At 55.3% G+C, this 114,483-nt stretch carries 111 protein-coding genes and 1 other RNA gene (2 of these 112 cut by a window edge); 40 read left to right on the top strand and 72 right to left on the bottom strand.

Annotated features, from left to right (window positions below; translation table 11 throughout):
- From B9Z44_RS09595 to flhA, 8 genes are all read right to left on the bottom strand, one after another.
- A protein-coding gene (locus tag B9Z44_RS09595; RefSeq protein WP_108359723.1) for a flagellar motor protein MotB crosses the window boundary here: on the bottom strand, window positions 1-43 show its 5' portion. 995 nt of this gene lie to the left of the window's left edge; the window shows 43 of its 1,038 coding nt (coding positions 1-43); its start codon is at window positions 41-43; the stop codon falls past the left edge of the window.
- A complete protein-coding gene (gene motA, locus B9Z44_RS09590; RefSeq protein WP_108359724.1) occupies window positions 43-903 on the bottom strand; it encodes a flagellar motor stator protein MotA in 861 nt (286 codons plus the stop codon). Before motA ends, B9Z44_RS09595 begins: the two co-directional genes overlap by 1 nt.
- 128 nt (window positions 904-1,031) lie before the next feature.
- Window positions 1,032-1,454: a flagellar export chaperone FliS gene (fliS, locus tag B9Z44_RS09585; RefSeq protein ID WP_108359725.1), complete on the bottom strand. Its 423-nt coding sequence runs from the start codon at window positions 1,452-1,454 to the stop codon at window positions 1,032-1,034.
- A gap of 88 nt (window positions 1,455-1,542) precedes the next feature.
- A complete protein-coding gene (locus tag B9Z44_RS09580) occupies window positions 1,543-2,403 on the bottom strand; it encodes a hypothetical protein (protein WP_108359726.1) in 861 nt (286 codons plus the stop codon).
- Window positions 2,400-3,158: an RNA polymerase sigma factor FliA gene (fliA, locus tag B9Z44_RS09575; RefSeq protein WP_108359727.1), complete on the bottom strand. Its 759-nt coding sequence runs from the start codon at window positions 3,156-3,158 to the stop codon at window positions 2,400-2,402. The genes B9Z44_RS09580 and fliA overlap by 4 nt, the downstream gene beginning before the upstream one ends.
- Window positions 3,155-3,982 (bottom strand): MinD/ParA family protein, encoded by an 828-nt coding sequence (locus B9Z44_RS09570; RefSeq protein WP_108359728.1) that lies wholly within the window; start codon window positions 3,980-3,982, stop codon window positions 3,155-3,157. Before B9Z44_RS09570 ends, fliA begins: the two co-directional genes overlap by 4 nt.
- Window positions 3,975-5,363 (bottom strand): hypothetical protein, encoded by a 1,389-nt coding sequence (locus B9Z44_RS09565; RefSeq protein ID WP_108359729.1) that lies wholly within the window; start codon window positions 5,361-5,363, stop codon window positions 3,975-3,977. The genes B9Z44_RS09570 and B9Z44_RS09565 overlap by 8 nt, the downstream gene beginning before the upstream one ends.
- Before the next feature lie 38 nt (window positions 5,364-5,401).
- Window positions 5,402-7,498 carry a flagellar biosynthesis protein FlhA gene (gene flhA / locus B9Z44_RS09560; protein WP_108359887.1) on the bottom strand — a complete coding sequence of 699 codons (2,097 nt, stop codon included), beginning with the start codon at window positions 7,496-7,498 and terminating at the stop codon, window positions 5,402-5,404.
- A gap of 189 nt (window positions 7,499-7,687) precedes the next feature.
- Between flhA and B9Z44_RS09555 the strand changes: the two genes are divergently transcribed.
- The 4 genes from B9Z44_RS09555 to fliN are packed head-to-tail and all read left to right on the top strand — an operon-like array spanning window position 7,688 to window position 11,427.
- Entirely contained in the window at window positions 7,688-9,370 is a 1,683-nt protein-coding gene (locus tag B9Z44_RS09555; protein WP_108402302.1) for a flagellar hook-length control protein FliK, read from the top strand.
- A gap of 35 nt (window positions 9,371-9,405) precedes the next feature.
- Window positions 9,406-9,999, top strand: a complete 594-nt coding sequence (locus tag B9Z44_RS09550) for a flagellar basal body-associated FliL family protein (protein WP_108359731.1) — start codon at window positions 9,406-9,408, stop codon at window positions 9,997-9,999.
- 13 nt (window positions 10,000-10,012) lie between these two features.
- A complete protein-coding gene (gene fliM, locus B9Z44_RS09545) occupies window positions 10,013-11,005 on the top strand; it encodes a flagellar motor switch protein FliM (protein WP_108359732.1) in 993 nt (330 codons plus the stop codon).
- A 14-nt stretch (window positions 11,006-11,019) separates the two neighbouring features.
- Window positions 11,020-11,427, top strand: a complete 408-nt coding sequence (gene fliN / locus B9Z44_RS09540) for a flagellar motor switch protein FliN (protein ID WP_233246928.1) — start codon at window positions 11,020-11,022, stop codon at window positions 11,425-11,427.
- Between the two features lie 8 nt (window positions 11,428-11,435).
- Here fliN and B9Z44_RS09535 read toward each other — a convergent pair whose 3' ends face one another.
- A complete protein-coding gene (locus B9Z44_RS09535; protein ID WP_108359733.1) occupies window positions 11,436-11,771 on the bottom strand; it encodes a bactofilin family protein in 336 nt (111 codons plus the stop codon).
- Entirely contained in the window at window positions 11,768-12,376 is a 609-nt protein-coding gene (locus tag B9Z44_RS09530; RefSeq protein WP_108359734.1) for a hypothetical protein, read from the bottom strand. Before B9Z44_RS09530 ends, B9Z44_RS09535 begins: the two co-directional genes overlap by 4 nt.
- 136 nt (window positions 12,377-12,512) lie before the next feature.
- On the opposite strand from B9Z44_RS09530, the gene B9Z44_RS09525 reads away from it, so the two are divergent.
- On the top strand, window positions 12,513-12,950 hold the full coding sequence (locus tag B9Z44_RS09525; protein ID WP_108402301.1) for a helix-turn-helix domain-containing protein: 438 nt from the start codon (window positions 12,513-12,515) through the stop codon (window positions 12,948-12,950).
- Window positions 12,951-13,014: 64 nt separating this feature from the next.
- On the opposite strand, the gene B9Z44_RS09520 is transcribed toward B9Z44_RS09525, so the two are convergent.
- Window positions 13,015-14,211 (bottom strand): carbonic anhydrase, encoded by a 1,197-nt coding sequence (locus B9Z44_RS09520; protein WP_170108489.1) that lies wholly within the window; start codon window positions 14,209-14,211, stop codon window positions 13,015-13,017.
- Between the two features lie 258 nt (window positions 14,212-14,469).
- Here B9Z44_RS09520 and miaB point away from each other — a divergent pair, with 258 nt between their 5' ends.
- Entirely contained in the window at window positions 14,470-15,813 is a 1,344-nt protein-coding gene (gene miaB, locus B9Z44_RS09515) for a tRNA (N6-isopentenyl adenosine(37)-C2)-methylthiotransferase MiaB (protein ID WP_108402299.1), read from the top strand.
- A 76-nt stretch (window positions 15,814-15,889) separates the two neighbouring features.
- Here the strand turns inward: miaB and ffh are convergent, their stop codons facing one another.
- Entirely contained in the window at window positions 15,890-17,275 is a 1,386-nt protein-coding gene (ffh, locus tag B9Z44_RS09510; protein ID WP_108402298.1) for a signal recognition particle protein, read from the bottom strand.
- A gap of 56 nt (window positions 17,276-17,331) precedes the next feature.
- On the opposite strand from ffh, the gene B9Z44_RS09505 reads away from it, so the two are divergent.
- The 7 genes from B9Z44_RS09505 (at window position 17,332) to B9Z44_RS09475 (ending at window position 24,515) form a co-directional block, all read left to right on the top strand.
- Complete coding sequence (locus tag B9Z44_RS09505; RefSeq protein ID WP_108402297.1) at window positions 17,332-18,144, top strand: cytochrome C assembly family protein; 813 nt, start codon at window positions 17,332-17,334, stop codon at window positions 18,142-18,144.
- Complete coding sequence (locus B9Z44_RS09500; protein ID WP_108402296.1) at window positions 18,141-18,353, top strand: PP0621 family protein; 213 nt, start codon at window positions 18,141-18,143, stop codon at window positions 18,351-18,353. Before B9Z44_RS09505 ends, B9Z44_RS09500 begins: the two co-directional genes overlap by 4 nt.
- Window positions 18,343-18,927, top strand: a complete 585-nt coding sequence (gene ampD, locus B9Z44_RS09495) for a 1,6-anhydro-N-acetylmuramyl-L-alanine amidase AmpD (RefSeq protein WP_108402295.1) — start codon at window positions 18,343-18,345, stop codon at window positions 18,925-18,927. The genes B9Z44_RS09500 and ampD overlap by 11 nt, the downstream gene beginning before the upstream one ends.
- 353 nt (window positions 18,928-19,280) lie before the next feature.
- A complete protein-coding gene (locus tag B9Z44_RS09490; protein ID WP_108359741.1) occupies window positions 19,281-22,196 on the top strand; it encodes a ribonucleoside-diphosphate reductase subunit alpha in 2,916 nt (971 codons plus the stop codon).
- 84 nt (window positions 22,197-22,280) lie between these two features.
- Complete coding sequence (locus B9Z44_RS09485; protein WP_108359742.1) at window positions 22,281-23,489, top strand: ribonucleotide-diphosphate reductase subunit beta; 1,209 nt, start codon at window positions 22,281-22,283, stop codon at window positions 23,487-23,489.
- Window positions 23,490-23,680: 191 nt separating this feature from the next.
- Window positions 23,681-24,124: a histone H1-like DNA-binding protein gene (locus B9Z44_RS09480; protein ID WP_108402294.1), complete on the top strand. Its 444-nt coding sequence runs from the start codon at window positions 23,681-23,683 to the stop codon at window positions 24,122-24,124.
- 82 nt (window positions 24,125-24,206) lie between these two features.
- Entirely contained in the window at window positions 24,207-24,515 is a 309-nt protein-coding gene (locus B9Z44_RS09475; RefSeq protein WP_108359744.1) for a DUF167 domain-containing protein, read from the top strand.
- Between the two features lie 22 nt (window positions 24,516-24,537).
- Here B9Z44_RS09475 and B9Z44_RS09470 read toward each other — a convergent pair whose 3' ends face one another.
- The 7 genes from B9Z44_RS09470 to B9Z44_RS09440 all read right to left on the bottom strand — a co-directional run bounded on the left by B9Z44_RS09470 (window position 24,538) and on the right by B9Z44_RS09440 (window position 30,079).
- On the bottom strand, window positions 24,538-25,437 hold the full coding sequence (locus B9Z44_RS09470; protein WP_108359745.1) for a carbohydrate kinase family protein: 900 nt from the start codon (window positions 25,435-25,437) through the stop codon (window positions 24,538-24,540).
- 34 nt (window positions 25,438-25,471) lie between these two features.
- Entirely contained in the window at window positions 25,472-26,194 is a 723-nt protein-coding gene (locus B9Z44_RS09465; RefSeq protein ID WP_108402878.1) for a zinc-ribbon and DUF3426 domain-containing protein, read from the bottom strand.
- Complete coding sequence (gene prmA / locus B9Z44_RS09460) at window positions 26,194-27,075, bottom strand: 50S ribosomal protein L11 methyltransferase (RefSeq protein ID WP_108402293.1); 882 nt, start codon at window positions 27,073-27,075, stop codon at window positions 26,194-26,196. Before prmA ends, B9Z44_RS09465 begins: the two co-directional genes overlap by 1 nt.
- On the bottom strand, window positions 27,075-28,424 hold the full coding sequence (gene accC / locus B9Z44_RS09455; RefSeq protein ID WP_108359748.1) for an acetyl-CoA carboxylase biotin carboxylase subunit: 1,350 nt from the start codon (window positions 28,422-28,424) through the stop codon (window positions 27,075-27,077). The genes prmA and accC overlap by 1 nt, the downstream gene beginning before the upstream one ends.
- A gap of 14 nt (window positions 28,425-28,438) precedes the next feature.
- Window positions 28,439-28,891, bottom strand: a complete 453-nt coding sequence (gene accB / locus B9Z44_RS09450; RefSeq protein WP_108359749.1) for an acetyl-CoA carboxylase biotin carboxyl carrier protein — start codon at window positions 28,889-28,891, stop codon at window positions 28,439-28,441.
- 73 nt (window positions 28,892-28,964) lie between these two features.
- Window positions 28,965-29,492, bottom strand: a complete 528-nt coding sequence (locus B9Z44_RS09445; protein ID WP_108359750.1) for a TlpA family protein disulfide reductase — start codon at window positions 29,490-29,492, stop codon at window positions 28,965-28,967.
- A complete protein-coding gene (locus B9Z44_RS09440) occupies window positions 29,489-30,079 on the bottom strand; it encodes a hypothetical protein (protein ID WP_108359751.1) in 591 nt (196 codons plus the stop codon). Before B9Z44_RS09440 ends, B9Z44_RS09445 begins: the two co-directional genes overlap by 4 nt.
- 72 nt (window positions 30,080-30,151) lie before the next feature.
- Between B9Z44_RS09440 and mpl the strand changes: the two genes are divergently transcribed.
- Window positions 30,152-31,594 carry a UDP-N-acetylmuramate:L-alanyl-gamma-D-glutamyl-meso-diaminopimelate ligase gene (gene mpl, locus B9Z44_RS09435; RefSeq protein ID WP_108402292.1) on the top strand — a complete coding sequence of 481 codons (1,443 nt, stop codon included), beginning with the start codon at window positions 30,152-30,154 and terminating at the stop codon, window positions 31,592-31,594.
- A gap of 51 nt (window positions 31,595-31,645) precedes the next feature.
- On the opposite strand, the gene B9Z44_RS09430 is transcribed toward mpl, so the two are convergent.
- The 3 genes from B9Z44_RS09430 to rodA form a co-directional block, all read right to left on the bottom strand.
- Entirely contained in the window at window positions 31,646-32,755 is a 1,110-nt protein-coding gene (locus B9Z44_RS09430; protein WP_108402291.1) for a 3-deoxy-7-phosphoheptulonate synthase, read from the bottom strand.
- A 260-nt stretch (window positions 32,756-33,015) separates the two neighbouring features.
- A complete protein-coding gene (gene tldD, locus B9Z44_RS09425) occupies window positions 33,016-34,476 on the bottom strand; it encodes a metalloprotease TldD (protein ID WP_108402290.1) in 1,461 nt (486 codons plus the stop codon).
- Window positions 34,477-34,483: 7 nt separating this feature from the next.
- On the bottom strand, window positions 34,484-35,638 hold the full coding sequence (rodA, locus tag B9Z44_RS09420) for a rod shape-determining protein RodA (protein ID WP_108359755.1): 1,155 nt from the start codon (window positions 35,636-35,638) through the stop codon (window positions 34,484-34,486).
- A gap of 56 nt (window positions 35,639-35,694) precedes the next feature.
- Here rodA and B9Z44_RS09415 point away from each other — a divergent pair, with 56 nt between their 5' ends.
- The 5 genes from B9Z44_RS09415 to ruvC are packed head-to-tail and all read left to right on the top strand — an operon-like array spanning window position 35,695 to window position 40,579.
- Window positions 35,695-36,321, top strand: a complete 627-nt coding sequence (locus B9Z44_RS09415) for a YqiA/YcfP family alpha/beta fold hydrolase (RefSeq protein WP_211308697.1) — start codon at window positions 35,695-35,697, stop codon at window positions 36,319-36,321.
- Between the two features lie 24 nt (window positions 36,322-36,345).
- On the top strand, window positions 36,346-38,412 hold the full coding sequence (locus B9Z44_RS09410) for a ribonuclease catalytic domain-containing protein (RefSeq protein WP_108402289.1): 2,067 nt from the start codon (window positions 36,346-36,348) through the stop codon (window positions 38,410-38,412).
- Window positions 38,412-39,284, top strand: a complete 873-nt coding sequence (locus B9Z44_RS09405; protein ID WP_108359890.1) for an energy transducer TonB — start codon at window positions 38,412-38,414, stop codon at window positions 39,282-39,284. Before B9Z44_RS09410 ends, B9Z44_RS09405 begins: the two co-directional genes overlap by 1 nt.
- 6 nt (window positions 39,285-39,290) lie before the next feature.
- The gene (mtgA, locus tag B9Z44_RS09400; RefSeq protein WP_108359757.1) at window positions 39,291-40,025 is read left to right on the top strand and encodes a monofunctional biosynthetic peptidoglycan transglycosylase; all 735 of its coding nucleotides are present in this window, start codon (window positions 39,291-39,293) and stop codon (window positions 40,023-40,025) included.
- 5 nt (window positions 40,026-40,030) lie between these two features.
- Complete coding sequence (gene ruvC, locus B9Z44_RS09395) at window positions 40,031-40,579, top strand: crossover junction endodeoxyribonuclease RuvC (RefSeq protein WP_108402288.1); 549 nt, start codon at window positions 40,031-40,033, stop codon at window positions 40,577-40,579.
- A 12-nt stretch (window positions 40,580-40,591) separates the two neighbouring features.
- On the opposite strand, the gene B9Z44_RS09390 is transcribed toward ruvC, so the two are convergent.
- The 23 genes from B9Z44_RS09390 to dapF form a co-directional block, all read right to left on the bottom strand.
- Window positions 40,592-41,995: a sensor histidine kinase gene (locus B9Z44_RS09390; protein WP_108402287.1), complete on the bottom strand. Its 1,404-nt coding sequence runs from the start codon at window positions 41,993-41,995 to the stop codon at window positions 40,592-40,594.
- 42 nt (window positions 41,996-42,037) lie between these two features.
- Complete coding sequence (gene lpxC / locus B9Z44_RS09385; RefSeq protein WP_108359760.1) at window positions 42,038-42,961, bottom strand: UDP-3-O-acyl-N-acetylglucosamine deacetylase; 924 nt, start codon at window positions 42,959-42,961, stop codon at window positions 42,038-42,040.
- A gap of 19 nt (window positions 42,962-42,980) precedes the next feature.
- On the bottom strand, window positions 42,981-44,243 hold the full coding sequence (gene ftsZ / locus B9Z44_RS09380) for a cell division protein FtsZ (protein WP_108359761.1): 1,263 nt from the start codon (window positions 44,241-44,243) through the stop codon (window positions 42,981-42,983).
- Window positions 44,244-44,424: 181 nt separating this feature from the next.
- Window positions 44,425-45,654, bottom strand: a complete 1,230-nt coding sequence (ftsA, locus tag B9Z44_RS09375) for a cell division protein FtsA (RefSeq protein ID WP_108359762.1) — start codon at window positions 45,652-45,654, stop codon at window positions 44,425-44,427.
- Window positions 45,655-45,691: 37 nt separating this feature from the next.
- Window positions 45,692-46,492, bottom strand: a complete 801-nt coding sequence (locus B9Z44_RS09370) for a cell division protein FtsQ/DivIB (RefSeq protein ID WP_245912801.1) — start codon at window positions 46,490-46,492, stop codon at window positions 45,692-45,694.
- A 17-nt stretch (window positions 46,493-46,509) separates the two neighbouring features.
- Entirely contained in the window at window positions 46,510-47,481 is a 972-nt protein-coding gene (locus B9Z44_RS09365; protein WP_108402286.1) for a D-alanine--D-alanine ligase, read from the bottom strand.
- A 15-nt stretch (window positions 47,482-47,496) separates the two neighbouring features.
- The gene (gene murC, locus B9Z44_RS09360) at window positions 47,497-48,906 is read right to left on the bottom strand and encodes a UDP-N-acetylmuramate--L-alanine ligase (protein ID WP_108402285.1); all 1,410 of its coding nucleotides are present in this window, start codon (window positions 48,904-48,906) and stop codon (window positions 47,497-47,499) included.
- On the bottom strand, window positions 48,903-49,991 hold the full coding sequence (gene murG, locus B9Z44_RS09355; protein WP_108359765.1) for an undecaprenyldiphospho-muramoylpentapeptide beta-N-acetylglucosaminyltransferase: 1,089 nt from the start codon (window positions 49,989-49,991) through the stop codon (window positions 48,903-48,905). Before murG ends, murC begins: the two co-directional genes overlap by 4 nt.
- On the bottom strand, window positions 49,988-51,238 hold the full coding sequence (gene ftsW / locus B9Z44_RS09350) for a putative lipid II flippase FtsW (protein WP_245912838.1): 1,251 nt from the start codon (window positions 51,236-51,238) through the stop codon (window positions 49,988-49,990). Before ftsW ends, murG begins: the two co-directional genes overlap by 4 nt.
- A 41-nt stretch (window positions 51,239-51,279) precedes the next feature.
- On the bottom strand, window positions 51,280-53,115 hold the full coding sequence (gene murD, locus B9Z44_RS09345; protein ID WP_108402284.1) for a UDP-N-acetylmuramoyl-L-alanine--D-glutamate ligase: 1,836 nt from the start codon (window positions 53,113-53,115) through the stop codon (window positions 51,280-51,282).
- Between the two features lie 4 nt (window positions 53,116-53,119).
- Window positions 53,120-54,298 (bottom strand): phospho-N-acetylmuramoyl-pentapeptide-transferase, encoded by a 1,179-nt coding sequence (mraY, locus tag B9Z44_RS09340; protein ID WP_108402283.1) that lies wholly within the window; start codon window positions 54,296-54,298, stop codon window positions 53,120-53,122.
- Window positions 54,289-55,710, bottom strand: a complete 1,422-nt coding sequence (locus B9Z44_RS09335) for a UDP-N-acetylmuramoyl-tripeptide--D-alanyl-D-alanine ligase (protein WP_108402282.1) — start codon at window positions 55,708-55,710, stop codon at window positions 54,289-54,291. The genes mraY and B9Z44_RS09335 overlap by 10 nt, the downstream gene beginning before the upstream one ends.
- Complete coding sequence (locus tag B9Z44_RS09330) at window positions 55,703-57,199, bottom strand: UDP-N-acetylmuramoyl-L-alanyl-D-glutamate--2,6-diaminopimelate ligase (protein ID WP_108402281.1); 1,497 nt, start codon at window positions 57,197-57,199, stop codon at window positions 55,703-55,705. Before B9Z44_RS09330 ends, B9Z44_RS09335 begins: the two co-directional genes overlap by 8 nt.
- Window positions 57,199-58,938 carry a peptidoglycan D,D-transpeptidase FtsI family protein gene (locus B9Z44_RS09325; protein WP_108359770.1) on the bottom strand — a complete coding sequence of 580 codons (1,740 nt, stop codon included), beginning with the start codon at window positions 58,936-58,938 and terminating at the stop codon, window positions 57,199-57,201. Before B9Z44_RS09325 ends, B9Z44_RS09330 begins: the two co-directional genes overlap by 1 nt.
- Entirely contained in the window at window positions 58,935-59,225 is a 291-nt protein-coding gene (ftsL, locus tag B9Z44_RS09320) for a cell division protein FtsL (RefSeq protein ID WP_108402280.1), read from the bottom strand. The genes B9Z44_RS09325 and ftsL overlap by 4 nt, the downstream gene beginning before the upstream one ends.
- Window positions 59,222-60,139, bottom strand: a complete 918-nt coding sequence (rsmH, locus tag B9Z44_RS09315) for a 16S rRNA (cytosine(1402)-N(4))-methyltransferase RsmH (RefSeq protein ID WP_211308696.1) — start codon at window positions 60,137-60,139, stop codon at window positions 59,222-59,224. Before rsmH ends, ftsL begins: the two co-directional genes overlap by 4 nt.
- 9 nt (window positions 60,140-60,148) lie before the next feature.
- Entirely contained in the window at window positions 60,149-60,577 is a 429-nt protein-coding gene (gene mraZ, locus B9Z44_RS09310) for a division/cell wall cluster transcriptional repressor MraZ (protein WP_108402278.1), read from the bottom strand.
- 306 nt (window positions 60,578-60,883) lie between these two features.
- Entirely contained in the window at window positions 60,884-62,140 is a 1,257-nt protein-coding gene (gene dksA / locus B9Z44_RS09305) for an RNA polymerase-binding protein DksA (protein WP_245912800.1), read from the bottom strand.
- Between the two features lie 114 nt (window positions 62,141-62,254).
- Window positions 62,255-63,364 (bottom strand): CobW family GTP-binding protein, encoded by a 1,110-nt coding sequence (locus B9Z44_RS09295; protein WP_108402275.1) that lies wholly within the window; start codon window positions 63,362-63,364, stop codon window positions 62,255-62,257.
- A gap of 31 nt (window positions 63,365-63,395) precedes the next feature.
- On the bottom strand, window positions 63,396-64,619 hold the full coding sequence (locus B9Z44_RS09290; RefSeq protein ID WP_108402274.1) for a class I SAM-dependent rRNA methyltransferase: 1,224 nt from the start codon (window positions 64,617-64,619) through the stop codon (window positions 63,396-63,398).
- 14 nt (window positions 64,620-64,633) lie between these two features.
- A complete protein-coding gene (locus B9Z44_RS09285; RefSeq protein WP_108402273.1) occupies window positions 64,634-65,560 on the bottom strand; it encodes a tyrosine recombinase XerC in 927 nt (308 codons plus the stop codon).
- A gap of 20 nt (window positions 65,561-65,580) precedes the next feature.
- A complete protein-coding gene (locus tag B9Z44_RS09280; RefSeq protein ID WP_108402272.1) occupies window positions 65,581-66,285 on the bottom strand; it encodes a DUF484 family protein in 705 nt (234 codons plus the stop codon).
- Window positions 66,282-67,139: a diaminopimelate epimerase gene (gene dapF / locus B9Z44_RS09275; protein ID WP_108402874.1), complete on the bottom strand. Its 858-nt coding sequence runs from the start codon at window positions 67,137-67,139 to the stop codon at window positions 66,282-66,284. The genes B9Z44_RS09280 and dapF overlap by 4 nt, the downstream gene beginning before the upstream one ends.
- A gap of 127 nt (window positions 67,140-67,266) precedes the next feature.
- Here dapF and B9Z44_RS09270 point away from each other — a divergent pair, with 127 nt between their 5' ends.
- Window positions 67,267-67,824: a carboxymuconolactone decarboxylase family protein gene (locus B9Z44_RS09270; protein WP_108402873.1), complete on the top strand. Its 558-nt coding sequence runs from the start codon at window positions 67,267-67,269 to the stop codon at window positions 67,822-67,824.
- 78 nt (window positions 67,825-67,902) lie between these two features.
- Here B9Z44_RS09270 and B9Z44_RS09265 read toward each other — a convergent pair whose 3' ends face one another.
- A complete protein-coding gene (locus B9Z44_RS09265; protein ID WP_108402271.1) occupies window positions 67,903-68,883 on the bottom strand; it encodes a tripartite tricarboxylate transporter substrate binding protein in 981 nt (326 codons plus the stop codon).
- 128 nt (window positions 68,884-69,011) lie between these two features.
- Between B9Z44_RS09265 and B9Z44_RS09260 the strand changes: the two genes are divergently transcribed.
- Complete coding sequence (locus tag B9Z44_RS09260; protein WP_108402270.1) at window positions 69,012-70,676, top strand: MBL fold metallo-hydrolase; 1,665 nt, start codon at window positions 69,012-69,014, stop codon at window positions 70,674-70,676.
- A gap of 8 nt (window positions 70,677-70,684) precedes the next feature.
- On the opposite strand, the gene B9Z44_RS09255 is transcribed toward B9Z44_RS09260, so the two are convergent.
- Window positions 70,685-71,983 (bottom strand): phage integrase SAM-like domain-containing protein, encoded by a 1,299-nt coding sequence (locus B9Z44_RS09255; protein WP_108359781.1) that lies wholly within the window; start codon window positions 71,981-71,983, stop codon window positions 70,685-70,687.
- A gap of 125 nt (window positions 71,984-72,108) precedes the next feature.
- Here B9Z44_RS09255 and B9Z44_RS09250 point away from each other — a divergent pair, with 125 nt between their 5' ends.
- Complete coding sequence (locus B9Z44_RS09250; protein ID WP_108402269.1) at window positions 72,109-73,296, top strand: porin; 1,188 nt, start codon at window positions 72,109-72,111, stop codon at window positions 73,294-73,296.
- A 108-nt stretch (window positions 73,297-73,404) separates the two neighbouring features.
- Window positions 73,405-74,148 carry an OmpW/AlkL family protein gene (locus B9Z44_RS09245; protein ID WP_146180608.1) on the top strand — a complete coding sequence of 248 codons (744 nt, stop codon included), beginning with the start codon at window positions 73,405-73,407 and terminating at the stop codon, window positions 74,146-74,148.
- Window positions 74,149-74,582: 434 nt separating this feature from the next.
- Here B9Z44_RS09245 and B9Z44_RS09240 read toward each other — a convergent pair whose 3' ends face one another.
- Window positions 74,583-75,038: a hypothetical protein gene (locus tag B9Z44_RS09240; RefSeq protein ID WP_146180607.1), complete on the bottom strand. Its 456-nt coding sequence runs from the start codon at window positions 75,036-75,038 to the stop codon at window positions 74,583-74,585.
- A 44-nt stretch (window positions 75,039-75,082) separates the two neighbouring features.
- The gene (locus B9Z44_RS15190) at window positions 75,083-75,229 is read right to left on the bottom strand and encodes a hypothetical protein (RefSeq protein ID WP_170108488.1); all 147 of its coding nucleotides are present in this window, start codon (window positions 75,227-75,229) and stop codon (window positions 75,083-75,085) included.
- A 302-nt stretch (window positions 75,230-75,531) separates the two neighbouring features.
- Between B9Z44_RS15190 and B9Z44_RS09235 the strand changes: the two genes are divergently transcribed.
- The 5 genes from B9Z44_RS09235 (at window position 75,532) to B9Z44_RS09215 (ending at window position 79,701) form a co-directional block, all read left to right on the top strand.
- Window positions 75,532-76,377 carry a hypothetical protein gene (locus tag B9Z44_RS09235; protein WP_108402266.1) on the top strand — a complete coding sequence of 282 codons (846 nt, stop codon included), beginning with the start codon at window positions 75,532-75,534 and terminating at the stop codon, window positions 76,375-76,377.
- Window positions 76,293-77,434, top strand: a protein-coding gene (locus B9Z44_RS09230; RefSeq protein WP_211308669.1) for an IS3 family transposase whose coding sequence is annotated in 2 segments (ribosomal slippage) — window positions 76,293-76,539 and window positions 76,539-77,434 — 1,143 coding nt in all. Because the reading frame shifts where the segments join, the coding sequence is not laid out codon by codon here. The genes B9Z44_RS09235 and B9Z44_RS09230 overlap by 85 nt, the downstream gene beginning before the upstream one ends.
- A 44-nt stretch (window positions 77,435-77,478) precedes the next feature.
- A complete protein-coding gene (locus tag B9Z44_RS15355) occupies window positions 77,479-78,327 on the top strand; it encodes a hypothetical protein (RefSeq protein WP_245912798.1) in 849 nt (282 codons plus the stop codon).
- Between the two features lie 131 nt (window positions 78,328-78,458).
- Window positions 78,459-79,043: a recombinase family protein gene (locus B9Z44_RS09220; RefSeq protein ID WP_108402247.1), complete on the top strand. Its 585-nt coding sequence runs from the start codon at window positions 78,459-78,461 to the stop codon at window positions 79,041-79,043.
- A gap of 220 nt (window positions 79,044-79,263) precedes the next feature.
- A complete protein-coding gene (locus tag B9Z44_RS09215; protein ID WP_108359786.1) occupies window positions 79,264-79,701 on the top strand; it encodes a DUF6641 family protein in 438 nt (145 codons plus the stop codon).
- 24 nt (window positions 79,702-79,725) lie between these two features.
- Here the strand turns inward: B9Z44_RS09215 and B9Z44_RS09210 are convergent, their stop codons facing one another.
- The gene (locus B9Z44_RS09210) at window positions 79,726-81,042 is read right to left on the bottom strand and encodes a site-specific integrase (protein WP_146180606.1); all 1,317 of its coding nucleotides are present in this window, start codon (window positions 81,040-81,042) and stop codon (window positions 79,726-79,728) included.
- Between the two features lie 271 nt (window positions 81,043-81,313).
- On the opposite strand from B9Z44_RS09210, the gene B9Z44_RS09205 reads away from it, so the two are divergent.
- The gene (locus tag B9Z44_RS09205; RefSeq protein WP_108402264.1) at window positions 81,314-82,510 is read left to right on the top strand and encodes a porin; all 1,197 of its coding nucleotides are present in this window, start codon (window positions 81,314-81,316) and stop codon (window positions 82,508-82,510) included.
- A gap of 406 nt (window positions 82,511-82,916) precedes the next feature.
- Here B9Z44_RS09205 and B9Z44_RS09195 read toward each other — a convergent pair whose 3' ends face one another.
- Entirely contained in the window at window positions 82,917-83,675 is a 759-nt protein-coding gene (locus B9Z44_RS09195; protein ID WP_108402262.1) for a fused MFS/spermidine synthase, read from the bottom strand.
- A gap of 67 nt (window positions 83,676-83,742) precedes the next feature.
- An RNA gene (gene rnpB, locus B9Z44_RS09190) (RNase P RNA component class A) lies at window positions 83,743-84,061 on the bottom strand.
- 70 nt (window positions 84,062-84,131) lie between these two features.
- On the opposite strand from rnpB, the gene B9Z44_RS09185 reads away from it, so the two are divergent.
- Together B9Z44_RS09185 and cysK are read left to right on the top strand one after the other, a co-directional pair.
- Entirely contained in the window at window positions 84,132-85,979 is a 1,848-nt protein-coding gene (locus B9Z44_RS09185) for an NAD(P)/FAD-dependent oxidoreductase (protein ID WP_108402261.1), read from the top strand.
- On the top strand, window positions 85,976-86,893 hold the full coding sequence (gene cysK, locus B9Z44_RS09180) for a cysteine synthase A (protein WP_108402260.1): 918 nt from the start codon (window positions 85,976-85,978) through the stop codon (window positions 86,891-86,893). The genes B9Z44_RS09185 and cysK overlap by 4 nt, the downstream gene beginning before the upstream one ends.
- Window positions 86,894-86,906: 13 nt before the next feature.
- On the opposite strand, the gene B9Z44_RS09175 is transcribed toward cysK, so the two are convergent.
- From B9Z44_RS09175 to B9Z44_RS09115, 13 genes are all read right to left on the bottom strand, one after another.
- Entirely contained in the window at window positions 86,907-88,061 is a 1,155-nt protein-coding gene (locus B9Z44_RS09175; protein WP_146180605.1) for a J domain-containing protein, read from the bottom strand.
- Window positions 88,062-88,120: 59 nt separating this feature from the next.
- On the bottom strand, window positions 88,121-88,996 hold the full coding sequence (htpX, locus tag B9Z44_RS09170; RefSeq protein WP_108359807.1) for a protease HtpX: 876 nt from the start codon (window positions 88,994-88,996) through the stop codon (window positions 88,121-88,123).
- Between the two features lie 99 nt (window positions 88,997-89,095).
- Window positions 89,096-90,049 carry a DUF3025 domain-containing protein gene (locus B9Z44_RS09165; protein ID WP_245912797.1) on the bottom strand — a complete coding sequence of 318 codons (954 nt, stop codon included), beginning with the start codon at window positions 90,047-90,049 and terminating at the stop codon, window positions 89,096-89,098.
- On the bottom strand, window positions 90,034-91,065 hold the full coding sequence (gene pyrC / locus B9Z44_RS09160) for a dihydroorotase (RefSeq protein WP_108402871.1): 1,032 nt from the start codon (window positions 91,063-91,065) through the stop codon (window positions 90,034-90,036). Before pyrC ends, B9Z44_RS09165 begins: the two co-directional genes overlap by 16 nt.
- A 276-nt stretch (window positions 91,066-91,341) precedes the next feature.
- Window positions 91,342-92,079 (bottom strand): amino acid ABC transporter ATP-binding protein, encoded by a 738-nt coding sequence (locus tag B9Z44_RS09155; RefSeq protein ID WP_108402258.1) that lies wholly within the window; start codon window positions 92,077-92,079, stop codon window positions 91,342-91,344.
- Window positions 92,080-92,104: 25 nt separating this feature from the next.
- On the bottom strand, window positions 92,105-92,773 hold the full coding sequence (locus B9Z44_RS09150; RefSeq protein WP_199220219.1) for an amino acid ABC transporter permease: 669 nt from the start codon (window positions 92,771-92,773) through the stop codon (window positions 92,105-92,107).
- 2 nt (window positions 92,774-92,775) lie between these two features.
- Entirely contained in the window at window positions 92,776-93,510 is a 735-nt protein-coding gene (locus B9Z44_RS09145; protein ID WP_108402257.1) for an amino acid ABC transporter permease, read from the bottom strand.
- Window positions 93,511-93,527: 17 nt separating this feature from the next.
- On the bottom strand, window positions 93,528-94,427 hold the full coding sequence (locus B9Z44_RS09140; RefSeq protein WP_108359802.1) for an amino acid ABC transporter substrate-binding protein: 900 nt from the start codon (window positions 94,425-94,427) through the stop codon (window positions 93,528-93,530).
- A 95-nt stretch (window positions 94,428-94,522) separates the two neighbouring features.
- The gene (locus B9Z44_RS09135; protein ID WP_108402870.1) at window positions 94,523-95,227 is read right to left on the bottom strand and encodes a class II aldolase/adducin family protein; all 705 of its coding nucleotides are present in this window, start codon (window positions 95,225-95,227) and stop codon (window positions 94,523-94,525) included.
- A 10-nt stretch (window positions 95,228-95,237) separates the two neighbouring features.
- Entirely contained in the window at window positions 95,238-96,209 is a 972-nt protein-coding gene (locus tag B9Z44_RS09130; RefSeq protein ID WP_108359801.1) for a Bug family tripartite tricarboxylate transporter substrate binding protein, read from the bottom strand.
- A gap of 21 nt (window positions 96,210-96,230) precedes the next feature.
- On the bottom strand, window positions 96,231-97,223 hold the full coding sequence (locus B9Z44_RS09125) for a 4,5-dihydroxyphthalate decarboxylase (RefSeq protein ID WP_108359800.1): 993 nt from the start codon (window positions 97,221-97,223) through the stop codon (window positions 96,231-96,233).
- 3 nt (window positions 97,224-97,226) lie between these two features.
- Window positions 97,227-98,219 (bottom strand): Bug family tripartite tricarboxylate transporter substrate binding protein, encoded by a 993-nt coding sequence (locus tag B9Z44_RS09120; protein ID WP_108402256.1) that lies wholly within the window; start codon window positions 98,217-98,219, stop codon window positions 97,227-97,229.
- A gap of 26 nt (window positions 98,220-98,245) precedes the next feature.
- The gene (locus B9Z44_RS09115; protein WP_108359798.1) at window positions 98,246-99,511 is read right to left on the bottom strand and encodes a Rieske 2Fe-2S domain-containing protein; all 1,266 of its coding nucleotides are present in this window, start codon (window positions 99,509-99,511) and stop codon (window positions 98,246-98,248) included.
- Between the two features lie 104 nt (window positions 99,512-99,615).
- Between B9Z44_RS09115 and B9Z44_RS09110 the strand changes: the two genes are divergently transcribed.
- From B9Z44_RS09110 to B9Z44_RS09075, 8 genes are read left to right on the top strand one after another with little or no spacing between them, the layout of a single operon-like run.
- Window positions 99,616-100,569: a PDR/VanB family oxidoreductase gene (locus B9Z44_RS09110; RefSeq protein ID WP_108402255.1), complete on the top strand. Its 954-nt coding sequence runs from the start codon at window positions 99,616-99,618 to the stop codon at window positions 100,567-100,569.
- Complete coding sequence (locus B9Z44_RS09105; protein ID WP_108402254.1) at window positions 100,566-101,759, top strand: Gfo/Idh/MocA family protein; 1,194 nt, start codon at window positions 100,566-100,568, stop codon at window positions 101,757-101,759. Before B9Z44_RS09110 ends, B9Z44_RS09105 begins: the two co-directional genes overlap by 4 nt.
- A complete protein-coding gene (locus B9Z44_RS09100) occupies window positions 101,760-102,248 on the top strand; it encodes a MarR family winged helix-turn-helix transcriptional regulator (protein ID WP_108359795.1) in 489 nt (162 codons plus the stop codon). It begins immediately after the preceding gene.
- Between the two features lie 49 nt (window positions 102,249-102,297).
- Window positions 102,298-102,999: an energy-coupling factor ABC transporter ATP-binding protein gene (locus tag B9Z44_RS09095; protein ID WP_108402253.1), complete on the top strand. Its 702-nt coding sequence runs from the start codon at window positions 102,298-102,300 to the stop codon at window positions 102,997-102,999.
- A 4-nt stretch (window positions 103,000-103,003) separates the two neighbouring features.
- A complete protein-coding gene (locus tag B9Z44_RS09090; protein WP_108402869.1) occupies window positions 103,004-103,597 on the top strand; it encodes a CbiQ family ECF transporter T component in 594 nt (197 codons plus the stop codon).
- Between the two features lie 22 nt (window positions 103,598-103,619).
- Window positions 103,620-104,180 carry a biotin transporter BioY gene (locus tag B9Z44_RS09085; RefSeq protein WP_108359793.1) on the top strand — a complete coding sequence of 187 codons (561 nt, stop codon included), beginning with the start codon at window positions 103,620-103,622 and terminating at the stop codon, window positions 104,178-104,180.
- A complete protein-coding gene (locus tag B9Z44_RS09080) occupies window positions 104,149-105,558 on the top strand; it encodes an AMP-binding protein (RefSeq protein ID WP_245912796.1) in 1,410 nt (469 codons plus the stop codon). Before B9Z44_RS09085 ends, B9Z44_RS09080 begins: the two co-directional genes overlap by 32 nt.
- Window positions 105,537-106,706 (top strand): thiolase family protein, encoded by a 1,170-nt coding sequence (locus B9Z44_RS09075; RefSeq protein WP_108402252.1) that lies wholly within the window; start codon window positions 105,537-105,539, stop codon window positions 106,704-106,706. The genes B9Z44_RS09080 and B9Z44_RS09075 overlap by 22 nt, the downstream gene beginning before the upstream one ends.
- A 14-nt stretch (window positions 106,707-106,720) precedes the next feature.
- Here B9Z44_RS09075 and B9Z44_RS09070 read toward each other — a convergent pair whose 3' ends face one another.
- The 4 genes from B9Z44_RS09070 to B9Z44_RS09055 all read right to left on the bottom strand — a co-directional run bounded on the left by B9Z44_RS09070 (window position 106,721) and on the right by B9Z44_RS09055 (window position 110,364).
- Window positions 106,721-107,431, bottom strand: a complete 711-nt coding sequence (locus tag B9Z44_RS09070; RefSeq protein WP_108402251.1) for a nitroreductase — start codon at window positions 107,429-107,431, stop codon at window positions 106,721-106,723.
- Between the two features lie 53 nt (window positions 107,432-107,484).
- On the bottom strand, window positions 107,485-108,084 hold the full coding sequence (locus B9Z44_RS09065; RefSeq protein WP_108359790.1) for an OmpW/AlkL family protein: 600 nt from the start codon (window positions 108,082-108,084) through the stop codon (window positions 107,485-107,487).
- A 203-nt stretch (window positions 108,085-108,287) separates the two neighbouring features.
- On the bottom strand, window positions 108,288-109,034 hold the full coding sequence (locus tag B9Z44_RS09060) for an OmpW/AlkL family protein (RefSeq protein ID WP_108402250.1): 747 nt from the start codon (window positions 109,032-109,034) through the stop codon (window positions 108,288-108,290).
- Between the two features lie 109 nt (window positions 109,035-109,143).
- On the bottom strand, window positions 109,144-110,364 hold the full coding sequence (locus B9Z44_RS09055; RefSeq protein WP_170108487.1) for a porin: 1,221 nt from the start codon (window positions 110,362-110,364) through the stop codon (window positions 109,144-109,146).
- A 280-nt stretch (window positions 110,365-110,644) separates the two neighbouring features.
- Between B9Z44_RS09055 and B9Z44_RS09050 the strand changes: the two genes are divergently transcribed.
- Entirely contained in the window at window positions 110,645-111,961 is a 1,317-nt protein-coding gene (locus B9Z44_RS09050) for a site-specific integrase (protein ID WP_146180604.1), read from the top strand.
- Between the two features lie 24 nt (window positions 111,962-111,985).
- Here the strand turns inward: B9Z44_RS09050 and B9Z44_RS09045 are convergent, their stop codons facing one another.
- The 3 genes from B9Z44_RS09045 to B9Z44_RS09035 form a co-directional block, all read right to left on the bottom strand.
- Window positions 111,986-112,423 (bottom strand): DUF6641 family protein, encoded by a 438-nt coding sequence (locus B9Z44_RS09045; protein ID WP_108359786.1) that lies wholly within the window; start codon window positions 112,421-112,423, stop codon window positions 111,986-111,988.
- 220 nt (window positions 112,424-112,643) lie between these two features.
- The gene (locus B9Z44_RS09040) at window positions 112,644-113,228 is read right to left on the bottom strand and encodes a recombinase family protein (protein WP_108402247.1); all 585 of its coding nucleotides are present in this window, start codon (window positions 113,226-113,228) and stop codon (window positions 112,644-112,646) included.
- Between the two features lie 131 nt (window positions 113,229-113,359).
- Window positions 113,360-114,483: the 3' portion of a hypothetical protein gene (locus B9Z44_RS09035; protein WP_146180603.1), read on the bottom strand. Its footprint extends 439 nt past the window's final position; only the last 1,124 of its 1,563 coding nucleotides appear in the window; its start codon lies beyond the right edge, outside the window; the stop codon is at window positions 113,360-113,362.

Raw genomic sequence — 114,483 nt, 5'->3', positions numbered from 1 at the left:
CGGCGTCTTCCGGCGTGGCTGCCGCGTCTTTTTCGTCAGCCATTATTTCCTCAACGCGTCAAAGAGTTCGCCGAAGGTGGGCTGAGCGTGGTGGTTGATACACACGCGTGCAGCTTCAATGATCAAGGGGACGGGGTAGCCATGCATGTTGCCAATGATGACTTGCTGCGCCACTTTGAGGGCTTCGCCGTCTTCGTCAATGATCTGCTTCAAGCGGCTGCCGAAGGGCTCGAAAATACCGTAAGCCAAGAACACGCCCAAGAACGTACCCACCAACGCGCCACCAATCAAGGCACCCAGCACAGGAGGGGGTTGGTCAATCGCGCCCATGGTCTTCACCACACCCAACACGCAGGCCACGATACCCAGCGCGGGCAAAGCGCCAGCGAGGGTGGCAATGGCATCGGCATTTTGCATTTCGCTGTGGTGATGGTGTTTGATAGACGTGGTCATCACGTCTTCCACCGCATAAGGGCTCAAGGTGCCTGAAGACACCACCATCAAACGGATGGTGTCGCAAATCAAGCCGACCAAACCGTGGTCGTGCAGCATCTTGGGGCATTCGCCAAAAATGGCACTGGCCTCGGGGTTCTCGACGTGCGATTCCATCGCCACGGCACCCTCGGCCTTGAGTGTTTTCATCAACTTGGAGATCACGGCGATGATGCCGATGTAGTCTTCCTTGTGGTACTTGGGGCCTTTGATCACACGGCCCATACCGCCCCAAGCGCCTTTGAAAATCGCGCCAGAGTTACCGGTGATCATGCCGCCAACGCCAGCACCACCAATAATGAACATCTCGAATGGGGTGGCTTTGATAATGGGCGCCAAGCTACCGCCGGCGATCACGAAACCGCCGAACACGCAAATGAACAGAACGACCAAACCAATAATTGCTGACATCTAACACTCTCCCCAAGCAGGTTGGCGCACCCAAGTCGAAAACTTGGATGCGCCTAAAAATTGTCCCGAACAACCTGCAAGATTAACTGATAAATAACGAAAAACTTCTAAAAAGAAGAAAACCGCGATCAGTTCATCATGCCAGCAGGTCGGTTGGTCGCGGGCACCAAGGAAGGCACGCCTTCCCAAGCATCGCGAATCTCGCGCATCAAACCGTGAATCTCATCCAACACGGCCACATCGTTGTGGGCGTTGGCGTGGAACAAACGACGGGTCACATAGCTGTACAACTCATTGAGGTTGTTGGCCAGATCGCCGCCTTTTTCAAAATCCAAGGCACCTTGCAGGCCAATCACGATGCGGCTGGCACGTGCAATGGCTTTGGATTTTTCATTGATATTTTTGTGCTGAATGTGGCCACGTGCCGTGGACAAGCTCTCCAACAAGCCGTCAAACAACATTTGAATCAATTGCACATTGTTGGCCGTGGCAACGCCGCTGCTGACTTTGACATCGCCGTAACTTTGAATGGCTCGTGAATTGGCTCGCATTTGATTAACTCCTGTGTATTTCTTCGCTTACACAGGCAGTATCGGAAGGGGTTGGGCAAACTTGAGCGACATCTGTACAAACACCCGATCAAACAGGCTTGGCTTCAAGTGGTGCGGCATCTGAATGCGTCAACGCGTCGGGGTGCATCACGGCTTCGACCGTTTCAGCGGCAACTTCTTGCCGCTGTTGGTCTTCATAGGCCTGCACATGCTCAAGTCCCTGCGCCAACTCTTCTGGCGTAGGTTCGCGTGTATCGCTGTTTTCGAGCAAGCCATCGCCCAACACCTCAGACGAGCCCGAGTCATCTGTCAGTGCCAACATGGCGTCGTCACTGGCAGGGTCAGGCTGAGCCACAGGCATTTCTTCAAACAAAAATTCAGAGAACGGCACTTCATTGGTGATGCCCACGCGTTGGTAAAGCATGTCCACCACGCTGTCCACGGTTTGCTTCAGGCGCAACAGCACTTCGGGGTCTGGGTTTTCGCAGTAGCTTCCTGCAAACTCCAAGGCCGAGCGGTACACGCTGCCCAAGTGCTGCGGTGGCAACCACGATTGGATGTGACCGCGCGCCGTTGAAATTTTGCGGGTCGAGCTGGGCATGTGGTTTTCGGTGCCACCCAACGCGTCTTCAATGCCGTCTTTGAAACTGGCCGTGATGTGTTCACGCAGAATCGGTTCGTAATGCGGGCGCAGGGCCTCGATCAAGGTGGCATCAAAGCCCTCGACTTGTTTGCCATTCATGGCATCCCAAAGCTTCTTGCCCTCCAAACCGGAGAACAACAAATCGCCAGGAATCTCTGCGCCGAAATCGGGCAACGAAGGTTCTGTTTCTGGTTTGGGCGCCTCGTACATCTTGGCCAAGTGGTTGATCTTGTCGATGAGGTACAGCGTCAAGATGACCAGAAGCAACAAGATCCACGAGATCATGTTCATCATGAAGTTACTCATGCGCGTCTCCTTGTCTCGGCCTTCTCAGTCTCAGACGCCGTTTCTACTTTCAAGGTGCCGCGTAATTTTTTGACCACAGAGGACAAGATCTGGCTCACGCGAGACTCGCTCACGCCCAAGGTTTCGCCAATCTCTTTGAGGTTGAACTCTTCCACGTAGTAGAGCTGCATGACCAGCTGCTCGCGCTCAGGCAGCTGAGCGATGGCGTCGGTCACGGCGTCCATGAATTGGGCTTCTTCAACGATCACATCTGGCTGCTGAGAGCTGTCGTCTGCAATCGTCATCACTTCTTCGGTGACCACTTCCATGGAATAGGTTTCAAAGCGCTTGGCTTTGCCGCGTTCTTTGTGGAACTCTTCCAGATCTTTGCCCATGTACTCGGCAATTTCAGCTTGCGTGGGCGTGCGACCCAACTCAGCGGCCAAAGCGTGCACCGTGGTGTTGTGTTCTTTGTTGAACGCCACCGCAGAACGAGGTAAAAACGACAAGCGTCGCACCTCGTCCAACATGGCACCGCGCACACGGCTGTGGGCGAAGTTTTCAAACTCGATGCCTTTGACAGGATCAAACGCACGCGAGGCTTCGAGCAGGCCAATCATGCCCACTTGAATCAGCTCGTCGAGCTCCATGAATGCGGGGATACGCGCCTTCAAGTGCAAGGCAACGCGTTTGACCAGACCCAGATGGGCCATGACCAAATCTTCGCCTTTGGGCTTGCAGGAGTCGTACATCTGTACGGGTGAAAGTGCTCTCATGTGTCAGACGAACTGTTTTGCATCAGTCGCTCCATGAAGAATTGCAGACCGCCCGAAGGGTGGTCAATCGGACGCAAGTGCGTGCATGCTTCTGCCAAACGCATGTAGTCACGCGCGGCAGCTGTGCCAGGGGCGAGTTCCATCACCGACTGGTATTTTTTGAGTGCGCGCAACACCATCTCGTCTTCTTCGATCGAGGTGAGGTAGTGCACCGACTCGCCCAAGAAACGCACACAGACGTCGTTGAGTTTTTTATAAAGTTTCCAGCCTTCGGACTGGCTCTTGACCATGTTGGGCAAGAGATAGATTTCGTCCAAGCCCATCTCTTTGCTCAAGATCTTGATGGTGCCGTAGGCATCGGCAATCGACGACGGATCGTCTTTCACCACGATGAAGCGGCGTTGGCAAGCGGCCAAAAACGACAACACAGAAGGTGAAATACCGGCTGCTACGTCGACGATCAAATAGTCGACATCATCCGCCAACACACCAAACGACTGCACGATGCTGGCCGCTTGGATGTCGCTCAGACCTGCCAACTCTTGCATGCCCGAGGCACCAGGAATGAGCTTCACGCCTTGACGGGTGGTGATGAGAATTTCTTGCAGCGTTTTTTGACCGGCCAAAAAGTGACCCAAGTTGTATTCAGCGCGCGCGCCAAGTGCAATTTGTGCGTTGGCCAAACCGAGGTCAGCATCAAACAACATGACGCTGTGACCCAGCTGCGTGAGTGCCACCGCCAAGTTGATGGAGGTCGTGGTTTTACCAACGCCACCCTTGCCGCTGGCAACGCCGATGACTTCTGTTTTGCGAGGTTTACTCATGGGTCAAGCCTGTGGTTTCGGTTTTGAATTTGGCCGCGATTTGCGACAGTTTGGACACAGCCAGTTCGTTGACGGCTGCATCGCGTGCATTTTGCTGCGCTTGTTCTTCGGTTTCTGGCAAGGGCAAGTTGTCGAGGGCACATTGCACCAAACCAACCAATGACACGTCTTGCACCAAATCGACGGTGCGCTCGCCATGGCTGGCCACAGACACGCTCAGCGACTTGTCGGTCAAGAACTGCAACAAGGCCCACGGTTGGTTGGACTCGTCGAGCTTGCTCAGCATCAAGGATGCCCACACGTTGTCGGTGTTGTCAAACACGCGGCGGATGTTGGCAGCCGATGCGTCTGCTGGAATGACAGCGTGGCATTGCACATTCAGGTTCATGGCGCGAATCTCGGCCAAGCGCTCGTTCATTTGCACGCCGGGGGTGTCAATCAAGATGAATTGGCGGTCGGTGTGCTCGTCGAGCAAGAGTTTCAAAGTGGCGGCATTGGTGGCGCGGAATGAATCCACGCCTGACTGCGCGCACAGCAATTGGGTTTGGTTCCAAGCGCCAGCACGCTGGTCTTGGAAGCTGATGACCATGATTTTTTCGCTGCCGTGTTGTTGCGCGGCATGTTGTGCCAAACGCGCCACCATCATCGACTTGCCAGCACCAGAGGGGCCAGCCAAGGCATGGATGCCTGACACAGGTGTCTGGGCTTGCGCCTGTTCGACCGAGTGGCCGAGCTGGCGACTCAAAGCGCCCATGGCATCGGCCATGTTGTCGTGGTCTTTGATGCTGTCAATCAGCAAGGCACGCAAGGCCACAGGAATGGGCGCGTCGTTCAAGGCGTCGCGCAAAGGTGCGATGGCAGCGGGCAAAGCCATGCCACCGTGTTGCCAAGCGGCCATTTGTTGACCGAGTTTGAATTCACGGCGCAGGGAGTTGAGTTCTTCACGCACCAGCGCCACGATTTCGCGGCCACGCAAGGTGTCGTGTTCTTCAGCGGCGCGCTTGGCCGATTCGTCCACCGGTTGGGCAGCCACTTTGACTGCGGGCTTGGCCTTGGGTGCGGCAGGCTTTGCGGCCATTTCCACGATGGGCTTGGCCACTTTGGTGGCTTGGCGCTCGCGTGCATCGCGTTTGTTTTGGTCCAGTGTCTGTCCCAGCAACACATCAAACTTGCCTGTGGGCTTGGCTGACGAAGCGAACTGTGTTTTCAAAAACGGATCGGCTTCCTCTGTGGTCATCGGGGCCAGATCAACCGCCACGATCAGCTCGGTCAAACCATTGACTTGGCTGCTCGAAATGACGAGCACGTCGGAGCCGTATTGGGCCACGGCCTTTTCGTTGGCAGCGCGGATGTCGCGGGCAAGGATGCGTTTGAGTTCCATAGGGTCAGCTCACTCTGTCTTTGTTATAGGTTTTCGGTTTATCGGGCTTTGGCATCCACGGTGTGGATCACTTTGACGGCCTGATCGTCCGGAATTTCGCTGTAAGACAGCACAGTCAAATCGTTCACGCGGAATCGTGCGGCTTTGGACAACCAACCACGAATCACGGGGGACACCACCAACACAGCGGGGTGACCCATTTCTTCTACGGTACGTGCGCCTTCGCGCAAACCGGCAAATAGGTTTTCTGACAAGCCCGGCTCCATCACCACGGCTTGGCCGGGTTGGCTTTGTTGCAACACGTTGTGCAACAACTGCTCCAACGATGGCTCGAGTGTCATGACTTGCAAACCGTTGTCGCCGTCAATCAGGCTTTGCATGATCATGCGGCCGAGCTTGGGGCGAACCATGGCGGTGAGTTGTTCTGGGTCTTGTGTGCGGGTGCTGGCCTCAGTCAACGCTTCAGCAATCGTGCGCATGTCGCGAATGGACACTGACTCGGCCAACAAGTTTTGCAACGTACGGGTCAAGATGCCGAGTGACAACTTGCCGGGCACCAAGTCTTCCACGATCTTGGGCGACTTGGCAGCCAATTTGTCGAGCAACTGTTGGGTTTCGTCGTGGCTCAACATGTCGGAGGCGTTTTCGCGCAGCACTTTGTTGAGGTGGGTCGAAATAGCGGTGGCAGCATCGACCACGGTATAGCCGAGGGTACGGGCTTGGTCGCGTTGAGAAGGTTCGATCCACACGGCTTCCAAACCGAATGCGGGTTCGCGGGTGGCAATGCCTTCCAACTGACCGTACACATGACCGGGGTTGATGGCCAATTCGCGACCGACTTTGACTTCGCCTTTGCCGCGCACCACGCCTTTGAGCACGATGTTGTAAGCGTCTGGGTCGATGTTCAAGTCATCACGGATACGCACGGGCTGGACCAAGAAGCCCAACTCGGCAGAGAGTTTTTTACGCACGCCTTTGACGCGGGTCATCAGTTCACCGCCGGTTTCGGCGTTGACCAGAGGAATCAGGCCATAACCAATTTCCAAACCAATGAGGTCGACTTGGTCCACATCGTCCCAGTCGAGTTCTTTCGGTGCATCAGTAGGCGTGGCATCTTTGACGGCTTGTTCGGCTTGTTCGTCTTGCACTTCGCGGGTGACGATCATCAAGCCCAGACCAGCAGAAGCCAAAGCCAAGGTAATGAACATCAAGTGCGGCATACCGGGCACCATGCCCAAGATGATCAAGATCACAGCCGAGATGAACAAGGCAGTGGGGTTGGCCAACTGAACAGAGGCCTGTTCAGAAATAGATTCAGCGGTCGTCACGCGGGTCACGATGATGGCGGTGGCCAGCGACAACAGCAAAGAAGGAATTTGAGCGACCAAGCCGTCACCAATGGTGAGCAAGGTGTAGATCTTGCCGGCTTCAGCGACTGGCAAATCATGCTGGGCCACACCGATGATCAAGCCACCAATCAAGTTGATCAACAGAATCAACAAGCCGGCCATGGCGTCACCGCTCACGAATTTAGAAGCACCGTCCATGGAACCGAAGAAGTCAGATTCTTGGGCCAGTTCGGCACGGCGTGTTTTGGCAGTTTCTTGGTCGATCACGCCAGCATTCAAGTCAGCGTCAATCGACATTTGTTTACCGGGCATGGCGTCCAAGGTGAAACGCGCGTTCACTTCAGAGACGCGGCCTGCACCTTTGGTCACCACCACAAAGTTGATGATCATCAAGATCGCGAAGATGATGAAACCCACCACATAGTTACCCGCGATCACGAACTCACCGAAAGCCTGCACCACCTTGCCGGCAGCGTGGGCGCCTTCGTGGCCATTGACCAGCACCACACGGGTGGACGCCACGTTCAGCGCCAAGCGCAACATGGTGGCAAACAACAAGACGGTGGGGAAGGATGAAAACTCGAGCGGCTTACGGGTGCCGATGGCGATCATGATCACCACCAAGCTGCAAAGAATGTTGAAAGTAAACAAAAAGTCCAACAACAACGGGGGCAATGGCAACACCAGCATCGCCATGATGACGAGCACCACCACCGGAATACTTAGTCCGGAGAGGTCAAATTTCGACAAGTTGTGTCGAATCGTTGACAGAGTGAGAGTGCTCATTGAGGGAATCCAGTTGAAAGTGGAACGTTTAGGTTTCTTTTTGCCTTGAAAAAACTTTCGGGGCATGTTCATTAAGCAATCGATGTGCCAAGTCAAACTGACACTGATGCGCCTCTCAGCCGAAAGCGGCAAGAACTGACCTGTCACGGTTCTTGCTTAACTCGTTGGCAAACTCGTTTAAAGACCACCATGAACCTGTCCAGTTATCTCCAAATGCCACCGGCCCCGTCGGTGCCAACCAACCCCAGCCATGCGGTGCCACAAGGCACGCGCACTGGGGTGGGCCCGTCTGCGGGTGCTCATTTGGGGTTCGACTTTGCACAAGTGATGGCACGCCAGATGGCGCGGTTGGTGCCGCAAGAGCGGCAAACTTTTGCCGCTGATGTGCCCGAAGCCCCTGAACAAGACGCGGCAAACACATCAGATGCACGCCCTGTAGAAGACAGGCACAGCACCGATCGCCCTGAGCGAGCCACACGTGAAACGCGCGCTGACAACGAGGCGTCACCAGCAGACGACGACACCGATGGGCCAACCGCCCACGCACGCACGCGCAACAAAACAACCAAAACCAAGCCGACCGACACAGACGCTTTGTTAGAGAGCTTGATGCAGGGCGCGCCCGTGGTGCCTGCGGCTGTCGTACCCACCGCTGTGACCCCAGCCTCCCCCGTCGCAGTCACGCCTGTGCCTGAGGCGCAAGCGGCAGCACCACTTGCCGCCCCAGTCTCATTGCAAACCATTGAGCTGAGCCCGCAGATGCGCATCATCACCGACCCTCAAAAGGCACCCAGCCCTGAGAGCTTGGCCGCCTTTGCCAAGTCCATGGGCTTGGATGAGTCAGAGATTCAAAACTTATTGAGCCAACAGCCTGCAACACCCGCCACCGTGCTGAGCGGCGCACACAGCACCACATCGGCTGGCGTGCCCAATGCCTTGCAAGCAGCCATGAACACCATGCTCAATGGCGCACCGACCACTGACACGGCAGTGGCCGCACAGCTGGCCGCCATGACCGACGTTGCCGCACAAACCCCGGTTGTCGCATCGGGTGCAGGCTTGGCCGCCGCAGCCACCACATTGGCTGCGCCCGCAATGCCAGGATTGACGCCCACTGACATGGCGGCGATCGAACAATTACAAATCACCGTTTTGCCTGCCGCTGTGTTGCCCGTCAACACTGCCGTGACCAACACGCCCATGCCCAGCACGATCGACATGTTGTCGCTCTTGGGCACAGGCGTGGATGAGCAAGATGTCAGCGCCCTCTTGTCTCGTTTCTCAGAAGACGCGGGCAGCGAAGGCAACCCTGACCAACACCCCTCGCAAGGCGAAGGCAACCACTTCAGCAGTTTTTCACAAGCCCTGAACAACACCCAAAACGCCGCCAACTCAGTGCCTGCAAACGCCGCACAAGCCACAAGCGCCAACATGGGCGAGGTCTACGACCAGCTCAGCGACAAGATGGCCACCGAAATGGCCGCACGCATGCACAAGCAACTCAGCGACGGCGAGTGGAAGATGAAATTTGGTCTGCGCCCCTCCAACTTGGGTGGCGTAGAAATTCAACTCGAAATGAAAGACGGCAAGCTCGATGCCGTGTTCCGTGCCGACAACCCACTCACACGTGACTTGCTGCAAAACAGCAGCCAGCGCCTGCGCGAAGCACTTGGTAACTTTGGCATTAACGCCGGTCAAGTGCAGGTGGGTCAAGGCGGCGGCAATGCCCAACACAACAACTCTGGCAATGCGGCTAAGCATTCTCAAGTTAGAGACAATTCATCTTCGCAAGTCAAAGGCTCGGGTGACGCTTCTAGCGCGACCTCGGCCCGCAACAAGGCCAATGCGTCCTTGCTTGACCTCTATGCATAAATTACGCATGACAATCTGAACATTAGGAGAACGATATGGCAGAAGCAGCAGCAGAACCGACGGAAGAAGTAGTCGAAGGCGAACCGAAGAAAAAGAAACCTATTCTTTTGATTTTGGTGATCGTGTTGTCCGTGATCATTTTGGTCATGTCGGTGATGTTCGGCACCTTGTATTTCTCTGGCTTCTTCGAGCACAAGAGCGAAGCAGCCGCCCACGAAAAAGTGGACGAACTAGAGAAGGCCGCCGAAAACGCGCATGGCGCAACACCAGACGGCCCATCGAAAGTCAAAAAGGAAGCCGAAGCCACGCGCTTTGAAAACACCTATTTGGAAATCGACAAAGAGTTCATGACCAACATCACGAGCTCGAAAAAAATCATGGTCGTGAAAGTAGCCGTGATGACACATTACGACTCACGCGTGTTCGACAACGTGAAGAAGCATGAATTTGCCATTCGCTCAGCGGTGCTCGACGTGATGCGTCAAAGCACTGAAGCCGATGTGGCCAAGCCCGACTTCCGCGTCGACTTGGCCACCAAGATCAAGGTGGTGATGAACGAGATGCTCATGAAGTACGAAGACTTCGGCGGCATTGAAGACGTGTTCTTCACCTCTTTTGTGATGCAGTAACTTTTGAGCCCACATGAAATCTAACCTGCTCTCGGACGAAGAACTGGCCGCGCTGTCGGAAGGCGTGCGCGACGGTTCGATCGAAACCGACACCGGCTTTAACAGCAGCGTGCGGGTGCGCAAGCACGACCTCGCCAGCGAAGACAGCAGCCTGGGTGTGAACGTCTCGTCGATCGACATGATCAACGAGCGCTTCATCCGTCTGTTTCGTCTTGGCTTGCTCGAAGTGCTCCGAACCAGCCCGCGTGTGAACCCCACGCGCGTGCAAATCTTAAAGTTCGGTGACTACCTCAAAGGTCTGCGTGCGCCTCTGTCGGTGAACATGGTTCGCATGAACCCACTGCGCGGCAACTCGGTGATCATCATCGACCCCAATGTGGTGTTCAGCTCGCTCGACAGTTTCTTTGGTGGCTTTGGCAAAGGCGTGGGCGAACTCCCCCCCAGCCGTTTGTTCACCCCTACTGAAACACGCATCATCAAGATCATTCTTGAAGTGTTCTTCCGCTCGTTGACCGAAGCGTGGGGACCGCTGATGCCCATCGAATGCGAACACGTGAGCTCTGAGATCAACCCTCAGTTCGCACAAATCGCTGACGAAAACGACTTGGTGGTCTTGAGCCGCTTTGAAGCCGACGCCACCGCCAGCGGCGGCAAAGGCTTCATTGACTTGGTCTACCCCTACGCCACCCTCAAGCCCGTGCGCGAACTGCTCAGCAGCCGTGTGCAAAGTGGCGAAGGCAACGAAGAGTCAGACAAAAAATGGCGCAAAGACCTCGCTGCGGCGGTGGGTGATGCCAAGTTGGAATTGCAAGTCACCATGGGTGAAATCAAAACCACGCTGCACCACTTGAACCATTTGCAAGAAGGCGATTTGTTGTTCTTCAAGAAAGACGACACCGCGCTGATGAGCACCGATGGCGTTCCCGCCTTCCACGTCAATGTGGGCACACGCGGTTCGCAAGTGGCCGTACAAATTGACCACGAACACGTTCACGGCAAACTCTGAGACAGGAATACATCATGACCGACGAAAAAGAAAACCCAACCCCAGAACACGACGAAGCCGAAGTGGCTGCCGCTGAAGCCGAGCACGCGCCTCATCAAGAAGTGGCAGTGCACGAGGACGATGCCGAACCCAGCCTGGAAGACTTCAAACCCACGATGCCGGGCAACATCAACCCCGAGGTGTTGCAAAACATCGTCGTGAACTTGTCCATCGAAGTGGGCCGTGCGCAAATCAAGATCAAAGATTTGATGCGCCTCACCCAAGGCAGCGTGGTCGAGCTTGACCGCATTGCGGGCGAACCCCTCGACCTGCTGGTGAACAACTCAGTCGTTGCCCAAGGTGAAATCGTGTTGGTGAACGACCGCTACGGTGTTCGCCTGACACGTGTGGTGCCCTCTTCAGAGCGCCTCAAGCTGATCTAAACCTTGATTCAGCGCTGCGTCATGTCACCTTTGACCTGACCACCGCGCTCAATCTCAATTTCGCCATACGTCACAGCGCCGCGCACGCGGCCTGTGCTGCGCACGATGAGCAACTCGCGGCTGGTCACGGTGTCATTCAACTCGCCTTTGACATCCACAAACTGGGCCGTTGTTTTTCCAGTCACAACCCCTGACGTACCAATCAGCACATCGCGAGCCTCTAGCTCGCCATCGAACTGCCCCGAAATGATGGCTTGATTCGGCGCTTTGATAGACCCTGTGAACACCACACCTTCACCGATGAAGATGCTGTTTTCTTTGGACATGTCGTTTTTATCGTTCATTTTTTGCTTTCAATCATTAAGTTCAAAGATACGCGCACCGCTGCCAAACAATCCTTGGCACTGCCCTTGCCTACAGCTGCTGTACGCAAGCCTCGGAGGTAGAGCGCCCAGATGGTCTGGCAACGCGCGTCAATTCGGTCAAAGCCATTCGCGTGCAAAGCGATGTAAATAGGGGTCATCAGCTTCATGGCTTGGTTGGTAAAGCGCTCCTCGTCCACCACAGACCAGGTCCACGCATAAGTCTGGATAGCCGTTTTAAAGGGCAGCTGACGTAAATCGTATTGGTACATCTGCAGCAAATACGCTTCTACTTGCTCGATGAGGGTGGTGCCCAAGTGGGTGAGGTCTTGCGTCATCAAGGTTTGAATCATGACTTCGTTGCGCGCCACCACGGCATGACACACCAGATTGGATTTGGTGAAACCAAACTCCATCAGTTGAGGAATGGTCATGCGGTTGTCTTTGGCGATGGTGGCCAAGCTCAACGCATCAAATTCGGATGCTTCAATCTTTTGTTGGATGTACGCCACCAAGCTGATGAGGCGGTTTTTCAGCAAGAGCGGCAACTCAACCTCATCACTTTCTTTGATTTTTTGAAAATTCATCGAAAATTTAAAATTAAAAGTTGCTAGCGAATTGAGAAATCTGACAAGATTGTCATAAGAAAGAACAGTCAGGTCTATACGCTCTCAGGCGTATAAAAACAAATCAAACCGATAAAACAAAACCCTTCAAACGCACATGACCGCAGACCTCATCGATCCCCAAGCCGTGCTTCGCCTGCGCGCCATGTGCAAGCTTGACCACGCCCGTGTCGCGCATTTGTGCGGACTGACCGAAGCGCAGGTACGTGAACTGGAAGACGGAGGCACTGGTCAATTCGCATCGCGGGATTTGAAGGTGCAAGCCGCACTCAAAGTGGCCACCACACTGAGCGGCACACAGGCCAATGGCATGCCTGTGGTGAATGTGTTTCGATCGCGCGCAGCCGGCGATGGCTTAGGGGTTCAACTGCCACCCATCCGAGTGGAAGATACGCTGCCGCCCAAACCAAAGTTCCCCGACTCACCTGAGTTCTTCAAGCTGCTGCTGATTTTTGTGGTGGTGGTTTTCCTGTTGGTGGCCGTGGCCATGCCGTTGCTCTACACCTTGCCCTCACCACCTCCCAAGCTTTCTTAATAAAAAAACGCCTGCTCTGTGACACAGAGCAGGCGTTCTTCAAAGACTTGACGCGTCTTGAAAATTAATTCGCGTTGATCTTGCGGCCATTCAAAGGCTGCACAGGACGTGCGTTGCGCTTGAAGGGGAAGTCCACCACTTGCTTTTTGCCGATGTCCACCGGTGTCTTCAAGATGTAGAAGTTGACGCCTTCGGTGCAAGGCGGTGTGGTCAACGAGCCTTCGTAGCTGTAGTGTGTCAAAGCGGCAGGTACCAAGCTGCTGGGGTCAAACTTGACCTTATCCACCACCACCTCTGGGCCTTCTGCCTTGGGTGCGTTGTTCCACAAAGTTTGGATGGCAGCGTTGTCTTTGCCATCGTTGAGCAACACGCCCAACACAGCCAACTTGCCTTCGGCGTTTTTGTGCACAAAGTGCGCCACCATGGCCATGGGCTTGCCGTCAATTTGTTCTTCGCTAGGACGGTGGAAGTGGAATTGCAACAGGTTGTACACATCCTTGTTGATCTTCAAGGTGCTGCCTGGCTCCACGTTCACTTGGATGGTGTGGCCGTTGTTCAAGATTTTCAGCGGGCCTTCTTTGTAGTTGACCACCAACACGTCTTTCGATTTCTCGAAAGGACCGGTGATGTTCAAAGGCGATTGCTTAGTGCCTTTGCCGCACGTGGGGAACTCATCGCCCCAGTTCTCTGGGCCCATCTCGCCCGCGTAGTCCCAATGGACGGCATGGCCTTTTTTGTGGCCCTTGGCTTCTTTCTCGGCAGCACAGTCAGCCAACACTTTGACTTTTTGACCGGCTGCAGCCAAGGCGTTTTGAGCAGCACAAATCGACTTCAAGCGTGACGACCACTCGGCCATCTCCAACGCCTTTTGAAAAGCGCTGATGGTCTCTGGGTCTTCAGCGCCTTTGGTCAACAAGCGCAAAGCGCCCAAGCCCAATTGGCGTTCGCTGGTCACTGGGCCCTTTTGGGCCTTGATGAACGCTTCGTAGTCTTGCAAGACCACGCCATTGCTGAAGGACTCTTTGACCGCCATCATTTGTTGGGCGGCGGGCTCAGCTTCTTCGAGCTTCTCTTTGGCTTCTTCCAATTCCTTGGTCAGCTTTTCAAGTTCTTCTTGCGCTTCGGTTGCGCCTTCGCTGGCTTCTGTCAGCTCGCTCATGACGTGGTTTTTACCGGTGTAGCTCCAGTAGCCGAACGCCAAAGCGCCTGCGAGCAGCAGACCCATGACGATTTCAATGATCAGTCTTAAATAATTTTTCATGGCCATTCACTTGAGTGGGTGCATTAGATAAAGCCTAAAAGCAACGCGCAGCGCACGCGCCTCTTCGGGCAGGTCAGTGGGTATCGGCTTGATTTGTCATAAGCTTTAATATCCACATGAAGCGGCAAATTATTGCCGCAACTGATAAAAGCAATAAACGTGCGCAAGATAAGCCGACACTACAATCACTAGCTTCTTCCACAGCCTCTGGATCAACACCATGAACCGCTGCTTTTATCCCTACGGGGAGGCTCTCGCATGAGCCGCAAAGTCTTTATCAAAACCTTCGGTTGCCAAATGAACGAGTACGACTCGGACAAGATGGTCGACGTGCTGGGCGAAGCACAGGGCTACGAAAAAACCGACGATCCCGAACTGGCCGACCTGATCGTCTTCAACACCTGCTCGGTGCGTGAAAAGGCCCAAGAAAAAGTGTTCTCCGACCTGGGCCGCATCCAGCACTTGAAAGCCAAGGGCGTCAAGATTGCCGTGGGCGGCTGCGTGGCCAGCCAAGAAGGCGACACCATCATTGCCCGCGCGCCCTATGTGGACGTGGTGTTTGGCCCCCAAACGCTGCACCGTTTGCCTGAGCTGCTCAACCAACGCGAACGCTTGGCTAAGCCACAAGTCGACATCAGCTTCCCCGAAATCGAAAAGTTCGACCATCTGCCCCCTGCCCGTGTCGAAGGCGGCAGCGCCTATGTGAGCATCATGGAAGGCTGCAGCAAATATTGCAGCTACTGCGTGGTGCCCTACACCCGTGGCGAAGAAGTGAGCCGTCCGTTTGACGACGTGTTGGTCGAAGTGGCGGGCTTGGCCGCACAAGGCGTGAAAGAAGTCACGCTCTTGGGGCAAAACGTCAACGCTTACCGCGGCGCCATGGGCGGTACGTCTGAGATTGCAGACTTCGCGTTGCTCATCGAGTACGTGGCCGAGATTCCTGGCATCGAACGCATCCGCTACACCACCAGCCACCCCAACGAGTTCACGCAACGCCTGATTGATGTGTACGCCAAGGTGCCTCAACTGGTGAGCCACTTGCACTTGCCTGTGCAGCACGGCAGTGACCGCATTTTGATGGCCATGAAGCGCGGCTATACCGCCATGGAATACAAGAGCACAGTCAAAAAACTGCGCGCCATTCGCCCTGACATGGCCATGAGCTCAGACTTCATCGTGGGCTTCCCCGGCGAGACCGAAGAGGACCACCAAAAGCTCATCAAGCTCATGCACGATGTGTACTTTGACAACTCGTTCAGCTTCATCTTCAGCCCCCGCCCAGGCACGCCTGCGGCCAACCTGCACGATGACACCCCACACGAGGTGAAACTGCGCCGCTTGCAAGAAGTGCAAAAGATCATCGAAGACAACATGCGCGACATCAACGTGCAGCGCGTGGGCACCGTGCAACGTGTGTTGGTGGATGGTTACTCGAAGAAAGACGCCACTGAACTGCGCGCCCGCACCGAGTGCAACCGCATCGTCAATTTCAAAGGCGGCCCCAACCCTGAGCGCCTGATGAACCAACTGATTGACGTGAAGATCACCGAAGCCAACCCGCATTCGCTGCGCGGAGAGGTGTTTGTGAAAGAGTCGGCTTAACACCCACTTTCGTCAGCCATTGAAAAAGCCCTGAGGCCGCGAGGCTTCAGGGCTTTTTGTTTGGAGCGCGAAAGCTTCAGCGCATGCCTGGGAAGCCGCCGCCCCCCATACCGCCCATGCCCTTCATACCGCCGAGTTTTTTCATCATCTTCATCATGCCGCCGCCGCTCATCTTCTTCATCATGGTTTGCATTTGTTCAAACTCTTTGAGCAAGCGGTTCACATCTTGCACTTGCACGCCCGCACCTGCGGCGATGCGGCGCTTGCGCGTGGCTTTGATGAGGTCGGGCTTGCGGCGCTCGAGTGGCGTCATGCTGTGGATGATGCCTTGCTTGCGGCCAATGTCTTTCTCGGCTTTGTCCATGTCCACTTGACCAGCTTTGGCTGCCATTTGCGAAGGTAATTTGTCCATGATGTTGGACAAACCACCCATGGAGCGCATTTGCTGAATTTGCGCGAGGAAGTCGTTCAAGTCAAACGCATCGCCACGCTTGACCTTCTCGGCCAGCTTTTGCGCCGCCGCCATGTCCACACCGGCGGTGACTTGCTCGACCAAGGCCAAGATATCGCCCATGCCCAGCACGCGGCCGGCATGGCGATTGGCATCGAACAGCTCCAAGCCATCCAGCTTCTCACTGGTGCCCGCAAACTTGATGGGCGCACCGGTGATTTGGCGCACCGACAAAGCGGCACCACCGCGTGAATCGCCATCGAGCTTGGTCAACACAATGCCGGTCAAAGGCAGCGCATCGCTGAAGGCCTTGGCGGTGTTGATGGCGTCTTGACCTTGCATGGCGTCCACCACAAACAAGGTTTCAACAGGGTTCAACACGCTGTGCAGATCTTTAATTTCTGCCATCAAGGCTTCGTCAATCGCCAAGCGACCGGCGGTGTCGACCAGCAGCACATCAAAGTAGTGCTTGCGTGCGTAATCCAACGCAGCGCGAGCGATGTCGGCTGGCTTTTGGTCGGGCGTGCTGGGGAACCATTCGGCGCCCGCTTGTGCGGTGACGGTTTTGAGCTGCTCAATGGCAGCCGGGCGGTACACGTCGCCTGAAACAGTCAGCACTTTTTTCTTGCGTTGGTTGATGAGCCAACGCGCCAGTTTGGCAGTGGTGGTGGTTTTACCTGCGCCTTGCAAACCAGCCATCAAAATCACGGCGGGCGGCTGGGCGGCGAGGTTCAAGTCGCTCACACCTTCGCCCATGGTGGCGGCCAACTCTTGGTTGACGATGGCCACCAAGGCTTGGCCTGGCTGCAAGGAGCCAATCACTTCTTGGCCAAGGGCTTTTTCTTTGACGCGGGCAATGAAGTCGCGCACCACGGGCAGCGCCACATCAGCCTCAAGCAAGGCCATGCGCACCTCGCGCAACATGTCGGCCACGTTGCTTTCGGTGATGCGGGCCTGTCCGCTGATGTGTTTGACGAGGCGCGAGAGTTTGTCGGTAAGGGCTGAGGCCATATAAACCCCTTTGAAGGGCTGGTTTTCTGTGTGTAGCGAAACGCTAAACTGTTGCCATGATTTTAGCCAGCGACATCCCGCTCAACCTTTGGCTCGCACTGCCCACAGCAGCCGCTTACGCATTGACGGCACTCATCGGCCCACGCGTGGCCGCCAACATGGGGCACCGCCTCTTGAGCGTGCCTTGGGCTTTGCATGGTCTGGGGCTGGTATTTGCCTTGTTTGCGCCGCAAGATGGCGGTTTGCGCTTTGGGTTTGCGCCTGCGCTGTCGGTCACAGCTTGGCTGATGCTCACGTTTTATGTGCTGGAACAGCATTGGTTTCCCCAACTGCGCACACGCTGGACGCTGTCGATCGTGGGTGCCGCCGTCGTGTTGCTGGCCGCGGCATTTCCTGGCACGGCGCTGCACACACAAACATCGCCTTGGCTGCCACTGCACTTGGCATTAGGCGTTGCCTCTTACGGCTTGTTTGCCGCCGCCGTGGTGCACGCTTGGTTGATGACGCGAGCTGAAAAGAACATGCGCATGGGCGCTGACTCTCATGTGGGCTTGCCTTTGCTCACGTTGGAACGTTTGACCTTTCGTTTTGTGACGGCTGGTTTTGTGTTGCTGACCGCCACCTTGGCCGCAGGCTGGCTGTTTGGCGATAGCCTGTATGGCGCACAAGCCGCTTGGCGGTGGGACCACAAAACGGTGTTCTCGATGCTGTCGTGGCTCACCTTTGCGGTGCTGCTGGTGGGCCGCAGTCGCTTTGGTTGGCGTGGCCGCAAAGCGGTGCGTGTCCTCTACATCGGCACAGGCCTGTTGCTGCTGGGCTATGCGGGCTCACGCTTTGTGCTGGAAGTGGTTTTGGGGCGCGTGACATGAAGTACCTCGTATTGCTGCTCATCGTCTTGGCTGGCATCTGGTGGATTCGCCAGCAGCGAAAGCCAGACCAACCGTCAAGCAAAAAGTCAGGCCCACAAGTGATGGTGCCCTGCGCCCACTGCGGCACCCATGTGCCAGAAGACGATGCCATTCGTGGCTCGCACGGCCTGTACTGCAGCGCTGCGCACCGCGACAGCCATGAAGGCTGAGCCCATGACCGCCCTGTGGCGCGATGGCTGGTATCGCTTTGCCAAGCACACGCCCTCGCCCAACTTTGGACCCCGCCCCGCAAACACCTCGATTGACTTGGTGGTGGTGCACTCCATCAGCCTGCCGCCAGGTGTTTACGGGGGCCCTGAAATTGAAGCGTTGTTCACCAACACGCTGGATTGGGATGCGCATCCCTACTTCCAACACATTCGTGGCGCTGAGGTATCCGCGCACTTTGTGATTCGCCGTGATGGCGCACTCATTCAGTTCGTCAGCTGCGACGACCGCGCGTGGCACGCAGGCCGCTCTCACTACCAAGGGCGTGACAACTGCAATGATTTTTCGATTGGCATTGAACTCGAAGGCTTAGAAGGTCACACCTTTGAAGCCCTTCAGTACGAAACGCTCAGCAGCGTGTGCGCCGCCATCGCACAACATTACACGTTGCATCACATCGCAGGCCATGAACACGTGGCGCCGACGCGCAAACAAGACCCCGGCGCAGGGTTTGATTGGCAACTTTTGCAGCAGTCTTTGGGCTGGTCTGCGAACAGTTTTCCCACGAAAAATTAACTTTTCGTCATCTCTCAAAAAAAAGTTTTTTTGCACAGTGCTTGTGCATTTGAATGACGCGTCTAGACCCCATGCGCATTAGCGCGGGAAATAACTTGCAATGCAGCGCCAGCACTCGATTTTGATAACAAATTCCCGTCGATATTGATCTGCAACGGGGGTCCAAAAGCGTGCATGACGCACCAAGCATTTGTGACATTTTCAAATGTAAGCATTTCCCATCAAAACACTACCTGTAGCGTATTGGCAACCCGCCAAACACCAGATATAGTGTCAACCTGAATTTCACAAAAGCGGTCGCGGCACCGCTTTTTGTACGCACTATCGAACCGCTCACCAGGAAGAAAAAAGACATGCAAACAGCTGAGACCTCTGTGCACGCAAGCCCTATGGGTAACCCGTCTGTCGCGCACGACCGCGCAGCCACCGAGAACCCAACCATGTTGGCGCATTACCAAATCATTCGCCGCAACGGCGCTGTGGTGCCATTCGAACCCGCCAAGATTGCCGTCGCCATGATGAAGGCCTTTTTGGCGGTGCACGGCACACAAGGCGCAGCATCGGCAAGCGTTCGCGAAATGGTTGAGGCGCTGACACAAGCGGTGGTCCGCGCGTTGATGCGCTCACGCCCAGGCGGCGGCACTTTCCACATCGAAGACGTGCAAGACCAAGTTGAATTGGGTCTGATGCGTGGCGGTCACCATGAAATTGCCCGTGCTTATGTGTTGTACCGCGAGCGTCGCAACCAAGAACGTGCGCACATCAAAGAAGAGCAAACACCTGCAGCCCCTGCATTGCACGTGATCGACAACGGCCAACGCGTGGCGTTGGACATGCACAACCTGCAGCGTCTGATCAACGACTCATGCGCTGGCTTGGGCGCTGACGTCAAACCCGATCCCATCATGGCGGAAACCATGCGCAACCTGTACGACGGCGTCCCCATGGACGAGGTCTACAAGGCCGCCATCTTGGCCACGCGCACATTGATCGAGAAAGACCCCGACTACACCTACGCCACCGCTCGCTTGTTGATGCACACCATCGCCAAAGAAGTGTTGGGCAAAGAAGTGCTGCACGCCGACATGGGCCAGCACTACGCCGAGTACTTCCCTCAGTTCATCCAAAAAGGCGTGGACAACGACTTGCTCGACGCAGCCATGTTGCAGTTTGACCTGCCACGCTTGGGCGCCGCCCTCAAAGCAGACCGTGACTTGAAGTTTGATTACCTCGGCCTGCAAACTCTGTATGACCGCTACTTCTTGCACGTGCGCAAGACCCGCATCGAATTGCCACAAGCGTTCTTCATGCGCGTGGCCATGGGCCTGTCGTTGAACGAAGTGGACCGCGAAGCTCGCGCCATTGAGTTCTACGAAGTGCTGTCGTCGTTCGACTTCATGTCGAGCACGCCCACCCTTTTCAACAGCGGCACCTTGCGTTCACAGCTCTCCAGCTGCTACTTGTCCACCGTGCCTGACCACTTGGACGGCATTTACGAGTTGATCAAAGAAAACGCCTTGCTGTCCAAATTTGCTGGCGGCTTGGGCAACGACTGGACCCGCGTGCGCGCTTTGGGCAGCCACATCAAGGGCACCAACGGCGAATCACAAGGCGTGGTGCCATTTTTGAAGGTCGTCAACGACACCGCTGTGGCGGTGAACCAAGGCGGCAAGCGCAAAGGCGCTGTGTGTACCTACCTCGAAACATGGCACTTGGACATCGAAGAGTTCTTAGAACTGCGCAAGAACACCGGTGACGACCGTCGCCGCACGCACGACATGAACACCGCCAACTGGATCCCCGACTTGTTCATGCGTCGCGTGATGGAAAAAGGCGAGTGGACCTTGTTCTCGCCTTCTGATGTGCCTGATTTGCACGATTTGTTCGGTGCGGCCTTCGAAACAGCTTACGTGGCCTACGAAGCCAAAGCCAAGCGCGGCGAAATCAAGCCCAGCAAAACCGTGCAAGCCACCGACATGTGGCGCAAGATGCTCACCATGTTGTTTGAAACAGGCCACCCATGGATCACCTTCAAAGACCCATGCAACGTGCGTTCACCCCAACAACACGTGGGCGTGGTGCACTCGTCTAACCTGTGTACCGAGATCACGCTGAACACCAGTGACACCGAAACTGCGGTGTGTAACTTGGGCTCCGTCAACCTGTCTCAACACTTGAAAGACGGCCCTAACGGCAAAGAACTCGACCACGACAAACTCAAGCGCACGATCAAAGTGGCCATGCGCATGCTCGACAACGTGATCGACATCAACTACTACGCGGTCAAAAAAGCGCGCGACTCCAACCTGCGTCACCGCCCTGTGGGCATGGGCATCATGGCCTTCCAAGACAGCTTGTACGAAATGCGCGTGCCTTACGCTTCACAAGCAGCGGTCGAGTTCGCTGACCGCTCCATGGAAGCCGTTTGCTACTACGCTTACTGGGCGTCGTCAGAGTTGGCCAAAGAACGCGGCCAATACGCCAGCTACAAAGGCTCGTTGTGGGACAAAGGCATCTTGCCCATCGACTCACTCGACATGCTGGCCCAAGCACGCGGCGGCTACCTCGAAGTGGACCGCAGCAAGACCATGGATTGGGACGCCCTGCGCGCCAAGATCGCCAAAGACGGCATGCGCAACTCCAACTGCGTGGCCATCGCCCCAACAGCGACCATCTCCAACATCATTGGCGTGGACGCTTCGATCGAGCCTTGTTTTGGCAACTTGTCGGTCAAGTCCAACTTGTCCGGCGAATTCACGGTCATCAACCACTACTTGGTGCATGACTTGAAGCGCCTTGGCTTGTGGGACGACGTGATGGTGATGGACTTGAAACACTTTGACGGCTCTTTGCGCGCCATCGACCGCGTGCCACAAGAAATCAAAGCCTTGTACGCCACCGCATTTGAAGTGGAAGCCACTTGGTTGGTCGAAGCGGCATCGCGTCGCCAAAAGTGGATTGACCAAGCACAGTCGCTCAACATCTACATGGCGGGCGCGTCTGGCAAGAAGCTCGACGAGACCTACAAGCTCGCTTGGTTGCGCGGCTTGAAGACCACGTACTACCTCCGCACATCCAGCGCACAACAAGTTGAAAAATCAACCGTGCAAGCCGGTTCACACAACGCTGTGTCTTCAGGCCCAGCAGCAGGTGGCATGAGCGCGCTCGAAGCAGCCGCCGCTGCAGCGCAAGCGCAGATGAATGCCATCCCCGCCACCGACATTAAATTCTGCGGCGTGGATGACCCCACCTGCGAATCGTGTCAGTGATACAACAAAAACTTGCAACGAAGTTCACGAATGCTTTGCGTTTGTCTTCGTTGCATTCATAATTCACACATTGGATAATTTTTTATGCTGACCTGGGACGAAGAAGTCAAGCCCTCATCGCCATCACCTCTTGCAAGCGGTTTACCCAACCGCTCGATGGAACTCCCACCTCTTTCTGCGACACCTGCCATGCAGCCTGTTGCGGCTACCCGCACTTTGAATGATGGTGCAACTGCACCTGTTGCACCTGCGGCTTCAGCTGCAGCCAGTAGCACACGCCGTGTCACCGCAGCGGACAAGCGCATCATCAACGGTCAAACCGACGTCAACCAGTTGGTGCCTTTCAAATACAAATGGGCTTGGGAAAAATACCTCGCCACTTGCGCCAACCACTGGATGCCGCAAGAAGTGAACATGACACGCGACATCGCTTTGTGGAAAGACCCAAATGGTTTGACCGATGACGAGCGCCGTTTGATCATGCGCAACCTCGGCTTCTTCGTGACGGCTGACTCATTGGCTGCCAACAACATCGTGTTGGGCACTTACCGCCACATCACCGCGCCTGAGTGCCGCCAGTTCTTGTTGCGCCAAGCGTTTGAAGAAGCGATTCACACACACGCCTACCAATACATCGTCGAGTCTTTGGGCTTGGACGAAGGCGAGATCTTCAACGCGTACCACGAAGTCAAATCCATCCGCGACAAAGACGAGTTCTTGATTCCGTTCATCGACGCGATCATGGACCCCAACTTCCACACCGGCACACTGCAAACCGACCAAACACTCTTGAAGTCGCTGATCGTGTTCGCTTGCTTGATGGAAGGCTTGTTCTTCTACGTGGGCTTCACGCAAATCTTGGCCTTGGGTCGCCAAAACAAAATGACAGGCGCTGCAGAGCAGTACCAATACATCTTGCGTGATGAGTCCATGCACTGCAACTTTGGCATTGATTTGATCAACCAGATCAAACTCGAAAACCCACAACTGTGGACAGCCGAGTTCAAAGAAGAAATCAAAGCCTTGTTCATGCAAGCCGTTGAACTCGAATACCGTTATGCAGAAGACACCATGCCACGTGGCGTGTTGGGCTTGAACGCATCCATGTTCAAAGGTTACTTGCGCTACATCGCCAACCGCCGCGCCACGCAAATCGGTTTGGAAGCCCTGTTCCCCAATGAAGAAAACCCGTTCCCTTGGATGAGCGAGATGATCGACCTCAAGAAAGAACGTAACTTCTTTGAAACCCGTGTGATCGAGTACCAATCTGGTGGTGCTCTTTCCTGGGATTGATGGCTTAAACACACACATGTCACCCAATTTGTCCACCACAACTACAAACACCCGCTCACGAGGTGTGGTGGTGGACGCACCCTGTTCATGGGGTTGGACCCGGGTCCAGCGCCATGAATCGCTTTGCACACAAAAAACCGTGCGAAGTGTTTTTCACCCAATGATCTAAATTCGATCTAGGAGAACAGAAAATGGCAACTGCAAAAAAATCGGCTGTTAAAAAAGCCCCTGCAAAGAAAGCTGTCGCGGCCAAAAAGCCAGCAGCTAAAAAAGTAGCGGCTAAGAAGCCTGCTGCCAAAAAAGTTGCAGCTAAAAAGCCAGCAGCTAAAAAAGTAGCAGCTAAGAAGCCTGCTGCCAAAAAAGTTGCGGCCAAAAAGCCAGCAGCTAAGAAAGTAGCAGCTAAGAAGCCAGCCGTTAAAAAAGCTGCCGCTAAAAAGCCTGCTGCCAAAAAAACAGCCGCTAAAAAAGTAGCAAAGAAAACAGCTGCTAAAAAGCCTGCTGCCAAAAAACCAGCTGCGAAAAAAGCCGCTAAAAAGCCTGCTGCAAAGAAAGCTGCGAAAGCACCCGCTGCCCACGCACAGACAACGTTAAACCCGCAAGCTGCTTGGCCTTTCCCAACAGCTAGCAAGCCTTAATCTGTATTGATCAAGGCAACGGTTGACCGTTAGCTCAAGCCCGATACCGCAAGGTTTCGGGCTTTTTCTTCATCCCTCGCTCATGAACCTACCTGCCACCTCTTACCTTCGCTTGGAAAAAACAGGTGCAGTGATCGTGGACATCCACGTCATTCCCAACGCCTCGCGCACACAGGCTGACGGCTCTCACGATGGCGCATTGCGTGTGCGTTTGCATGCGCCCCCCGTAGATGGCAAAGCCAATTTGGCGCTCATCGCCTGGCTCGCAGACGCATTGGGCGTTGCCAAGCGCGATATCGAACTGGTCCGTGGGCAGACTTCCAAACGAAAACAGCTGCGGATCAACGCAGCTGCTTGTGTCAAAGCCGAATGGTCAGCCTTGGTCGGTTAAGGCGCGAACAGCGCCTCACCTTTTACGCAATGGTCAAACCTTCGACAGAGTAGTTTTGGGGACCGCGTTGCGCAATTTTGAGTGCGCCCACTTGGTTACCCAAAGCAGCGCACTTGGCCAGTGACCAACCTTGCTCCAAGCCAAACAACAACGCACCGCGCCATGCATCGCCACAACCCGTGGGGTCCACCACCGCAGCGGCTTTGACAGGCGGCACAAGGGTTTTTTCGCCATCGACCCACACTTCACAGCCTTCGGCACCCAATGTGACGATCAGGCCTTGTACGCGGCGTGAAATGTCTGCATGGCTCAAGCCTGTGCGGTCACTCAGCATCTTGCCTTCGTAGTCGTTCACGGTGACCCAAGTGGCTTGGTCGATGAAGCGCGACAAATCAGCGCCATCAAACATGGGCAGGCCTTGGCCTGGATCGAACACAAAAGGAATGTCTGCGGCTTTGAGCTGCTCAGCGTGCTGCACCATGGCATCACGGCCATCGGGCGAAATGATGGCCAGCTTGATGTCGGAGCGCTTTTCAATCTGCGTGATGTGCGCTTGCATCATGGCGCCAGGGTGGAATGCCGTGATTTGGTTGTTGTCACGGTCGGTCATGATCATCGCTTGTGCGGTGTACGTGTCTGACACTTGGCGCACGAACTCGGTGGAAATGCCCAAAGTTTCCAAGCGCTGCAAGTAATCGGCAGCATCTGTGCCCAAAGTGGCCATGGGCAACGGTGTGCCGCCCAAAGCTTTCAAACTGTAGGCAATGTTGCCCGCGCAGCCACCAAAGTCACGGCGTAAGGCCGGCACCAAGAACGACACATTCAAGATGTGCAGTTGGTCAGGCAATATTTGCTCAGCAAATCGGCCTTCAAAGCTCATGATGGAGTCGAACGCGAGCGAGCCGCAAATCAGCGATGCCATAAAAACTACTTTCGAAAATTAAAGAAGAAAAACGTTAAGGATAAAAAACGAGAGCGCGGAAACCTGTGATGCGCTTGCTGACCTTGTCGTCCAAATCAAAATTCAGGGTTGAACGCACATCGCGCAAAGCTTGCACGTGGTCTTTGGCCGACAGCTCGTCAGCCGTGAACACGCGACGCACCAAGACTTGGTCTTGCAAGTCGGTCAGACTTAACTCCAAAGCAGGCATGGCCACAGCATGGTGTTGCGTGTTCTTCAAACGCAACTGAACGATATAGCCACCGTCTGGGTTTTCGGTGAAGCTGCTGCTTTCAATCAGGACGGCATCGGGCTCACGGGGCCAAGTGACTTCGCAGGCGCACATGGCTGACAGCAGGGGGCGCAAAGCGGGTTCTTCGGCAGCCAACCAATTGCGTTGTGCCACCAACAACTGCATCAGCAATGCGAGCACCAACACGCCCGCGCTGATGACCCATTTCAAGGGCAGTGCAGCGTCTGTATCGTCAGCTTGTGCCGCTTGAACCGAAGGCTTCACTTCGTTCGCAACAACCGCAGGTGACATTGCAGCACGAAACAACGAAGGTGCCTCGGCATTGGGCAGCGGTGCGACTGGAATATCTGGCGGCGTCTCAAAATGCAGCGCCGCCTCAAACACATGCGAACAACGACCACACCGCACCCACCCTTTGGCCAGCTCAAGCTGTTGGGGCGACACCTTGAAGGCGGTCTCGCATTGGGGGCAGTGGGTGATTTGCATCAGCAGTGGGCGGTCATCAAAATCCAGCCGTCTTCAGAGTCGCTCACTTGCAAGGTGCAATACGGCGCGTAAGCGTCTTTGAGTTCTTGAGCTTGTCGCTCAAGGATGCCCGCCAACACCAAGTTGCCGCCAGCAGCCACGTGGCTGCGCAGCAGCGGTGCCAACACTTTGAGCGGTGTCGCCAAGATGTTGGCCAACACAGTTTGGTAATGGCCTGTGGCTTTGTCAGGCAAGCCCGCATTCAAGCGCACATTGTTCGCGTCAGCATTGAGAACGGTGGCCGTGACAGCCGCATCGTCAATATCGACCGCATCAATCGTGCTTGCGCCATGCAAAGCCGCACCAATGGCCAAAATGCCAGAGCCGCAACCGTAATCGAGCACACGTTGGTTGGCCACATCGTGCGTGGCAATCCAACGCAAACACATGCGTGTGGTGGGGTGCGTGCCTGTGCCAAATGCCAGACCGGGGTCTAGGCGAATGACTTTTTTCGCTTGCTCAGGTGGCTCATGCCATGTGGGAACAATCCAAAACTCAGACGTGATTTCCACAGGCGCAAATTGCGACTGCGTCAAACGCACCCAGTCTTGGTCAGCCACGGGCTGAATACCCAACACTTCGCTGCCAGCAAAGAAGTCTTGCAAGGCCAACAACCGCGATGCGTCTTTGGCCACAGACTCCTCGGCAAACAAGGCCACGATGCGCGAGCGCTTCCAACCTTCTTTGGGGGGCGGCATGCCGGGTTCGCCAAACAAGGCTTGCTCGGCATCGGTTTGGGCATCGACGTCTTCGACGGACACACTCAAAGCGTCGAGTGCATCCAGTGCCTCGCAGACAGCTTCGACGCTGTCTTCGGGGCACATCAGTCGCAGTTCAAACATCAGCGCTTGTGAGCAGCGAGCCACTCTTCCAAGTAGTGAATGTTGGTGCCACCGGCCATGAACTTGGCGTCCACCATCAACTCGCGGTGCAGAGGGATGTTGGTGTTGATGCCTTCCACCAATGTCTCAGCCAAGGCGGTGCGCATGCGTGCCAACGCTTCGTCACGGGTGTCACCGTGCACGATGATTTTGCCGATCATCGAGTCGTAGTTTGGCGGCACGTAGTAGTTGGTGTAAATGTGTGAGTCCACGCGCACACCGGGGCCGCCAGGGGCATGCCACATGGTGATGCGGCCAGGTGATGGGATGAACTTGAACGGATCTTCCGCGTTGATACGGCATTCGATCGAGTGGCCACGCACTTCGATGTCGCGCTGCGCGAAAGGCAACTTCAAACCTGCGGCCACCATGATTTGTGTTTTCACGATGTCCACGCCAGTGATGTATTCCGTCACGGGGTGTTCCACCTGCACGCGGGTGTTCATTTCAATGAAATAGAACTCGCCGTTTTCGTACAAAAACTCAAACGTGCCGGCACCGCGGTAGTTGATCTTTTTACAAGCCGCCGCGCAACGCTCACCGATCTTCTCGATCAACTTGCGTGGAATGCCGGGTGCTGGTGCTTCTTCAATCACTTTTTGGTGACGACGTTGCATCGAGCAATCGCGCTCGCCCAAGTACACCGCGTTCTTGTGCTTGTCAGCCAAGATTTGAATTTCGATGTGGCGTGGGTTTTGGAGGTATTTCTCCATGTACACAGCAGGGTTGCCAAAGGCAGTGCCCGCTTCGGCTTTGGTCATCGCCACCGCGTTAATCAAAGCAGCTTCGGTGTGCACCACGCGCATGCCACGACCACCACCACCGCCAGCGGCTTTGATGATGACGGGGTAACCCACGCTCTTCGCAATGCGCTTGATCGCGGCAGGATCGTCAGGCAACTCGCCTTCAGAGCCCGGCACGCAAGGCACGCCCGCTTTGATCATGGATTGCTTGGCCGACACTTTGTCGCCCATGATGCGGATAGATTCAGCGGTGGGGCCAATGAACTGGAAGCCGCTTTTTTCAACGCGCTCCGCAAAGTCAGCGTTTTCGCTTAAGAAACCGTAGCCAGGATGAATGGCCTCAGAGTCCGTCACTTCAGCGGCTGCAATGATGGCAGGCATGTTCAGATAGCTCAGCGTCGAAGCCGCTGGGCCAATACAAACAGCTTCGTCGGCCAACTTGACGTATTTGGCGTCGCGGTCGGCTTCGGAATACACCATCACCGCTTTGACACCCAGCTCGCGGCAGGCGCGTTGAATGCGCAGCGCGATTTCGCCACGGTTGGCGATCAGGATTTTTTTAAACATGGGAAGCCCGCCTGTTATTCAATGATGAACAGGGGTGCGCCGTATTCCACTGCTTGGCCGTTTTCAGCCAAGATCTTGGTGATGGTGCCGGACTTGTCTGCTTCGATCTCATTCAAGATCTTCATGGCTTCAATGATGCAGATGGTGTCGCCTTCTTTGACTTGCTGGCCCACTTCGGCAAATGACTTGGCGCCAGGGCTAGAAGAACGGTAGAACGTGCCCACCATGGGCGACTTGACCGTGTGACCAGCAGGTGCAGCTTCCACCACAGGTGCAGGCGCTGCAGCAGGTGCAGCCGCCACAGGCGCCGCAACGGCAACAGGCGCAGCCATTTGCGTCACCATGGCCACAGGGGCTGGCGCACTCTTGACGATACGGACCGTGCCTTCTGCTTCAGTGATTTCAAGTTCAGACACATTGGAATCGGAGACCAGGTCAATCAACGTCTTGAGTTTTCGCAAATCCATAACTACACCTTATTTGTTGTAAATAACACGCTAATTTACACCAATTTGCAAGCCGACAACACACCGTAGGGCATTAGATCGTCCAGTTTTTGATATCTTCTGGTGTCAATTTGCCCAATTTGCGTTGTAAAAGTGCACCTTGGCCATCTAAAACGACCGTAAAAGGCAGGCTACTTTGTTCATTTCCCAGCATCTTCCCTAATTCTGTGCCATTTAGCCCCGCGAGGCCGATGCTGTAATCCACTGGAAATTGGTTGAGAAATTGCTTGACGCGACTGGGTTGGTCAATGGCCAGACCCACCACCTGCCAGCCATATTGTTTATTTTGACGAAAGAACGCATCAATTAACGGCATTTCTTCAACACATGGCGGACACCACGTGGCCCAGAAGTTAAGAACCAAAGGTCGTCCCTTCAAACTAGACATCAGCAAAGACTCACCAGAAGGCATCGTGAACTCAGATGACCAAAGTGCCTGCATGGCATCTGGTGCCAACGCACGTGGTGCGTGACGTTTCCAAGCAATACCAGCCCCTGCCAATCCGGCCAAAGCCGCAACGCCTGCAAACATCGCAGTACGCCTATTTGTTTTAAAAATCATTCAACGTCCTTCATTAAGCTTTTTAATGCAGACAAATCACCGCGCTGAGAAAGGCCTTTGGCATCTGGTTTCAAGGCGCCGCGCAAGTCGTCCAAGTCGTAAATCATCAGATGCACCAAGACTTTTTGGGACAGGCTTGGGCAACTGCTCAAGATGCTCAACGCATCCACCGCCTCCCCCTGGAAGCCTTGAACCGTGCTGACCTCGTAGCGCACATTGTGGTCAATGAGGCTAATTTCAGCTGATTTGGAGTCATCGCAAAACAACTGTAGATAAATGTCAGACAAACCGGTGGCCGTACCGCGCCACACGGCCCCGCCCAAGTGAGGACGGAAAGCTGCCATGCGCTCCATCCACACGATGGCGAGCTCACGCAAAGCGGCAAGCTCGGCAGGCTGGGTGTCGGCACAAAACAAGTCCAAATACTCACGCACGGCGTCTTCGACTTGGTCGTTGTTCGGCAGCTGCGCACGTGCATTCAAGCCCAGTTGCTTGACCGCGCGGCGTTTGGCGGGCCCGTACTCAAGCCCTTCTTCCACGACCATGCGCGCCGCCGTGGCTGCAATTTCTTCTTGAACCGTATTCATATAGACGCGATTGTGGGGCCACCCACACCGACTCGCTCAAGCTAGCCCGAAACACCCTCCTAAAATGGGTGGATGCATATACATATTTTAGGAATTTGCGGCACGTTCATGGGTGGACTGGCTGCGTTGGCGCGTGAAGCGGGCCACAAGGTGACAGGTTGCGATGCGGGTGTCTACCCGCCCATGAGCGACCAACTCCGCGCCTTAGGAATTGAGCTGATTGAAGGTTTTGATGCCGACCAAATGGCTTTGAAACCCGATGTGTACGTGATTGGCAACGTCGTGTCACGCGCCCGCTTGGCCGACGGTTCACCCAAATTCCCGCTAATGGAAGCCATTTTGGAAAGCGGCGCCACCTACACCAGTGGCCCCCAATGGCTGGCTGAACATGTGTTGCACCACCCCAGCCAGCCTCGCCACGTTTTGGCAGTCGCGGGCACCCACGGCAAAACCACCACCACATCTATGCTGGCTTGGATTCTTCAAGCGGCTGGCTTGGAGCCCGGCTTTTTGGTCGGCGGCGTGCCCATGAACTTTGGCGTGTCGGCTCGTTTGGGTCGTTTGAGCTCAGAAGCCGACGTAGCCACCCACAAACGCACACCCTTCGTGATTGAAGCCGACGAGTACGACACCGCCTTCTTCGACAAGCGCAGCAAATTTGTGCATTACCACCCGCGCACGGCCATCTTGAACAACCTTGAGTTTGACCACGCCGACATCTTTGACAACCTCGCCGCCATCGAGCGTCAGTTCCACCACTTGGTGCGCACTGTGCCCGGCAGCGGTCGTGTGGTGGTCAACGCCGATGAAGACAGCTTGCAACGCGTGTTGGACCAAGGTTGCTGGAGCGGCGTGGCCAAATTTGGCGGGAGTGCCAACGCAACAGGCGCAGACGGTTGGTCCGTGCAAGGTGAGCCCGACAACTTTGCAGTGCTGCACCACGGCAAAGAGGTGGGGCGCGTGCAATGGGACATCACCGGCGTGCACAACCAACTCAACGCCTTGGCCGCCATCGCAGCTGCCGAACACTTGGGCGTGACACCCGCGCAAGCGGCTGCTTCGTTGACTGAATTCCAAAACGTACGCCGTCGCATGGAAGTGCGCGGCACTGTGCCGCGCGCCGGTGGTGACATCACGGTGTACGACGACTTCGCCCATCACCCCACCGCCATTCGCACCACCGTCGATGGTCTGCGCCGCAAAGTGGGCCCGAACGCACGCATCTTGGCGGTGTTTGAACCACGCAGCAACACGATGAAACTGGGCACGATGAAATCACAACTGCCTTGGAGCTTGGAATACGCGGATCTCGCGTTTTGCCACTCGGGCGGCTTAGATTGGGATGCCGTAGAAGCGTTGGCCCCCATGGGCGCGCGCGCTTGTGTCGCAGGCTCGATCGATGCGGTCATTGCCCAAGTGGTCGCCGCTGCGCAAGCGGGCGACCATGTGCTGTGCATGAGCAATGGCGGGTTTGGTGGCATTCACGCCAAACTGCTCGCTGCCTTGGCTGGCTAAGCTCACTGGCAACCTACTTGGCGAGGCCACGGATGACCTCGCCCAAGCCCCTTAAGCGCGCTTGCGACGCGCTGCCACAGCCTCAGACAACACGTCCAACGAAGCGACCGAGTCATTCCAATCCAAGCACGCGTCGGTGATGCTCTTGCCGTATTCCAGTTGAGACACATCGTCTTTGCCTGGCGTGAACTTTTGAGCGCCACCCAAAATGTGGCTTTCAATCATCACGCCAAACACTTGGTTTGAACCACCGCTGATTTGATCGGCAATGTCTTTCGCCACCACCAGCTGACGCTCGTGTTGCTTGCTGCTGTTGGCGTGGCTGCAGTCCACCATCAATGAGGCAGGCAACTTGGCTTTGGCCAATTCTTCGCAAGCGGCAGTCACGCTGACGGCGTCGTAGTTCGGCGTTTTACCGCCGCGCAAAATCACGTGGCAGTCTTTGTTGCCCTTGGTTTGCACAATCGCCACTTGGCCGTTTTTATGCACCGACAAGAAGTGGTGCGCGCCAGCAGCGGCTTGGATCGCATCGGTCGCAATTTTGATGTTGCCATCGGTGCCGTTCTTGAAACCGATGGGTGCAGAAATACCCGAGGCCAATTCGCGATGCACTTGGCTCTCTGTCGTGCGCGCCCCAATCGCGCCCCACGAAATCAAGTCGCCAATGTATTGCGGGCTGATGGCATCCAAAAACTCGCTGCCCGCAGGCAAGCCGAGGCGGTTGATTTCAATCAGCAACTGGCGTGCAATGCGCAGGCCTTCGTCGATGCGGTAGCTCTCGTCCAAGTACGGGTCGTTGATCAAGCCCTTCCAGCCCACGGTGGTGCGTGGTTTTTCGAAGTACACGCGCATCACGATTTCCAAGGTGTCGGCGTATTTTTCGCGCAGCGGTTGCAAGCGACGCGCGTAGTCAATCGCGGCAGCAGGATCATGGATAGAGCATGGACCAATCACCACCAGCAGGCGGTCATCTGTGCCGTGCATGATGTTGTGAATGGTTTTGCGGGTCTTGGTGATCAGCTTCTCCACGGGCGTACCCTGAATGGGGAAGAAGCGAATCAAATGTTCGGGAGGAGGCAGCACGGTGATGTCCTTGATACGTTGATCGTCGGTTTGACTTGTGTTTTCAACGTGGCTTGGATAACTGGTGTTCGTTTTCATGGTCTCGTCCTGAAGTTTGAAAAAATGATTTAAGAATTCGGCAAAAAAAAACCGCCGGGGGTCCGGCGGTTGGTTTGGGAGTTCAGAGCGTTTGGGCTACGTTCAGATCTCTCGACCGCCGTGGGGGCGTGAGATAAAAAAGTAAGCAAAATAAAAACGGGCTGAATTCATGAGTTGGAATGTAGCACAGAGATTCTGGCAGTTTGCTGACAAGTGGCTAGGGTTTACGCGAGACGCTTGGGCTGTTCCGCCCACGGCATTTATGCCGTTCCACCCACAGTCAAACCATCAATACGCAAAGTCGGTTGACCCACACCCACAGGCACGCTTTGGCCTTCTTTGCCGCACGTACCGACACCGGGGTCGAGCTTCATGTCGTTGCCAATCAAGCTCACACGCGTCAAAGCATCGGGTCCGTTGCCCACCAAGGTCGCACCTTTGACGGGGTATTGAATCTTGCCGTTCTCCACCCAAAACGCTTGGCTGGTCGAGAACACAAATTTGCCCGAGGTGATGTCCACTTGACCACCGCCGAAGTTCACGGCGTACAAGCCCTTCTTCAAGCTCGACACAATTTCTTCGGGTGATTTGTCGCCGCCCAACATATACGTGTTGGTCATACGTGGCATGGGCACGTGCGCGTAGCTTTCGCGACGGCCATTGCCTGTGGGCTTTACACCCATCAAGCGGGCATTCATGCTGTCTTGGATGTAGCCCTTCAAGATGCCATCCTCAATCAACACATTGCGTTGGCTGGGGTTGCCTTCGTCGTCCACATTGAGTGAGCCACGACGGTCAGGAATGGTGCCGTCATCCAACACGGTCACGCCTTTGGCGGCCACGCGTTGGCCAATGCGGCCGCTGAATGCGCTTGAGCCTTTGCGGTTGAAGTCGCCTTCCAAGCCGTGGCCAATCGCTTCGTGCAACAAGATGCCGGGCCAACCTGGGCCCAACACCACGCTCATCTCGCCCGCAGGGGCTGGGCGCGCATCGAGGTTGGTGAGTGCGAGTTGCACGGCTTCGTCTACATAGCTTTGCGCCAGCGCATCATCGAAATGGTCTAAACCAAAGCGGCCACCGCCACCAGCGGAGCCCACTTCGCGACGGCCATTTTGTTCAGCAATCACGGTCACGCTCAGGCGCACGAGGGGGCGCACATCAGCGGCCAAGGTGCCATCGGCACGCACCACCATCACCACGTCGTACTCGCTAGCCAAACCAGCCATGACTTGAATGATGCGTGGGTCTTTGGCGCGGGCCATTTGTTCAACGCGGCCCAACAGTTCAACTTTTTCAGTGCTGTTGAGCGAAGAAATCGGGTCCAAGCCACCATACAAAGAACGGCTAGACGCCACCTTGCGCGTGGGCACTTTGACACGGCCACCTTTGGCCGCGGCGCCAATCGTGCGCACGGTGCGTGCTGCGTCCATCAAGGAGGCTTTGGAAATATCGTCGGAATAAGCAAAAGCCGTTTTTTCGCCGCTCACGGCGCGCACGCCTACGCCTTGGTCGATGCTGAAAGAACCTGTCTTGACAATGCCCTCTTCCAAACTCCAGCCTTCGGCACGGGTGTATTGAAAGTACAAATCGGCTTCGTCGACCTTGTGCGCTTTGATTTCGGCCAATGTTTTGGCCAAGTCGGTTTCGTCCAAACCGAAAGGCTCTAACAACAGTTGACGGGCAATGGCCAATCGCTCAAGGGTAGGTTCGCGTGAAATCATGCAGGAATTATGACTGCACCAACTGTTTGGCCTTGGCCACCGACATCAATATCCCTAAGCCCAACCCCAGCGTCACCATGGCGGTGCCGCCGTAGCTGATGAAGGGCAATGGCACACCCACCACAGGCAGCATGCCGCTGACCATGCCCATATTCACAAACGCGTAGATAAAGAGGCTCAAGGTCACGCTACCGGCCAACAAACGGGCAAACAAGGTGGGGCCTTCCACCGCAATGGCCAAGCCGCGCAGAATCAAAAAGATGAAGGCAGCGATCAGCATCAAGTTGCCGATCAAGCCAAACTCTTCACCAAACGCAGCAAACACAAAGTCAGTGGTGCGCTCTGGGATGAAGTCCAAATGGGTTTGGGTGCCTTGCATGAAGCCTTTGCCCCAGAAGCCGCCAGAACCAATGGCAATCATGCCTTGGATGATGTGAAATCCTTTACCCAAGGGGTCTCGCGACGGGTCTAGCAAGGTACAAATACGTTGTTGCTGGTAGTCATGCAGGATGGGCCAACGGAAACCATCAGCGCACAAGGTGGGTTCAAAGAACACCACCAAGCCCACGCCCACCACCCCCATGAGGATGGGCGGCACGATCAGCCACCAGCTCAAACCTGCAAAGAAAATCACGGCCATGCCAGCAGACAACACCAAAATGGCAGTTCCCAAATCAGGCTGACGCACGATCAGGGCCACAGGCACGATCAGCAGCAATCCCGCCACCAAAAAGTCGAGTGGGCGCAACTGACCTTCGCGCTTTTGAAACCACCAGGCCAGCATCAGCGGCATCGCAATTTTCATGATCTCGCTGGGCTGAATGACCACGCCCACATTGAGCCAGCGCCGTGCGCCCTTTTTGGTCAAGCCAAACAGCGCCACCGCCACCAGCAGAGCCACGCCCACGGTGTAGAGCGGAACCGCAAACGCCATCAAACGCTGTGGCGGAATTTGGGCCACCACAAACATGATGAAACCGGCAATCAGCATGTTGCGGCCATGGTCAAAAAAGCGCGCACCGTTGGCAAAACCTGACGAATACATGGTCAACAAACCCGCACACGCCAACAAGAAAATGCCAAACGCCAAGGGACCATCAAATCCTTTGAGCAAAGGCATCAGGCGCTGAAATGGGCTGGGTTTGTGGATGACGGTGGACATGACCGCGATTATCCCCTGTCGCAGCCGATGGCCTGCGGGCACTGCTAGCATTTGGCATGCCCCTGAAAAATATCCCGCGAGACATCCCACAGCCCACCACTCACGTGTTGTATTTGCACGGGTTTCGCTCCTCGCCGCAGTCCACCAAAGCTCAACAAATGACCAAAGTCATGGCCGAGCAGTACCCACATATCACCTGGTGGTGCCCGCAGCTGCCACCATCCCCCCAAGCAGCGGTGGCCTTGATCCATCAAGGCACAGCCGATTGGCCTGCACACCGCATGGCAGTGATGGGGTCGTCACTCGGCGGGTTCTACGCCACATGGCTGGCCGTCCAACGCGGCTGCAAAGCGGTGTTACTCAACCCCGCCATTGACCCCGCCCGCGACTTGGCGACATACATCGGGGAGCAAACGGCATGGCACGACCCCACTGAACGTTTTTACTTTGCGCCTGAATTTGTAGACGAATTGCGCGTCCTAGAAGTCGGCCCCCTGCCCCACCCCGAGCGCGTTTGGGCCCTCATTGCCAAAGGCGACGAAGTGCTGGATTGGCACGAAATGACAGTCCGTTACCCAGGCTCGCAGCAAGTGGTCATGGAAGGCGGCGACCACGCCATCAGCAACTTCGAAAGCTACCTGCCACAAGTGCTGGCATTTCTAGATTTACAGCCGGGCGTTTAAGCCGGGCATGGGACAATTGCGCCCATGTACGCATTGTTTGAAGAAGCTGGAAAATTCCAGACGGGTCGCATCCTCTCCGAAGCCGAGAGCTCGGCCCAAATCGAGCTGGAATCCGGCAAACGGGTCAAGGTCAAGGCCGCCCATTTACTGCTCAAGTTTGAGAAGCCCTCTCCCGCCGACCTGATGCGCGACGCACAGGCTTTGAGCGCCACCATTGAGCTCGACCTCGCTTGGGAATTCGCCCCCGAAGACGAGTTTGGTTTTGCCGACCTCGCCCGCGAATACTTCAGCGCACAAGCCACCCTGACTGAGCAAACCGCTGCGCTGCTTCGCCTGTTTGATGCGCCGCATTACTTTCGCCGCGCCGGCAAAGGCCGCTTCAAGAAGGCCTCTGCCGAAGTGATTGCCCAAGCCTTGGCGGGCATCGAAAAGAAAAAACAAATCCAAGCGCAAATTGAAAGCTGGGCAGCCGAGTTGGGCCAAGGCGCTTGCCCCGCGCCCATTCAAACGCAGCTCTACAAAATCTTGTTCAGGCCCGACAAGAATGCACCTGAATACAAAGCCGTGGTCGAAGCCGCACGTGCCACACAAACCGCGCCGCTGGCTTTGCTGCAAAAAGCAGGCGCCATCACCTCGGCTTACCAATTCCATTGGCAACGCTTTTTGTTTGACAACTTTCCCAAGGGCACCAACTTCCCTGCGCTGCAAGCACCCAACATTGCCGACGAATTGCCGCTGGCCAACGTGCAGGCCTATTCGATTGACGACTCGCACACCACCGAGATTGACGATGCCTTGTCTGTGCAAGGCTTGGGCACTGGCACGGTCACACTCGGCATTCACATCGCCGCACCTGCGCTAGCTTTGAAGCCGGGCGATGCGATTGACCAACTGGGCCGCAACCGCTTGTCCACCGTGTACATGCCGGGCTACAAAATCACCATGTTGCCCGACGACGTGGTGCAAACCTACACCTTGCAAGAAGGCCGCGACTGCCCCGCCGTGTCGCTGTACGCCACGTTCGACGAGGCCACGCTGGCCTTGCAAAACACCGAAACACGCGTGGAGCGTGTGCCGATTGCTGCCAACTTGCGCCACGACCAGCTCGATGCCATCGTCACCGAAGCTTGGTTGAATGACGCCAGCTTCACGCACGCTGCAGGCACCGTCGAGCCTGCCATGCCACGCACGGAACTGGCTTTTCTGTTCCGCTTGGCGCAGCACCTCAAAGCCCAACGTGAAGTGGTGCGCGGCAAGCCCGAAAACTTCAACCGCCCTGACTACAACTTCCGCCTCGTAGGCAACAACGGCGCAACGCCCACAGGCAACGAGCAAGTGCACATCAGCATCCGCCAGCGCGGCGCACCGCTCGACTTGATGGTGGCCGAAGCCATGATTTTGGCCAACAGCACCTGGGGCAATTGGATGGCCGAGCTGGGCGTGCCCGGCATCTACCGCAGCCAAGCCAGCTTGTTGCCCGGCGTCAAAGTACGCATGGGCACCAAGGCGTTGCCACACGCTGGCATTGGCGTGCCCAGCTATGCGTGGAGCACCTCGCCCCTACGCCGCTACACCGACCTCGTCAACCAATGGCAAATCATTGCGTGCGCCAAACACGGCAGCACGGCGGCTTTGGCTGCGCCGTTCAAACCGAAAGACGCCGAGCTGTTCTCCATCATCTCTGCATTTGATGGCGCCTATGGCGCGTACAACGCCTACCAAAACGGCATGGAGCGTTTTTGGACGCTGCAGTATTTGAAGCAGAACAACATCACCGAACTCAGCGCCACCGTGTTCAAAGCCTTCCCTGGCCAGCCGCCCATGGCGCGTGCCGATGACCTGCCTTTGGTCTTGCCCGTGTTCGGTGGCGGCGATTTGCCACGCGGCGCTCACGTGCAACTGCGCTTGAGCGAGATTGACGACATCAGCCTCGACATCAGCGGCCACCTGCTGCACCTGCTGGAAGCAGATGCACCATCGAGTGCCGAAGAAGCAGAGATGACGGACGACGAAGACGACAGCGCCGCAGGTCCGATTGCCTTGGCGATGGATGTGAATGAGGCAACCACATCGGAGGTCAATGCAGCGTGATGCTCTCGCGTTTCTCTTGGACCCGTTGGACCACGCTGCAAAAAGCGTTGTTCATTTCGTTCGCATTCCATGGTGCATTGCTGACACTACGCATTGCCGCACCTGAGCGGTTTGACCGCTTGTTCAGCGACACACCGCTGGACGTGATTTTGGTCAACACCCGCGCCAAAGCCGATGCACCCGACAAAGCGCAAGCCTTGGCACAAACTCAGTTGTCAGGCGGTGGCGAACTCAAGAGTGGCCGCGCCGCATCCCCCTTGCCCACCGCGGCCAACACGTCTGTGGGCGACATGACCGAGTCCATGCAGCGCCAAGTCGCCGCCATGCGCAAAGAACAATCGCTGCTGTTGGCGCAAGTGAAAAACTTGCTCGCCCAACTGCCGCCGCCACAACCGCAAAAATCAAAAGCAGAGCAAGACGCGGTTGAGCAAAAACGTCGTCAACTGCTCAAACTCTTGGCCGAGATTGAAGAACGCATCAACCAAGACAACGCACGCCCACGCAAACACTATGTGAGCCCCGCCACCAAACAAGTGGCCTACGCGCTGTATTACGACGGCCTGCGCCGCAAGATTGAAGACCGTGGCACGCGCTACTTCCCTGCCACGAACAGCGGGCAAAAGCTCTATGGCGAATTGACCATGATCATCACCGTCAACACTGATGGCCGCGTGCTCGCCACCGAAGTGGTGCAGGGCTCGGGGCAAGCCGACTTGGACCGCCGCGCACAGGCCATTGCCACCGCAGCAGGCCCGTTCGGTGAATTCACCGAAGAGATGCGCCGCCAAGCAGACCAACTGGCGGTAGTTTCGCGCTTCATCTTCAGCCGTGACAACACGCTGCAAACACGTGGCGGCGAAACTGCCAAGTAAACCGATATGAACACCCCACGCTTTCGCCCATGGCTGCGCTGGTTGCTGCTGGTGTTGGTGGCTTGGCTAGGCCTGCAAGTGTTCTTTTTGGCACGCATTGCCGTGATGGCCCGTGTTGCCCCCGAATCCACAGCCTTTGAGCGCTCCGAAGCTTGGCGCATTGCCACCTCGAAAGACCGACTGCGTTGGCGGCAAGACTGGGTGCCGTACGCACAAATCTCCAACAACCTCAAGCGTGCCGTGATCGCATCTGAAGATGACATCTTTGCGCAACACGATGGCGTGCAGTGGGACGCGATTGAAAAAGCCTGGGCCAAGAACGCCAAAGCCGAGCTGCAAGCCAGCCGCAAAGCACAAAGCAAAGCAGCGCCCAAAGTCGTGGGCGGCTCGACCATCACACAGCAACTGGCAAAGAACTTGTTTCTCTCAGGCGAACGCACCTTCATTCGCAAAGGCCAAGAGTTTGTTTTGACCGTCATGCTTGAAGCCGTGCTGGGTAAGAAACGCATCTTGGAGATTTACCTCAACCACGTGGAATGGGGTGAAGGCATCTTTGGGGCAGAGGCTGCCGCGCAACACTACTTTCAAAAACCTGCCTCACAGCTCACAGCCTGGGAAGCGGGGCGTTTGGCGGTGATGCTGCCCCGCCCCAAGCATTACCAAAAATTCCCCCAGTCCGAGTATTTAGCCGGACGTACCGAAATCATTTTGTCCCGCATGGGCGGCGCACAACTGCCTTAGCGCCTATGCGAATCCTTGGCATCGACCCCGGCTTGCGCACCACTGGTTTTGGCGTGGTGGAAAAGCACGGCAGCCAACTGCTCTATGTGGCGAGCGGCACCATCAAAACCAACAAAGAAGCCCAAGGCAATTTGGCTGAGCGTTTGAAAGTTTTGTTCGATGGCATTCATGAAGTGGTAGAGCGTTACAAACCTGACACATCGGCTGTCGAGATTGTGTTTGTCAACGTCAACCCACAAGCCACCCTGCTGCTGGGTCAAGCGCGTGGCGCTTGCATCACGGCGCTGGCCACGTGCAATTTGCCTGTGGCCGAGTACACGGCGTTACAAATGAAACAAGCTGTGGCAGGTCACGGCCTGGCCAAGAAAGAACAAGTGCAAGAGATGGTGAAGCGTTTGCTCAATCTACCTGGCTTGCCCGGACCTGATGCCGCCGACGCCTTGGGCATTGCCATCACACATGCGCATGCGGGCCATTCGATGGCGAAGCTGGCCGCGGCCACTGATTTACAACGCACCACCAGCGGCATGTACAAAGCGGGCCGCAGCCGCTAAGCGCCAAGACGATTAGCGCTCGGCAGCGGGCAAACTCAGCTCCACGATGGCACCACCATCGACCGCATTAGAAATGGTCAAACTGCCACTGTGCATTTCTGCAATCGCACTGGAAATTGAGAAACCCACACCCAAGCCGCCTTCTTTGGAAGTCACAAAGGGTTGCCCCACCAAACTCTTCAAATCGGCAGGCACGCCAGGCCCCGTGTCACGCACACGCAGCACCACGCGATCTTCCATGTGCTCCAAGGAAACAAAGATCATCTTTTGTGCGCTGGTCTCCATGGCTTGCATCGAATTACGGTACACATTCAACACAATTTGAGACAGCTGAACGCGGTCACCGTGTACCCCACATTCGGCAGGGTCTAAATCAAATTCAAAACGAACTTTTTGCTTGCGTATTTCGTACGCCAACAAGTGCGCCACGTCTTGCAACAAGGGCTTGAAGTCCACATAGGCATAGTCGGTTTCGGCAGGTCGAATGAAGTTACGAATGCGCTCTACCAATTTCACCGTCCGGTAGGTGCTGCTTTCGATTTCTTCAATCGACTCCAAGATTTCCGCGGTGTTTGAGTCGCCTGCAGCCACGCTGGCTTTGATGGCTTGCGCATCCATCAAGATCGCCGTCAAGGGTTGGCTCAGCTCATGGGCAAACGATGCAGACATGGTGCCCAAGGTTCGCTGACGCTCAAGCTGCGCAATTTGTTCACCTAGTCTGGCGGTTTCTTCTTGCCGTGCACGCGCTGCCGTCGCCTTCATGGCGGCCTGGGTCGAACGCTCCAAAAACATGCCCACAAAAGCAAAGTTTCCCAAAATTGAAATCAACAAGCCTGTGACCACCGTCAAGACGCTGTCCACGCCACTGGCCACAACATCGGGCTCGGTCAGCCCGGACAGCACGAGCTTTGTGCGGACCATCATGGTGATTGCTGTCACGGCATACACCACGGACAACCATCGGGCACTCCGTAATCGGTCCACCCTCGCAATGCGCCAAGACAAATAGGAGATGTAGGCGAAGAGTGCCGTGAATATCAAAGTTGACCAAGAGAACCGCAAGATGGCGTCATGCAAGACCACCCTGAAAAATTCAAACCCAGCCACACAAACAAGGATCAGCGCTGCTGCGCGTTTCAAGCCTAAACTTAGATTGAGGGCACGACGCAAAGCCAAAGCTTGAATCAAAACGCCACTCCACATCAAGCCATTGGCCAGGGTGTAGGTAAGCCAAGCTGGCAAATGCGCGCGCAAACCCACCAAGGTCAAAGCCACGCCAAAAAGCACACCGCCTGAACACCACAAGGCCGAAGCCCTGGACGGTTGGTTGAACAGCAATGCCCAAACCGTCAATGGCAAGATGAGATAAAGAACACCCAGAATGAGATAGACCGTGGGGATGTGATACACCGTCATCTCAAGTTCTCCGTCGCCTCGTCGGCGATGTATGAAAGCGCTTTACCAAGCCGGCGCGAGTTGCGCCAAACCCGGAGGCGCTTTGCGTGCGTCGTCAAAGGTCACGACGTCATAGGCATCAGGTTGGCTGAGCAGTTCACGCAAGAGTTTGTTGTTCATGGCGTGCCCAGAACGGAACGCCACATACGAGGCCAGCAAGGGCTTGCCAATCAAAAACAAATCGCCCATGGCGTCGAGGATTTTGTGTTTCACAAACTCGTCGTCGTAGCGCAAGCCATCGCTGTTCAGGACTTTGTAATCGTCCATCACGATGGCGTTGTCTAAGCCGCCACCCAAAGCCAAACCATTGGCACGCATCATCTCAACGTCACGTGTGAAGCCGAAGGTACGGGCACGTGCAATGTCGCGGGTGTACACATCGGTGTCCATGTCGAACACCACGCTTTGGCCAGTCGAGTCCACCGCTGGGTGATGGAAATCAATTTCAAAGCTGAGTTTGTAACCGTGGTGCGGGTCGAGTCGCGCCCACTTGACGTTAGCGCCCTCGCCTTCACGCACTTCCACCGTCTTCAACACACGGATGAAACGCTTGGGCGCGTTTTGCTCCACGATGCCCGCGCTTTGCAGCAAGAACACAAACGACGAAGCAGAGCCATCCAAAATCGGCACTTCTTCTGCCGTGATGTCGATGTACAGGTTGTCAATGCCAAGGCCTGCACAAGCCGACATCAAATGCTCAACAGTAAACACCTTCGCCCCACCATTGGAAATGGTCGAAGCCAAGCGCGTATCCGTCACAGCGGTGGCCGTGATGGGAATATCGACTGGCTGCGGCAAATCCACCCGACGGAACACGATGCCCGTGTCGGGTTGCGCCGGGCGCAGTGTCAGCTCCACGCGTTGACCGCTGTGAAGACCAACACCCACCGCTTTGGTGAGGGATTGAAGGGTTCTTTGTTTAAGCACGTTCTGATTTTAATGAATCTCAGTCCGCTTGCTTGCGCAAGAAGGCTGGGATTTCGTAGTCGTCCATGCCGCCCGATGACAAGGCATCGACCTTGGCGGCAGCCGAGGTGCGGTTGCCACGCCACACGGCGGGAGAGTTCATGGCGTCGTAGTTGGGTTGTGCAGCCACCGAGCCCACGCCCAAGCCAGCAGCCAAACCGGCCAAGCCAGATGAGGCCGCAGCCAATACACCTGCGGGTGATGCGTTGTTGGCTTGTGTGGTGGGGAAGCCCACGCCGTCTGTACCGGTGCGCAAGACTTGCAACTGAGGGGCAGCGCGGCGGCTGCCGGCCAAACCTGTGGCCACCACGGTGACGCGAATTTGGTCGCCCAAGCTTTCGTCGTAAGCCGTACCGTAAATCACGTGCGCATCTGGCGAAGCGAACTTGCGGATCGTATTCATGGCTTCGCGCGACTCAGACAACTTCAAGCCACCCTTGGCTGCGGTGATCAACACCAACACGCCCTTAGCACCAGACATGTCCACGCCTTCGAGCAATGGGCAAGCCACAGCTTGTTCAGCGGCGATGCGTGCACGGTCTGGACCGTTGGCTGCAGCGGTGCCCATCATGGCTTTGCCGGTTTCGCTCATCACAGTGCGCACGTCTTCAAAGTCGACGTTCACCAAGGCTTCCACGTTGATGATTTCAGCAATACCGCCGACTGAGTTTTTCAACACGTCGTTGGCAAATGCGAAAGCTTCGTCTTGGCTGGCGTCTTCGCCCAACACATCCATGAGCTTTTCGTTCAACACCACAATGAGTGAGTCGACGTTGGCTTCGAGTTCGGCCAAACCGGTTTCGGCATTGTTCATGCGACGGCTGCCTTCGAATTCGAAAGGCTTGGTCACCACGCCGACGGTCAAGATGCCCATCTCTCGCGCCACACGTGCCACCACAGGTGCAGCACCTGTGCCTGTACCGCCGCCCATACCGGCGGTGACGAACAACATGTTGGTGCCTTCCAGCGCCAAACGGATGTCATCAATCGCGGCTTCAGCCGCTTCACGGCCGCGGTCTGGCTTGCTACCCGCGCCCAGGCCGGTGGAGCCGAGTTGAATCACTTTGTGCGCATTGCTCACGCGCAGGGCTTGCGCGTCGGTGTTCGCGGTGACGAACTCCACGCCTTGAACGCCAGAGCTGATCATGTGTTCGACCGCGTTACCGCCGCCGCCACCCACGCCAATGACTTTAATTTGGGTGCCTGAGTTGAATGCTTCAACTTCGATCATTTCGATGCTCATGATGTTTCTCCTAATCTAAAAATTTGCAGTTGCCTAAGTCGTTTGTTTTTTGCTTGTGGTTCATCGCGCTCCTTCTACGAGGGTGGCGCGTTGGGCGCACAGGATCGACATCGCCGATGCCTGTGCGGTCGTTGCGGCGGGCTGCCCCGCGCAAGGTAAAGCAAGGTGTGAGGAATCATGGTTAGAAGTTCCCCACAAACCAATCTTTGAGACGGTCCATCAACGAGTTGACGGAGCCACTCTTTTGTGAAACTTTGAAGCCACGTTGGCGGTCCACACCGGCCTCGGCCAGCAAGCCCATCACCGTGGCGGCACGTGGCTGCGCCACCATGTCAGCCAAGGCGCTGTTGTAGTGCGGCACACCGCGACGCACAGGCTTCAAGAAAATATCTTCGCCCAGCTCAACCATGCCCGGCATCACCGCACTGCCACCTGTGAGCACAATGCCCGACGACAACACTTCTTCATAGCCTGAGTCACGAATGACTTGCTGCACCAGCGAGAAGATCTCTTCCACGCGTGGCTCAATCACACCGGCCAAGGCTTGACGGCTCAACATGCGTGGCGTGCGATCGCCCAGGCCCGGCACTTCCACTTGCACGTCTGGGTCAGCCAACAGTTGTTTGGCGTAGCCCGATTCAATCTTGATTTCTTCTGCGTCTTTGGTGGGCGTGCGCAATGCCATCGCAATGTCGCTGGTGATCAAGTCACCGGCAATCGGAATGACGGCGGTGTGACGAATCGCACCGTTGGTGAAGATGGCCACGTCGGTGGTGCCTGCACCAATGTCGACCAAAGCCACGCCAAGTTCGCGCTCGTCGTCAGTCAGCACCGACATGCTAGAGGCCAAGGGGTTGAGCATCAAACGATCCACATCCAAGCCGCAACGACGCACGCACTTGATGATGTTTTCTGCCGCGCTTTGCGCGCCCGTGACGATGTGCACTTTGGCTTCCAAGCGGATGCCACTCATGCCAATGGGTTCGCGCACGTCTTGGCCGTCAATCACAAACTCTTGCGGCTGCACCAACAACAAACGTTGGTCGGTTGAGATGTTGATGGCTTTGGCGGTTTCCACCACACGGGCCACATCGGCTGCCGTGACTTCTTTGTCTTTCACCGCCACCATGCCGGTGGAGTTGATGCCGCGAATGTGGCTGCCGGTGATGCCGGTGTACACGCGTGTGATCTTGCAGTCCGCCATCAGCTCGGCTTCTTTCAAAGCCTGTTGAATGCTTTGCACCGTCGCGTCGATGTTGACCACCACGCCACGCTTCAACCCATTGCTGGGCGCCACACCGAGGCCTGCGAGCTTGAGCTCACCATCGGGCAACACTTCGGCCACGACCACCATGACCTTGGCTGTGCCAATGTCCAAGCCGACCACCAAATCTTTGTACTCTTTTGCCATAACAGCCTCGTTCTTTCTCTTTTTCTCTCTGTGCGCGTTAGCGCTTGGCAGGCACGTCTTGCGTGCTCACCCCGCGCACCCGAAGCGCATAACCGTTGTCGTGTCGCAAATCTGCAGACTCAATCGCCGATACTTTGCGACCTAGCTTTTGCGTCACCTGTGCCAGTGTTTGCGTGACGCGTTGCACACGCGCCATCACGTCGTTCACATTGCCGCGTCCCAACTCAATCACCGCGCCATGTGCCAACTTGGCCCGCCAACTTCCGCGATCGGTCAGCGCCAAGCTGTCTACAACCAAGCTCAATTCTTTGAATGCCGGTTGCAACGCCAAATACATCGCCAGCACCTGTTGTGACTGGCTGTCTGGTCCGCTCAAACGTGGCATCTTGTCGTCGTCCAAATCGCCGACGTTGGCTTCAAACACTTCGCCGTAGCTGTTCACCATGCGCGGCTCGCCGTCGTCGCCCCAATAAGCCACGGGCTTGTGCTCTTGCAAGGTCACACGCAAGCGGTTGGGAAATTCGCGCTGCACCGAAGCCAAGCGCACCCAAGGCACGCTCTCAAAAGCACTGCGCACACGGCCCAAATCAGCCGTGAAAAAATTGCCGGTGAACTTGGTCACCACATTGGCGCGCAAGGTCACTTCGTTGTTGTGTTCAACATCGCCCTTCACGGTGATGCCTCTGAGCGCAAACGCTGGCAACTGCACCAAGGCCCACACACCGCCCGCCAGCGCACCCACGACCAAACCCACAAACATGAGCGAAGCCGCCATGTGCATGAGCTTGACATCAAGCGGCACCGCCACCGAGGCATTCACCTCGGGACGTGGTCGCATATGGGTGTAGCGCGTGGTCATACGGCTTTCGGACCTCCAGGGTGATCAAGCGTGGCGCTTTCCAGCAGCATCAAGCACAGGTCTTCGTAGCTGATGCCCGCTGCACGTGCAGACATGGGCACCAAGGAATGACTGGTCATACCGGGTGATGTGTTCATCTCCAGCAAGAAGGGCTTGCGGTCAGTGGCGCGCAACATGATGTCGGTACGGCCCCAGCCACGGCAACCCAAGGCGCGGTATGCCGCCACGACCAAGCGCTGCACTTCGCGCTCTTCGGCTTCGGGTAAACCGCTTGGGCAGTGGTATTTCACGTCATCCGTGAAGTACTTGTTGTTGTAGTCGTATGCGCCGTCCGGTGCTGCAATGCGCACCACGGGCAAAGCGCGAGCATTGGGACCATTGCCCAAGATGGGGCATGTCAGCTCTTCACCGGTGATGAATTCTTCTGCCAGTAAGTCGGGGTCGTACTTGGTAGCTAACTCGGCCGCAACTTTGATCTCGTTCGCTTGCGTAACTTTGCTCATGCCAATGGACGAGCCTTCACGAGGTGGCTTTACGATCAACGGCAAGCCGAGCTTGGCAGGAATGGCATTGATGTTGTCTGCCGTTTGGTCTTCGGGTGACAACCACACGTAGCCAGGTGTCGACAAGCCGACGGCACTCCACACGCGCTTGGTCATCACTTTGTCCATCGCCATCGCAGAGGCCATCACGCCTGAGCCTGTGTAAGGAATACCCAGCAACTCCAACGCGCCTTGCACGGCACCGTCTTCACCATAGCGGCCATGCAGTGCGATGAAGGCGTGTGTGTAACCTTCGCGTTTGAGATCGTCCAAGCTGCGCTCGGCTGGGTCAAATGCGGTGGCGTTGACGCCCTTGCTTTGCAACGCCTTGAGCACACCGCTGCCCGACATGATGGACACATCACGCTCAGCAGACAGGCCACCCATGAGGACAGCAACTTTGGCAGTTTGAATATGGAAGGTCATGCTTTTAAATACTTTTCAGCTCTTACGTTGTTGCACCAGTTCCAGCACCTTGGCTGGCACTTGGCCAATCGACCCTGCGCCCATGCACATCACCACATCGCCGGCTTGGGCGTTGTCGGCAATGACTTGGGCCATTTTTTGAATGTCATCCACGAACACCAAGGCTTCGTGGCCAGCCACGCGCATGGCACGTGACAGTGCACGGCCATCGGCCGCAGCAATCGGTGTTTCGCCTGCGGCGTAAATCTCAGACAACCACAACACATCGGCGCGGCCCATGACTTCGACGAAGTCTTCAAAGCAATCACGCGTGCGGGTGTAGCGATGCGGCTGAAATGCCAACACCAAACGACGACCAGGAAACGCACCACGTGCCGCAGCCAAAGTAGCTGCCAATTCCACGGGGTGATGGCCATAGTCTTCGATGAGGGTGAACTCGCCACCGTTCTTCGCCGCGACTTCACCGTGGCGTTGGAAACGACGTCCCACACCTTTGAATTCGGCCAAGGCTTTTTGCAACGCCTCATCGGGCACATTCAACTCCACCGCAATCGCAATAGCAGCCAAAGCATTGAGCACGTTGTGCTCGCCCGCCAAGTTGAGCGTGATGTCGAGGTCGGGCAAGGTCACGCCGTTGCGGCGTTGCACGGTAAAGCACATGCGACCGTTGTCAGCACGCACATTCACTGCGCGCACTTGTGCTTCTTCGTTGAAGCCGTAGCTGGTGATGGGGCGTGACACATCGGGCAAGATGCTGCGCACAGCCGCATCATCGGTGCACAAAATGGCAGCGCCATAGAAAGGCATGCGGTGCAAGAACTCGATGAACGCAGCCTTCAACTTGTTGAAGTCATGGCCATAGGTGTCCATGTGATCGGCGTCGATGTTGGTCACCACGGCCATCACGGGTAAGAGGTTCAAGAACGAAGCATCTGACTCGTCGGCTTCCACCACGATGTAGTCGCCCGAGCCCAGCTTGGCATTCGCACCTGCACTGTTGAGCTTGCCACCAATCACAAAGGTGGGGTCCATACCCGCTTCGGCCAACACACTAGCCACCAGACTGGTGGTGGTGGTTTTGCCGTGGGTGCCTGCAATGGCGACGCCGGTTTTCAAACGCATCAACTCGGCCAACATCACGGCGCGTGGCACCACAGGAATCAACTTCGCGTGTGCGGCCACCACTTCGGGGTTGTCGGCATGCACGGCGGTGGAGGTGACCACGGCATCTGCACCGGCAATGTTTTTGGCGTCGTGACCCACATGGGTTTGAATGCCCAAGCTTTGCAAGCGCTTCAACGCCACACTGTCAGACAAGTCAGAGCCAGAAATAACGTAGCCCAAGTTCAACAGCACTTCAGCAATGCCGCTCATGCCTGCGCCGCCGATGCCGACGAAATGGATGTGACGAATGGCGTGTTTCATGATTTTTTTCCTTTCGCTGCGAGCTGCTCGCAGGCGGCCACGACTTGAGCAACCGCTTCCACCTGACGCACGGCATAGGCCTTTTCGGCACAAGCCAGCAAAGTGCGGCGCGTCATGAATTGCAAACGGTCAGCCAAGTCTTGGGCTTTCAATTCGTTTTGTGGCATCAACCAACCACCACCTGCGTCCACCACAAAGCGCGCGTTGGTGGTTTGGTGGTCGTCCACCGCATGGGGGAACGGCACATAAATGGCAGCGGCGCCCACGGCAGCCAATTCGGTGACGGTGCTGGCACCAGCACGGGCAATCACCACATCTGCATCGGCAAACGCTTGTGCGGTGTCGTCGATGAACGGGGTCAACTCGGCTTGCACACGCGCTTCTTCGTACGCTGCACGCAAGGCATCAATTTGTTTAGCGCCACTTTGGTGGGTGACGATGGGTCGTTGGTCGTGTGGAATTTTGGCCAAGGCTTGGGGCACCACGGTGTTGAGCGCTTGCGCACCCAAACTGCCACCCACCACCAACACACGCAACGGACCCGTGCGATCTGCAAAACGTTGGGCGGGTTCGGGTTGGTTCACAAAACCATCGCGCATGGGGTTGCCCACCCACTCGGCTTTTGGCAACACGTTGGGAAAGGCACTGAACACACGGTCCGCCACACCACTCAACACTTTGTTGGCCATGCCTGCCACTGAGTTTTGTTCGTGCAAGACCAAAGGCTTGCCGCACAAGACAGCCATCATGCCGGCGGGGAAGGTGATGTAGCCACCCAAGCCCACCACCACATCGGGCTTGACGCGACGCACCACACACCAACTTTGCCAGAAGGCACGCAACAATTTGAAGGGCAACAGTGCCAATGTTTTGACACCTTTGCCACGCACGCCACCAAAGGCGACGGTTTCATACGCAAAGCCACGGGGCGGCACCAACTGGCTTTCCATGCTTGGCTCGGGGGCACCGAGCCAATGCACGTTCCAGCCATGGATGCGTAACTGATCAGCCACAGCCAATCCCGGGAAGATGTGGCCACCTGTGCCGCCAGCCATGATGAGTGCGGTGCGTTGGGTCGTGCTCATAAGCGACCTCCATGCATGACCACGCGGTTTTCAAAGTCCACGCGCAGCACCACCGCAATGGCAATCAAGTTCAACAAAATCGCAGAGCCGCCATAGCTCATGAGTGGCAGGGTCAAGCCCTTGGTCGGCAGTGCGCCTAAGTTCACGCCCATGTTGATGAAGGACTGAAAGCCCATCCAAATGCCCACGCCTTGCGCCACCAAGCCTGCGAACACACGGTCCATGGCAATGGCTTGGCGACCGATGTACATGATGCGACGTGTCAGCCACATGAACAAACCAATCACGGCCACCACGCCCACAAAGCCAAACTCTTCGCCAATCACAGCCAGCAAAAAGTCGGTGTGCGCCTCGGGTAACCAATGCAGTTTTTCCACACTGCCGCCCAGTCCAACACCAAAAATTTCGCCACGACCAATCGCAATGAGTGAGTGCGACAACTGGTAGCCCTTGCCCAACGCATGCTCCATGCTCCAGGGATCGAGGTAAGCAAAAATTCGTTCGCGCCGCCATTCAGAAGACGCAATGATCAGACCGAACACGCCAATCAAGGCGGCGGCAATCAAGAAGAACATGCGGGCATTCACACCGCCCAAGAACAGGATGCCCATGGCAATCACAGCAATCACCATGAAGGCGCCCATGTCTGGCTCAGACAACAAAAGCAAGCCCACCACGGTCACCGCCACACCCATGGGCGTCACGGCAGCAAAGAAGTTTTCTTTCACGTCCATCTTGCGCACCATGTAGTTGGCGGCATACAGCAGCACGCCCCACTTGGCCAACTCAGACGGTTGAAAGTTCATGAAACCTAAACCAATCCAGCGACGTGCGCCGTTGACCGACTTGCCAATGAAGGGGATCAACACCGCGATCAACAGCACGATGGACGCAATGAACACCCAGGGCGCGATGCGCTCCCAGGTGTTCAACGGAATTTGAAACGCCAACAAAGCAGCCACAAATGCCACAAACAACGACAAGGTATGACGAATCAAGAAATGCGTTTGGGTATAACCGGCGCCCATGCGTGGGTTATCAGGAATCGCAATGGAAGCGGAATACACCATCACCAAACCAAACATCATCAGCGCAAAGGTGACCCACACCAAAGGCTGATCAAAGCCCTTCACATGCACAGGCGATGCGGCCGTGCGCGTGAATTCGGTGCCGTGCACGCGCACAGGCAATGCATCCATGCCGGTCTCTGGCTCGGCGCCCAAAAGGCGACCGAAGCCCTGCTTCATGCGCTGCATGAAAGAGGCTTTGATGGAAGTGGCCATGTCGCTCACACCATGCCCCCAGCTTCTCCCACCAGGTGGTGAACCGCATTCACAAAGACTTCAGCGCGGTGTGCGTAGTTGCGGAACATGTCCATGCTCGCGCACGCGGGTGACAACAACACCGCGTCTCCTGCGTGGGCTTGTTCGCTGCACAACTTCACTGCGTCTTCTAAAGTGGCAGCATCCAGCAACGTGACGCCGCTGTGCTGCAACACCTCGCGCAAGATAGGCGCATCGCGACCAATCAACACCACTGCACGTGCGTAGCGTGAGACAGGTTCGCTCAACGGTGCGAAGTCTTGACCTTTGCCGTCACCTCCCAAGATGACCACCAAGCGGCGATCCACCCCCAAGCCATGGAGCGCAGCCACAGTGGCACCGACGTTGGTGCCTTTGCTGTCGTCAAAATATTCCACACCGTTCAGGATGGTGACCGCTTCCACGCGATGCGGTTCGCCTTGGTATTCGCGCAAGCCAAACAACATGGGGGCCAAGTCGCCACCGGCGCTACCGGCCAGTGCCAAAGCGGCCAAAGCATTGAGCGAGTTGTGACGGCCACGGATGCGCAGTGCATCAGCAGGCATCAAACGTTGGATGTGAATTTCTTCTTCGTCGTCTTTGCGGCGCTTGCGAGTTTCGTCAGCCTCTAAGGCACGCACCAACCAGGTCATGCCATTGACGGTTTCAATGCCGTAGTCGCCGGGACGTTGTGGCAAGTCGCCACCAAAGGTGATGTGCGCACGCACTTGCGGTTTTTGCAACTTGACGCGAATGGGCTCTGGCAGCATGGCCATCACACCTGCGTCTTCGCGGTTGAGCACCAGCACGCCTTGTTTGCCAAAGATGCGAGCCTTGGCGGCGGCATAGCCGTCCATGCTGCCGTGCCAATCCAGGTGATCTTGTGTGAGGTTGAGCACGGTGGCTGCTGTGGGTTCGAAATTGTCCACGCCTTCCAGCTGAAAGCTCGACAACTCCAACACCCACACTTGCGGCAGATACGGGTGGTCTGCAGGCGGTGGCGGGGGTGGCACCAACGGTGGCAAGTCCACTTCGAAGGGCTCGTCATCCACGGGAGCTTCTGCTGTTGCGTCTGTTGGCTGCTCGGCTTCTGTGCCGGTCAATGCCATTTGCGATGCGGCATCGCTGTCAGCAGCCGCCTCTTGCGCCAACGCTTCTTCGGCTTCGAGTGCCATTTGGGCGGCTTGAGCGGCTGCAGCTTTTTCTTTGGCTTCGGCCTCTGCACGCGCTTGCTCAGCCACAGCCTCGTCTGCAGCAACTGCTGCCGCTTCTTGCGCGGCAATCACGTCAGCCGCCGCTTGTTCTTCGGCAGCTTTGTCTAACGCTTGCGACAAGGTATCGAGCAAGGTCGGGCCAATGTTGCCGGCCACGGCCACGCGCTTGCCAGCACGTGCCAACAACTGCCCCGTCAACGACGTGACGGTGGTTTTGCCGTTGGTGCCGGTGATGGCCAACACCTTGGGGTGATAGGCCATGCTGGTTTGCAAATCGCTCAGAGCTTGGGCAAACAGAGTCAACTCAGTGCCCACCCACAAACCGGCGGCCACAGCGGCGTTCCACACAGGCGCCACAGACTCGGGGCTCAAGCCTGGGCTCTTGAACACCGCGCGTACATCTTGGCCTTCGACCAGGCTGGCTTCAAACGCGCCATGCACAAATGTCACTTGCGGCAACTCAGCACGCAACGCTGCCAAATGCGGCGGCTCGGCACGCGTGTCCACAACTTGCACTTGCGCGCCAAAGCGCGAGCACCAACGCGCCATCGCCAGACCGGAATCACCCAAGCCCAGAATCAGCACCGATTGGTTGTGGAGTTGCTGCATCTTCTTATCTCAACTTCAGGGTAGACAAACCCACCAAGCACAGCAGCATGGTGATGATCCAAAAACGCACGACGACTTGGGTTTCTTTCCAGCCGCTCTTTTCAAAGTGGTGGTGCAAAGGTGCCATCTTCAAAATGCGACGGCCTTCGCCATATTTCTTCTTGGTGTATTTGAAGTACGTCACTTGCAGCATGACCGACAAGGCTTCCACCACAAAGATGCCGCCCATGATGGCCAGCACAATTTCTTGACGCACGATCACCGCAATCGTGCCCAGCGCACCGCCCAAAGCGAGTGCGCCCACGTCCCCCATGAACACTTGGGCTGGGTGTGTGTTGAACCACAAGAACGCCAAACCTGCGCCCGCCATGGCAGCGCAGAAAATCATCAATTCACCAGAACCAGGAATGTGTGGGAACAACAAATATTTGGAATACACCGAGCTGCCAGTGACATAAGCAAACACGCCCAAGGCAGAGCCCACCATCACCACCGGCATGATGGCTAAGCCATCCAAGCCGTCGGTCAAGTTCACCGCATTGCTAGAGCCCACGATGACCAAGTAGGTCATGATGACGAAACCAAACACGCCCAATGGATAGGTCACTTCTTTGAAGAAAGGCAACATCAAGCCAGCCTTGGGGGGCAAGTTCACATCAAAGCCCGACTTCACCCATGAGTAAAACAACTCCATCACACGCAGGTTGTTACTCTCGGAAATGCTGAACACCAAATACAAAGCAGCCACCAAACCGATGATGGATTGCCACATGTATTTCTCGCGTGAGCGCATGCCTTCTGGGTCTTTGTTGACGACCTTGCGCCAATCGTCCACCCAGCCAATGGCACCAAAACCAAAAGTGACGATCATCACGATCCACACAAAGCGATTCGACAAATCAGCCCACAACAAGGTGGACACGGCAATGCCGATCAAGATCAACACACCGCCCATGGTGGGCGTGCCGCTCTTGGCCAAATGCGATTGCATGGCGTATTCGCGGATGGGCTGACCAATTTTCAAAGCAGCCAAGCGGCGAATCACGGCGGGGCCTGCAATCAAACCAATCAGCAATGCCGTCAACGCGGCCATGACCGCGCGGAACGTGAGGTACTGAAACACGCGGAAGAAACCGAATTCAGGCGAGAGAGTTTGCAGCCATTGGGCCAGGGTCAGCAGCATGGCGTCGTTTCCTTTTTGTTCTGGTCGTGACAGGCGTTGATTGCATCAATCACACGCTCCATCTTCATGAATCGTGAACCTTTGACCAACACGCTGCCGAGTTGAGGCAACTGTTGCATCACGCGTTGGTTCAAGGCGTCGATGTCTGTGAGGTGCTGTGCGTTGGCACCGCAGGCGGTGGCGGTGTGTGCGGCTAAGTCACCCAAACACAGCACGTGGTCAATGCCCATCTGTGCGGCATGCAAGCCCACCTCTTGGTGAAACTCGGGGCCTTGTGTGCCCACTTCGCCCATGTCACCCAACACCAGCAAACGCGGTGCGGGTAACTCGGCCAGCACGTCGATGGCAGCGCGCACGGAATCGGGGTTGGCGTTGTAGGTGTCGTCCACCACCGTGATGTCGCGGCCTTGGCACTGAATGCCAAAGGCGCGTGAGCGGCCTTTGACAGGCTCGAAACTGTGGAGACCTTGCGCGATCACATCGAGCGACACACCTGCCGCCAACGCACACGCAGTGGCTGCCAAAGCATTGCCCACGTTGTGACGACCTGCGATGTGCAGCTGTGTGCGCAACACACCTGCAGGTGTTTGCGCTTCCACGGCCCAGTGGTCGTTCAACCAATCGGCTTTGAGCAACTGCACTTCGGCGTTGTCAGCTGTGTTGGCGCTCATTGAGAAGCGCATGCAAGCACGTTTGCCTGCCAAGCTTTGCCACAACGCGCTGTAGGCGTCATGCGCGGGGAATACGGCTACACCGTGTGCAGGCAAGGCTTTGATGGCTTCGCCGTTTTCTTGTGCCACGGCTTCGACCGTGGCCATGAATTCTTGGTGCTCGCGCTGGGCGTTGTTCACCAACGCCACGGTGGCTTGCGTCATGTCGGCCAAACCTGCAATTTCACCGGGGTGGTTCATGCCCAACTCCACCACCGCAGCACGGTGATGTGCGCGCAAGCGCAGCAGGGTTTGTGGCACGCCAATGTCGTTGTTCAAATTGCCTTGCGTGGCCAAGGCATCGTCACCAAAGCCTGCACGCAAGATGCTGGCAATCATTTGTGTGACGGTGGTTTTGCCATTGCTGCCCGTGACAGCAATGACGGGCAAGTTGAATTGACTGCGCCAGCCTTTGGCCAGTTGACCCAAAGCAACGCGTGTATCTGGCACCTCAACACCTGCAAGCTTGGCGACGTCTAAACCGTGGTGCGCCAAAGCGGCGGTAGCACCACTGGTTGCCACTTGGGGCAAAAAGTCATTCGCGTCAAAGCGCTCACCCTTCAAGGCGACAAACAAGTCACCGGCTTGGCAGGTGCGGCTGTCGGTGTTGACACGTTGAATGGTCAAACCCACATCGCCGTGCAACTGCGCGGAGATCAGCCACTGGCTGATTTGTTTCAGGCTGAGGTTCATGTCAGACATGCGCTCCCCTCTGCGCCAAGGCATCACGTGCGTGCTGCACATCGCTGAACGGGTATTTCACGCCTGCGATTTCTTGGTAATCCTCGTGACCTTTGCCCGCCACCAGCACCACGTCTTGGGCGCGTGCGCGCTGCACCGTTTGTGCAATGGCTTGCGCGCGGTCAGCAACCACGATGGTCTTGGCAGCGTTCTTCAAGCCTGCCAACATGTGATTCAAAATCGTTTGTGGATCTTCGCTACGCGGGTTGTCGCTGGTCAGCACCACGTGCTGTGCATATTGCTCGGCAGCTGCGGCCATCAAGGGGCGCTTCGCAGCATCGCGGTCGCCGCCGCAACCCAAGACACAGGTGAGTTCGCCGCCGCGCGATTGAGCCAATGGCAACAAGGCTTGCACCGCTTGCGCCACCGCATCAGGCGTGTGCGCATAGTCAATCACCACCAATGGCTCGCCAGCCTCACCTACCGTTTGCATACGACCCGGCACAGCGGGCAACACGCGGCACGCTTGCACGGCATCGGCCAAGCTGTATCCCAAAGCGCGCATGCAGGCGATGACACCCAGCACATTGCTCACGTTGTAGAGGCCCACCAACTGGGTGTCGAGCATGTGTGTTTCCTCACCCTCGACCACCTCAAAGCACAAGCCTCTTGCACCGTGCTGAATGTGACGCGCCACGATGTGTTGTGAACCCATCGTGGCATCCGCAGCACATGACACTGTCCACACATGCACATCGCCACGCGCTTGCAGTTGCACAGCCAAGGCTGCGCCTTGTGCATCGTCCACATTCACCACCGCGGCTTGCAACCCCGCCCAACTGAACAACGCCAGCTTGGCTTGCCAGTAGCTGGTCATGTCGCCGTGGTAATCCAAATGGTCTTGCGTGAAATTGGTGAACATGGCCACACGCACCTGCGTGCCGTCTAAGCGATGTTCAGCCAAGCCAATCGATGAGGCCTCAATGGCGCAGGCATTCACGCCTGCTTCCACCATGGCGCGCAATCGGGCTTGCAGCAGCACAGGGTCGGGCGTGGTCATGCCGGTCACTTCAAGGTGCCCCACTTCGCCCACACCCAAAGTGCCCACCATGGCGCAACGTTTGCCTGCGTTTTGCAGCGCATGCGCCAGCCACCACGCGGTGGATGTTTTGCCATTGGTACCCGTGATGGCCAGCACGTCCAGCGCGTGGCTGGGTTGTTCGTAATACGCAGCAGCAATGGGTCCGCTCGCCGCTTTGAGACCGTCGTAGGTGGCGATGGCTTCGCTGTCACCCCAAGCAAAGGCTTCAGCCCCCGAATGTTCGACCACACAAGCCGTGGCACCTTGCTTCAAAGCAGAAGCCACAAACTGACGGCCATCCGTCACACCACCGGGCCACGCAATGAACCCATCGCCTGCGCCCACGCGGCGGCTGTCGGTGTGCAACACACCACGCACTTGGGTACGCAGCCACTGTGCGGCGTCTTGGGGGTTATGCAGTCGTTTCATCAAAACGACTCCTTCTCAACCTGGGTCACCACTTGGGGTTTGACCGCCATGTCGGGCTGAACGCCCATCATGCGCAACGTTTGTTGCACGGTTTGACTGAACACAGGCGCCGCCACATCGCCACCAAAGTAAGCGCCATTGGTCGGCTCGTCCACCATCACGGCCACCACAATGCGCGGGTTGTCGATGGGGGCAATGCCCACAAAGAAGCCGCGGTATTTTTTACTGGCGTAGCCCTTGCCTTCCACCTTGTGCGCGGTGCCGGTTTTGCCACCTACGGAGTAACCCATGGTTTGCGCCTTGGGCGCTGTGCCACCTTGAATGGTCACCATGTGCAACATGTTGCGAATGGCGGCGGCGTTCTGCGACGAAAACACGCGCGCACCACTGACTTGCGCTTGGTTGGTTTTCACCAAACTCATGGGCACCATTTCGCCATCGTGCGCAAACACGGTGTAGGCCTGCGCGAGCTGAAACAAACTGGTGGACAGACCATAGCCATAACTCATCGTGGCTTGCTCAATCGGACGCCATGTTTTGTAAGCGCGGACTTTGCCGGCCACTGCGCCAGGAAACGGCACTTGAGGTTTTTGTCCCAAGCCCATTTGCGTGAACACTTCCCACATATCGTGGGGCTGCATTTGCATGGCGATCTTCACCGTGCCCACGTTGCTGGATTTTTGAATCACTTCATTCACGCTCAACACACCGTGTGGGTGTGCATCGGTGATGGTGGCCGAGCCCATTTGCAATTTGCCGGGTGCGGTTTGAATCAAGGTCTCGGGCTTGACAATGCCCTTCTCCAAAGCCAAACCCACCACGAGGGGTTTCATGGTGGATCCGGGTTCAAACGTGTCGGTGAGGGCTCGGTTGCGTAGCTGCGCACCACTCAAGCTACCTCGTTTCCCCGGCGAGTAACTGGGGTAGTTGACCAAAGCCAACACCTCGCCCGTCTTGATATCGAGCACCACCACACTGCCAGCAACGGCCTTGTTGTTGACCACCGATTCTTTGATTTTTTCGTAAGCAAAGTACTGCACCTTGCTGTCAATGCTCAGCTGCAAATCTTGACCATCGACGGGCGGCACCATTTCGCCAATGTCTTCCACCACGCGACCCAAGCGGTCTTTGATGACGCGACGCGAACCGGCTTTGCCACCCAAGTCTTTGTTGAAGGTCAGCTCGACGCCTTCTTGACCCAAGTTCTCAACGTTGGTGAAGCCCACCACATGCGCGACTGATTCACCCTCTGGATAAATGCGCTTGTACTCTTTGCGGTCGTACACGCCTTTGATCTTGAGCGCAGCGATGTCTTTGGCCACCGACTCATCCACTTGGCGCTTGAGCCACACAAAGGTTTTGTCTTCGTCTTGCAGTTTTTTATCAAGGTCGGTGGCACTCATGCCCAACAACTTGGCCAAAGCTTTGAGCTTGGCAGGGTCACGCTCGATGTCTTCTGGGTTGGCCCAAATGCTGGGCACCGGCACGCTGGACGCCAAGATGTTGCCGTGACGGTCCAAGATGCGACCGCGATTGGCAGGCAAATCCAAAGTACGCACAAAACGCACCGTGCCTTGGCGTTTGAAGAAGGCGTTGTCAATCACCTGCACATACGCAGCGCGCGCCACCAAGCCTAAGAAGCCCGCAGCAATGACAGCCACGATGAACTGGCTACGCCAGATGGGCGTCTTGCTGGCGAGCAAGGGGCTAGAGGTGTATTGCACGCTGCGGCTGCTCATGGGCGAACCTCCGCAGAAGCGGCACCTTGAACGGTGGCGTATTGCGTGATGGCAGGTGTGATCGTGCGCATGTGCAGTTGCTCACGCGCCAATTTTTCAACACGCAGTGGCGTGGCTTGCGCACGGCGCTCCACATCCAAGCGGTCGTTTTCTGTTTCTAAATTGCGGGCCAAGCTAGTGGCTCGGTCAATCTCGGTGGTGAGTGAACGCGACTCGTATTGCGTGCGCACCAAATACAGCGCGCTCGCCATCACGGCAATCATCAGCAAGAAGCTCACGCGGCTCATGCGCCGACTCCTAGACGTTCGGCCACGCGCATGATGGCGCTGCGTGAGCGAGGGTTGCCCTCCACTTCGGCAGCACTGGGTTTGACGCGATCAATGGCTTTGAAGTCCATCACTTTGGGCGCTGCAAACGGCGCACGGCGGTCATACACCTCACGCGAGTGTTGCGTGATGAACTGCTTGACGATGCGGTCTTCCAAAGAATGGAAACTGATCACAGCCAATCGACCTCCGGGGCGCAGCACTTGCAACGAAGCGTTTAACGCTTGTTGCAACTCCTCAAGCTCGGCATTGATGAAAATCCGAAAAGCCTGAAATGTGCGCGTTGCAGGGTCCTTGCCCGGCTCGCGGGTTTTGACCGTGTCAGCCACGAGCTTGGCCAGTTCAGAGGTGGATGTAGGCACGCCCCGTTCTTGTCGGCGAGCATCAATCGCCTTTGCAATCTGTAAAGCAAACCGTTCTTCGCCATATTCACGTATCACCTCCGCGATGTGTTGGACTTCCGCCTCGGCCAGCCACTCGGACACGCTTTGGCCACGTGTGGTGTCCATGCGCATGTCCAAAGGACCGTCGTTTCGAAAGGAGAAACCGCGTGCTGGGTTGTCGATCTGGGGTGAGCTCACCCCCAAATCCATCAACACGCCGTCGATTGAGCCCGCCTCCAACTCGCCCAAGTGCGTGAAGCCTTGGTGACGAATCGAGAAACGCGGGTCTTGAATTTGTTCGGCCGCCGCAATCGCATCGAGGTCTTTGTCGAATGCAATCAAACGGCCCTTGGGGGAAAGCTTGGACAAGATGAGGCGGGAATGCCCGCCACGACCAAAGGTCGCGTCCACATATGTACCGTCCGGCTTGATGTCGAGGGCGTCGACAGCTTCGCTGAGTAGGACGGTGGTGTGCAGCCATGGCGTATCCACCGTCATCCTTTAAAAAGAAAATTCCTTGAACACATCGGGCATGTCGCCCTGCATGGCTTGGGCTTCTTGCGCCTCGTAGGTCGCCTTGTCCCAAAGTTCAAAGTGGTTACCCATGCCAAGCAGCATGGTGTCTTTGCTGATACCCGCTGCGGTGCGCAGCTCGGGCGAGATGAGGACACGGCCTGTGCCATCCATATCCACATCCATCGCATTGCCCAAGAAGATGCGTTTCCACCATTGCGCACTCATCGGCAGCGCAGCAATGCGTTCACGGAACTTTTCCCACTCGGGACGCGGGAAGACCATCAAACAGCCGTGGGGGTGACGTGTGATGGTGAGCTGCCCAGCCGCAGTCGCGCTCAAGACGTCGCGATGCCTGGTTGGCACCGACAGACGGCCTTTGGCGTCGAGACTCAGCGATGAAGCACCCTGAAACACGTTGGCGACCCTTTTCCCACGAACAAATCAACAAAACAACCAGAGGCAAAAGCACCAAAGGCACTTTTCACCACTTAATTGCACTTATTTGCACTGTAGCAGGAAAACGAGTTCTGAACGCCTCAATTCGGGATTTTTTCAATGAAATCAACAACTTACGGCGATTTTAACATCCACGCCGAGGGTTAAAAATCGTTATAAATGAAGCACTTAGCAAGGGCACTAAAAGTGGGTTATGAAGAGAAAAAGGCATAAAAAAAGCAGGCTAGGCAGCCTGCTTTTTGATGATTTTTGGCGTTTAGACCATCAATCTCCGAACATGCGCTGCTTGATTTCGCGACGTTCTTGCGCTTCCAACGACAAACTGGCCGTAGGACGAGCCAACAAACGGCCCACGCCGATGGCTTCACCGGTCTCGTCGCAGTAGCCGTAGTCACCGCTGTCGATGCGCTGGATGGATTGCTCAATCTTCTTGAGCAACTTGCGTTCACGGTCGCGTGTGCGCAATTCCAAAGCGTGCTCTTCTTCAATGGTGGCGCGATCAGCAGGATCGGGCACCACCACGGTGTCTTCACGCAGATGCTCAGTGGTTTCGCTGGCATTGCTCAGCACTTCGTTTTTCAACTGCACGAGTTTGAGTCGGAAGAATGCCATTTGGATGTCATTCATGTACTCGCTGTCGGGCATGGCGATGATTTCTGCATCGGTCAGTTGGTCGGCCGTTTTGGTCTTCCAGTTATTAGCGAGCTTGGCGTCTTTTTTAGGTATCACAGGAACAATGGTTGGAGCGGAGGGTGCCGTCATCGGCATAAAGCTGTTCTTGGCTGCGTTGGACGCAACCACTTGAGCTGGCGGGGGAGGAACCAAAGCCGCCATCTTGGCAGCTCTGGAGTTTTTCTTGTGCACCACAGGGGTGTAGCCAGGAATGATGGGCGTCACATGCACGATGGGTGCAGGCGTGACCACCACTTTGACTTTGGGCTCTTTGGCAGGCTTGGCCGCTTTGACTACAGCAGCTTTGACTGGTGCGGGCTTTGCAGCAGGCGCCTTCTTGACAGGTGCAGCCTTGACGACTGGTTTAGCCACTGCTTTGGTTGCAGCTTTAGGAGCCGGCTTTGGCGCAGCCTTGGTTGCAACTTTGACAGCGGGTTTGGCCACTGCCTTTTTAGCCACAGGTTTGGCGACGGCTTTGACAGCTTTTGCCTGAACTTTCACAGCCTTGGCAGGCGCCTTCACCACTTTGGCAGGCGCTTTCTTAGCCACTGCTTTTTTAGCAGGCGCCGCAGCCTTCTTAGCGACCACCTTTTTAGGTGCAGCCTTGGGCGCAACTGGCTTTTTAGCAGGCGCCTTTTTGGCGACGACCTTCTTCGCAGCAGCTTTCGCTGGCGCAGCCTTTTTGGCCACGGGCTTAGCCGCTGGCTTGGCAGACTTTGCGGGGGTCTTCACCGCCACAGGTTTTTTCACAACTTTCTTCGCAACCGCTTTGGGCGTTGCCGCTGTTTTAGCCGCTTTTTTAGCGGGAACAGGCTTCTTAGAAGCGGTTTTCTTGGATTTAGCGTTCACTGTGGGTCTCCTGGCTGCCCCAGACAGCACGGGTGTGCTGGCAGGGTCTGGCGCGCGGGATTGTAGCCACAAACCCCAAGGCTTTATCAAATTAGCAAAAACTAACAAAATTCATTAAACCAATGATTGGTCAAGGCCTTGAATCAAGATGTCTTTGGGCAGATCAATACCGATGAACACCATCTTGCTGACGCGCTCTTCGCCCTCGGCCCAATCAGGGCCCAAATCGCTGCCCATCAACTGGTGCACACCTTGGAAGATCACCTTTTTCTCAGTGCCTTTCATATTCAGCACGCCTTTGTAGCGCAGCATCTTGGGGCCGTAGATGTTGACGATGGCACCCAAGAAATCTTCCAACTTGGCGGGGTCGAACTGGCGCTTGGACTTGTAGACAAAGCTCTTCACGTCGTCATCATGGTGGTGATGGTGGCCTGGGCCGTGATCATGCTCATGCGCGTGTGAAGGATGGTCGCAGTGCTCACCGTGCGCATGGTCATGGTCGTGGTGGGCGTGCTCATGTTTGTGCGAGGGGTGGTCGCAATGCTCGCCGTCATGGTGGTGATGGTCCTCGTCCGATAAGAAGTCGGGATCGATGTCGAGCTTGGCGTTCAGGTTGAAACCGCGCAGATCAAACACCTCAGCCAAAGACACTTCACCAAAGTGCACCACCTTTTGTGGGGCACGTGGGTTCATGTGCTTCAGACGGTGTTGCAAGGCATCGAGCTCGGCGGGTGACACAAGGTCGGCCTTGCTGATGAAGATTTGATCGGCAAAGCCCACTTGGCGTCGCGCTTCTTGGCGGTCGTTCAGCTGCTGAGCGGCGTGCTTGGCGTCCACCAAGGTCAAGATGGAGTCGAGCAAGAAGCTTTCGGCAATCTCGTCATCCATGAAAAAGGTTTGTGCCACGGGGCCTGGGTCAGCCAAGCCGGTGGTTTCAATCACCACACGGTCAAAGTCGAGCAAACCTTTGCGCTTTTTGGCGGCCAACAGTTGCAACGTGGTGCGCAAGTCTTCGCGGATAGAGCAGCACACGCAGCCGTTGTTCATCTGAATGATTTGCTCGTTGGTGTCAGACACCAAGATCTCGTTGTCGATGTTTTCTTCGCCAAACTCGTTTTCGATGATGGCAATTTTCTGGCCATGGGCCTCGGTCAGCACGCGCTTGAGCAAGGTGGTTTTGCCCGAGCCTAAAAAGCCGGTCAGGATGGTGGCGGGGATCAACATAGAAGAGAAGCCTTATTTCTGAACGTTTCAATCAACTCGATATTGTGGCCGACTTGGTTTTTTCAACCAGCTCAGCGGCTTTAACAACCACCAAACCCTTGAGGTATTCGCCTTCGGGAAAGGTCAACGTCATCGGGTGGTCGGGCGCACCTTGCATGCGTTCGCTGATGTAGCCATCGCACGGCGCATCGATGCCTGCGGAGGCAATGATTTTGTGGAACAAATCCGCGCTGATGCCGCCCGAGCAGCTGTAGGTGAACAGCACGCCGCCCGGCTCCAACAACTTGAATGCCAAACGGTTGATGTCTTTGTAGGCGCGCGCCGCGCGGTCGGCATGCGCGGCAGACGGCGCAAACTTAGGCGGGTCGAGCACGATGGCGTCAAACGTGCGGCCTTCTTGAATGAATTGGCGCAACGACGCGTTCACATCCGCATCCATCATGGTGGTGCGTGCGGCGTCAAAGCCGTTCAGCGCCACGTTGGCTTTGGCCAGCTCAATCGCGGGGCCGGATGAATCAATCGACGTCACATGCGCCGCACCGCCCGCCAAAGCGGCCACGGTGAAGCCGCCTGTGTAGCAATAGCAATTGAGCACGCGCTGAAACTGCAAGCGACGGGCGTAGTCGGCAAACTTCTTGCGACTGTCGCGTTGGTCTAAATAAAAACCAGTCTTGTGGCCCTCGGCCACGTCGAGCGACAACTGCCAATCGTGCTCGCGCAGCACCACACCCGTAGCGCCCTCGCCGCGCAGCCAGCCTGTGACTTCGGGCAAGCCTTCGAGCTTGCGCACGTTGGAGTCTGAACGTTCGTAGAGTTTGGTGAGGCCGGTTTGCGCCAGCAACTCGTCGGCAATCACAGCCTTCCAGCGCTCGGTGCCGCACGACAAAAACGAGGCCACCAAGATGTCGTCATAGCGGTCCACGATCAGGCCAGGCAAACCATCGGACTCGCCGTGAATCAAACGCACGCCATTGCTTTGAATGTCAAAACGGCTACGCGCCGCGATAGCGCGAGCGATAGAGGCTTTGAAGAACGAAGCGTCAATGCGTTGGCCTTCGTCAAAACTCCAGATGCGGGCGCGAATTTTGGAGGCGGGGCTGAACGAAGCCCAGCCGAGAAACTTGCCATCGTTCGCTTCGACCCGCACGGTCTCGCCCGCGTCGCCACTGCCTTTGGCAATGGCGCTGTCAAAAATCCATGGGTGGCGGCGCAAGGCAGAACGCTCTTTGCCTTCTCTGAGTTTGATCGATTTCATACCGACCATTGTCGTTACTTCTTACGCGCCCTCGGATGCGCCGCGTCATACGCCTGCGCCAAATGCTGAAAGTCCAACCGCGTGTACACCTGCGTGGTGGTGATGTTGGCGTGACCCAGCAGCTCTTGAACCCCGCGCAAATCTTGGCTGGACTGCAACACATGACTGGCAAACGAGTGGCGCAGCATGTGCGGGTGTACAGGCGTGGACAAGCCAGCTTTCAAGCTCCGCTGACGCAAACGCTGCCACACAGCTTGGGCTGTCAGGCGCGTGCCGTTGCGGCCAATGAACATCGCGGTTTGTTCGGCAGTGGCGGGCGTGAGGCCTTGGTCTCGCACTGCCACCCAGGCGTGCATGGCTTCTAGCGCTTTGCCGCCCACGGGCACGCTGCGGCGTTTGCTGCCTTTGCCCAGCACGTGGGCTTCGCCACCGTCAAAGTCAATCCAACCTTTGGCTTGCGCACCCGCTTGCACGTCCAGGCCCACCAGCTCGCCCACACGCAGGCCACAGCCGTACAGCAGTTCCACCAGCGCAGCATCGCGGCACTCTAGCCACGGGTCAGCAGCATCGGGGGCAGCTTGGTATTCGGCCAGTTGCACGGCATCGTCCACGCTCAAGGCTTTGGGTAAGGGCTTGGGGGCTTTGGGTGCGCGCACGTCTTGCACGGGGTTGCTGGTGACCAAGCCTTGACGGCCCAACCACACATAAAACCCGCGCCAGCCGGAAAGGATGAGTGCAATGCCGCGCCCGCTGCGGCCGCCGCTGTGCATCTGTGCCACCCAGCGGCGAATGTGTGTGCTTTGCACCTCATCTAGCGCCACGTTGGCTTGGGCTGCGTAGTCGGTGAGTTTTTCTAAGTCGAGGCTGTAGAGCGTGACCGTGCGTTCGGCCAAGCGCTTTTCAAAGCGAACGTGGTCGAGGTAGCGGGCGACCAAGTCCATGTGCTTTGAATGTTTGTTTTTTAGCGCAGGTGAGAGAGTGCCGCGCTGGCCAAGTCACCCATGCGTTCGATGATGGTGGTTCCCATGCCTTCGTAGTAGCGCTGTGGATCGGGCGAGGCCAAGACCAACAAACCAATCACGGGTTGCTCGGCGGCGGTTTGTGGGGTGTCTTCGGGACGTGTGGCACGCAAGGCGATAAAGGCCACCGACTGTGCGGCAGCGGGGTCGGCCAGCCACTGCACAGCGTCGAAGTTGTTGTTAATGCCTACATACGGTGTGGTCAACGACGCGGCGAAGTCTTTGATGGGGTCGATCACGCTTTGCGCAAAAGGCTCAATTTTGAAGTCCTCGCGCACATCCCACACCTTGATGGCCACTTGCGGGACCATGAAGTCGTGTTGGATGTGGTCGGCGATGGTGTGTGGCAAATCACGCGCGTTGTTGGTCATCAACAAGGTTTTGACCCAACGCTGCATGCGCTCAATCAACACCTCGTTTTCTGTGCCGTGGCGCATCATGTCCATCATGCGCAGCTCCAATGCACGGATTTTCTCGCGCATCATTTCGGCTTGGCGCTCTTGCAAGCTGATCGAGCGGTGGTTGTGTGGGCTGGTTAATTTAACGGCTGACAACAGCTCGGCATGGCGTTCAAAAAAATCAGGCGTGTTCACCAAAAAATTGGCGATGTCGTCTTCGGTGATGGGGTTCATGGCTGAGTTCGTCATAAGGTATCCGGAATGGTAATTTCGCCGTTGAAAACGGTGGTGGCTGGGCCGATCATGCGCACAGGTGTGTCGCCGCCCTGCCATTCGATGGTGAGTGTGCCGCCGTGCGTTTGCACGGTCACGCATGGGTCGAGCAGACCCCAGCGAATGCCGGTGACCACAGCCGCACAAGCGCCTGTGCCACACGCCAGCGTTTCGCCAGCGCCGCGCTCGAACACGCGCAAGCGCAAGGCGTTGCGGCTGAGCACCTGCATAAAGCCTGCGTTCACACGCTTAGGAAAAGCGGCGTGGTTTTCAATCAAGGGGCCTTGCGCCAGCACGGGGGCGGTGTCCACATCGGCCACCACTTGCACGGCGTGCGGGTTACCCATGGAGACCACGCCCACCTTCACGGCGTCGCCGTTGCTCAGGACCAGTTGCCACGTGGTGTCGTTCACGGCAGTGGCGTATGCGGCAGCAAACGGCACTTGGGGCAAGTCAAACACGGGCGCGCCCATGTCCACCGTCACTTGGCCATCTGGCATTTCTTGCAGCGTGATGACACCGCCATGCACTTTGACGCGCACGGTGGTTTTGTCGGTCAGGCCTTGTTCGCGCACAAAGCGCACAAAGCAGCGCGAGCCGTTGCCGCACTGTTCCACCTCACCGCCATCGGCGTTGTGGATGACGTATTCAAAGTCCACGTCAGGCTGCGGCGCGGGGCGCACGGTCAAGATTTGATCTGCGCCCACGCCAAAGTGGCGGTCGGCCAGAAAACGGTAGTGGGCGGGCGTGAGGTTCAAGCGCTGGGTGGTCTCGTCCAAGACCACAAAGTCGTTGCCTGCGCCCTGCATTTTGGTAAAGCGGATTCGCATAGCCTGATTATCGGGCACGCCGAGCTTGCGCATGCAGGCGCTGCCAATGGATGTCGCTGAGTGGTCAGGCTTTTCACGCGCTTGCGTTTATGCTCGCAGCCTCTTTTCAAACAAACACCTGACTCACATGCGCATTCCTGCCTGGACCCCCGAACAAAAACACCAACCCCAAGACTTGGTGGACGCCATTCTTGCCCGTCGCGGCGGTGAACTGATGAACCTCGACCGTGCCCTGCTGTGGAGCGAGCCTGTGGCCCGCGGCTGGAACGTGTATTTGAAAAACGTGCGCACCGGCCTGTCGACCAGTCGCAAGCTGTGCGAACTGGGCATTTGCACCGTGGCTTTGTTGACCGGTGCCAAGTACGAGTACCACCACCATGCGCCCGACTTCCTCACCGCAGGCGGCACACAAGACCAGCTAGACGCTTTGAACCGCGTGGTGCAAGGCGATCCACGTCAACCCGTGACCGATGCCGCCTTGGGCGACATTGAGCGCTTGGTGGTTCAATACGCCGCACAAATGACGCGCGATGTCAAAGTCGAAGACGGCCTGTTTGCAGCCTTGCAAGCGCGTTTCACCACCACAGAGTTGGTCGAACTCACCACCGCCATTGCCACCTACAACATGGTGGCTCGCTTCTTGGTGGCTTTGCAAATCACGCCTGATGGCGAGGCACCGCGCTAAGCACGGCCGACGTTCAACTGCCACAACAAAAAAGCCACCCGTCGGGTGGCTTTTTTGTTGGCAAACACAATTGAGAAATTAATCTGCCTTGATGTTGTTGTCCTTCACGACCTTGGACCAGATGTTCATTTGCTTGTCAATGAACGTGCTGGCTTGCACCACACTACCGCCCATCACATCAATGCCTTGTGCATCCAATTTCTTGGCCACGTCTGGGTTCTTCAACACTTTGTTGAGTTCTTCGTTCATGCGCTTGACGATGTCAGGTGGCGTCTTTGCAGAGGCCAACACGGCCCACCATGCCGGCGCTTCAAACCCGGGATAACCGTTTTCGGCAATGGTTGGCACGTTGGGCAGGTCAGCCGCGCGTTTGCTACTGGTCACAGCCAATGGGCGCATGCGACCACTGTCAATGTGTGGCTTGGTCACAAACACCGAGCCAATCGACAAAGGCACATGGCCCGCCACAGCATCGCTCATCATGGGGCCGCCGCCTTTATAGGGCACATGCGTCCACTCGACATGGGCGTCCTTGCTCAATAAAGCCATGGCTAAATGACCCAAGCTGCCGTTGCCAATCGAGCCGAAGCTCACGTTCTTTTTGGCTTTCGCCGCGGCAATGACATCGGCGAAAGTTTTGTATTCGGAGTTCACGTGGGTCGCCAGCACCATGGGCGAAGTGCCCACCAACACCAAGGGAACCAAATCTTTCTTGCTGTCAAACGGCATGCTGGGGTTCAGGCTGGGGTTCACGCCGTGTGTGTCAAACACCACGGCAAAGGTGTAACCGTCGGCGGGCGCTTGCACCACGGCCGCTGTGCCAATGACGCCCGAGGCACCGCCACGGTTTTCCACAATCACGGTCTGGCCCAACTGCTGTTGCAACGGCTGCGCAATGATGCGAGCCACTTGGTCCACAGAGCCACCGGGTGGGAACACTGCCACCAACTTGATCGGTTGCTTGCTTGGCCATGCTTGCGCAACGGCCAGCTGCGGCACGCTGAGGGCGGCCAAAGTCAGGGCCAAGCCCAGCGCGGTTTTGAAAGTGCGTCGTTGCATCCAGAAGTCTCCTAAACAAGTTGTCTAAGTCAAATTGTTGATGCAAGCGAGCCTCAAATTCATGCGGCTTTTACGCAAGGGTAAACACTCATAAGCCCCCATTTCTTCGGCGTCTTCATAATGTGCCCATGGTCCGCTCTACCCAACTCCTTCACCCTCATCAAGAACCCGCGCGCATCTTGTCTGCTGCCACCGTGCTGTTGCTGCGCGATGGCCCACAAGGCTTAGAAGTGCTGATGACGCGCCGCTCCATGACCGCCAGCTTTGCACCCGGTGCCTATGTGTTCCCGGGCGGGGGCATTGACGCCGCAGATGCACTGGCCCACCCGCACGCCAAATGCCGCGCCACGCAAAGCGACTTACACCTGACCCAAGCCATCGCGGCCATCCGCGAAAGCTTTGAAGAACTGGGCATCTTGCTGGCCCGCCACGCCAACGGTCAAATGGCCAACGCCACAGACATTGCCGCGCTGGACCGTCATGCAGCCCAAGGCAAATTTGCACCCCAATGCGCCACACGCGGATTGACACTGGCCGCTGACGAGGTGTTTGTGTTGGCGCACTGGATCACCGACCGCGACCTGCCTCGCCGTTTTGACGTGCCCTTTCTCGTGGCGCGTATGCCCGATGCACAAACGCCCGTCGCTGACGAAAAAGAACAATTCGAACCCGTGTGGGTGCGCCCTGCCGATGCCTTGGCGCGCCACGCTGAAGGCAACTTTTTCATCATTTACCCCACCATCCGCACGCTGGAGCGTCTGCAAAGCTACGCCACGGTGGACAGCGTGTTGGCCGATTGCGCCAGCGAACAACCTTGGTTCACCAGCTGCCCACGCGCCGGCTGGTTGGGCGGCAAAGAAGCCCGCTACATGGAGCACGAAGCGCCCTTCGGCGAACTCGCCCTCACCTGCCCCGATGGGCAAATGCTGCACCACCTCGATTGGGTGACCGACCAACCCGTGCTGCTGCTGAAAAACGTGCAACGCCTCACCGCCCCCAACCCCGGCGTGATGACCGGCCCGGGCACCAACAGCTATTTGGTGGGTGACCCCGACACGGGCTACGCAGCCATCGACCCCGGCCCCGCTGACACCGAACACCTAGACCGTTTGTGGCGTGCTGCGGGCGGCAACATTCGCTACATCGTGTGCACCCACTCGCACCCTGACCACTCACCCGGTGCGGCCCCGCTTCAAGCCTTGTGTGAACAGCACGGCCACAAGCCACCCATCTTGGGACTCGCCTCACAGCCCACCGCACGCGCGCACAGTGCCTTCACCCCTGACCGCGAGCTAGATGATGGTGAGTGTTTGGTGTTGCAAGGCAAAGATGCCACGCACACATTGCGCGTCATCCACACCCCTGGCCACGCAGCCAACCACCTGTGCTTGGTGCTCGAAGAAGATGGCTTGTTGTTCAGCGGCGACCACGTGCTCAACGGCAGCACCACCGTCATCGACCCGCCCGACGGCAACATGCACGACTACTTGAACTCGCTCGACAAACTCTTGGCCGCATGTGAACAAGACCGCATCGACTTCATCCTGCCCGCCCACGGCTATGTGCTGGGCAACCTGTGGAATGAGCCGCATGATGCGCGTGCGTGCATCACGCACCTCAAAGCGCATCGCCTCAAACGCGAAGCCAAAATTTTGAAGGTGATGCAACAACACCCTGAAGGCAGCATGGACGATTGGGTCAGACAAGCCTACGACGATGTGCCACCACGCTTGTGGCCTGTGGCCATGCGTTCGTTGTTGGCGCATGTGGAGCGTATTCGGTCGTTAGGCTGAAATCAAGATCAGCGCTTGCCATGCAGCAAAGCGATGTTCATCTCTGCTGACAGCGTGCTGGCATAAAACTTCTCGATCATTTCGACGGATGTGCGCGCGTTTCTAGCCAAGGTCAGTAAATCAATGTTGCCGCCATAAATTAATCGAAACGTGATGGCCGTATGCCGCAAACTGTAAAGCGTTCGCTCCGTGCCATGCGGCCCTTGCTTGAGATCTAACTCTTTCAAAATCCAATTGAACAACCAGCCGATGATGTCAAGCATCAACCGTCGGTTTCGTTCTTCTGGAAAGAACACATAGTCATCGGGCAGGCCAAACCCCTGCTCTTTTTGTCGCTGCAAAACTCGTTCGTAAATACCCACCGCAGAAGGCAAGCTAACCATCGGCGCTTTGTGCCGCTTAACTTCAGGCAGTGTCAGTCGCAAATAATTGAAACTGCCTTTCACCACCTCAACATGTTTATTTTTAAGTTGTCGAATATCACCGGGTCTGACAAATGTATAGACCATGAAACGAATCAGGGCGTTCATGGACTCGGGCATTTGCTGGTATTTCTTTTTGATCCAAGGACGCTTGCCATCACCCCAATTCGTAAACGCTACACCTCGAAGCGTCTTCGCTCTCCTCAAAATAGCGCGGTATTCGGTCACCGTGAACGCGCCACGCGAATTGGGTGGTGATTTGATCTTTGGAAATAGCGGATGTTTATCGATCAACTCTTTACGCAGCAACAAGCGCAACAGCTTTCTCATCAACGCGATGTAGCCAACAATTGTTGGCGGCGCCAGCTTTTTCTCAGTTAAAAAACTAACGAATGCCTCCATCGTTTCGGTCTTGATTTGCCTCAAAGTGCAAGTCTTTAAGAAGTCAAACACCAACCCTTCCAAACGACCTTTGGTCATCAAAAATGACCCCAGCGTGATCTCATCTCGACACAAACGCTCTTGCTCAGTCGCCAACACCTCTTGAATCAAATCATGCAAAAGCCGCTGATTTTCTATGTAGGCTGACATCTCATCCAACACTGGCAGAACGCCTCGTTCATTCACAACACCACGCATTTTTAGATCCGCATAAAAATGCTGCGCTAACAACTCAGCCTCTCGCTTCTCTGTCGTTTTCAAACTTTTAGCAATGTACTTGCCGTGGTTGAAAAAACGCACCTGCCAATACTTACTTCCCGCGATTCGAAAAATCTTGAGTTTTTCGGGCAGCCCTTGCACTAGAGAAAAACTCTGCTTGATGGGCGAATTGCGTGCCTTCGGAATAAAAAAATAATCTTCGTTGGCTGGGGTTTGGGTGAGCATTTTTGATTTTTCAAAACAAGGGTGAAGGGTGTACGTAGTTCGTAACTCTGGAAAGTTATGAACACGCAAATCCTAGGAAAAATCATGAACCCTGACAGAGACTTAATTCATCAGATGGCTTAGCAGTGGCAATAACCCTCGTTGCTATCGCAGCACTCGCCGCTACTGGCGCTTTTGCTCAATCTTCAGTCGTGATCGACGGCTACTTTGACCGCGCTTACACAGTTGTGAACAACACTGACAATACTAAAGATGCCAAGTCTGTTGGTTCTAACGCTGGTACAACTACCATCGGTATTAAAGTCCGTGAAGACCTCGGTAACGGATTGTCTGTTGGTGGCTCTGTAAACACCGACTGGAACGACTTGGGTGGTGCATCTCAAACAGCTACATACGCAAACGCTCAACGTAGCGGTTTCGCTAACAGCCAAAGCTTCTTGGATGTGACCAGCGCCAAGTACGGCACTGTGCGTTTGGGTACACCAAACAGCTTCACATTGACCAACGCCACAGCCGTTGCTGCTCCTGCTTTCTCGACAGCTATTGGATCTTCATACAGCTCTAACTTCTCGATCGCAAACGGCGTTGGTACTAGCGCTACAGACCAAATTGGTGTTGCTTCTGCTTCTGAAGCCGCCGACGCTAAGGCCCACGCTGGTATTCGCTCCATCCGTATCAACAACACACTGCAGTACTCTTCACCTGTGTTCTCTGGCTTCAGCGGTCATTTGAGCTACACACCTAAGAACGATAACCAAACGACTTCTACCAAGTCAGGCAATACCGTTGGAGTTAAAGAATTCGCTTTGCGTTATACCCAAGGTCCTATCGACGCGATGTACAGCAGCATCAAGTACTCAACTGGTGAAAACAACGTTGTGACATACAACATGAGTACAACTAACCCAACTGCTGGAACTTCTACAACTATCGGCGCTAACTTGACTAGCACCCAAAATTTGTTGGGCGCTACTTACGCTGTGTTGCCAGCTTTGAAGTTGCACGCTGGTTTGGGTCAATTCAAATCTAGCAATGACTCTTTCAAGGGTAAAAGCTCACAAATTGGCGCTACGTACACTATGGGTCAATGGGACGTGTTGGGTCAAGTGGCCAAAGTTACCGACCAAGTCGCGACCAGCGCTTACGACCGTAGCTTGAAGGGTATGGGCGTGAACTACAACTTCAGCAAGACTGCTCGTGCATACTTCCGTGCTGACCGTATCAACTACGCAACTGGCGGTAACGCAGCTACTACTGGCTTCGCCGGTGATGCACAAACACGTTACGCTCTCGGCGTTAGCAAGTCCTTCTAATTCCCACGCTGGCTTTGCCAGTTGAGGATTTAAAAAGACCTAAAGCCCCATCCCTTGCAAAAGTGGTGGGGCTTTTTTGAATTTCAAAACAACATATTGGAGACGGACATGACTTCTATTTCAAAAATCGCTTTGGCTTGTGCTGCGTTGGTTGCGGCATCTGGCGCATTTGCCCAGAAGGCTGGGGATAACATTGTTAGCGTGGGTTTGGCTTCAATCAATCCCAATGTCTCACTCGACAAGATGACCTCGGTTGGCCCAGGAAGCACGGGTGCTTATTTCACGGGAAAGCTGGTAGATGCTAACGCTAGTGTCGGCAATCAAACCACTGTGTCAATGGGTTTGCTTCACATGTTTACAGATGAAATTGGTGGAGAGTTCACTATCGGCATTCCTGCCGAATTCACGCAAGACATGTACATGCCCAACGGTAGTGCACCACAATCGCATCCAGCGGCTGCCAAAATGAAAATCTGGACTCCTACGGCAGTCGCAAAATACTTCTTCGGCACAACAAATGACCAATGGCGACCATATGTCGGCTTTGGTGTATCACGTGTATCTTTTCACAATGTATCAACCAATAGCACCGACACAACCGTCGCTGCCCTTGCAAGCACTTCTGCTGGTTTCAGCTCATCTTGGGCACCAGTCTATAACGCAGGTGTGATTTACAACGTTGATGAGAAATGGAGCATCAACGGTTCAGTAAGTTACATACCAATTAAAACTACCGCTACATTTGTTGGCCCAGCAGCTCCAGGATCAGGACTTAACGGACCTGTAACAACAACTGGCGACGCTAAGCTCAATACAATGGATTATGTAATTCGACTGGGCTACCGCTTCTAAACCAGCGCAAGCTGCTTAAGTTCAAACCCGCTTCGGTAAAACGTGGCGGGTTTTTTAACGCTTGTACGAAAACGCCCGTCTTGCTGCTAGTCACTGCGTCAGCTGTAGCTGCATTGCTCAGTAGGTTTCTCAGCGTTGTCGCAGGTTTTCGCTAGCGTCTGGCGCTGGGCGTCGCTACAAAAGCTAGTTTGCAAACTAGTTTTTCGTTTGTAAACGAATTTTGAGCGTAGATTTAATCGACGCTTGGGGTGCTTGACCGTTACTGCGGTAACGCTTGTGCTTGGAAAATATCTCACAAGTGTGAGATTTCTGGCACCGCTGCGAAAACCTTAACTTAAGTATTTGGGCATAGTGCGCTGGGTGTTGGGGCGTGTATTTGTCCCAGCATCATGCAATCACGTTGACCACGCAGCTGTCAGCGTGGCAGCGCAGAATTATTGCTTGTTGACCAAGTCCCAGATGGGTGTATCGCGCTGGTGTTTTGGCAACATGGCACGCCCACGCTGGTCAACATTACCCAAAGCCCTAGCGTTTTCACCCTGATTTACTGGGGGCTGTTTAATGGCTGCACGGGTAGGTGCTGGCAATGGCTTGGCAGCTTTGATGGGGTTATAACTTTTTGGGATGCTGGGTTGTGGGGTTACTTGCGGCTTTGGCTGGGGTAACGGCTTGGGTGCAGCAACATGGGGAGTGCGTTTAACTTTACTAGCCAGTTGCTTTTTGCGTTTAGTTGCTTGAGGTTTGACAGTGCTGGTGCTGTCTTGCTGGCGCTGAATGACAGCAAGGCGTTGTTGTTGCTGGTACGTGGCTAACGCTTTGTACACGTTGGCGTAAATCAGCTGTTCCAACTGTTGCAGCTCATCTGCACTCAAAAATTCTTGTAATCGCACGGTTGTCCCCCTGTTGTTGTATTTAACAGTGGGGCGATTTTGGGCTAGCGTATTTGCAGTACGAAACCAACAATGTTTGCAGCGCCGTATTGGGCTTGTAGCAACAACTTGGCATCAAATGCGTTGGCGGCTTGGACACGTGTTTTGACCAGCTGACCACCAACACGCACACTGGCTTCAAAGTAATACATCCCAAAATCTCCTTGTGTTTTGTCCCCAGCACGATACGCAGACCTGCAAAAAAATGCGACCACCACGGCACTAAGAAAACAATGATTTGGGGGAAAGTTTGGGGTGGAAGAAGGCCTTGAGTAGACAAAAAAAGTAGGACTAGTTCACTTGCAAGCAAGCAATTCCAAGGGACAACATGGGGTTGGTTACTTGGATGAAGTTCTTCACTATAAGCTTGTGTATTTTTTCAAAAAGTGCGCCAAATTACACAACTGGCCCTGCTTGTATGGCTAAATAAACAAGCGACAAGGACTGAGCACATATGACAAAACTAACGATTGACCCCCAAGTATTGGCAAAACTGCGCCAAGCACACCCAACACCAGCTGCTAGTGCAGCACGTCTGCTGGACAAATATGTGGGAGTTTTGCAGGGACTGATTGACGATGCCATGCAACAAAAGCGCAGCACGTTTATGCGTAAGCGCGGTATCTACAGCGTGAACGTCAGCACCCTGCACCGATGCGGCCAATTTGGACCAAAACGAACACGACTGCACAAGTGGTTGGACGATAACGACCTCGCGCTAATAAAAATTGTTGAACTGGGTAACAACCTCAACAATGCAAACTCTTGGGTGCAGTTGACCAACTTGGTCACACTGACGGATGAATTAACAGCGGCGGGAAGCTTGCGACAGCTGACGGACGCTGAGATTGACCAGTATTTGGCGGGTGGCGAGGAGCATGAGGAGCAGCTGCTTGCACGGTTGTACCCAGAGCTAGATGAAGAATTTACGCAGGAACAACTACTGCACAAGTTCGACATTGCACCCATTGACCAGCCATCCTTGCAAAACTACATCACATGGTTGCTGACCGAGGCTACGTTGCTTAACGATGGCAAGCGTGAGTTGTATGCACGCCAAGCCAAAACAATTCTGGCCGTCACTAAGCAACTGGGTGGCAAGTACCTGCAACGCAAAAAACGTAGCCAGTTTGGCCGCACTTACTATGACGGATTGTGGCATTCCCCCAAATCAGTAGACAAATATGATGTCAAAACTGAAATGGAGAATTGCAAATGCAACGAGCGAAATATGCCCCTGAGTTCAAAGACGAGGCAGTCAAACAAGTCATCGATAAAGGCCACTCGGTTGTCGATGTAGCCAAGCGACTAGGCATTGCTGAAGGTGTTCTGTACACGTGGGTCAGTAAGTTCAAAAAGGCTGATGAACCATCTACCAACGATCTAAAGGTGCTGCAAGCCGAGATGGCCAAGCTCAAGGCTGAGCTAAGACGCACTACCGAGGAGCGCGATATCCTAAAAAAGGCCGCCGCGTACTTTGCAAAGCAGTCCGGGTGAAGTACGCATTTATTCAAGCCCACCGATCCGAATTCAAACTCACCAGCATGTGCCGCGTTCTCAAAGTTCACCGCAGCGGCTACTACGCTTGGCTGCATGAGCCGCTCTCAGCAAGGGCAAGAGCCAATGAGGTGTTGACGGCAAAGATCAAAGAGTTCTACGACCAGAGCATGGGCATCTACGGCAGTCCGCGCATCTTCTGTGACCTGCGTGAAGCTGGCGTGGCTTGTAGCGAAAACCGTGTGGCGCGGCTGATGCGTGTGGCTCAAATCAAATCAGTTCGAGGCTACAAACGCCCTAGGTACAAAGTGGGCAAGCCTTCATTGGTTGCGCCCAACCAGTTGCAGCGCCAGTTCCAACACGACGAACCCGACCAAGCTTGGGTGACGGACATCACGTATATCCGCACACATGAAGGGTGGCTGTATTTGGCGGCTGTACTAGATTTGCATTCGCGTGCGGTGGTGGGATGGAGTATGGGCCCACGCATGCAGACGAGCTTGGTGCTGGATGCATTGACGATGGCGGTGTGGCGCAGAAGGCCAAAGGACTCAGTGATCATCCATTCTGACCAGGGTAGCCAATTTGGCAGCGATGAGTTCAACCGCTGGTGCAAAGACAACCGACTGAGCCCGAGCATGAGCCGTCGAGGCAACTGCTGGGATAACGCGGTTGCTGAATCGTTCTTCAGTAATTTGAAGAGCGAACAAATCAAGAAGCGGATTTACCAAACTCGGGCTGAAGCTAAGTCGGACATCTTCGATTACATCGAGGGTTTCTACAATCGAGTTCGACGCCATAAGCACCTCGATCAACTCAGCCCCTATGAGTTCGAGCGGCAGCGTCAAACTGCGCTATGAAAAGTGTCTAGAGGTTTGGGGGAATGCCATTGAGCGTACAAAACGTGAACAAAGACTTGCGCAGGGCAATGCTTGGCGACTGCTGGGAATACGATGTACGCAGCAGCGTGGTGGCTTGGAAGATGAGTTTTGCAAGCGAGTATTTGAAAAACACGGGATTGCAGCAGGAGGTCAAAAAGGCGTTCTGCACCACGCTGTGGTACTTGCAGGACAAAGTTGAGTTCATGCAGCAAGTGCAGGACCAAACGTTTGATGACGGTACCAACGTTCACATTGACCTTCAGCGCAGCTTGATTAAAGAAGCAATGACGGCGCTTTGTTTTGGCGCCAAGTTAACCAAGCATGGATGGCGCACAAGCGATGATGGTTGGCAAAACCCCGCGCTTGCTGACATTATTAAAAACGAAGATGAGCGTACGCGATTTATGGCCTGCACAGATGTGCGGGACTTTGTACGGGAACAAAACACATTGGACACGTACATTAACAAGTGCGTGGAAGTGCAAGAGCCGACCTTGCTAAAACTGGAAATCCTTCGCGCAAACAAGCGTCACAGCAAGGCCAAAGTCATTGCGTACTTGTACCAAAACGCTGAAGCGCAAGCGATGGCCAAAGCGTACGAGTTTTTGAATAGCAAAAACATGGGGGTGCTGGCCAAAATACACGATGCGTTCATAGTGCGCAAGAAATTGTCCCAAACAGTAAAGCATGAGTTGGAAGAGCTGGTGCAGTTCGAAACGCACAATGAGTATTGGCATTTGGGGGAGAAGCAGTTGACACGTTGGGGTGATTTGCAAACGCAGGATGAGAAGCAGCGAATTGCACAGCACAAGGCATTTATTGCCAATGAGGTCAATTACATGCGTAGCAAACCCAAACCCCAAAAACAGTAATGTTGAGTTTGAGTACACCCATACGCTACAGCGCAAACCTGTACATATAGGGTTGGTTAATGAATTGATCGACACGACGTTAAGACATGTCCAGACTTGGGGTGACACATAAAACACCTGAAAGGACATGTATGCAAACCCAACAACCCATCCGCATTGGTTATGTTCGCGTGAGTAGCGCGGACCAAAACGTAGAGCGTCAGCTAGCCGACCAACAACTGACAGTCACGTTTACAGACCGAGCAAGTGGCAAGAATGCAGACAGGCCACAGCTACAGGCAATGCTTGCAGGTAATTGGCCCCCAAATAGTGTGGTCGTCGTACACAGTATGGACAGGCTTGCTAGAAGCCTTACCGACCTGTTGCAAATTGTTGAAGAACTAACTGCACGTGGTGTTCATGTTCACTTCGTCAAGGAGGCCAAGACATTTCGGGGTGGCGACAGTACTGACCCCATGGACATGTTGATGTTGAGCATGTTGGGGGCGGTTGCCCAGTATGAACGGTCGCTAATACGAGAGCGCCAAGCAGAAGGCATCATTAAAGCCAAGGAGCGCGGTGTGTACCAAGGGCGCAAGCGTAAGCTGAATGACCCCGAACAAATACAGCAAATCGTTGCAGAGGCTACTGCGTTGGGTGCAAACAAAAGTCACGTTGCACAGCGACACGGACTAAGCCGCCAAACGCTGTACAAGTACGTGAAAAGCTTAAGTTAAGGTTTTTGCAGCTGAATAGAAATCTCACAAATGTGAGATATTTTGGTAGCAAGTGTTACTGCGGTAACGGTCAGTGTCGATTAAATCGACGCTCAAAAAACTAGTTTGCAAACTAGTTATTGCAACAGCAATGACCGGCAACTTGATCGGTGTAATGATCGACTTGACGCGAGGGTGGCAACAGACTGGCGGTGCTTAAACAACCAAAGGACCAAGCACCATGGCCACATTGAACGCACTCAAACTCACAACCGCACGTAAACCCCGCGCATTGCCAGACGCAGTCAAGCGCCGCAACAAATTAATTTTGAAGTTGACTGAACAGCGCGAGCTGGCATTGGCACAAATCGAAGGCCGCACGTATGCGCCCAAACGTTTGCGAAGTGTGCAAGATTCTGACGGTAATCGTGTTGTACGTGAACAAGCGGTACGCATCAAACCTTGGTGGTGGACGGGTGAGAAGAATGAGACTTTATTGGCTGTGTTTTACGGCAGCAAAACGCTGGAGCTGGCAAAAGGCAAAACTGCCGTGGAGGTTGCCAACAGCAAAGAGCTGGTCAATGTGTTGGATGTGCTGATTGGCGCGGCACAAAACGGCGAGCTGGACGCACAGATGGATGCAGCAAGTACCAAGCTGCGTGATGGGTTTAAGAAGTAACTACGTACAGCACCCACCAGCAAACTAAGTAGTGTGGGTGCGTCTGCTTTGCAGCATGGCAATGTTTTGCTCACCCGTCACGGTGCTGGCGTAGTGGTTGTTGATGACTTCCACACTTGTACGTGCATTTCGCGCCAGCGTTACCAAGTCAATGCCCTGTCCATACAGCAAGCGAAACGTGATGGCACTATGACGGAGACTGTAAAGGCTGCGGGGATGGCCATGGGGATTAAGTTTTAACCCTGTGTGCTGCAACACCCAGTTAAACATAAAACTCAATACCGTGAGCGCATAGTTGCGGTTTGTAATGTCGGGCAGGAAGATGTAGTCGTTTGGCTTGGCACGGTTGTGCTGCGCTTGGTGCTGGACGATTTGTTGGTAAATGCGTACAGCTGGATACAAGGTAACAATAGGCGCTGTGTGCAGCTTGGTCTCCGGCAAGGTCAAGCGCAAATATGTGTTGGTGCTGCCGCGCACCAGTTCAATGTGGCGGTGACGGATTTTGGTCAAGTCACCAGGCCGAATAAAGCTGTTGACCATGAAGCCAATGGCCCAAGCAATGTCTGGTGACATGGTGTGGTCGTTGTAACACTGCTTGATACGTTTGCGTAAGTCTTGCTTGCTGTTGGGATGTTTTTGTCCCCGCAATGCACGTGCTGCACGAAGCAATTGCCAATACTCGGTGGGGGTGAAGGCACCACGCGATGCTGCTTTGATTTTAATTTTGGGAAATTCGGGTAGCTGTTCAAGCTGACCAATACGCACGGCATGGGCCAGCACTTTACGGACAACGATCAGGTAATGGCTGACGGTGGTGGTGCTGTACTTGACGCTGAGTGTTCGGCTGAACTCTTGCAACGCTGCATAGTCAATGTTGTTGGCTAACATCATCCCAAAGCGTGGTAGCACCTGTGCGTCCAAACGGTTACGGAACATTCGTAAACTGCCTGCGCCAAATTCCCCACGTTCGACCCGCGCTTGTTCGTCTGCATAAACCTGTGCAGCCAATGCTCCAAACGTCAGCTGGTGCTTGGTTGCTGATGCTGCTGTCTGTACCGCAGCTTGGGGAGCAAGTTGTTTGACCAGCAGGTCTTCGTAAAACCAACGTGCAAAACGTTGCGCTATTGGCAGCGATGTTGTCTTTGTGCTGCGCTTATGTGTGCGCCCTGCAACCCAACAGCGCACCTGCCAATATTTGCTAGCAGTAATCTTGTACACCGCCAACTTGCTGGGGTAGCCATGCACGGCTGTTATGGTTGCAGGTATGGGTACGGTACGCTCGCGTGGGATTAATCGGTCGTTTGCAGCGTGGGTGGTGTAGTGCGTGAAGTAATGGAGCATGACCCCAGCCTACAGTTGTACATCGTGTCGCGCGACCTAAAAGTTTTGACCGCCCACGATTTGCTGACGCTTTGAAACCGTGCATTAGCCGCTAGTCCGCCGTGGTCGCCATGATAAAAAATGTTGCGATGACGCTTGCAAATACGCTGGTGAGTTGTACACCACAGACCGTACAACTTGTAACGCAACGGTGTCGGCAGCATCAAAGCAAAATCGAAGCACCCTCTCAGCACCTTCAAGTACCTTTAATCAAAATTAAACCCTCGTTGCTTTGGCCGCTTTGGCCGCGACTTCTGCTTTCGCACAAAACGTTGTGTCTTTGTATGGCACATTGGATATGGGCGTTGGCAATATCTCTTACAAACTGAACGACATCGTGCAAACCACACGTTCAGGTGCGCAATCCAGCGCTAACGACACAAGCCGTTGGGGTATGACAGGCACCGAAGACCTCGGTGGCGGGATGGCAGCTGAGTTCAAAATCGAGCAAGGCATTGGCACAAACCCACGTTCTGGCATCGCCAAAGACCTCACTTTGACAAACGGAACATCTAACGGCAACGCTTACACATTGGACAACACTGTGTTGGGTGATCGTGAACTGTGGGCTGCTGTTAAAAGTGGCGCTGCTCGCGTTCAAGTGGGTTACGGCGTGACTGGTATGCGTAACTTGGCAGTGCAAACTGACGCTGCTCAATCTAACCAATTCGGTAACCAAATCGCTCATGATGTTGGCGCATACCGTCGTGCCGGTGTTCGCGTTGACTACAACTTGGCTGGTGGTTGGTTGGTGTCTGGTGGCGTTTCGGGTAACCGTTCTAATCAAGGTACTGTTGCTACTGGCAGTGGTGCAACAGCTCCAGCACTTGGTGGTGAATTGCGTAACGGTAAAGGTTGGACATTGGGTGCACAGTACACACAAGGCCCGATCAACGCTGGTTACTTCCATGACGAAGTTACATCTCAGTCTCCAGCCGTCTTGGCTGCCAACTACGCGCAATCTCCAGCTCCATATTTGACTATTGCTGCCGCAGCCGCTAACACTACTAAGAAGACTGACTTGTTAGCTGCTTCTTATGACATGGGCGTCGCTAAGCTTTACGGTCAGTACTACAGCCAAAAAGCTGTGCAGAACGATGATGCAACTGATACAGGCGCTGGCGCTGGCAAGATCCAAGGTACAAGCTTTGGCGTCCGCGTCCCAGTTGGCAAAGCCACGTTCTTTGCACAAAGCTTGAACATGAAAGACAAGCAGTACGTTGCAGCAGCTACAGGTGAAGACCGTAAATACACAGGTTCTAGCTTTGGTGTGCGTTACGACGTCAGCAAGCGTACCTACGCTTACGTGAACACTGGTTCTTTGAAGAAAGATGCTAGCGCTGGCAGCAACAGTGCTGGTACATCATTGGCCAACAACAACGGAACGAAATACCAGCAAACAGCTTTGGGTATCGTCCACTCCTTCTAATTCTCAAGCTGGCTTAGCCAGTTAAGGATTTAAAAGTCTAAAACCCCATCGTGGCAACACGGTGGGGTTTTTCATTGCGAACTCTCAAATGACATCTGCGTCATACAAAACGGGAATGACACAGACGTCACGCACCTGTCGTGGTGGTCTGGCTATCGTGGCGCATGCACGTGATCAACCAGAGAAATTGCCAGCCTTGCACTGCATGCTCACATTGCACCCGCCAAGGTTGCAGCATTTACGATGCGCGCCCCCAAGACCCTTGCCAAAGTTTCCATTGCGCTTGGCGTCAAGAGGGCACGCTGCTGCCACACAACATGCGCCCTGATTTATCAGGTGCCATCGTGGCGGTAACCACAGGCACCGATCTTTCGCGGGAGCATCGCGTTCTTGAAATGGTGGCGCTCTAAGTCAGCGCAGGCGCTTGCGTCGCTAAAAACACCCGAGCCACGCTGGGCGAGATTTGCGCCCATGCCTCATCGCTCATGTGCGCAGGCTTGTGTTTGCTGTAAGTGATTTTTGTGTCTTTAGAAAAATCGTGCATGGCAAACACCACGCAGTTGGTGGTGCCGGGTGCGTTGACCACCCACAGTGCGCCATCAAAGGCAGACTCCATGCGGTCCACATACACATCGCGGTACGCGCTGAATCGGTGCAAGTTGGCCACCGCCACCCCGCCAGAATTCAACACGCGTCGGCAATCTGAATAAAACTGCGGCGAACACAGCTGCTCGGGCATGCCTTGTGGGTCAAAGCCATCGACCATCACCACATCAAACGTTTGCTCGGTGTGCGCCATGAAGTCGGCGGCGTCCATCTGCAGCACTTGAAAGTGCGCATCGTCATCGGGAATGCAAAAGCTTTGGCGCAGCGCGATGACATGCGGGTTGATCTCCACCACCGTGATGTGTGTGTGCGGCAAATTCTTGTAGCAAAACTTGGCGAGTGAACCACCGCCCAAGCCCACCATCAAGATGCTTTTAGGCTGCGGGTGAAACAGCAGCACGCCCATCATCAAACGCGTGTATTCAAACTGCAGCTCATCGGGCCGAGCCACGCTCATGCGGCTTTGAATGTCGATGTCTGAAAACACCATCGACTTACTCAGAGCCGTTTCATGCACGATGGGTTTTTCAAAATCGTCGTCGGGCGTTGGGTGTGGCATCTCGTTCTTTCAAAATGAGACGCACGTCAGCCCAAGCGAACGAGAGAAATCTCGGGGGGAAATAAAAGTGTGAAGCTCGCCGATACGCCGGATTCTGTGCACCGTGGTTGCCCACGGCGTGACCGTCATTAATCTGGGCCGAGGGTTGCCCACTCGGCTCGGTGCTACCTACCCGCCAACTCAGCGGACCGCCTCAACGTTGGCCTACTTGGTATTGCTGCGCGTAGAGATTGCCCGTTTCACCCGAACTAAATCGGCTCGTCTCTGTTGCTCTAATCCTCACCTCACGGTGGAGAGGTGTTACCTCTTACGCTGTCCTACGCAGTCCGGACGTTCCTCCAGTGCCTGGTTTCCCAGATTGCACCAGCGACGGCCTAGCGAGCTTCACGACTTGATTATCGACGGATAATCAAGGCCCTCGACATAACTTGCCCGATCACCACGGGCCACACGCTTGTGATTCGACTCTCAGAACTCAAACTCCCGCTGTCTGCCCTCCCTGTTGAAGAACGCCGCGCCGCCGATGCGCCCGCCGAAACCGAGGCAGACCGCCAGCTTCCACCTCACCCGATTGATGCACTTCGCACGCTAGCTGCTGAAGCATTGGGGCTTTCAACAGACGCCATCGCCACGCTGGATGTTTTCAAACGCAGCTTTGATGCGCGCAAGCAAAACTTGCTGGTGGTCTACATCGTGGACATCACCTTGGCTGACGCATCGCAAGAAACTGCGCTGCTGGCCAAGTACGAAAAGAACTCGCACATCCAACCCACACCTGACATGTCGTGGCACGCGCCTGCCCATGCACCGGGCGACTGGGGAACAAATACAGGCGAACGACCCGTGGTGGTGGGCTTTGGACCCTGCGGCATTTTTGCGGCGCTGGTGTTGGCGCAAATGGGTTTCAAACCCATCGTGATTGAGCGCGGCACCACCGTGCGTCAACGCACCAAAGACACCTGGGGCTTGTGGCGCAAAAAGATTTTGAATGTGGAAAGCAACGTGCAGTTCGGCGAAGGCGGCGCAGGCACGTTCTCGGACGGCAAGCTGTACAGCCAAATCAAAGATCCGCGCCACTTGGGCCGCAAGGTGATGAACGAGTTTGTGCGCTTTGGTGCGCCCGAAGAAATTTTGTTCACCGCGCACCCGCACATCGGCACCTTCAAGCTGGTGAAAGTGGTGGAAGGCTTGCGCGAAGAAATCATTCGCTTAGGCGGTGAGGTGCGCTTTGAACAACGTGTGGTGGACATCGACTACGAAGACACCGCAAGCCATGCGTCCAACGCACACAACACGCCTGCACCCCGAGCCATCCGAGCCCTGCACATTCACAACCACGCCACGGGCGAGACCTACACCCTGCCCACCCACCACGTGGTGATGGCGCTGGGCCACAGCTCGCGTGACACCTTCACCATGCTGCACCGCCATGCGGTGGCGATGGAGTCCAAACCGTTCTCGGTGGGCGTGCGCATTGAGCATCCACAAGGCGTGATTGACCGCGCACGTTGGGGCCAACACGCGGGTCACCCGCTGCTGGGCGCAGCCGACTACAAGTTGGTGCACCACGCCGAAAACGGCCGCGCCGTGTACAGCTTTTGCATGTGCCCCGGCGGCACGGTGGTAGCCGCCACCAGCGAAGCCGGCCGCGTGGTGACCAACGGCATGAGCCAATACTCACGCGCCGAGCGCAACGCCAACGCAGGCATCGTGGTGGGCATTGACCCCAGCGACTACCCCACCGACCCCGCCGCGTTTGAAGCCGAGTTGGGCCAAGAGCTAGGCAACGCCGTGCGCCACACCACACACGATGCACCCGGCGGCTACCATCCGCTGGCAGGATTGGTATTGCAACGCCAACTCGAAGCTCACGCTTACACACTGGGCGGCAGCACCTACGAAGCGCCAGCACAACTGGTGGGCGACTTTGTGGCAGACCGTGCCTCCACTGCGCTGGGCAGCGTCGAGCCGTCCTACAAACCCGGCGTGAAGATGGTCAGCCTCAACAGCGCATTGCCCGGCTACGCCATCACCGCCATGCGCGAAGCGCTGCCCGTGTTTGGTCAAAAAATCAAAGGCTTTGACATGCACGATGCAGTGATGACGGGTGTGGAAACACGCACCTCATCGCCCCTGCGCATCGCCCGCGAAGACGACACCTTGCAAAGCCCCACGCTCTTTGGCTTGTACCCCGCAGGCGAAGGTGCGGGTTATGCGGGCGGCATTTTGTCAGCGGGCGTGGATGGCATTAAAGTAGGCGAAGCCGTCGCACGACAACTCATTTCTTCTAGGAGCAACCCATGAAAGCCAGCAGCGTTTTAGACACCATCGGCAACACGCCCCACATCCGCATCAACCGCTTGTTTGGCAACACGCATCAGGTGTGGATCAAGTCCGAGCGCACCAACCCCGGTGGCTCCATCAAAGACCGCATCGCGTTGGCCATGGTCGAAGCCGCTGAAAAATCGGGCGCGCTCAAAGCTGGTGGCACGATCATCGAACCGACATCAGGCAACACAGGCGTGGGCTTGGCGATGGTGGCTGCTGTGAAAGGCTACAAACTCATCTTGGTCATGCCCGACAGCATGAGCATCGAACGCCGCCGCTTGATGCTGGCCTACGGCGCCTCGTTTGATTTGACGCCACGCGAAAAAGGCATGAAAGGTGCCATCGCCCGCGCCGAAGAACTGGCCGCACAAACACCCGGCGCGTGGATTCCACAACAGTTTGAAAACCCCGCCAACATCGAGGTGCACACACGCACCACCGCGCAAGAAATCATCGCGGATTTTCCCGATGGCGTGGACGTGCTCATCACCGGCGTGGGCACGGGCGGCCACTTAACAGGCGCAGCCAAAGTGCTCAAAGCCAAGTGGCCTAACTTGAAGGTGTACGCGGTCGAGCCCACCGCATCGCCCGTCATCTCAGGTGGTGCACCTGCACCCCACCCCATCCAAGGCATTGGCGCAGGCTTCATTCCTAAAAACTTGGACACCGCGTTACTAGACGGCGTGATTCAAGTTGAAGCCGAGGCTGCTCGTGAAATGGGCCGTCGCAGCGCTGCTGAAGAAGGTTTGTTGGTCGGTATTTCTTCGGGCGCGACGCTGGCCGCGATTGCGCAGAAGCTGCCTGAAATTCCAGCGGGTGCAACCGTGCTTGGCTTCAACTACGACACAGGCGAACGTTACTTGTCGGTGGAAGGTTATCTGCCTGTTTAATTTCTGTACCTTGTTATCGGTAGAGCAACCTATCCAAATCCGTCAGCTCGGCCCGCGCGTCTTTGGCCAGCTGCGCTTGCTCTTTGAGCCAGCGTTTCAGCTCTGCTTCGTTTTGAATGCGGCGCAAGTCACGCTCTAGCGTGTCCACCTCGTGCTCTTTGTCGCGCAGCTGAATGGCCAGTGCGCGCGCCAAGCTCTCGGCGCTGATGTGGTCGAGTTCGCTCACGCCCAGGTAGTGGCGAATTTCAAACTGGGCTTGTGCTTCGTCTTCTTCCAACGCTTCCACTTGTTCTTTGAGCAGCAGGCACATGGCGTTGAGTTTGTCGTCGGCGATGCGGCTCAAAGCCGCGCTGTCGATCTGTGCAATCTGCAATTGCAGCTTGAGCAACTCCGACAAATTCTTGCGGTCATACGCGGCGTTGACTTCGCTCATCAGCGCGGTCTTGCGCACGCGCTCGGCCTCATCGGGTTCGCGGTCGGGGTGCAAGGCACTGGCGAGCTGGCGATACACCGTGCGCAGCGCGGTGTTGGCATCCATCTTTTGTTGTGCGTCTTTGAGCTGACGGGCTGCTGGTTTTTTCTTGGCCTTCTTGGCTTGGCGTTTGTCTTCGAGGCGCTGTTGCTGTTCGCGGTATTGACGCAGGCCGGCTTCAAACACCGCCTCTGCCGTGTGTAAGTCGTCCGCGCCATGCAAAGGCTTGCCGAATAAATCTTCAAACACGGCTTTGGCATGCTCGGCACCTGCACGCGCCTCTTCGGCCAAGGCTTGTGCGTCTTCTTCGCTGTGGTGCTGGTTGAACACGGCTTGCACTTGGCCGTCGTTCTTGTGCTCTAGCGCCTCACAAAGACCAAGGATGATTTGCGTGGCGCTGCGTCTGTGTGAGGCAGTGAGCTCTGCCTGATGCAAACGGCCATCTAAAAACAACAACAGGTTTTTGCGTGCAGTGTCTTCTTGGTTTTTCAACGAGCTCATCGCAGTCAGGTGACTGCTGCGGTGTTGTGTAGACAAAGCTTCTAACGTGGCAATCGAATCCGACAACGCCGACACACGCGCCAACAAGGTGTTGAAACGTTTTTGCGCAGGCGTGAGTTCAGCAGCAGGCTGAATGGCAACGGTCGCCACTGCTTGCACAGGGGCGACCGTCCAAGGAGAGGATGGATGGCTCACAGAAAAAACTTCATCTCAAAAATACCCCTTGCGTGCGATGTTGCTCATGCGAAGAACGCTTAGCCTTGTGCGTTTTGCAACGCGGCAATGCGATCTTCCAGCGGTGGGTGCGAGGCAAACAACTTGCCCAAGCCACCGGTGATGCCCATGGCAGCCACGCTAGGCGGCAAGTTGCCGGCTTGCATGCTGTTCAAACGGGCCAAGGCGTTGATCATGGGTTGCTTGTTGCCCAAGAGCTGGGCCGAACCTTCGTCTGCACGGAACTCGCGATGGCGGCTGAACCACGCCACGATCATGCTTGCCACAAAGCCCAGCACGATGTCCAGCACAAAGCTGGTGATGTAGTAGCCCATGCCGGGGCCGGTAGATTCGTCGTCTTTGCTGCGCAACATGTTGTCGACAAAGTAGCCAATGACGCGGCTCAAGAACACCACGAAGGTGTTGAGCACGCCTTGGATGAGCGTGAGCGTGACCATGTCGCCGTTCGCGACGTGAGCAATTTCGTGGCCCAACACGGCTTCAATTTCTTCTTTGGTCATGCCCTGCAGCAAACCGGTGGACACCGCCACCAAGGCTGAGTTTTTAAAGGCGCCGGTGGCAAACGCGTTGGGCTCGCCTTCGTAGATAGCGACTTCGGGCATGGCAATGCCCGCGCGTTCAGACAAGCGTTGCACCACGCTGACCAACCAAGCTTCGTCTTGGTTGCTAGGTTGGTTGATGACGTGTGCGCCCGTGCTCCACTTGGCCATGGGCTTGCTCATCAAGAGCGAAATGATGGCGCCGCCAAAACCCATGATGAGCGAGAAGCCCAGCAAGGCCGACAGGTTCAAACCGTTGGCGGTGAGGTAGCGATTGACGCCGAGCAAACTGGCGACGACCCCCAGCACCACCATGACGGCGAGGTTGGTGAGGACGAACAGAAGAATGCGTTTCATGGTTTCCTTTTCAGCGGGCAGTACAAAGGTCCGCTGCTGTGAATGGTAGGGGCGAATTGTTGCAATTCAATGGATCGGCTTTTAAAAACCACACGGAAACTAGGCAAAGTCATGCGTGGTTTTGGCAACGATCTCGCGCTTGGGACGAAAGACATTCACGTCTTCGTAATAGGCGCGTTCAGCATTCGCTGGCCACCAACCCGGCACGCCCAGAATGGGCAGCGGCTCGTAGGGTTTGGTGGCGAGTTTGGCGGGTTGCAAGTCTTGCACCAACCAGGCATCCAGCGCGGCTTCATCGTGCGGATTGATGTCACTGTCCACGCGATACACATGCGCCGTGATGGACTTGTAGGGCGTGACCAGTTTCTCAAGCAAGGCGTGGCCAAACAACACCAGGTGCACCTGCTGCCATTGGTCACGCAAGTCCACGAACAGCCGTAGCCAATCACGCGCTTGCAACGCGGCCCACACGTCGTCGGGCGCGTGCATGAGCACCACGTTTTCATCGAACAGCGTGAGCGCATCGCGCACTGGGCCCCGCGTGGCACGAATGCCTTGGGTGTCGATCTCTGCCGCTTGCAACTGGTTCAAACGACGTTTGGCCAGCGGGAAGCGGTGCCAACACAAGCCGTTGAAAAAATCATGCAGACCATCTCTGGTGGGCACTTGGGCAGTTTTGAAGATGAAGTCTTCGTAGGCTTGGCCTTCGGGCAAAGCTGACTGGGGGACGAACTTCACTTCTTGAAGTTGTTCGTTTTTCGTCGTTGCTGTTCGCTCTTGCTTCTGGGCTTTGGCATCGCCAAGCGCGAGGCCAGCACGGGTCGTGTTCACGCTCGCTGCGCTCGCAATATCACCCGAGCCCGCGCTGGCCTCGCGCTTGGCTGCGTATGTGATTGCGTTAAGAGCTTTGGCGACGCTTTGCTGTTGCAGGGCTTGGCGTGCAGTGGGCTCACCGAGTTCACGCCAAGGCGAGAACCACGGTTGAGACCAATCTATATCGGCTAAAACAGCACCTGCAAAGCCTTCAATTTTTGGATTTAAACCACGCGCCAAGGCAAGGCCTCGCCAGAGCGCAGAGGCTTCAAATCAGCTTCGCCAAACGCAAAGCTCTCGGGGGGTGTCCAGCTCTCTTTGCGCAGCGTGAGCGTGCCGGTGTTGCGTGGCAGGCCGTAGAAGTCTGCGCCGTGGAAGCTGGCAAAGCCTTCGAGTTTGTCGAGCGCACCTGCGTTGTCAAACGCTTCGGCATACATGGGCATGGCCGCGTGGGCGGTGTAGCAACCTGCGCAGCCTGTGGCGTGTTCTTTGAGCTGTGCAGGGTGTGGCGCGCTGTCGGTACCCAAGAAAAATTTGGGCGAGCCGCTGGTAGCCGCTTTCACCAAAGCTTGGCGATGTGTCTCGCGCTTCAACACGGGTAAGCAGTAGTAATGCGGGCGAATGCCGCCGGTGAAGATGGCGTTGCGGTTGTAGAGCAAGTGGTGCGCGGTGATGGTGGCACCCGTGTACTTGTCGCTGTCGGCCACGTAGTGCGCGGCTTCGGCGGTGGTGATGTGCTCGAACACAATTTTGAGTTCGGGGAAGTCTTTGCGCAGCGGAATGAGCTGGGTGTCGATGAACACAGCTTCGCGATCAAACAAGTCGATGTCGGGGCTGGTCACTTCGCCGTGCACCAACAACAACATGCCCGCCTTTTGCATGGCTTCGAGTGTTTTGTAGGTCTTGCGCATGTCGGTCACACCGGCATCGCTGTTGGTGGTGGCACCTGCTGGGTAGAGCTTGGCAGCGACCACGCCTGCGTCTTTGGCGCGGGCGATTTCGTCGGCGGGCAAGTTGTCGGTGAGGTAGAGCGTCATCAAAGGCTCGAAGCTCACACCTTGAGGCACAGCTGCCAAGATGCGTTGTTTGTACGCAAGCGCTTGCGCCGCCGTGGTGACGGGGGGCTTGAGGTTGGGCATGATGATGGCACGGCCAAATTCGGCGGCGGTGTGGGGCACCACGGTGTTGAGTGCAGCGCCATCGCGCACGTGCAGGTGCCAGTCGTCGGGTTTTGTGATGGTGATTTCTTGCGTCATGTCTGTAATTGTCTTCTGTTTTTTGCTGGGCTCGCTGCGGGCGGAGGCCGTGGGCAGGTTCCTCATGCTGGAGTACCAGAAATCGTCACCTGCCCACGGCCTCCACCCACAGACTGCGGCTTACAAAAGTTTGGTTGGACTATTGGTGTGCTAACGCATCTTCGCTAAAGAGGCCCTTGCGGCTCTACGCAAACGGCTAGCGCTAGCCAACGCAAACACAATCGCCTGAAATGTTTAAACCAACACCAGTTGGGCGGCTTGGGTGCGAAGAAAAAATCAGTGCGCCAAGATCTTGTTCAAGAACTCTTTGGTGCGTGGCTGACGGTTTTCTGGGTGGTTGAAGAACTCATCTTTCGAGCAGTCTTCCAAAATCTTGCCGCCCACATCCATGAAGATCACGCGGCTGCCCACTTTGCGCGCAAAGCCCATTTCGTGGGTCACGCACATCATGGTCATGCCCTCATTCGCCAAGTCCACCATCACGTCCAACACCTCGCCCACCATTTCGGGGTCGAGGGCTGAGGTGGGTTCGTCAAACAGCATCACGATGGGGTCCATGCTCAAGGCACGGGCAATGGCCACGCGTTGTTGTTGGCCGCCTGAGAGCTGACCTGGGAACTTGTCTTTGTGTGCCATCAGGCCCACGCGCTCTAGGTATTTCAAGCCGTGGGCGTGGGCTTCTTCTTCGCTGCGGCCCAAGACCTTTTGCTGGGCGATCGTGAGGTTCTCGGTCACCGACAAATGGGGGAACAGCTCGAAGTGCTGAAACACCATGCCCACACGGCTGCGCAGTTTGGGCAGGTTGGTGTCTTTGCCGTGGACAGCGATGCCGTCTACAAAAATCTCGCCTTGTTGGAAAGGCTCCAAGGCGTTGATGGTTTTGATGAGGGTGGATTTGCCCGAGCCCGACGGGCCGCAAACCACCACCACCTCACCTTTTTTAATACTGGTGGAACAGTTGTTCAGCACCTGCACGGGGCCGTACCACTTGGAAACATTTTTTAATTCAATCACGATGAACTCCAGCGCAGCTTAACGCTTAGCGAATGATGGCAATGCGCGCTTGCAAGCGACGCACGAGGGCCGAGAGGCCAAAACAAATCACGAAATACACCAAGGCCGCCAAGATGTACACCTCTTCCACGCGGCCATAAATCTTGCCTGCGGTGACAAAGCCCTTGAGCAAGTCATAGGCGCCGATGGCGTAGACCAAGGAGGTGTCTTGAAACAAGATGATGGTTTGCGTGAGCAACACAGGAATCATGTTGCGAAAGGCTTGCGGCAACACAATCAGGCGCATGTTCTGGCTGTAGCTCATGCCCAAGGCTTGGCCTGCCATCACCTGACCACGCGGAATGGACTGAATGCCCGCACGCATGATTTCGCTGAAGTACGCGGCCTCAAAAGCCACAAAGGTGATCGTGGCCGACAGCTCAGCCCCGATGGAGCGGCCAATCAAAAACGGAATCAGCAAGAAGAACCACAGAATCACCATCACCAAGGGGATGGAGCGCATGCCGTTCACATAGATGACCGCTGGCAGTTCTAGCACTTTGTTGCCCGACAAGCGCATGAGCGCGAGGATGGTGCCAAACACAATGCCGCCCACGGTGGCGATGATGGTCAGCTCAATGCTGAACAGCATCCCCTTCAACACAAACTTGTTGAAGATGTCCCATTCGACAAAAGAAAAATCGAGTGCGCTCATGCTCAGTGCCCCCCGCCGACATTGCCCGCGACCACGAGGCCAGGGATTTGCATGCGGCGCTCTACGAAGGCCATCACACGGTTCACAGCAAAGGCTGACACGGTGTACAGCGCCGTCACGGCCAAGTACACCTCAATGCCACGCGAGGTTTCTTCTTGCACTTGCATGGCGTACATGGTGAGTTCGGCAATCGACACCGCAAAGGCCACCGATGAGTTCTTCAACAAATTCATCGACTCACTGGTGAGTGGCGGCCAAATGGTGCGAAACGCAATCGGCAGCAGCACATAGCGGTACGTTTGCCACGTTGTAAAGCCCATGGCCATGGCCGCATAGCGCTGGCCGCGTGGCATGGCTTGGATACCAGCGCGCAGCATCTCGGCCACGCGTGAGGACGTGAAGAAGCCTAGGCCCAACACCACCAACACAAACCCCGGCACTTGTTGCATGGCCGGAAAGATCTTGGGCAATACAAAGTACCAGAGAAAAATTTGGACCAACACGGGGATGTTGCGAAACAGCTCCACCCACGCGTTGGCGAATCTTGCTAACCAAACATTCAAACGCGTGTCTTGTGGCAAGGTGCGCAGAACACCCATCAGGCACCCCGACACCATGGCCACCACCCAAGCACTGCCCGCTACAGAAAGCGTCCAGCCCCAGGCGTCAAACATCCACTCGAGGTAGGTTCGTCCCCCGCCATCGTCCTGAAGAAAAACCTGCCAATCGAGTGTCATGTCTTGCGTTTTCTAAATTACTTCTTAGCGTAGGCTTCGACAGGCTTGTCGTTCAAGTTTTTCCAAGCGTCCTTGTTGGCATCGCTGGCAGGCATGCCAAGCTTGATGTTCTTTGGAGGAATCGCTTGTGTGAACCACTTGTCGTACAGCTTGGCGAGTTCGCCAGACTTGGCCAAACCAGCGATGGTGTCGTCAGCCAATTTCTTGAAAGCTGGGTCGTCCTTGCGGAACATGATGGCGATGGGCTCAACGTTCAACACTTCGCCCACGATTTTGAAATCGGCTGGGGCTTTGGAGTTGGCGATGTTGCCAGCCAAAATTTGGCCGTCCATCACGAACGCATCAGCGCGGCCAGACTCGAGCAGCAAGAAGCTGTCTGCGTGGTCTTTGCCGAACACTTCTTTGAAGTCAACGCCGGTGGCGCGTTCGTTCTTGCGCAACAGCTGCACAGATGTGGTGCCGGTGGTGGTGGCCACGTTCTTGCCGTTCAACTGAGCAATCGATGTGATGCCAGAGTTGGCACGCACGGCAATGCGCACTTCTTCCACGTAGGTGGTGAATGCGAACGCCACTTGCTTTTGGCGCGCTTCGTTGTTGGTGGTGGAGCCGCACTCGATGTCCACGGTGCCGTTCTCAACCAAAGGAATACGGTTTTGTGAAGTCACGGGCGTGTACTTCACTTCGAGTTTTTTGCCAGCTGCCTTTTCAACGTTGGCGATGATGCGTTGGCAAATCTCCACGTGGTAGCCCACATACTTACCGTCACCCAAGGTGTAAGACAACGCGCCCGAAGAGTCGCGCACACCCATGGTGATGCTGCCTGCGGCTTTGACTTTGGCGAGGGTGTCATTGGCTTGCGCAAATGCGGTGCCAGCCAAGAGGGCTGAGACAGCCAAGGTAACGAACTGCTTTTTCATGTGAAGCTCCAATTGAAGTAATGAATTTGAACTTTACATTCTAGAGACAGTTACCCTCGGGAAAGCCCTAGGCAAAAATACATAGGCCTAAATTGCTAGCCCCTTTTTAGTGCGTTGCGTTTCCACATTTCCCAAGGGCGATCGAGGTGCAAATCATTCATGTCTGACGTGGCTTTCGCTTCAGCTTCTGTGAGGAAATTGATCTCACCCAAACGTGACGCTTCGCTTTGCAAGCGCGCATTGCTCTCGGTGTAGATGGCGCGAAACACGGCTTGTTGGATGGCGTTACCCACCGTCACACTGCCGTGGCCTCGCATGAGCGCCACATTGGATTGGCCCAACACAGTGGCCAGCGATTCACCCAGGGCTTGGTTGCTGATCAACAAATCGGTGCTCTCACCCGCGCTGTGGCGAATGTCGTAAACGGGCGTCACCGCGCCTAAGAAGCCACTCATGTGACAAATAGGGCGCAGCCGCGCGCCTGTGACGCCAAATGGAATCACAGCCGGTGAATGGCTGTGCACCACCGACATCACATCAGGGCGGGCTTTGTAGATGGCGCTGTGAATGAAGCGCTCGACATAGGTGCGGCGGCCTTGCGGGTCGTGCACGTTGCCGTCTAAATCGACCTCCACAATGTCTTGCGCCTCGACCAAAGCGGGCGCCATGCTGCGCGCAATGAAAAAGCGATCGGGCTTGTTGGGGTGACGCACGCTGATGTGGCCAAAGCCATCGAGCACACCTTCGTTGACCAGGATGTGGTTGGCCAGCGCCAAGTCGTCTAAGAGTTGTGTTGTCATGGTGTTTTCGTTATTCAGCTTTGATGCCGGCATAGGCAGCGACGCGTGCCCAACGCACCAATTCGGAGCGCATAAAGTCTGTGCCGCTTTCGGATGAGGTGAAGAAGGGCTCAAAACCCAGCTTCTCAAACTTGGCTTTCATCTCGGGTGTGTTGCCCACTTGCACAAATGCCGCGTTGAGTTTTTTCACAATGGCTGGCGGTGTGCCTGCAGGGGCATACACCGCAAACCAGTTGGCCAAGTCCACGCCTTTGTAGCCTGACTCAGCCAACGAAGGCACATTGGGCAAGTTAGGGTTGCGCTGCGAAGCGGCCATGGCCAACGCGCGGATGCGCCCTTGCTGGATATAGGGCAACGCGTTTTGCACAGGGCTGAACATGTAAGCCAGTTGACCGCCCACCAAATCTGTCATGGCTTGGGATTGCCCTTTGTAGGGGATGTGATTGGTTTTAGTACCCGCGAGTTGGTTGAAGAACTCCGCATGCAAATGCTGTGGGCTACCCATGCCTGCAGTGCCGTAGTTCAGCTCGCCTGGGCTGGCTTTGGCCAGATCGACAAATTCACGCAAGTTGTTCGCCTTGACCGAAGGGTGCACCACCAGCACCGATCCCGTTTGCCCAACCAAAGTAACGGTTTGCAAATCCTTCAACAAGTCATAAGGCAGCTTGCGATACACCGCCACATTGGTGGCAATGGTGCCCGGCGACAGTAGCAAGGTGTAGCCGTCGGGCTTGGCTTTGGTCACAGCTTCCACGCCGATGTTGCCGCCAGCACCCAAGCGGTTTTCAATCACCACCGACTGGCCCAGCAACTCACCCACTTTTTGCCCCAAGGTACGCGCTAATAAATCTGTGCCGCCACCCGCGGCGACGGGCACGATGATTTGAATGGGTTTGTTTGGGTAGCTTTGCGCAAAGGTACTGCCCAGTGGACATGCAACGCTCAGCGCAACAACAACCATCCTAAGAAAAAACTTCTTCATGCTGACTCCTTATGAAAGAACTTAAATCTTGAACGCTTCAAGCGACTCTGGTGCAAACAACTCCGCCACATCCAATTGACGAGGCGACAAACCTTGTTCGTGGTGATAGCGGGTAAAGGTCTCTAGTGTTTTGCGGTTTTTCTCAAGGCCATAAGACCACCAGTCGTCACCAAACTCACGGCGTGCATCTTCCACATGTGCCGTTAACCAAGGCAGCATCGCCTTGAGTGCAGCCGTTTCGTACAAGTCGTCATACGTGCGGCGCTGCGCTTCAATGAAAGCCTTGGTCAACGATTGCGCAATCCAACGGTTTGCTTCATACACCTCACGGCGAATCACCACCGTGTGCATGATTGGAAAAATGCCTGTTTCACGGTAATAAGCACGCTCGACATCGACATAGTTCTCAAACAAACGCTTGACCTTGCCATCGCCTTTTAGAAATGAAGATGGCATGCGCGCGGTGTAGAGCGCATCCAATTCACCATCGTGCAACATCTTTGACAAGGTTTGCGTGGGACCGATGGGGTTGACTTGAATATTCGGCGGCAATTGCAGCTTCATCTTTTCGATACGTCCCGACTCTTCTTCACCGCCAAATAAATACGGCTGCGCATCCACGGGCACACCGTAATGATCAGACAAGATGCCACGAATCCACACCGGCGCTGTCATTTGGTATTCAGGGCTAGCAATACGTTTGCCAATCAAATCTTTCGGCTCATGGATGCCGCTGTTGGCATTCACATAAATGCAAGAGTGACGAAAGAAGCGGGATGGAAAAATAGGCAACGCGACAAACGGACGCTCGGGTTTGGACAGCGTGACGCAATAAGACGACAACGACATCTCTGCCACATCAAACTCTTGAAACCGAGCCATGCGAAAGAAGGTTTCTTCCACAGGCAAATTCAAATAGTTCAAGTCAATGCCATCGACAGGCACCGTGCCATCCATCAAAGCACGGGTTCGGTCGTAGTTCCAACACGCAAAGCTCAGTTTCAATCGACTCACACATTACTCCTGTTGTTTGATGCCTGCGGCTTGGACGGCTTTGCCAAGGCGCTCGTTTTCGTCTGCAATTGCACGCGCATAGTCAATGGCGCTACCGCCAATAGCCTCAATCCCAGCATTGCTCAAGATTTGAATGGTTTCGGGTTGCTTAGCGACAAACGCCATTTCAGCACTGATACGGTCCATCGCTGCCTGTGGTGTTCCCGTGGAGGCCAACACACCCACAATGGGTGCAAAGTCAAAACCCGGAATCACTTCGGCAATGGTGGGGACGTTAGGTTCTTGAGCCGAACGCTTGCCTGAGTTACTGCCGACCAAGCGCACCTGACCCGACTTGACAAAGCCAGACAGTGACGGCAAAGCAGAAAACAACATCTCGACTTGACCACCAATCAACGCAGGTACAGATTGGCCAGTACCTTTGAATGGAATGTGCGTGATATCCAACGACAAAGCCGCTTTCATCGCTTCCATGCTCAGATGGTGCGTGCTGCCAATGCCAGAAGACCCATAAGTCAATGTGCCAGGCTTGGCCTTTGCCAACGCAATCAATTCACGTAAATTGTTGGCCGGTGTTTTGGGGTGAACGGCCAAATACAAAGGTGCTCGCGCGGCCAAAGAAACGGGAACAAAGTCACGCTTGTAGTCGTAGCTGATGGTTTTGTAGAGCGATGGATTGATGGAAAACATCGAACCATCAGTGACTAAAAAGGTGTAACCATCCTTTGGCGATGCAGCCATGGCTTGTGCAGCCACGACACCGTTCGCTCCAGGTTTGTTGTCAACCACCACAGGCTGACCCAAGCGATCGCCTAAGCGTTGCGCGTAAATACGCGCCACAGTGTCAGGCAACCCGCCCGCCGAGTACGGCACGATGAATTTGATGGATCGGTTGGGATACGCCTGCGCAAATGCAGCAGATCCAACACTTGCAGCAGCCACCGCCAGCACAACAGATTGCAATACACGGCGACGGAAAATATTGTTGAAATTCATGGTTTGTCTCCTGGTTGTTTTTTTAATTAAACGGGTTTTGCCTCGTGCTCTCGCCAGTCCACCTCTTTGGGGACGACGGCTTGATAGGAACACATCGTGCTTGGAATACGAAGCGGGCCAACCCCAATAGGAGGTTCGCCTTTCATAAAGCTTTGAACGGCCTCCAACATTTGTCGGCGAAATTCCACAATCGCTAAATCACTAGCGCCCAAACGGTCATGGGTACGGTCTGCAATGGGTCCCATCGTCACCCACATCGCCATGTCTTGGTTAGGAATACCTGGAATGCCAGTGAAGTTGCCGGCCTTCATCGCTTGACGGTCTTGCATGAAATCGTTCGCAACAGTGCGTACAGGCTTGAACTGCGCATCCACATCGACCCCTACTTGCGCGGACAAAAATTGGCGCCATGTTGCTGTTTCAGGCGTGCTGGCGGGGTCACCCCAAGCAATGAAATGAAACGCTGTATGTGTATCGTCAATGGCCGTATTGATGTTGGCGACGTTGTACAAATTATTGGGAGGAATTAAGGCCGAAGCAGGCGCAACAAACACCGTCGAACGCACATAGTCATGCGTCGCCGCGTTATGGATTGGGCGGCGAATCGCTGCGTAGCGAAAACCATAGGCATCACGCTGAGTTTGCATGCGCGGCGCTTTGTCAGTGGATGGACGAAGCCAGTTTTTGTCTGTTGCTTTTGCACCATCCACCCGAGCGGGCACCATGTCCGAAGAGTGCAAACTAGAGCTATGCGCCGAGTCAATTTGACCTTCCAAAATCTGCGCCCAGTTGCATGGGATGATGATTTTGGCAATCGACACACGAACATCTTCTGTCGGCGCCCAAGGGGGTGGCGTGAATTCGGTCATGGTGTCTGCAGGCCCCATGTAGGCCCACACAAAACCACCCCATTCTTTGGTTGGGTAAGCCGTGTGTTTGACCTTATTCGCCATACCGCTGGCCACTGGCTCTGAACTCATCTCTGTGACGTTACCTGCCACGTCCATCTTCCAGCCGTGATACAGGCAACGCAATCCACAGTTTTCATTACGGCCATAAACCAAGGATGCGCGGCGATGCGGGCAATATTCGTCCATCACACCCACACGTCCCTCGGTGTCACGAAACACCACCAAGTCCTCACCCAACACGCGGGCACGAATCGGTTTTCCATCAGGCTCGCTGACTTCTTCCAACAGACAAATGGCTTGCCAATGGCGACGCATAAGTTGCCCCATGGGCGCCTTGCCTTCCACACGGCACAACAGATCGTTCTCTTCCGGCGTCAACATAAATTTCCTTTTTGAGCTTGCAAAAATATAGTTAGATGGCTAAGATTATTTGAATTCTTGATCTATGTCAACTCAACCTCTGTCACACAAAGCACAACCTGTATATGAGCGAACCCTTCACTTTCCTGCGTGTCTCACGCAAACAATCAATTGCCACAGACATCACGTTGTTCGAGCTTGCGCACCCTGAAGGGCAAGAGCTGCCTGCATTCACAGCAGGCGCGCATATCACCGTACAAACCCCTTTGGGGATGCGTCGGAGCTATTCGTTGTGCGGAGATCCAGAGCAAACTACGACATGGCAAATCGCTGTCAAACGAGATGCAAAAGGACGAGGAGGCTCACAAAGCATGGTGGACAACGTGCAGGCAGGTGACTTACTCCCAACCTTGCCGTGGGCCAACCTGTTTGAACTCAATGAAACCGCTGCGTCATACATCTTTGTGGCAGGTGGCATTGGTATCACACCCATCTTGTCGATGATGCGTCGCTTGCTCAGCCAGGGCCGTACCGATTTCAAGCTGTATTACTGCACGCGTGATGCCGCTGGCACAGCCTTTATGGATGAGCTCCATGCACCTGAGCTGGCGGGGAAAATCACAGTTCACCACGACCATGGCGATCCTGCGAAAGCATTAGATCTGTGGCCTGTGTTTGAGCGACCCAGCAATGCACATGTGTATTGCTGCGGACCACAGGGACTGATGGACAGCGTGCGTGACATGACGGGACATTGGCCCAGTGAGCGCATCCACTTTGAGAGTTTTGGCGTGACACAAACTGGTTTTGCTGAAAACAAAACCTTTGACGTGGTGTTACAAAAATCAGGCACTCGCATGACAGTGCCTCCAGACCAAACTATTCTGGAGGCCTTACGCGCATGTGGGCATGACGTATCGAGCTCTTGCGAAAGTGGCACGTGCGGTTCTTGCCGCACAGGTTTGATCGCAGGAGAGGCTGAGCACCGTGACATGGTGCTCAGCCCTGACGAGCACACACATCAAATCATGGTTTGCGTTTCGCGTGCCAAATCTACAGAACTGGTGCTTGACTTATGACTTCATCGAAGCTTCGACTCGGTGTCGCAGGTTTAGGTCGAGCGTTCACTTTGATGCTGCCAACGTTGGCCAACGATACTCGCATTCAGTTGGTGGCTGCCACAGATCCACAGCCCTTAGCCTGCGCACAGTTTGAACGTGACTTTGGTATCGCATGTGACCCGAACTTTGAGGCTTTATGCGCCAACCCGAAAGTACAAGCCATTTACATCGCGACGCCACATCAACTGCATGCTGCGCAAGTAGAAATGGCGGCAGCGCATGGCAAACACGTCATGGTAGAAAAGCCCATGGCACTCACACTGGATGAATGCACGCGCATGATTGAAGCTACCGCACGCGCTGGTGTCGTCTTGATGGTGGGGCACAGCCATAGTTTCAACGCGCCAATCCTTAAAGCGCACCAACTCATTCAAAGTGGCGCATTTGGTCGCGTGCGAATGATTCATGCTTTAAATTACACCGATTTTCTATACAGGCCTCGCCGACCAGAAGAGCTAGATACGCGAGCAGGTGGAGGCGTGATATTTAGCCAAGCAGCCCATCAAATTGACATCGTGCGCCTCCTCGGCGGAGGCTGCGTCAACAGCGTGATGGCGCACACAGGTGCATGGGATGCAGCACGCCCCACGGAAGGTGCTTACAGCGCATTGCTCGGGTTTGAAGGCGGGGCATTTGCCAGTATGAGTTACAACGGCTATGGCCACTTTGACAGTGATCGCTGGATGGATGGCATTGGAGAATTAGGCCAAACCAAAAACTGGGCCGAGCATGGCATCGCTCGGAAACGTTTGATGAATGCAAGCACCGCTTCCGACGAAGCCACGCTGAAGGCATCACGAAACTATGGCGCTGCGCAATGGTCTGGCAGTCTCGCGCTGCCACCAAACGCACAGCACCAACATTTTGGTCCAATCATCGTCAGCTGTGACCATGCCGATTTGCGACCTACACCGCAAGGGGTGTGGATTGATGGCGACTTCGACGTCAAGCTCGATGCCTTAGAACCTCCCCCCCTGCCACGCAGCGAAGTGATAGACGAGCTTTACAACGCCATCGTTCACAGCAAACCGGTACTGCATAGCGGCATCTGGGCACGTGCCACTACGGCGGTTAGCTTGGCAATTTTGAACTCAGCACAAAGCGGTCAAATTCAAATTCCGACCCACCAAATGCCACCGGCGTATTGAATGAAGAAAAATAAATTTGATGAAACGCGCAATATTTTGCGCCACTGGCAAGAAGATGTCCCCAACGACCGCCTTGCGCATTTGGTGCGTGATGCAGGACGTGCCTACACACGGGCCTTGCAGTTGCGCCTAGCCAAACACGGCGTACCGTTCGGGCACTGGACGTTTTTGCGAATTTTGTGGGAAACCGATGGGTTAACCCAGCGCGAACTCAGCGATCGCGCGGGCGTGATGGAGCCCACCACATTCGCGGCGATGAAAACCATGGAAGCACTGGGTTATATCGAACGCCGTCAACTACCAGACAACCGAAAAAATATGTATGTGTATCTCACCTCAGCAGGGCGCGCTCTCAAGAAAAAATTAGTACCTCTTGCTGAGGAGACCAATCAGGTCAGCATTCAAGGCCTCAATCCGTCAGATATTCAAACCACGCGCCGTGTGTTGTTCGCTATTTTGAGTAACTTGGCACAAGACGAGTCAGATTAAAAGATTTGCGCGCTGGTCGATAATTCAAGCTGTACATCTGTTTTTGAATATGCCGACAAATTCTGGCGCTCCAATTTTTTGCAAACCCCAAGACCTCCACCTTGACGAAATCACTTTGGTTCGAGGCGGTGTCGCCGTATTCAAAGCACTGTCACTGCACCTCAAAGAATCACGCATTGGTTTGATTGGCGACAACGGCGCTGGAAAAAGTAGTTTGTTTCGTCTCATTTGTGGCTTAGACACGCCGCAAGCTGGGCGCGTGACGTTGCCACACGGCCCCAACACGGTGGGCATGATGTTTCAAAACCCAGACGAGCAAATCATCTTTCCCACCGTGGAAGAAGAGTTGGCGTTGAGCCTGCATCACCTCAAACTGTCACGCCATGACGCACAAGCGTGTGTGCGTGATTGGCTCGCTGCACGCCACTTGGCGCACTGGGCGCCACGCGCGATCGGAAGCCTCAGCCAAGGCCAGCGCCAGCATGTGTGTTGGTTGGCATTGATGATTGCCTCGCACAGCACCCTCTTGTTAGATGAGCCTTTCTCAAGCCTCGATTTGCCAGGCCAAGCCTTGCTGCGTCGTGACATTGCACAAGCCAAAGAGCAAATCATTGTGTCGACGCATGTGCTCGATCATGTGCGGCACTTTGAACGCGTCATTTGGCTAGACCACGGCACCGTGCGATTGGATGGCTTGGGCGCTGACGTCTGCGGCGCTTACGAAGCCGATGTCGCGTTGCGAACAGCCTAAGTTCATGAAAAGCCTTTACAGCGAACAACGCACATGGCTACACGGTGTACCCGCTTCGGTGAAGTTGGTATTTTTGGCTGTGCTGGGCACCGGCTTGTTTTTCACAGACCAGTTACTCACACTGGGTGCAAGTGCGCTGGTGTGTGTGGCCATCTTCGTCTCGTTGGGGCGCATCACCGCCAGCGCCAAGCCTTTGCTGATGGGGCTCGTGGTTGCCAGCGTGTTGATTGCGGTGTTTCACCTGACCATGCAGCACCCCACCTTGGCTGCCGTGACGGTGCTGCGCTTGGTCAGCACCACCCTGATGGGCATTGCCCTCACACTGACCACGCGTTACAGCGATTTGCTGCATGTGTTTGAGCGTGTGTTGTCGCCACTGAAAATTGTCGGCATCGCGTCAGAGCAACTGGCTTTGCAACTGGCTTTGATGCTGCGATTTACCGAACATTTTTTCATTCTCTGGCGCCGCTTGGATGATGCACACCGCCTGCGCACGGGCAAGGCTGGCGGTTTTAAAATATTGGCTCCTCTCACCATTCAAATGCTGGTGGCTGCCCGCCGTGTGGCAGACACCTTGCACGTTCGCCTTCGTCGCTGAAGCGACGGCCACGATTTTTCTTATGCACACATCTTCACTCTCTATCGCCTTGGTCTCCTTGTTTGCGGCGCTCATTGCTGTCTTCGGCTTGATTCCCAAAATTGACTTGCCTTTGGGCGTGCCCATCACACTGCAAACCTTAGGTGTGATGCTGGCGGGTTGCATGCTGGGCCCCAAGCGTGCTTTACAAGCTTTGTTGTTGTTCTTGGCTGCGGTTGCGTTGGGCTTGCCTTTGTTGTCGGGTGGCCGGGGTGGTTTGGGCGTGTTCTTCTCACCTGCCAGCGGTTACCTCGTGGGCTGGCCTGTAGGCGCTTTTGTGGCGGGTTGGGTCATGGCGGTGCTGCCTAAGCATTCGCCGCGCAGCTCTGCCATCAGCGCCTTCATCGCCTCTGCCGTGGGCGGTTTGTTGGTGGTGCATGTGTTTGGTGTTGTGGGCTTGGTCAACATTGCCAACCTGTCGTGGGAGCAAGCCATCATGGGCACCTTGGTGTTTGTGCCCGGTGACTTGATCAAATGCGCGTTGTGCGCCACCGTGGTCCACACCGTGGCGCGTGGCTTGCCTGATTGGCGCTTTGGTGGCTGACCTGTTGGTGCATGCGCCACTGGCGCGTTGGGCTCAAACCCGCGCACATGTGGTGGCCATGGATGATGGGCAGACCACGCTCACCTTTGCGCAGCTCTACGCACAGGTTCAACAGCAAGCTCATGAACTGCAGCGCAGCCATGCGCCAGCCACCGTGTTTGTTGACGATCAGCTCACCACCATGGCGCAAATGGTGTCTTTCTTGGCCATCATCACCAGCGGTCGTTGTGCGGCGGTCAGCGACCCCGATTGGCCAAGTGCGGTGCGCCAAAACGTACAACAGACTTTCTCAACTGAACCCGCCACGCCACCAGCGCCCACGCCGACAAGCCCGTTCTACATTGGGTTTACCTCTGGCAGCACGGGCATACCCAAAGGGTTTCGGCGCCACCACCAATCGTGGACCGAGAGCTTGCAGGTCTGCATCGACACCTTTGGCGCAGATGCGGCCAGTTGTGTACTGGCACCTGGGCGGTTTTCTCACTCGCTGTTTTTGTTCGGCATGATGCTGGGCTTGTGGAGTGGGGCTGGTGTGGTGGTGCAGGAACGCTTCTCTGCCGCCCGCATGATGGACACCTTGAAACAAGGCCGCACCCCCTGCTTGGTGGCGGTGCCGAGCCAGCTGCTGCTCATGCTCGAATTAGCGGCACGCCGCGCCATCGCCCCCATGGAAGACGTGCGCTTGATCTTGATCAGCGGTGCGCGCTGGATGCGCGACCGCACCGAGCAGCTTCAAGCACTTTTTCCTAAAGCGCGCATTGTTGAGTTTTATGGTGCCTCTGAAACCAGCTTCATGGCCTGGATGGATGCCAATGCCTCTGCGCCACCCAATGCGGTAGGCAAACCCTTTGCCAACGTCGAGATTGACATTCGACACCCCACGCCACCGCTTGGCACAGGGCAAATTTTCGTGCGCAGCCCGATGCTGTTCATGGACTACGTGGGGCCGCAAACCGACCACACCGCTGCCGTGCGTGACGGCGATTGGCTGTCTGTGCGTGACATGGGGTACGTTGACCCGCATGGGTTCTTGTGCCTCGTGGGGCGTGAAAACCGCATGGTCGTCACCCAAGGCAAGAACCTGTTTCCTGAAGAGCTTGAAGCTGTGCTCATGACGTGCCCCGGCATTGCCCAAGCTTCTGTACATGGCGTGCCCGACCCCATCCGTGGGCAGCAAGTGGTGGCGGTGATACAACCTCATCCCACAGACACCCAAGTCACCACACAGCAACTGTCCGCCGCATGTCGTGCGCAGTTAGAAAGCTACAAAGTGCCCAAACGATTTCTCATGTGTGCAGACTGGCCCTTCACGGCCAGCGGTAAAACTGACCACCTCGCACTTGCAAAGGCATTGCCATGTCTACCCACGCTCCCTTGATTGCTGCATGGGCACGCAGTGCCGTTGTGGCGCGTGACGGCGCGTTCAAAGCCCTGCACGCGCACGACATTGCCGCCCCCGTGGTGCAAGCCTTGCTGCAACGTGCAGGTGTTGAGGCATCGCAGGTCAATGCGGTGGTGCTGGGCAATGCCTTAGGCGCAGGCGGCAATCCAGCGCGCATGTTGGCGCTTCATGCGGGCTTGCCAGAGGCGTGCGCCGCACTCACGGTGGACACCCAGTGTTGTGCCGGTTTAGATGCCATTGCCATGGGCGTGGCCCTGATCGCCTCGGGGCAGGCCGAGGTGGTGGTGGCAGGTGGCGTTGAAGCGTGGAGCCGCGCGCCCATCCGCATGCACCGCCCCTTGCACACAGACGAAGCAGCCGTGGCTTATGAACGCCCAGCCTTCGCCCCTCATCCAGACAAAGACCCAGACATGCTGCTGTCTGCCGCCCGCTATGCCGCACACAGCGGCTACACACGGGCACAGCAAGAAGCCTACGCCCAGCAGAGCCATTCACGCGCGGTGATGGGTGAACCTCACATCGCACAAGAAATTGTGGCTGTCGCAGGTGTGGTGCATGACAGCTACCCCAGACACATCGACAGCCACCGCGCCGCACGCATGCCGGTCGTGGCACGCTCAGATGCCGCGGCCGGTGACCCCCCCGATGCATGCGCCCTCAGCGCCTTGACCATTTCGGCACAAGCGGATGGCGCCGCTTTTGTGCTCCTGCTCAGCCCCAAAGCTGCCGCGCGTTTGAATCACCACGCGAAAGCCACTTGGGTGTCGAATGCATCCATTGGCGCTGCGCCCGAATTTCCGCTGCTGGCGGCCGAGCTTGCGGCGCGTGAAGCCCTGAAGCGCGCCAACTTTACGCATGCCAACGCGATGGGTTTCATCGAACTGCACGACGCTTTTGCCGTGCAAGGATTGAGCTTTACGGAGCGTTTGGGCGTGACGCCCGAATGCTTGAACCCCTTGGGCGGTGGGCTGGCCAGAGGCCACCCCATTGGGGCTTCCGCGGCGATTGCGCTGGTGCGTTTGCTGGCCAACCTTGAGCGTCACAACACCTCGGGGGCACACGGTCTTGCTGCCGTGGCTGGGGCTGGGGGGCTGGGGTCTGCAGCGGTGGTGCGCTGGCTGTAAACGGATGAGGCCGATCAGCCCATCACCTTGAAATACTCATCCAATTCGCAACGCGTGGTTTGCGTTTGGTTCACAGGCGCCTCTGGATCGGCGTAGCCCAAAGCCATGCCGCACACAATGTGCGACGAAGCATCCAGCGCCAAATGCTTGCGAATCAAGCCCGGGTACGACGCCAAGGCACCAATGGCACACGTTGACAAGCCCTTGGCATGAGCAGCCAACATCAAGCCATACAGCGTCATGCCCAGATCCATATAGCCACCACTGCCAAAACCGTGCGGCATGGTGACGATTAGGGCCACAGGCGCATCGAAGAAACGGAAATTTTGCTCAAACTGGGCATCACGCCCCGCGCGGTCATCACGCGCCACACCCAATGCACCATACAAAGCCTGTGCAGCCGCCACTTGTCGGCGGCGCAACGTCATGGGCATGGGGTTGGGAAAGTAGTCGTAATCCTCTTTCTCTTGTTCGCCTGCTCGCCAAGACGCCACCAACTCAGCACACAGTTGCGCCCTGACACTGCCCTGCACGGCAATGAACGCCCCTGGTTGCAAATTGGCACCACTGGGTGCCAAACGAGCCAGCCTCATCACGTCATGCAACAGCGCATCGGGAACGGGGGTGGAAAGATAGCCGCGCACCGAGCGACGCGCTTGGGCGAGGGGAGAGAAAAAATCAGGAGAGTTCACATCAAAAATTATCGACGCAATTCGCTTGGGCATTAAAAAACCCCATCACGCTTGCGCGTGATGGGGTTGCGCCAACAAAGGGTTGCTTAGAAGCGGTAGCCGATACCGACGCCGACCAGCACTGGGTCGAGTTTCAACGTACCTTGACTCACGCCACTGCTGTTGTAAACGGTGGATTGAATATTCACTTTTTTCAGATCGAAGTTAAATGAAACTTGTTTTGTCAAAGGCACGTCCACGCCAACTTGCAGGGCATAACCGTAGCTGTGGTCATCCAATGTGTAGTCGCCTGATGCCAGGTTGGTTTTGGAAATCTTTGTGTAGTTCACACCAGCACCCACGTATGGCTTGAAACCATTGAAATTAGTGAAGTGGTACTGCACCAACAATGTAGGTGGCAAGTGCTTGAATGTGCCCACGTTGGCGCCACCCAAAGCACCTGCAGACACTTGCTGCTGTTGGGGAATCGTCAAAATCAATTCAGCCGCAACGTTCTTGTTGAAGAAGTAGCTCACATCCAATTCAGGAATGGTTTTGTCGTCAACACTCAAATCCAGAGCTGTTGCATCATGGTTTGCCATGCTCAACTTAACAGCACGGGCACGAACCAACCATGGGCTTTCTTGTGCGGCCACTTGACCAGCAACCAATATACCAACAGCAGCGGCGATGAGAATTTTTTTCATGATGCTTTCCTTAGCGTAACTCGGGTCTATTCCCGTGCTGTTGATTTCATCGCAAATTGGGGAAGCATCTATTGATACGCATCAACCAGATTCACTCAAATTATTGATTTACATCAAGAGTTCCATACGTACAAAACCCCACGACTCTTGCGAGAAGTGGGGTTTAAACTTTAAAAGCTCCAACTGGGTAGCCAGCAAAAAAATCAGAAGCGATAGCCTACACGAATGACGTAATCCATTGTGTCCAGCCCGACGTCGCTTTTGGTCGTAACGCCGTTTGCAGGCGCTAGGGGTATGGGGCCTGTTTTACCTAGGAAAGTTGCGGTAGTTCTAATTGGTAAATAAGCAACCGAACCAATCACACTCCATTTTTCGTCAATGTTGTAAACAACACCAGCGTTGTAGACTGGCGCCCAAGTAGATTCTAAAGATGCCCCGTTACCAGCGAGTGCTTGTATTGATGCAGCAGCACTTGGAGATACATCTTTGAAAGACACATGCGACACACCCAAGCCCAAATAAGGACGAATCTTGTCTTGCGGCGTGTTAAAGAAGTATTTGGCAATAACAGCTGGCGTCAATGACTTGACTGTGGCGGCACCTTGCTCAGTCGTACCGTTTGCGCGTTGTAAGTCCAAGGTGAGTTTTGGTGGAATACCCAGCGAAAGCTCTACGCCGATGTTGTCGCTATACATGTGCAACCAACCGAAAGACACGGTAGTTTGGCTGCCAATAGAGCCACGTAAGCCAGCGTTTGATGCATTGAAAGCACCGGCAACAGCGTTTGGAGTACCTGCCGCACCTGTTGAAACCAAAGGCCCTACATTGGTGTCAGGATTAATCGATGCCAAACCAATGCTGACAATGTTGTCGCCAGCTTTCTGCGCGAATGCACCTGATGCCGCAACGAGTGCGGCACAAGCCAAAGCTATTTTTGAAATAGAAGTCATTTCAGTCTCCAATATGTTTTTACTTCAGAAATAAAAAGCCCCACCACTTTTGCAAGGGGTGAGGCTTTAGGTCTTTTAAATCCTAAGCTGACTTATGCCAGCAACGGGATTAGAAAGAGTGGGTCATACCAATTGCTGAGTATGTAGATTTGCCGCCGGCTGTGCTAGCAGCAGCTGAAGCAGCTGCTTCGTCTTTAGATGTACCAGCAGCAACGTATGCAGTTGTACGCTTGCTCAAAGCGTAACGCACGCCATATTGAGTTTGCTTGTACTTGTTGATGTCAGCAGTAGCGCTGGTGATCTTGCCAGAGCCGCCCAACACGAAGAAGGTAGCTGCGCCGTAAGGAGCAGTGAAACCGTATGTTGTGGCTTTGTAGTCGTACTTGCCAACTGTCTTGCCGATCGTACCGTTAGTCTCAGTACCAGCTGCGCCAGTAACTGATGTCAGGTCTTTTTCGCCTTTGACATACTGAACAACTGGCTTGATCATGCCGAAGTCATAAGAAGCGTTCAATTGAGTCAGGTTAGATGTGAAAGAAGTTGCTTTCAAATCTGCGTTAGCTGTAGACACGCCAAACACGCTTGAGCTAGTGCCTGTACCAAGCGTTTGCTCTTGTTTGTACGTTGTGTAAGCTGCGCCAACGCGCAATGGGCCTTGCTCGAACAAAGCACCCAAGCTTTGACGCTTGGCGTTGTTGACTTTGTAGCCGTTTTGACCAGCAGCCAAATCGCTCTCAAAGTCATTACGAGCTGTACCAGCGCCGTATTGAGCAGTCACAGTTGTAGTGCCTGCAATTTTTGGAGACACATACACCAAACCGTTGGCACGTGTGCCGCCGAATTCGCCGTTAGAGATTTTGTGCAAGAAACCGCCAGGTTGCTCTTGACCGATGAAGAAGCCTGTGTTGGTCGAAGTGTTGTACAACTCTGTGTATTGGTAACCAATACGCAACTCGCCCAAACCTTTGTCTGAAGCAGACACATAAGCTTGACGTGTGTTGCTGTTAGAGCCGTAAGCACCCAATGGCATGTTGCCAGAGTTGCTCACGCCAGCGACTTGAGCGCCTTCAGCGCCAGAGCGGTTAGCGAAGCCATCAGGACCAGCAACAACGATACCAGCTTCGAACACGAAGTTAGCGTTGCGACCATTGCCGAGGTCTTCAACACCGCGGAAGCCCACGCGTGAGCCAGCGTTTGAACCGTCAGAAACGCCGTTTGATTTGATCAAAACTTCACCAGCATTATTTTTGAGGGTGTAGTTTTTGTAAGCAGCGTCCATGACACCGTAAACGGTCACAGAAGATTGTGCGAATGCAGAAGTCGCGGCCAAAGCGGCCAATGCAACGAGGGTTTAATTTTGATCGAAGGTGCTTGAAGGTGTCGACAGTGTGCGTTGATAGTGCCCCGAGAGTGCCGACACCGTTTTGCTCAAAGTTGTACGGATATTGGTCAACAACTCACGAGCGTATTTGCAAGCGTAACCGCAACATTTTTTATCATGGCGACCACGGCGGACTAGCGGCTAATGCACGGTTTCAAAGCGTCAGCAAATCGTGGGCGGTCAAAACTTTTAGGTCGCGCGACACGATGTACAACTGTAGGCTGGGGTCATGCTCCATTACTTCACGCACTACACCACCCACGCTGCAAACGACCGATTAATCCCACGCGAGCGTACCGTACCCATACCTGCAACCATAACAGCCGTGCATGGCTACCCCAGCAAGTTGGCGGTGTACAAGATTACTGCTAGCAAATATTGGCAGGTGCGCTGTTGGGTTGCAGGGCGCACACATAAGCGCAGCACAAAGACAACATCGCTGCCAATAGCGCAACGTTTTGCACGTTGGTTTTACGAAGACCTGCTGGTCAAACAACTTGCTCCCCAAGCTGCGGTACAGACAGCAGCATCAGCAACCAAGCACCAGCTGACGTTTGGAGCATTGGCTGCACAGGTTTATGCAGACGAACAAGCGCGGGTCGAACGTGGGGAATTTGGCGCAGGCAGTTTACGAATGTTCCGTAACCGTTTGGACGCACAGGTGCTACCACGCTTTGGGATGATGTTAGCCAACAACATTGACTATGCAGCGTTGCAAGAGTTCAGCCGAACACTCAGCGTCAAGTACAGCACCACCACCGTCAGCCATTACCTGATCGTTGTCCGTAAAGTGCTGGCCCATGCCGTGCGTATTGGTCAGCTTGAACAGCTACCCGAATTTCCCAAAATTAAAATCAAAGCAGCATCGCGTGGTGCCTTCACCCCCACCGAGTATTGGCAATTGCTTCGTGCAGCACGTGCATTGCGGGGACAAAAACATCCCAACAGCAAGCAAGACTTACGCAAACGTATCAAGCAGTGTTACAACGACCACACCATGCCACCAGACATTGCTTGGGCCATTGGCTTCATGGTCAACAGCTTTATTCGGCCTGGTGACTTGACCAAAATCCGTCACCGCCACATTGAACTGGTGCGCGGCAGCACCAACACATATTTGCGCTTGACCTTGCCGGAGACCAAGCTGCACACAGCGCCTATTGTTACCTTGTATCCAGCTGTACGCATTTACCAACAAATCGTCCAGCACCAAGCGCAGCACAACCGTGCCAAGCCAAACGACTACATCTTCCTGCCCGACATTACAAACCGCAACTATGCGCTCACGGTATTGAGTTTTATGTTTAACTGGGTGTTGCAGCACACAGGGTTAAAACTTAATCCCCATGGCCATCCCCGCAGCCTTTACAGTCTCCGTCATAGTGCCATCACGTTTCGCTTGCTGTATGGACAGGGCATTGACTTGGTAACGCTGGCGCGAAATGCACGTACAAGTGTGGAAGTCATCAACAACCACTACGCCAGCACCGTGACGGGTGAGCAAAACATTGCCATGCTGCAAAGCAGACGCACCCACACTACTTAGTTTGCTGGTGGGTGCTGTACGTAGTTACTTCTTAAACCCATCACGCAGCTTGGTACTTGCTGCATCCATCTGTGCGTCCAGCTCGCCGTTTTGTGCCGCGCCAATCAGCACATCCAACACATTGACCAGCTCTTTGCTGTTGGCAACCTCCACGGCAGTTTTGCCTTTTGCCAGCTCCAGCGTTTTGCTGCCGTAAAACACAGCCAATAAAGTCTCATTCTTCTCACCCGTCCACCACCAAGGTTTGATGCGTACCGCTTGTTCACGTACAACACGATTACCGTCAGAATCTTGCACACTTCGCAAACGTTTGGGCGCATACGTGCGGCCTTCGATTTGTGCCAATGCCAGCTCGCGCTGTTCAGTCAACTTCAAAATTAATTTGTTGCGGCGCTTGACTGCGTCTGGCAATGCGCGGGGTTTACGTGCGGTTGTGAGTTTGAGTGCGTTCAATGTGGCCATGGTGCTTGGTCCTTTGGTTGTTTAAGCACCGCCAGTCTGTTGCCACCCTCGCGTCAAGTCGATCATTACACCGATCAAGTTGCCGGTCATTGCTGTTGCAATAACTAGTTTGCAAACTAGTTTTTTGAGCGTCGATTTAATCGACACTGACCGTTACCGCAGTAACACTTGCTACCAAAATATCTCACATTTGTGAGATTTCTATTCAGCTGCAAAAACCTTAACTTAAGCTTTTCACGTACTTGTACAGCGTTTGGCGGCTTAGTCCGTGTCGCTGTGCAACGTGACTTTTGTTTGCACCCAACGCAGTAGCCTCTGCAACGATTTGCTGTATTTGTTCGGGGTCATTCAGCTTACGCTTGCGCCCTTGGTACACACCGCGCTCCTTGGCTTTAATGATGCCTTCTGCTTGGCGCTCTCGTATTAGCGACCGTTCATACTGGGCAACCGCCCCCAACATGCTCAACATCAACATGTCCATGGGGTCAGTACTGTCGCCACCCCGAAATGTCTTGGCCTCCTTGACGAAGTGAACATGAACACCACGTGCAGTTAGTTCTTCAACAATTTGCAACAGGTCGGTAAGGCTTCTAGCAAGCCTGTCCATACTGTGTACGACGACCACACTATTTGGGGGCCAATTACCTGCAAGCATTGCCTGTAGCTGTGGCCTGTCTGCATTCTTGCCACTTGCTCGGTCTGTAAACGTGACTGTCAGTTGTTGGTCGGCTAGCTGACGCTCTACGTTTTGGTCCGCGCTACTCACGCGAACATAACCAATGCGGATGGGTTGTTGGGTTTGCATACATGTCCTTTCAGGTGTTTTATGTGTCACCCCAAGTCTGGACATGTCTTAACGTCGTGTCGATCAATTCATTAACCAACCCTATATGTACAGGTTTGCGCTGTAGCGTATGGGTGTACTCAAACTCAACATTACTGTTTTTGGGGTTTGGGTTTGCTACGCATGTAATTGACCTCATTGGCAATAAATGCCTTGTGCTGTGCAATTCGCTGCTTCTCATCCTGCGTTTGCAAATCACCCCAACGTGTCAACTGCTTCTCCCCCAAATGCCAATACTCATTGTGCGTTTCGAACTGCACCAGCTCTTCCAACTCATGCTTTACTGTTTGGGACAGTTTCTTGCGGACTATGAACGCATCGTGAATTTTGGCCAGTACACCCATGTTCTTGCTTTTCAAAAACTCGTACGCTTTGGCCATCGCTTGCGCTTCAGCGTTTTGGTACAAGTACGCAATGACTTTGGCCTTGCTGTGACGCTTGTTTGCGCGAAGGATTTCCAGTTTTAGCAAGGTCGGCTCTTGCACTTCCACGCACTTGTTAATGTACGTGTCCAATGTGTTTTGTTCCCGTACAAAGTCCCGCACATCTGTGCAGGCCATAAATCGCGTACGCTCATCTTCGTTTTTAATAATGTCAGCAAGCGCGGGGTTTTGCCATCCGTCATCGTTTGTGCGCCATCCATGTTTGGTTAACTTAGCACCAAAGCACAGCGCTGTCATTGCTTCTTTAATCAAGTTGCGCTGAAGGTCAACGGGAACGTTGGTACCGTCATCAAACGTTTGCTCCTGCACTTGCTGCATGAACTCAACTTTGTCCTGCAAGTACCACAGCGTGGTGCAGAACGCCTTTTTGACATCCTGCTGCAATCCCGTGTTTTTCAAATACTCGCTTGCAAAACTCATCTTCCAAGCCACCACGCTGCTGCGTACATCGTATTCCCAGCAGTCGCCAAGCATTGCCCTGCGCAAGTCTTTGTTCACGTTTTGTACGCTCAATCCGTCATAGTAAGTGCGGCCAAATTGGCTACGTTTTTTGCGTTGCAGGTACTTGCCGCCCAGTTGCTTAGTCACGGCCAGAATTGTTTTGGCTTGGCGTGCATACAACTCACGCTTGCCATCGTTAAGCAACGTAGCCTCGGTCAGCAACCATGTGATGTAGTTTTGCAAAGATGATTGGTCAATGGCGGCAATGTCAAACTTGCGTAACAGCTGTTCCTGCGTAAATTCCACCTCTAGCTCTGGGTACAGCCTTGCAA

The sequence above is a fragment of the Limnohabitans curvus genome, assembly GCF_003063475.1.
Taxonomy (GTDB): domain Bacteria; phylum Pseudomonadota; class Gammaproteobacteria; order Burkholderiales; family Burkholderiaceae_C; genus Limnohabitans; species Limnohabitans curvus.
This window is presented reverse-complemented; position numbering and strand designations above follow the sequence as displayed.

What these genes read in the sequence shown, in the direction of transcription:
- motA (WP_108359724.1), bottom strand. Translation starts at nt 903, where the DNA reads ATGTCAGCAATTATTGGTTTGGTCGTTCTGTTCATTTGCGTGTTCGGC.
- fliS (WP_108359725.1), bottom strand. Translation starts at nt 1,454, where the DNA reads ATGCGAGCCAATTCACGAGCCATTCAAAGTTACGGCGATGTCAAAGTC.
- B9Z44_RS09580 (WP_108359726.1), bottom strand. Translation starts at nt 2,403, where the DNA reads ATGAGTAACTTCATGATGAACATGATCTCGTGGATCTTGTTGCTTCTG.
- fliA (WP_108359727.1), bottom strand. Translation starts at nt 3,158, where the DNA reads ATGAGAGCACTTTCACCCGTACAGATGTACGACTCCTGCAAGCCCAAA.
- B9Z44_RS09570 (WP_108359728.1), bottom strand. Translation starts at nt 3,982, where the DNA reads ATGAGTAAACCTCGCAAAACAGAAGTCATCGGCGTTGCCAGCGGCAAG.
- B9Z44_RS09565 (WP_108359729.1), bottom strand. Translation starts at nt 5,363, where the DNA reads ATGGAACTCAAACGCATCCTTGCCCGCGACATCCGCGCTGCCAACGAA.
- flhA (WP_108359887.1), bottom strand. Translation starts at nt 7,498, where the DNA reads ATGAGCACTCTCACTCTGTCAACGATTCGACACAACTTGTCGAAATTT.
- B9Z44_RS09555 (WP_108402302.1), top strand. Translation starts at nt 7,688, where the DNA reads ATGAACCTGTCCAGTTATCTCCAAATGCCACCGGCCCCGTCGGTGCCA.
- B9Z44_RS09550 (WP_108359731.1), top strand. Translation starts at nt 9,406, where the DNA reads ATGGCAGAAGCAGCAGCAGAACCGACGGAAGAAGTAGTCGAAGGCGAA.
- fliM (WP_108359732.1), top strand. Translation starts at nt 10,013, where the DNA reads ATGAAATCTAACCTGCTCTCGGACGAAGAACTGGCCGCGCTGTCGGAA.
- fliN (WP_233246928.1), top strand. Translation starts at nt 11,020, where the DNA reads ATGACCGACGAAAAAGAAAACCCAACCCCAGAACACGACGAAGCCGAA.
- B9Z44_RS09535 (WP_108359733.1), bottom strand. Translation starts at nt 11,771, where the DNA reads ATGAACGATAAAAACGACATGTCCAAAGAAAACAGCATCTTCATCGGT.
- B9Z44_RS09530 (WP_108359734.1), bottom strand. Translation starts at nt 12,376, where the DNA reads ATGAATTTTCAAAAAATCAAAGAAAGTGATGAGGTTGAGTTGCCGCTC.
- B9Z44_RS09525 (WP_108402301.1), top strand. Translation starts at nt 12,513, where the DNA reads ATGACCGCAGACCTCATCGATCCCCAAGCCGTGCTTCGCCTGCGCGCC.
- B9Z44_RS09520 (WP_170108489.1), bottom strand. Translation starts at nt 14,211, where the DNA reads ATGAAAAATTATTTAAGACTGATCATTGAAATCGTCATGGGTCTGCTG.
- miaB (WP_108402299.1), top strand. Translation starts at nt 14,470, where the DNA reads ATGAGCCGCAAAGTCTTTATCAAAACCTTCGGTTGCCAAATGAACGAG.
- ffh (WP_108402298.1), bottom strand. Translation starts at nt 17,275, where the DNA reads ATGGCCTCAGCCCTTACCGACAAACTCTCGCGCCTCGTCAAACACATC.
- B9Z44_RS09505 (WP_108402297.1), top strand. Translation starts at nt 17,332, where the DNA reads ATGATTTTAGCCAGCGACATCCCGCTCAACCTTTGGCTCGCACTGCCC.
- B9Z44_RS09500 (WP_108402296.1), top strand. Translation starts at nt 18,141, where the DNA reads ATGAAGTACCTCGTATTGCTGCTCATCGTCTTGGCTGGCATCTGGTGG.
- ampD (WP_108402295.1), top strand. Translation starts at nt 18,343, where the DNA reads ATGAAGGCTGAGCCCATGACCGCCCTGTGGCGCGATGGCTGGTATCGC.
- B9Z44_RS09490 (WP_108359741.1), top strand. Translation starts at nt 19,281, where the DNA reads ATGCAAACAGCTGAGACCTCTGTGCACGCAAGCCCTATGGGTAACCCG.
- B9Z44_RS09485 (WP_108359742.1), top strand. Translation starts at nt 22,281, where the DNA reads ATGCTGACCTGGGACGAAGAAGTCAAGCCCTCATCGCCATCACCTCTT.
- B9Z44_RS09480 (WP_108402294.1), top strand. Translation starts at nt 23,681, where the DNA reads ATGGCAACTGCAAAAAAATCGGCTGTTAAAAAAGCCCCTGCAAAGAAA.
- B9Z44_RS09475 (WP_108359744.1), top strand. Translation starts at nt 24,207, where the DNA reads ATGAACCTACCTGCCACCTCTTACCTTCGCTTGGAAAAAACAGGTGCA.
- B9Z44_RS09470 (WP_108359745.1), bottom strand. Translation starts at nt 25,437, where the DNA reads ATGGCATCGCTGATTTGCGGCTCGCTCGCGTTCGACTCCATCATGAGC.
- B9Z44_RS09465 (WP_108402878.1), bottom strand. Translation starts at nt 26,194, where the DNA reads ATGCAAATCACCCACTGCCCCCAATGCGAGACCGCCTTCAAGGTGTCG.
- prmA (WP_108402293.1), bottom strand. Translation starts at nt 27,075, where the DNA reads ATGTTTGAACTGCGACTGATGTGCCCCGAAGACAGCGTCGAAGCTGTC.
- accC (WP_108359748.1), bottom strand. Translation starts at nt 28,424, where the DNA reads ATGTTTAAAAAAATCCTGATCGCCAACCGTGGCGAAATCGCGCTGCGC.
- accB (WP_108359749.1), bottom strand. Translation starts at nt 28,891, where the DNA reads ATGGATTTGCGAAAACTCAAGACGTTGATTGACCTGGTCTCCGATTCC.
- B9Z44_RS09445 (WP_108359750.1), bottom strand. Translation starts at nt 29,492, where the DNA reads ATGATTTTTAAAACAAATAGGCGTACTGCGATGTTTGCAGGCGTTGCG.
- B9Z44_RS09440 (WP_108359751.1), bottom strand. Translation starts at nt 30,079, where the DNA reads ATGAATACGGTTCAAGAAGAAATTGCAGCCACGGCGGCGCGCATGGTC.
- mpl (WP_108402292.1), top strand. Translation starts at nt 30,152, where the DNA reads ATGCATATACATATTTTAGGAATTTGCGGCACGTTCATGGGTGGACTG.
- B9Z44_RS09430 (WP_108402291.1), bottom strand. Translation starts at nt 32,755, where the DNA reads ATGAAAACGAACACCAGTTATCCAAGCCACGTTGAAAACACAAGTCAA.
- tldD (WP_108402290.1), bottom strand. Translation starts at nt 34,476, where the DNA reads ATGATTTCACGCGAACCTACCCTTGAGCGATTGGCCATTGCCCGTCAA.
- rodA (WP_108359755.1), bottom strand. Translation starts at nt 35,638, where the DNA reads ATGTCCACCGTCATCCACAAACCCAGCCCATTTCAGCGCCTGATGCCT.
- B9Z44_RS09415 (WP_211308697.1), top strand. Translation starts at nt 35,695, where the DNA reads ATGCCCCTGAAAAATATCCCGCGAGACATCCCACAGCCCACCACTCAC.
- B9Z44_RS09410 (WP_108402289.1), top strand. Translation starts at nt 36,346, where the DNA reads ATGTACGCATTGTTTGAAGAAGCTGGAAAATTCCAGACGGGTCGCATC.
- B9Z44_RS09405 (WP_108359890.1), top strand. Translation starts at nt 38,412, where the DNA reads ATGCTCTCGCGTTTCTCTTGGACCCGTTGGACCACGCTGCAAAAAGCG.
- mtgA (WP_108359757.1), top strand. Translation starts at nt 39,291, where the DNA reads ATGAACACCCCACGCTTTCGCCCATGGCTGCGCTGGTTGCTGCTGGTG.
- ruvC (WP_108402288.1), top strand. Translation starts at nt 40,031, where the DNA reads ATGCGAATCCTTGGCATCGACCCCGGCTTGCGCACCACTGGTTTTGGC.
- B9Z44_RS09390 (WP_108402287.1), bottom strand. Translation starts at nt 41,995, where the DNA reads ATGACGGTGTATCACATCCCCACGGTCTATCTCATTCTGGGTGTTCTT.
- ftsZ (WP_108359761.1), bottom strand. Translation starts at nt 44,243, where the DNA reads ATGAGCATCGAAATGATCGAAGTTGAAGCATTCAACTCAGGCACCCAA.
- ftsA (WP_108359762.1), bottom strand. Translation starts at nt 45,654, where the DNA reads ATGGCAAAAGAGTACAAAGATTTGGTGGTCGGCTTGGACATTGGCACA.
- B9Z44_RS09370 (WP_245912801.1), bottom strand. Translation starts at nt 46,492, where the DNA reads ATGCGACCACGTCCCGAGGTGAATGCCTCGGTGGCGGTGCCGCTTGAT.
- B9Z44_RS09365 (WP_108402286.1), bottom strand. Translation starts at nt 47,481, where the DNA reads ATGACCTTCCATATTCAAACTGCCAAAGTTGCTGTCCTCATGGGTGGC.
- murC (WP_108402285.1), bottom strand. Translation starts at nt 48,906, where the DNA reads ATGAAACACGCCATTCGTCACATCCATTTCGTCGGCATCGGCGGCGCA.
- murG (WP_108359765.1), bottom strand. Translation starts at nt 49,991, where the DNA reads ATGAGCACGACCCAACGCACCGCACTCATCATGGCTGGCGGCACAGGT.
- ftsW (WP_245912838.1), bottom strand. Translation starts at nt 51,238, where the DNA reads ATGAAGCAGGGCTTCGGTCGCCTTTTGGGCGCCGAGCCAGAGACCGGC.
- murD (WP_108402284.1), bottom strand. Translation starts at nt 53,115, where the DNA reads ATGCAGCAACTCCACAACCAATCGGTGCTGATTCTGGGCTTGGGTGAT.
- mraY (WP_108402283.1), bottom strand. Translation starts at nt 54,298, where the DNA reads ATGCTGCTGACCCTGGCCCAATGGCTGCAAACTCTCTCGCCTGAATTC.
- B9Z44_RS09335 (WP_108402282.1), bottom strand. Translation starts at nt 55,710, where the DNA reads ATGTCTGACATGAACCTCAGCCTGAAACAAATCAGCCAGTGGCTGATC.
- B9Z44_RS09330 (WP_108402281.1), bottom strand. Translation starts at nt 57,199, where the DNA reads ATGAAACGACTGCATAACCCCCAAGACGCCGCACAGTGGCTGCGTACC.
- B9Z44_RS09325 (WP_108359770.1), bottom strand. Translation starts at nt 58,938, where the DNA reads ATGAGCAGCCGCAGCGTGCAATACACCTCTAGCCCCTTGCTCGCCAGC.
- ftsL (WP_108402280.1), bottom strand. Translation starts at nt 59,225, where the DNA reads ATGAGCCGCGTGAGCTTCTTGCTGATGATTGCCGTGATGGCGAGCGCG.
- B9Z44_RS09295 (WP_108402275.1), bottom strand. Translation starts at nt 63,364, where the DNA reads ATGTTGATCCCCGCCACCATCCTGACCGGCTTTTTAGGCTCGGGCAAA.
- B9Z44_RS09290 (WP_108402274.1), bottom strand. Translation starts at nt 64,619, where the DNA reads ATGAAATCGATCAAACTCAGAGAAGGCAAAGAGCGTTCTGCCTTGCGC.
- B9Z44_RS09285 (WP_108402273.1), bottom strand. Translation starts at nt 65,560, where the DNA reads ATGGACTTGGTCGCCCGCTACCTCGACCACGTTCGCTTTGAAAAGCGC.
- B9Z44_RS09280 (WP_108402272.1), bottom strand. Translation starts at nt 66,285, where the DNA reads ATGACGAACTCAGCCATGAACCCCATCACCGAAGACGACATCGCCAAT.
- dapF (WP_108402874.1), bottom strand. Translation starts at nt 67,139, where the DNA reads ATGCGAATCCGCTTTACCAAAATGCAGGGCGCAGGCAACGACTTTGTG.
- B9Z44_RS09270 (WP_108402873.1), top strand. Translation starts at nt 67,267, where the DNA reads ATGCGCATTCCTGCCTGGACCCCCGAACAAAAACACCAACCCCAAGAC.
- B9Z44_RS09265 (WP_108402271.1), bottom strand. Translation starts at nt 68,883, where the DNA reads ATGCAACGACGCACTTTCAAAACCGCGCTGGGCTTGGCCCTGACTTTG.
- B9Z44_RS09260 (WP_108402270.1), top strand. Translation starts at nt 69,012, where the DNA reads ATGGTCCGCTCTACCCAACTCCTTCACCCTCATCAAGAACCCGCGCGC.
- B9Z44_RS09255 (WP_108359781.1), bottom strand. Translation starts at nt 71,983, where the DNA reads ATGCTCACCCAAACCCCAGCCAACGAAGATTATTTTTTTATTCCGAAG.
- B9Z44_RS09245 (WP_146180608.1), top strand. Translation starts at nt 73,405, where the DNA reads ATGACTTCTATTTCAAAAATCGCTTTGGCTTGTGCTGCGTTGGTTGCG.
- B9Z44_RS15190 (WP_170108488.1), bottom strand. Translation starts at nt 75,229, where the DNA reads ATGTATTACTTTGAAGCCAGTGTGCGTGTTGGTGGTCAGCTGGTCAAA.
- B9Z44_RS09235 (WP_108402266.1), top strand. Translation starts at nt 75,532, where the DNA reads ATGACAAAACTAACGATTGACCCCCAAGTATTGGCAAAACTGCGCCAA.
- B9Z44_RS09220 (WP_108402247.1), top strand. Translation starts at nt 78,459, where the DNA reads ATGCAAACCCAACAACCCATCCGCATTGGTTATGTTCGCGTGAGTAGC.
- B9Z44_RS09215 (WP_108359786.1), top strand. Translation starts at nt 79,264, where the DNA reads ATGGCCACATTGAACGCACTCAAACTCACAACCGCACGTAAACCCCGC.
- B9Z44_RS09210 (WP_146180606.1), bottom strand. Translation starts at nt 81,042, where the DNA reads ATGCTCCATTACTTCACGCACTACACCACCCACGCTGCAAACGACCGA.
- B9Z44_RS09195 (WP_108402262.1), bottom strand. Translation starts at nt 83,675, where the DNA reads ATGCCACACCCAACGCCCGACGACGATTTTGAAAAACCCATCGTGCAT.
- cysK (WP_108402260.1), top strand. Translation starts at nt 85,976, where the DNA reads ATGAAAGCCAGCAGCGTTTTAGACACCATCGGCAACACGCCCCACATC.
- htpX (WP_108359807.1), bottom strand. Translation starts at nt 88,996, where the DNA reads ATGAAACGCATTCTTCTGTTCGTCCTCACCAACCTCGCCGTCATGGTG.
- pyrC (WP_108402871.1), bottom strand. Translation starts at nt 91,065, where the DNA reads ATGACGCAAGAAATCACCATCACAAAACCCGACGACTGGCACCTGCAC.
- B9Z44_RS09150 (WP_199220219.1), bottom strand. Translation starts at nt 92,773, where the DNA reads ATGAGCGCACTCGATTTTTCTTTTGTCGAATGGGACATCTTCAACAAG.
- B9Z44_RS09145 (WP_108402257.1), bottom strand. Translation starts at nt 93,510, where the DNA reads ATGACACTCGATTGGCAGGTTTTTCTTCAGGACGATGGCGGGGGACGA.
- B9Z44_RS09140 (WP_108359802.1), bottom strand. Translation starts at nt 94,427, where the DNA reads ATGAAAAAGCAGTTCGTTACCTTGGCTGTCTCAGCCCTCTTGGCTGGC.
- B9Z44_RS09135 (WP_108402870.1), bottom strand. Translation starts at nt 95,227, where the DNA reads ATGACAACACAACTCTTAGACGACTTGGCGCTGGCCAACCACATCCTG.
- B9Z44_RS09130 (WP_108359801.1), bottom strand. Translation starts at nt 96,209, where the DNA reads ATGAAGAAGTTTTTTCTTAGGATGGTTGTTGTTGCGCTGAGCGTTGCA.
- B9Z44_RS09120 (WP_108402256.1), bottom strand. Translation starts at nt 98,219, where the DNA reads ATGAATTTCAACAATATTTTCCGTCGCCGTGTATTGCAATCTGTTGTG.
- B9Z44_RS09115 (WP_108359798.1), bottom strand. Translation starts at nt 99,511, where the DNA reads ATGTTGACGCCGGAAGAGAACGATCTGTTGTGCCGTGTGGAAGGCAAG.
- B9Z44_RS09110 (WP_108402255.1), top strand. Translation starts at nt 99,616, where the DNA reads ATGAGCGAACCCTTCACTTTCCTGCGTGTCTCACGCAAACAATCAATT.
- B9Z44_RS09105 (WP_108402254.1), top strand. Translation starts at nt 100,566, where the DNA reads ATGACTTCATCGAAGCTTCGACTCGGTGTCGCAGGTTTAGGTCGAGCG.
- B9Z44_RS09100 (WP_108359795.1), top strand. Translation starts at nt 101,760, where the DNA reads ATGAAGAAAAATAAATTTGATGAAACGCGCAATATTTTGCGCCACTGG.
- B9Z44_RS09095 (WP_108402253.1), top strand. Translation starts at nt 102,298, where the DNA reads ATGCCGACAAATTCTGGCGCTCCAATTTTTTGCAAACCCCAAGACCTC.
- B9Z44_RS09090 (WP_108402869.1), top strand. Translation starts at nt 103,004, where the DNA reads ATGAAAAGCCTTTACAGCGAACAACGCACATGGCTACACGGTGTACCC.
- B9Z44_RS09085 (WP_108359793.1), top strand. Translation starts at nt 103,620, where the DNA reads ATGCACACATCTTCACTCTCTATCGCCTTGGTCTCCTTGTTTGCGGCG.
- B9Z44_RS09075 (WP_108402252.1), top strand. Translation starts at nt 105,537, where the DNA reads ATGTCTACCCACGCTCCCTTGATTGCTGCATGGGCACGCAGTGCCGTT.
- B9Z44_RS09070 (WP_108402251.1), bottom strand. Translation starts at nt 107,431, where the DNA reads ATGCCCAAGCGAATTGCGTCGATAATTTTTGATGTGAACTCTCCTGAT.
- B9Z44_RS09065 (WP_108359790.1), bottom strand. Translation starts at nt 108,084, where the DNA reads ATGAAAAAAATTCTCATCGCCGCTGCTGTTGGTATATTGGTTGCTGGT.
- B9Z44_RS09060 (WP_108402250.1), bottom strand. Translation starts at nt 109,034, where the DNA reads ATGACTTCTATTTCAAAAATAGCTTTGGCTTGTGCCGCACTCGTTGCG.
- B9Z44_RS09050 (WP_146180604.1), top strand. Translation starts at nt 110,645, where the DNA reads ATGCTCCATTACTTCACGCACTACACCACCCACGCTGCAAACGACCGA.
- B9Z44_RS09045 (WP_108359786.1), bottom strand. Translation starts at nt 112,423, where the DNA reads ATGGCCACATTGAACGCACTCAAACTCACAACCGCACGTAAACCCCGC.
- B9Z44_RS09040 (WP_108402247.1), bottom strand. Translation starts at nt 113,228, where the DNA reads ATGCAAACCCAACAACCCATCCGCATTGGTTATGTTCGCGTGAGTAGC.